This window comes from Stappia sp. MMSF_3263 (assembly GCF_030733745.1).
Classification (GTDB): domain Bacteria; phylum Pseudomonadota; class Alphaproteobacteria; order Rhizobiales; family Stappiaceae; genus Stappia.
The window spans coordinates 168,465-282,549 of record NZ_JASHIK010000001.1 but is presented as its reverse complement, the minus strand read 5'-3'; the positions used below and the strand labels follow the sequence as shown (position 1 = coordinate 282,549).

Sequence of the window (114,085 nt, the reverse complement as noted above, 5' to 3'; positions counted from 1 at the left end):
CGCATTCCCGGACGCGGCCAGGCGGGCGGCGCGCCGGAGGAACCCTACCGGTTCGAAGGCTTCGTCGGCGGATCGGCCCGCATGCGCGAGGTCTATGACCAGATCCGCCGCATCGCGCCGTCTTCCGCCCCGGTCTTCGTCACCGGCGAATCCGGCAGCGGCAAGGAACTTTGCGCCGCCGCCATCCACGCCAGGTCGCCGCGCCGCGAGGCGCCCTTCATCGCCATCAACTGCGCCGCCATTCCAGGCGAGCTGATGGAGAGCGAGATTTTCGGCCACGTTCGCGGCGCCTTCACCGGCGCTTCGGAAAGCCGCCCGGGAGCCGCCGAGCTGGCCGACAAGGGCACGCTGTTCCTCGACGAGATCGGGGAGATGGACATGGCGCTGCAATCGAAGCTCCTGCGCTTCGTGCAGACCGGCACCGTCCAGCGCATCGGCGACACCCGGCCGCGTCCCGTCGACGTGCGCATCCTTTGCGCGACCAACCGGGACCCGCACGCGGAAATCGCCGCCGCCCGGTTCCGCGAGGACCTGTTCTACCGCCTGCATGTGTTGCCGATCCGCCTTCCGGCGCTGCGCGACCGACGCGAGGACATCCTGCCGCTGGCCGGCACTTTCCTCGCCCGTCACGCCGGCGAGGAAGGCCGCGCCTTCACCGGCATCGCGCCTTGCGCGGGCGAAAAGCTGCTCACCTATGACTGGCCGGGCAATGTGCGCCAGCTCGAGAACGCCATCCGCCAGGCGGTCGTCCTCAATGACGGCGATGCCCTGACGGCGGCGATGCTGCCCGCGTTCCTCTCCGGGGAAGGCCTGTCGTACCGCCAGGATGCCGTCCGCCAGGCGGCGGCGATGCAGCAACGCCGGCGCGGCGGCGAGATCGAGCCGCTTTGGGCGCAGGAAAAGCGCATCATCGAGGACGCGCTCGACGCGTTCGACGGCAACATCGCCAAGGCCGCGGCGGCACTGGAAATCAGCCCCTCGACAATCTATCGCAAGCGCCAGTCATGGAGCGGGCGTCCAGAGGGCGAAGGCTTCGCTCCGTTCACCGGTTTTGCCGGATAATCTTGTTGTTTTCCCCGGTCCGTTCTATACGGTGCGCCGCAAAATACGCATTTGCGGGGCTTTACCAGGGCGGGGCAGACATGATCAGGGGTGGATTGACGGACCGCGACAGCGGACCTTTCGGGACACGGGCGCAAGGCAGCGCGGGACGATATGCGTCACGCCTTGCAAGCGCCTGCGCGCTTGCCGCCATGCTCGCCCTTTCGGCAGCCCCGGGGACGGCCTCCGCGCAACAGCCCGTCTCCCCCGCCCTTCCCGAAGCGCTCGCCTCCGCCTATGCGGGTCTTGATGCCGCCTGGGCGCAGGCGCCCCTGTCGCTGGCCACCGCCACCTTCGTCGATGGCGAGGTCGCCGGTTTCGGCCGCTACACGCCGCGCACCGAGGCCGTCTTCATCGAGGGCGAGACGCTCACCGTCTATACCCGACCCGTCGGGTTCGGTTATGTCGAGACGGATCTGGGTTACGGCGTCCGGCTGGTTGCCGATTTCGAACTCCTCAACACCTCGGGACAGGTGCTCGCCGCCCAGACCGGGTTTGCCGAACTCACCGCCGACAGCCGCGAAAAGCTGCGCGAGTTCCACGCCACGCTGCGGTTCGCCTTCGAGGGGCTGCGCGCTGGGGACTACGCCCTGGTGACCAAACTCACCGACACGGCGAGCGGAAAGACCGCGGACGTGACCCTGCCCTTCACGGTGCGCGCCGCCAACTGACCCGGCCGCGCCCTGCGCCCCCACGGGGCGCGCACAGGACGAACAGGCCGAGAATGACACAGACCCCTTCTCCCGCCCCGGAGCCGCCCGGAGGCAGGCTGGTCCTGAGCCCGGCCGGCACCTGGCGCGGCGTGCGCACGCTGCTGCCGGTGGCGATCTTCGTCATCCCCTTCGGCATCGCGTTCGGCGTGGCAGCGTCCGAGCGCGGTCTTTCGGTGATCCAGTCGCTCGGCATGAGCGCCCTGGTCTTTTCCGGCGCCGCCCAGTTTCCCACGCTGGAATTCTGGCAGGACCCGATCGCCTTCGCGTCGCTGGCGCTGGTGGTGCTGGCGGTGAACGCGCGGCATGTCGTCATGGGCGCGGCCCTCTCGCCCTGGATCAACACCCTGCCCGTCCGCCACAGGGTGCTGCTTCTGTCGCTGCTCAGCGATCCCAATTTCGCCAGCGGCCAGATGGCGCTGCGCGCGGGCGAGCGCGACCTTGGCGTGCTTCTCGGCGGCGGGTTGATCCTGTGGGTGAACTGGATCGCCGGGACGGCGATCGGCGCTTTGGCCGGACGCCTGATCGGGGCGCCCGCCACGTTCGGTCTCGATGTGGTGATGACATGCTTTCTCGCCGCCATGGTGGCCGGCCAGATCGAGCGCAAGACGAAGATCCTTCCCGTTATGGTCGCCGCACTGGTGGCGGTCGTCCTGCTCGACCATGTGCCGACCGGCTGGAACGTCATCCTCGGCGCGCTCGCCGGCGGCATCGCGGGGAGCGTGCGTCATGCCAGGTGATCTTGCGGCCTGGGCCGCGATCCTGCTGGTCGCCGCCATCACGCTTGGCAGTCGCCTTGCCGGCGCGTTCCTGATGAGCCGGGTGAGAATGTCGCCGGCGGTCGAGCATTTCCTCGACAACCTGTCGATCTCGGTGATCGCAGCGCTGGTCGCGTCGCTGGTGGCCAGGGGCGGGTTGCGGGAGGCCGTCGCGGTGGCGCTGGCCTCGCTCGTCATGCTGCGTTGGAAAAGCGCGGTCTGGGCGATCACCGCCGGAATGGTGATCGCGGCCGCCTGGTCCTTCGCGCTGAAGTCCTGAGCCTTGGGGCCGCAAAGGCGGAGCGGCGCCCGGCCTACATCTGCAGGCGCAGCTTGGTGATTTCCTCGGCGATCCGCTCGAAGGCCTCCGTCAGGTCGCCATTCGACTTCGCGTCGAAGGCCATGGACGGGGTCGTCGCGCAGTCGCGCATCATGCTGACGGTGCTGCTGTTGTTGATCTGGAACGCCACTGTATAGACCTGAACGCCTGTCTTCTTGGCGTTGCTGCAGGTCAGTTTCAGCCGCTCGTCCATCTTGTTCTGGATTTCCCAGTAGTCGTCGACGCCATTGCCGAGCCGCTGCTCGGTGCCGTAGCCATAAGCGTTGATGCGCGTCTTGTTGAACGTGCTCTGGCTTTGATAGGTGTTCTCGCCGTCGGTCATGACGATGAGGACGCGCACATGCTCCTCGTCCGAGTCCTTTTTCGGCTCGCGGCCCTTGGTGAACGGCTCGGACGGCGACAGCACGCGCCAGCCCCAGACCGCGCCCTGATGGATATTGGTGTGGCCGTCGGCCTTCATCTTCTTGATGGCGGCGAGCACCGTCGACTTGCTCTCGGTCAGGTCGGTGATCGGCTCGGTCTTGCACCAGTAATTGGGACCGTTGTTCCAGGTGTTGCCCAGGGCCTTCGGCTGGTCCTTGTACTTGCACAGACGCTTCTGCGCATATTCCCACTGGTTCATGCCGGAAGATTTGTAGGCCTTCTTGGCCTTTTTCTTGCAGGCGCCGCGATCATCATTGAGATAGTCGTTGTAGTAGTAGTCGCCCCACTTCTTGTTCGCATTGGACGGCTCGTCCGGCGCGAATTCCGGCACGAACAGCGTCGCCGGATTGCTTGTCGAAGGCGGCGTGTCGTCAACGTCATAGGGCATAGGCCGCGCCTCGACGCAGCCCAGCCAGTTGGTGTGCTTCAACTGCTTGAACAGGGTGAAACGGCTCGGCTTGCCGTTGACCAGGTGCTTGTTGTCGAACTCGTCGGGATCCGGGTTTCCGCTGCCGTCCGTCTCGAAATTCTTCCAGTGGATCGGCGAGCGGCCCTCGCGGTCCATCCAGCTTGCCGATTCCTTGTCCGTCCCGACATTGACGAAGGAGGTGAACGGCACCAGACCGATCCTGACCCGGTCTTTCTTGTCGCCGTCCTCGTTGATCTTGAACAGCGTCTTGGTCAGGTCCTCGGCGGCATCCTTCAGCGTGCTCATCTTGCTTCCGGCCATGGAGCCGGAATTGTCGAGCACCATGACGACGTCGAAGGTCGCCTTGCCGACGACGGTCTGCGACATCACGCTGACGTCGATCGTGCTCTTGTTCATGACGCTGCCGAGCATCGTGTGCACGGTCTTTCCCGCCCGTACGGTCACCGTCCCCTTGACCACCGAAACGTCAAGATCGACGGCTTCGTCGTTCCCGCCCTTGTAGATTGCGCGGAAGTAATCCTCGGCATTCGCCTTGACCTTGGCTTCCGACAACCCGTTGCTGTCGTAATTGGCGGCGAGCGCGGTCGCATCCACCGCCGCCTGCAGGTCCACCTTGACGTTGTAGGCGCGGGTGTAGTCGATGCCGGCGCCGACCACGAGCAGGCAGACCCCCGTGCAGACCGCAAGCGGGACGACGATGCTGCCGCGGCGGTCGTTGGCAAGGCGGGCGAGGAGATGCGGTTTCTTCATCATGCAATGAAGACTATTCGACCGTCCTTGCCAAACCGTTTTCAAAAAGCGTTAACGCCAAGGAAATTCCGCAGTTTTTCCAAGTGGCCGACGGCGCTTGCGAACGCCAGCAAGGGAAAATCCGGCAATGTGGCGGGGACGGCAAAAAACCCGTGCGGGGAGTCATTGACAGCCGTCGGAGGCCGTCCTACATCAAGGCCGCTGTTAGCACTCTCATTCACAGAGTGCCAACGTGGTCTGCGGTTTCCCGACGACCCCGAGGCGGGGCATCGCGGGAAGGAGTACCACGCTGGCCAGGAAAGGAAAGAGCACGACATGAAGTTCCGTCCTCTGCATGATCGCGTCGTCGTTCGCCGGGTCGATTCCGAAGCGAAGACCGCTGGTGGAATCATCATCCCCGACACCGCCAAGGAAAAGCCGCAGGAAGGCGAAGTCGTCGCCGTCGGCCCGGGTGGCCGCAAGGACAACGGCGATCTGATCGCCCTCGACGTCAAGGCCGGCGACCGGGTCCTGTTCGGCAAGTGGTCGGGCACCGAGGTCAAGATCGACGGTGAAGACCTGCTGATCATGAAGGAAAGCGACATCATGGGCGTGGTCGGCTAAGCCGCACCGCGCTTTTTGTCCCCGTCGCGGCCGCGCCGGCTGGCGGAGCCTCTCGGCCCGCCCGGGCCCTGGCGCGAAACCCGCGACGTCTGAAACAACCAGGAGACATGAAAATGGCTGCCAAGGAAGTCAAGTTTTCCACCGATGCCCGCGACCGCATGCTGCGCGGCGTCGACATTCTCGCCAATGCCGTCAAGGTGACGCTGGGCCCGAAGGGCCGCAACGTCGTCATCGACAAGGCCTTCGGCGCCCCGCGCATCACCAAGGACGGCGTCTCCGTCGCCAAGGAGATCGAGCTTGAGGACAAGTTCGAGAACATGGGCGCGCAGATGGTCCGCGAAGTCGCTTCGAAGACCAACGACATCGCCGGCGACGGCACCACCACCGCAACGGTTCTCGCCCAGGCGATCGTGCGTGAAGGCGTCAAGTCGGTTGCCGCCGGCATGAACCCGATGGACCTGAAGCGCGGTGTCGACCTTGCCGCCGCTGCCGCGGTGAAGGACCTCGAGGCCCGCTCCAAGAAGATCTCCACCTCCGCCGAAGTCGCGCAGGTCGGCACGATCTCGTCCAACGGCGACACCCAGATCGGCGAAGACATTGCCAGCGCCATGCAGCGCGTCGGCAACGAGGGTGTGATCACCGTCGAGGAAGCCAAGTCGCTCGAGACCGAGCTGGAAGTCGTCGAGGGCATGCAGTTCGACCGCGGCTACCTCTCGCCCTACTTCGTGACCAACGCCGAGAAGATGGTCGCTGATCTCGAGAAGCCCTACATCCTGCTGCACGAGAAGAAGCTCTCGAACCTGCAGGCCATGCTGCCGATCCTCGAGGCTGTCGTTCAGTCCAGCCGTCCGCTGCTGATCATCGCCGAGGACGTCGAGGGCGAGGCGCTTGCCACGCTCGTGGTCAACAAGCTGCGTGGCGGCCTGAAGATCGCCGCCGTCAAGGCTCCGGGCTTCGGCGACCGCCGCAAGGCCATGCTCGAGGATCTCGCCATCCTGACGGGCGGCACGGTGATTTCCGAGGATCTCGGCATCAAGCTCGAGAACGTCACGCTCGACATGCTCGGCACCGCCGAGAAGGTCGCGATCACCAAGGAAAACACCACGATCGTCGACGGTGCCGGCGAGAAGGCCGACATCGAGGGCCGCGTCTCGCAGATCAAGGCGCAGATCGAGGAGACCACCTCCGACTACGACCGCGAGAAGCTGCAGGAGCGTCTTGCCAAGCTCGCCGGCGGTGTCGCCGTGATCCGCGTCGGCGGTGCGACCGAGGTCGAGGTGAAGGAAAAGAAGGACCGCGTCGACGACGCCCTCAACGCGACCCGCGCGGCCGTCGAGGAAGGCATCGTCCCGGGTGGCGGTGTTGCCCTGCTGCGCGCCAAGAAGGCCGTCGAGGCGCTCACCTCCGACAATCCGGACATCATGGCCGGCATCAAGATCGTGCTCCGCGCGCTTGAGGCCCCGATCCGCCAGATCGCCCAGAACGCGGGCGTTGAGGGTTCGATCGTGGTCGGCAAGATCCTCGAGAACGACGACCAGACGTTCGGCTTCAACGCGCAGACCGAGCAGTATGTCAACATGGTGGAAACCGGCATCATCGACCCGACCAAGGTCGTGCGCACGGCTCTCCAGGACGCGGCTTCGATCGCCGGCCTGCTGATCACCACCGAGGCAATGGTCGCCGAGCTGCCGAAGAAGGACGCTCCGGCTCCGGCAATGCCGGGCGGCGGCATGGGCGGCATGGACTTCTAAGAAGTCCGTAAAGCCGCCCATCATCGGGCATGCTGAAACCGCCAACAGGCGGTTTCAGTGGCGGCATGGACTTCTAAGAAGTCCTGTCCTCGAAAAGATACGAATGGGCGGCCCTCGGGCCGCCCATTTGCGTTTGCGAGGTGGGATTTGGCGAGGGGCGGACGGCGTGCGCCCTCGCCTCCCGCTCCGTGTCATCCCAGCCGGAGCGAAGCGGAGGGCAGGGATCCATGGGCAACCCCGGCGGAGGTGATTGGCGCAGCCGGTCGCGGCGGGCATCGAGCACTCCGACATAGGCGGCCCGGACCGGCACGCGGCCGCAGCGACCCCATCGCTTCCGCTCTGGAAACCAATGGGCCCCGGGTCGCGCTGCGCTTGCCCGGGGTGACGGCCTGAGGGTGCGGGAGGCCCGAATGCCGTCGGCAAGTTCGGGGGCGACCTGAGCGCGGGGCAGCGGCCCTCGCCTCCCACTCCGTGTCATCCCAGCCGAAGCGAAGCGCAGAGCGGTGGGCCATTGCCCCCCGGCAGAGGCATTCAATGCCTCCTCGCTTGCCTCCCGCTCCGTGTCATCCCAGCCGGAGCGAAGCGGAGAGCAGGGATCCATGGGCAACCCCGGCGGAGATGATTGGCGCAGCCGGTCGCGGCGGGCATCGAGCCCTCCGACATTGGCGGCCCGGACCGGCACGCGGCCGCAGCGACCCCATCGCTTCCGCTCTGGAAACCAATGGGCCCCGGGTCGCGCTGCGCTTGCCCGGGGTGACGGCCTGAGAGTGCGGGAGGCCCGAATGCCGTCGGCAAGTTCGGGGGCGGCCTGAGCACGGGGCAGCGGCCCTCGCCTCCCACTCCGTGTCATCCCAGCCGAAGCGAAGCGGAGAGCAGGGATCCATGGGCAACCGTCGCGGGCGACGCTTCGCCCCTTCCCGCCCCCTCCTCATGGACAGACGCCACTGCAGGGAGTATGGCGAGGCCCGAACGGACGGGCACGGAACAGGCGGCCCGGAAATCCCGACCTTGAAAAGAGACGAGACGACTTGAGGACGAGTGCAATGGACCGCGATACGATTGCCCGCATCGAGAGGCTGGAGGAGCAGCTGGCCTTCCAGACGCGCACGGTCGAGGAGCTGAACGAGGTGGTCACCGCCCAGGCGGGCCAGCTGGATACGCTCACCCGCCGCCTCGCCGCCCTCGTCGAGCATGTCGAGGAGCTGGAGGACGCCGCCTCGCGCGGCGCTCCGGTGACCAAGCCGCCGCATTACTGAGGCGCGCCAATCGCCCCTCAGCGCGCCTCGGACACCCGTGCGGCGAGCGGCTCGTAGAGCGGGTTCTGCGTGCCGAAGACATAGTCGAGCGTCGTCACGCTGACATGCGGCGCGCCGTGGTCGCGCAAGAGCGTGGCGCAATCGGCGGCGCGGCCGGCCGGGCAATGCAGCAGCAAGGGCTGGCCGACCTGCGTGCCGAAGGGCGCGATCGCGCCGAACTGCTCGGCCGCGGCCCTTGCGGTCAGTTCAGGTGCCTGCACCAGCGCGCGGATCTCGCGGAAGCCGCGGGCGCGTTCCTCGGCCGCGATCCGGTCGAGGATCACCCGCGCGGCGGCAAGCTGCGCGTCCGTCCAGTCGGCCTTCAGCGAGGCGACGAGATGCGCCTGGCTCTTCAGGATGATGCCGTCCTCGAGCACCTTGAGATTGTTGGCCACAAGGGTCGAGCCGGTGGTGGTGATGTCGACGACGAGTTCCGCCGTACCGGCGGCCGGCGCGCCTTCCGTTGCCCCCGCGCTTTCCACGATCCGGTAGTCGGACAGGCCGTGGCTCGCGAAGAAGGCCCGCGTCAGCGCCACATATTTGGTGGCGACGCGCAGCCGTACGCCGCTGCGGGCACGGAAATGCGAGGCGACGTCGACCAGATCGGCCATGGTCGAGACGTCGATCCAGGCATCGGGCGCGGCGACGACCACGTCGGCGAAGCCGAAGCCGAGCGGGGTGACCACATGCACCAGCTCGTCGGGCCGCGAAATCGTCTCGTGCACCAGATCGAGCCCGGTGACACCCAGATGCGCCTGGCCGGCGCTCAGCTCGCGGGCGATCTCGGAGGCCGAGAGGAAGGCGATCTCCACGTCCGAGGCGGCGAAGCGGCCGAGCCGTCCGCGATAGTTGCGCGCGCCCCCCGGACGCCCGACCGGCAGGCCGGCGCGGGCGAAGAAATCGTGCGTGTTCTCCTGCAGCCGGCCCTTGGAGGGCACGGCGATGATCAGCGGCTGGGAACGGGTGTCGGAAGCTTCGGTCATGGCATTTGCGCTTTCAGATCCGGTCGAGCCAGATGGAAAAGCCGGTCGCGGGAATGTGCGTCTCGGCGCCGAGCAGGGCAAGCAGTCGGTCGTAGCGGCCGCCGCCGACGATCTGGCCGGCGGCCTTGCGGGCGGCCGAATGGATCTCGAAGACGAAGCCCGTGTAATAGTCAAGCCGGCGGCCGAAATCGGCGGCGAAGGTGAGCGCGCCCGTGTCGACGCCGGCCGCTTCCAGCGCATCGAGCCGCGCCGAGAAGCGCTCCAGCGCCGCGGAAAGGTCGAGCCCGGTCTCCCCGGCAAAGCGCTGCATCGCCGCCACCGCCTCGCGCGGGGGGCCGGCAATCGCCAGGAAGCGCGTCAGCACCTCGGCGGCGCGGTCCGTGCCGCTGTCATGATTGGCGAGCATCGCCTGTTCCAGCAGGCGCTCGGCGATGTCGGCGGCAGAGCGCCCGGCAACCGGGCGCAGGCCCGTCAGGCTGAGCAGTTCGGCGACGGCGGCCTGCGCCGTTTCCGGATCGACGCCCTCCAGCGCGCGCATCAATGCGGGCGTTGCCGGCGCGCCGTCGCCGGCGCCGCCTTTCATGTTGGAGATCGCAGCGTCCAGCCGGTCGCGCTCGCCGAAGAGTTCGCCGAGCCGTCGCCGCCAGACGGGGGCAAGGTCCAGCCCGTCGAGCACGGCGCGGTAGAGCGCCTCGTCGCCGATATGGATCCTCAGATCATCGACGCCGAGCACGGCAAGCGCCCGCGCGGCCAGCGCCAGGATGTCCGCATCGGCAGCCGTCTCGTCGGCGCGGCCGAAGCACTCGACACCCGCCTGCATGAACTCGCCCGAGCCCTCGCGGCGCTGGCGGAACACCGGCCCACAATAGGAATAGCGCGCCGGCGTGGTCGCGCCCGGCCCGTCGAGATGGGCGCGGCAGACGGGGATCGTGTAGTCGGGGCGCAGGCACAGTTCCTCCCCGCCCGAGGCATCGCTGGCCAGATACATGCGGCCGCGAATGTCCTCGCCGATCAGGTCGAGGAAGAGGCTGGAGGGCTGCAGCACCGCCGGCTCGACGCGCGGAAACCCCTCCTCGGAAAAGAGATCGGTCAGCTCCGCATAGCGGCGCGAGGGCGGCAGGATGCTCATACGCTTTCCCCTTGCGCCGACGCCTTCGCACCTTCGCGCGCCCGGTCCTCGGCCTGCGCGGCCAGCATGCGGCGGACGGTTTCGACAAGATCGGCTTCGGGGCAGCTTTCCTGCGCCGGCCGGCTCTCGCGCCAGGTGACATTGTCCTCGATCTCGCCGGAAAGCCGCTTGCCCTCGATCAGGTCCTTGATCTGGACGATGCCCTCGGCCCGTTCGTCGCCGCCCTGGATGATGGCGAGCGGACAGCCGCGCCGGTCGGCATATTTCAGCTGGTTGCCGAACTTCTTCCAGTTGCCCTGGTACATCTCGGCGCGGATGCCGGCGGCGCGCAGGTCCTGCGTCATCTTCTGGTAACGGGCGAGGTTTCCCGTATCGCCGTCCATCACGGTGACGAGCACGGGGGCCAGCACCTCGTCGCTCTTCAGCTTGCCGAGGTTCTTCAGCGCGCTCATCAGGCGCGAGACGCCGATGGAAAAGCCGGTCGCCGGCACGTCGCGCCCGGTGAAGCGCTTGACGAGGCCATCATAGCGCCCGCCGCCGCCGACGGAGCCGAATTGCACGACCTCGCCCTTCTCGTTGGTGACGGGAAACAGCAGCTCGGCCTCATAGACCGGGCCGGTGTAATATTCGAGACCGCGGACGACGGAGGGGTCGATCCTGATGCGGTCCCTTTCATAATTGGCGGCCGAAAATAGCTGTGCCATTTCCTCAAGCTCTTGAAGACCAGCCGTTCCACTCTCGGTATTCCCAAGTAAATCCAGATAACTTGTCAGAGCGGGTGAACCTACCCCACCCGACTCCAGGCGAACTTCTATGTACTGAATGACGAGGTCGATTGAGTCGCTCTCCAGCCCCGCACCTTTGGTGAAGTCGCCTTTGTCCGGCGCGCCGCCTTCCCAACGCCCCTCGCCCAGGAGCAGCCGCACGCCCTCGACGCCGAACTTGTCGAGCTTGTCGATGGCCCTGAGCACGGTCAGCCGGCGCTCGGCGTTTTCCTCGCCGCCAAGGCCGATCGCCTCCATCACACCGTCGAGCACCTTGCGGTTGTTGACGCGGATGACATAGAGCGGCTTCTTGTTGCCGTTCTCGTCGATCTCGTAGATGCCCAGAGCATCCAGAACATCGGCCATCATCATGCACATCTCGGCATCCGCCTGGACGCCCGGCGCGCCGACGCTGTCGGCGTCGAACTGCATGAACTGGCGGAAACGGCCCGGTCCCGGCTTTTCATTGCGGAACACCCAGCCGGCGCGATAGGTGCGGTAGGGCAGCTGGATCTCGTTGATGTTCTCCGCCACGTGACGGGCGAGCGGCGCGGTGAGATCGTAACGCAGGCTCATCCACTGCTCGTCGTCGTCCTGCACGGAGAAGACGCCGGCATTCGGCCGGTCGGTGTCGGGCAGGAACTTGCCGAGGCAGTCGGTATATTCGAAGGCCGGCGTCTCCACCGGATCGAAGCCGTATCGCTCGTAGACGGCCTTGATTTTCGCCAGCATCGCCTCGGTGGCGCGGATGTCGGCGGCCGAGCGGTCGACGAAGCCGCGCGGCAGGCGGGCCTTCAGCTTGGACGGTTTGTTCTTGGCCATCGGCGTGTCGGAATCCATGGTAGGGGCGCGGGGAGACGTCGCGCGAAAGGGTGCCGGTTTCCTAGACGAAACAGCCCGTCCGGGCAAGGCGCGGGCGCTTGCCTCCTCTCAGTCCGTCATCCCGGCCGGAGTTTGGGGCAGCGCAACGCACCTGCCTCCTCTCAGGCCGTCATCCCCGCCCCCGAGCGGGGACCTACTGGCAACCCCGGCGGTGACAATGGCACGCCGCGATCGCGGCGAACGAAGGACCTTCCGACCTCTGCGGCCCAAACCGATACGCGGCCGCAACAACCTTGTCGCCCCGCTCTGGAAACGAATGGCCCGGATCGCGGCTTCGCCTTGCCCGGGGGGCCGGCATGAGTGCGGGATGAAGGCAGCGAGCCAGCCGCAAGTGCCTCCGGAACGGCCGGGGGGAGCATGTTGTGATCGCTGGAGATTTTGCTAGGCTGCCATCATGCCGTCGCAATGCCGGCCGAGGGATGCGCCAGGGGCGGCCGCATCGTGCGGCGCGTTCGCTGCGGATGGTGCCGGCATCGCCCGTTTCCTCGTTCAGGCCAGTCCTTTCATGACCCAGATCCTTCCCATTGCAGCTCTTCTTGTCGGATCGGCGCTGCTGCTGATCGGCGGCGGGCTGCATGGCCTGCTGCTGCCGCTGCGCGGCTCCTACGAAGGGTTTTCCGACACCTCGCTCGGCCTGCTCGGCACCGGTTGGGCGATCGGCTATATCGCCGGCTGCCTGCTGACCCCGGTGATCGTCAAGCGCGTCGGTCATATCCGCTGCTTCGGCGTGTTCTGTTCGCTCGCCTCCATCGTCGTGCTGCTCAACCTGGTGTTCATGACCCCGGCCGCCTGGATCCCGCTCCGGGCCCTTTCCGGGTTCTGCTTCGCGGGTGCCGCCATGGTGGTGGAAAGCTGGCTGAGCGAGCGCGCCAGCCCGACGACGCGGGGCCGGATCTTCGGCATCTACACGATGATCAATCTCGGCGCGACGATGCTCGGCCAGATGCTGCTGACGCTCGGCGACACGACCGGCTTCCTGTTCTTCGTGTTCGGCGCGATGATCTATTCCATGGCGCTGCTGCCGACCGCGCTATCGACGGCCGCAGCCCCCCAGCCGCTGTCACAGGCGCGCCTCGACCTCAGGGCGCTGTGGCGCAACTCGCCGGTGGCGGTGATCGGCGTCTTCCTGATCGGCATTTCCAACAGCGCCTTCGGCACGCTCGGAGCCGTCTACGGCCGGCAGGTGGGCCTGTCGGTCTCCTCCATCGCGACGATGATGTCGGTGGCGCTTCTGGCCGGCGCACTGATCCAGGTGCCGATCGGCATGCTGTCGGACCGTGTCGACCGGCGCCTCGTGCTGATCGGCATCGCCGGCGCGGGCTGTGTGCTCGGCGCGGCGCTCAGCCTGGGCGGAGCACTGTCGCCGGTGGTGATCATCGCGCTCGTCGCCGCCTTCGGCGGGATGATCTATTCGATGTATCCGGTGATCGTCGCCCATGCCAACGACCACACGCCGCCGGGCGAATTCCTCAAGACCAGCGGCGGACTGCTGCTGCTGTTCGGCGCCGGCTCGGTGGTCGGACCGCTGCTCGCCGCCGTGATGATGACGCTGACGACGCCGCAGGGGCTGTTCGCCGTGACCTCGGCCGCCCATGCCTCCCTCATCGCCTTTGCGTTGTGGCGGATGACGCAGCGCAGCGCGCTGCCGAGCGAGGACAAGGACGACTTCGTCGCCATGGCCTCGGGCGTGCGTTTCTCCACTCCCGAGACGCTGGCGCTCGATCCGCGCGCCGAGGAGGACGAGGCGGAACTGCCGCGCGACGCGGCGTGAGCCGACCGCTTTGGCCTTGCATGGCCCGCCGGATCATGGCATAGCCAAACCGTCATCAAGAGAAGGGCTGGCGCCCTCGCCAACCTGCCCGACCGGGCAAGGTGGTCTCCCTGACACGAAGCGGCCGGTACAACCGGTCCGCGTTTTGGGGATGTGGCCGCGCAAGCGGCAACGAAACGGTCGTCTGATCCGCGCCAGTCCTCCTCGGGAAACCGATGGAGGATTTTTTATGTCGAACGCTTCACCTCTCGCCTCAACCGACGCCGCCGGCACTCCGCCGTCCCGCGGCCGGTGTTTGTCCCTCACGCGGATCTCCTTCGCCGAGATGCGGGTGCTGGCGGTTGGCCTGCGGATGCGCGCCCCGGGTTTTGGTCGCTGCGGGCCGGACAGCGACATCCTCGCCGGGGCGGAACGGGCCGACAGGCTGGCGACCCTGGTGAGGCTGTGGGCCGGAGGGTGCCGCAACGTTGTCGACGAGGTGCTGTTTCGCGACATCGCGGCGCGCTACCCGGAGCTGGCGGGACGGCTCAGGAGCCGCCTGCGTCGCCGCAACGCGGCCGCGCCGCTTGCTCCCTACTCAGGCGGAACCGGGATCGGCCGGCCCTGATCGTCGACGGAGACGAAGGTGAAGGTCGCGTCGGTGACCTTCACGCGCTCGCCGTGCCGGTGGCGCAGCGCCCAGGCCTCGATGCCGATCTTCATCGAGGTGCGCCCGACGCCGATCACGCGGCAATAGACGCAAAGCACGTCGCCCACATGCACCGGGCGGATGAAGGTCATCTGGTCGACGGAGATGGTGACGACGCGCAGCCTTGCCCGCTGGCCGGCCGCGATGCCGCCCGCCAGATCCATCTGCGAAAGAACCCAGCCGCCAAAAATGTCGCCCGCCGCATTGGTGTCGGCCGGCATCGCCATGGTTCTCAGCGTCAGCTCGCCGCTGGGGGTCTCGGTCGCATCGCTCACGGGCGGTCTCCTTGCGCAGGGAATCGGAAAAACGGTCCGGGAGAAAGCCTAGAGCCATTCCGCCGCGCTGGAAATTGCCCGTCGCCCGCGATTTGCCCGGGCGCGCAACGGAAAACCCCGGCGGGGATGCCCGCCGGGGTTTCGCGTGAGGTCATGTGGAGCGCTCGTGGCCGCCTCAGGCAGCGGCAACATCCGTCAGGAAGCGGTCGATCTCCTCGCGCAGGGCGTCGGTGTTGCGGCTCATGGCGCCGGATGCATCGAGCACGTTGCCGGCCGCCGCCGAGGTGCTTTCCACCGTCGAGGCGAGCAGCTCCATGTTGCGGGTGACCGCGCCGGTGCCTTCCGCCGCCTGCTGCACCGAGCGCGAGATGTCGCTCGTCGCCGCGCCCTGCTGCTCGACCGCGGAGGCAATCGAGGCGGTGTAGCCGTTCACTTCCTGCATGATCTGGGCGATCTCGCCGATGGCCGAGACGGCCTCGCCGGTCGAGCCCTGGATCGCGGCGACTTGGGCGCCGATCTCCTCGGTCGCCTTGGAGGTCTGGGTCGCCAGTTCCTTGACTTCGGCGGCAACGACGGCAAAGCCGCGCCCCGCCTCGCCGGCCCGTGCCGCCTCGATGGTGGCGTTCAGCGCCAGAAGGTTGGTCTGCTCTGCAATCGCCTGGATCAACGAGACGACCTCGCCGATCTTGTTGGCGGCGGCGGCAAGACCGGCGACCTTCTCGTTGGTCGAGTGGGTGCCCTGGGTGGCCTGGTCGACGACCTGGGTGGTCTGGCCGACCTGGCGCGAGATCTCGGCGATGGAGGCGGAGAGTTCCTCGGCCGCGCTGGCCACCGTCTGCACGTTGCCGGTCGCCGCCGAACTTGCCTGCGAGGTCTCGCTGGCGCGCTCGGCGCTGTCATGGGCGGAAGCGGAGAGTTCGCGCGCCGTCTCGTCGAGACCCGAAGCGGTCTGGCTGACGCTGCCGATAAGGCCGCGCACGGTGTCGCGGAAGCCGGAGATCAGCGCCTCGGTGCGGGCCTGGCGCGCGGCGCGGGCCTGCGCGTCCTCGCCCTGGGCGGCTTCCAGCCGCTGGCGTTCCAGCGCGTTCTCGCGGAAGGTCTCGACCGCGCGCGCCATGTCGCCGATCTCGTCGCGGCGTCCCTCCATGCCCGCATCGACGGACGTGTCGCCGCCGGCAAGACGGCGCATCACCTCGGTCAGGCGGGCGACGGGACGGGCGAGCGCGCCGGCCCCGAACCAGACGAGGCCGAGCACCACGGCGAGCAGGGCGAGCGCGATGGCAAGCATCGTGTTGCGGGCGCTGGTGGCACCGGCGACCATCGCCGAATAGGGCACGTCGACGGCGACATACCAGCGCTCGGCAACGCCGGGGAAGGCGACCGGCAGGACCGCCAGGTAACGCTCTCCAACATGGGCGCTCGCCGCGCCGGAGGTGGCCTCGCGCATCAGCTTGAGAAGCTCGGCGTCCCCGACCTTCTTGCCGAGCAGGGCGGCATCGGAAGTCGAGACCCACAGGTCGTCGCCGCCAACCAGCTTGACCTCGCCGGCGCCGAAGGGCTTGAGCGCCGACATTTTCTCGACGATGGAGGTCAGTGCCAGATCCGAGGTGGCGATGCCGACGGGCTTGTCGCCCTTGCGCACGACCCAGCTGATGGTGGTCATCAGCACGTCCTTGCCGTCGATCGGATAGGTGTAGGGCGGGGTCACCAGCGAACGGTTCTCGCGCACCGGCATGTCGTACCAGCCCTCGGTGCCCGATTCCTTGGTCATGACAAGCTGCTCGACGGTCACCTTCCTGTCGGCGCCGAAGTAGAAATAGGGGACGAAGCGGCCGTTGGCGTCGGAATACTTGTGCCCCTTGAACTCGGCGTCGCGCCCGTCCAGCCCGTTCGGCTCGAAGGCCAGCGTCATGCCGACAAGCTGGGGATTGGCCTCGACCGTACGGATCATCAGGTCGCCGAGCCGGTCGCGGTCGCTCATGCCTCCGGCAAGCAGCCCCTCGACCGCCGCGGCCGCCGTCTTGGCGACGGTGAGCGATCGCGACACGCCTCCAGACACTTCGCTGGCATAGGCATCGAGCAGCGCGCGCGCCTCGCTCTCGGCCGCCTTTTCGGCCGCCGAGGACATCACCAGCGAGCCGGTCAGGCTGGTGCCGATCATCGAGGCGAAGAACAGCGCGCCGGCGCTGACCAGGAGCTTGTTGCGTATCGACAGGTCGGAAAACCGCATTGCCTAACCTCACTTTGGGGCCCGAACTTTCCCAAAGCGGTAGTGGATTCGCCTTACCGCGGGCTTAACCCTCGGCATTTGTTGCAGGATAAGGAAACAAAAGCGGCGACAGGCCTTGCCGACGCTGCGTCAGCGTCATTGAAAATTCATCAAAGCGCCGAGGCACGGCGCAGCCAGTCGGGGTTTTCCAGGCAGTAATAGCCGGAAATCCGGCTGATCGTGCCGGCCCGTTTCCAGTCATTGAGCACGCGGCTGACATTCTCGCGCGCCGCGCCGGCCATGTTGGCGATGTCGGCCTGGGAGAGCTTGTAGTGGATCAGGATGCGGTCCTTGTCGACCGGCTTTCCGAACGTGTCGGCAAGCTGCAGCAGGGTCTGCGCGACGCGGCCGGGCAGCGGCAGGAAGGAGCGCGCGGCAAGCACGTCGTTGGCCTGGCGCAGCCGCTTGCCGACGATGGAGAGCATGTGCCGGTAAAGCGCCGGGTTCTCGTCGGCGAAGCGCTCGAAGGCATACTTGTCGATGAAGGCGAGGCGCGAGGGCTTCAGCGCGGTGACGGTGGCCGAGCGGGCCCGCCCGTCGAGAAGCGCCAGCTCGCCGACGATCGAGCCCGGCCCGAGCACGGCCAGCAGCTGCTCGTCGCCCTCGACGCTGACGATGGAGACCTTCAGCGAGCCTTCCAGGATGGCATAGCAGCCATTGCCGGGGTCGCCGGCCTCGAACAGGATCGCGCCGGGCTTCACCGACATCGGTCTCGCCAGGGCGGAGAGCCCGGCGGCCAGCTCGGTGTCCAGGCCTTCCATGGAAAAGCTGTTTTCCAGGAATGTCTTGATTTCCAGCATCAGTCCCGCCTCGATCTGTCGTCCTCTTGGAACGCGATTATCGGGACCCGGGCATGAATGCCGCATGAACTGGAAACGGGCCCCGCACGACTGCCCCGTCGTGCCGGGCCGGCAGGCCCCGCCGCCCCATATTAGGGCGGTTTCGCCCCCAGCAAAGCGGATTGTGTGACCGCCATCACTGTAAGCGGGCCGCATCACCCCCATATTACACTCATCAAACGCCGCTTCTTCCTGACCTCGCGGTGTTCCTCCCCCCGAAAAACCGGCCCCCCATCCCCGCGGGGGGCCGGTTTTCGCGTTTCAGGGGGTGGGACGGTCGGTGGTCCGTTTTGTCAATGTTTGTTGACAAGCTCTAAATCGTCAACCAATGTTGACGGATGGACGAACTGAGCGTACTTCCCGCCCCCGATGAACCGGACAAGGCGCTGGCCGCCGTCGTCGCCCTGCGGGATCTGGCGGACAGGCTGGAGCGGCAGGCGGTGGCCTCGGCGCTGCGGCAAGGCTGGTCCTGGGCGAGAATCGCCCAGGCGTTGGGGGTCACGAAGCAGGCGGCGCACAAGCGGCTGTCGGGAACAGTCGCTGGCGATGACCACCGATAGGAGACAGCGATGTTTGGCGGCATCAGGAAGCGACTGGAAAGCATGCGCACGATCAGGACGCTTTGCCAGCAGGCGGAACTGCATGCCCGGCGCGAGGCAAAGCAGGAGCCGGGCGCGGAGCATTTCCTGCTGGCGGCGCTCGACCTGCCGGACGGCACCGCGCGTGTGGCCTTCGCGCAGGTCGGCGCCAATGCCGCGTCCTTCGGGGACGCGATCGCGCGCCAGTATGACGAGGCGCTGCGTCATATCGGCATCGAGCCTCCGACAGTTTCCCGGCGCGGCCCGCGCCAGGATGCCGGCGGCGCGGGGGGCGGCCTCTACCACGCTGCCGCATCCGGCAAGCAGGTGATGCAGGCCCTGGCCGCCAGCCACAAGGATCACGCCCCGCTGCTGGGGGCGCATGTCGTCGCGGTCGTGGCCGATATGGAACACGGTGTCGCCGCGCGGGCGCTCGAGGCGATGGGAGTGGATCGCGGCGCGCTGAAGCGAGCGGCGGAGGATGCGGCGCGCGCCTGAGCCTGGCCGTTCGCGTCCATTCCAACCTGGCCTGCCGCAGCCGGACGTCAGTAGAGAAAAATGTCCTTTTCCATCAGCAGCAGCGGAAAGGTGCTGCCCCTGAGAAAGGCGTACTGGGCGCTGCGCGTGTCGAGCCGGGCGCGCGGCTCGGCGCGCCGCAACCGGTCGTCGACCTCGCCCGGCTGACAGAAGACCACGGTGCGGTCGGACAGCCCGTCGAGCCGGCGGCGCACATGGTGGACATGGTCCGCCTCCTCGACGGTGGCGGGAAAGGCCGGGCCGCGCTGCAGCACGCGCAGGCCGCATTCGCCGGCCAGACGCGCGAAGCGCCGGGCCGCGCGCGGCTCCAGCTGCGGCATGACCACGCGCGGCGGCCAGCGGCGCAGGCCCGCCTGCTTCAGCACCACACGGGCGAGCGCCGGCACGGCAAGCAGGTCGTCCGTGACATGCAGGAAGTCGGCCGGCCGCTGGTAGAACTCCTCGAAACAGGAGAATTGCGCCTCGACCTCGTCGGCGATCATCTCGTCCGGCAGCAGCCGCAGGGCGCCGCGAAAGCGCCACCAGCGGGCTCTGGGGAAGACGTCGCCGAACTGGCCGCGCCCGCGCACGGAAAGCGGCTGGTGCGGCTGGGTGAGCGCCAGCGTCAGCCCGACCAGGGTGCGATGGCGGACGCTGTCGACCGCATCGCGCAGCGGCAGGTATTCGCGCGACCACAGGTCCGACACGACGAGGCAGCCGACGGCGGAGAGCGCGCCGGCACCGATCAGTTCGCGCAGGGCCCGGTCGACGCCGAAGGCGAGGCCGTAATCGGCGGAGGTCAGCAGGATCCGTTTCATCGCCCGATTCTATGCAGCGTGCCGGCCGGCGGCGCCACCCTCTTTTTTGCGCCGGCTCAGGGGAGTGGATAGACGGGATCGAGCGGGCCTGGCCTGCGCGGGTCCGAGACCGCGTAGACGACGAGCGTCTCGAGCGGCACGCCCTTGACCCGCCGGGTCAGCTCGGCAACGCGCGCGACCTTGGCAAAGCGTGTCGAGAGCGCCGCAAGGCCCGGATCGCGCCGCTCCTCGACGACAAAGAGCGCAGGCTGCGAAAGCACGGCCGGGTCGGGATCGGGTCGCATCGCGTAGCGAATGCGCTCGGTAAGCTGCTCGACCGGCCATTCGCGGTCGAGCTGGAAGGCGAGTTGCGCGCTCAGCCCGTAGCCGTAGGTGGCGATCCAGCGGGCATCGTGCGCGCCCGCCAGCGCGGCGACCTCCTCGCGGATCTCGCCCCAGCCCCGCGTCTGGAAGGTCGGGTCCTTGCGCGCGAAAGCGCCGGTGAGGGGCGTCACCGCATGCCAGTAGACCAGAAGCGACACGGCAAGGCCGAGCACGATGGCAGTCCCGGCAAGCGCGCGCCAGACCCGGGCGGCGAAGGCCGGCGGATCGGCGGCGACGATCGCGGCCATCAGGGCCAGCGCCGGAAACAGCGGCGCCGGCCAGTTGCCCTGGACGCGGGAATGGAGCGAATGGGCGAGCAAGTAAACAAAGAAGGGCAGGCTCGTCCACAGCAGCAGGCCGGCGGCCGGTTCGCCGCGAAAGGCGCCGCGCACCACACGTACAAGGCCGATGCCGGCGAGCAGCGCGATCAGCGGATTGAGCAGGCCGATCACGGCGCCCAGAAATTCCGGCAGGTAGCGCGAGGACCAGCCTTCCGGTACGGCGCGGCCGAACTGCTTGACGAATGAGGCCCACTCGTGGTCGGCGTTCCAGGAAACGACCGGCACGACAAGGGCAAGCGCGATCAGCCCGCCGGCCCAGAGCTGCCAGCTCCGCCACCAGCGCCGGGCCTCCGGCACCAGGACCAGAAAGGCGACGATGCCGGCGCCAAGGAAGAGAACGGAATACTTGGCGTTGAGGCCAAGGCCGGCAAAGAGCCCGATGGCGAGCCACCACCACGGATTGCGACCGCTCGCCAGCTCCGCCAGCGCCCAGACGGCCAGCCCCCAGAACAGCACGGAAGGGGCGTCGGGCGTGGCGATAAGGCTGCCGACGCCGACCAGCAGCGTCGCGTTGAGGAAGAGCACCGCATATCCGGCGACACGCATCCCGTAGAGCAGGAAACCGGTGCGCCAAAGCGCGGCCGAACCCAGGATGCCGGAAAGCACGGCGAGAAGCCGCAGGCCGAGCGCGGTGTCGCCGGCGATCCACTGACCCAGATGGACGAACCAGCCGATCATCGGCGGATGGTCGTAGTAACCGGTCGCCGGATAAAGCCCCCAAAGCCGGTAATAGGCCTCGTCCTCGGCAAGGCCCGACTGCGCCGCGACGACAAGGCGCAGGCCTGTCAGCGCGCAAACGAGCAGGACAAGGAAGGAAGGCCGCAGCCACCAGGGCAGCGGCGCGCGGTCGCGCGGCATGCTCACGATCCGCTCCCCGCGTCTTGCCCGCTCAAGCCTTCCGCCATGTCAGCACCGAGCTTGCCGCGTAGTTCCACACCGCGCCCATCACCGCGCCGGCGGCGCCCGCCAGCCCGATCAGGATGCGTCCGGCGTCTTCCTGGTAGACCAGCGAGGCGACGCCGACATTGGCGATGACGCCGAAACCGCAGACCAGATAGAAGGTCAGCAACCCGCGCAGCGCGGCCAGGCCCCTGAGCCGCCGGTCGCGATAGGTCAGGCGGTTGTTGAGCCAGAAATTGGTGGTCATGGCGACGAAGGTCGCCGCCGTCTGCGCCAGCTGGAAGGACATGCCCTCCAGCTCGATCAGCGCGAACAGCGCCGCCATGTGGACGACGACGCCGGAGGCTCCGACCATCATGAACATGAGGAAGCGCACGGAGACGACGTCGCCGACGAATTTTGACAAGAGAAGCCCCAGGAAATCGAGCGCGACCAGCGTGTCGAGCTTGCTCTGCCCGTGCAGCCTTTCGCGGAAGACGAAGGGAAGCTCGACGATGCGCAGGGAGCCACGCGCGGTCGCGACGATGTCGAGCAGGATCTTGAACCCTTGCGAGGACAGGTTCGGCGCGAGCCGCTCCACCTCGGAGCGGCGGATCATGAAAAAGCCGCTCATGGGGTCGGACAGGGTGACGCCGAGGAACAGCTGGGCGAGCCGGTTGGCAAGGCCGGAGCCGGAGGCACGCACGGCGGAAAGACCCGCGCCGACATCGCCGCCTTCCACGTGGCGGCTTGCCACCGCAAGGTCGGCGGCGCCGTTGGACAGGGCGGCAAGCATCTTCGGCAGCAGGGTCTCGTCATGCTGCAGGTCCGCGTCCATCACCGCGACATAGTCGGCGGAGGAGGCGAGCATGCCCTCGATGCAGGCCCCCGACAGCCCGCGCCGGCCGACACGGCGGATGACGCGCACGCGCGGATCGCGCGCGGCGATGGCGCGGGCGGCTTCCGCCGTTCCGTCGGGGGAATTGTCGTCGACGACGATGGCCTCCCAGGCGATGCCGGCAAGCACGGTGTCGAGCCGGTCGATCAGAACGGGCAGGTTGTCGCGCTCGTTGAAGGTCGGCAGCACGACCGAAAGCCGCGCCGTTGCGGGGCGCGTCGCGCCGTCCGGCTCACTCGTCTGCGATACGCCGTCGACCGGCATGGGAACTCCGAACATTGAGGAACCGAAGGCTTTCGTGAAGCCGCGCGGGGCCGTCGGGCCGGCGGCGGCAGGATCGCGCGGGACCATAGTCCGAACGCCCCCGATTGCAAGCCTGCATGCTGACGCGCCGGCACGAGGGTTAAGCTCGGAGGGGAAATAGAGGGGACGGAGGCAGAGCGACGCGGGGAGAAGCGACAGGATCGCGAGCGGGCGCCGGCCGGTTCGGTCCCCTGACGGCGCAGGGCTCCTCGTCCGCCGCAATCGATGGGCACCAACACGCCGGCCGGCGTTGCCAATGGATCCCTGCCCTCCGCTTCGCTTCGGCTGAGATGACGTTTGCGGGGAGGCTAGTGCAGAAGGTCGACGGCGACCTCGGCAGCATGGAGGGATGACCGCCGAGTGGGAGGCACGCGCCGGCGCGCGCAAACCCTGCGATAATGTTCCCACCCCTTCCCTATCGCCGCCAAATACCTGTTGCCGCTTGCATCTTCCGCGCAAGATGCGCCACTCTCCAAGACAGGAACAGGACGGCGCGCCCAGCGCCGGATCGTCCGCCGGGCGGCATCGGGCCGCCCTTGCCACCGGGCACCCCCTGTCCGGTCGGGGCCGGAGCCCCGGACATTTCGAACAGACGGGAGAGAGACGAATGGCGAATGGCGAGATCACCGGCCTTGGCGCGCGGGCCCTGTCACGGGCGATCCACGAGCGCCAGGTGTCGGCGCGCGAGGTGATGGAGGCGACGCTCGCCCGCATCGCCGAGGTCAACCCGAAGATCAACGCCATCGTTTCGCTGCGCGAGGCGGACGCGCTGCTGGCCGAGGCGGATGCGGCCGACGCCGAGCTCGCGGCCGGCCGCTCGCGCGGCGCCTTCCACGGCATTCCGCAGGCGATCAAGGATCTCGCCATGACCGCCGGCCTGCCCACCACGATGGGCTCGCCTGTCTTTGCCCGCCAGGTGCCGGAAGAGGACAGCATCCATGTCGCCCGGGTGCGGGCGGCCGGCGCCATCATCATCGGCAAGACCAATGTGCCGGAATTCGGCCTTGGCTCGCATACCTACAACCCGCTTTTCGGGCCGACGCTCAACCCCTATGACCCGGCGAAGAGCGCCGGCGGATCGAGCGGCGGTGCGGCGGCGGCACTTGCCACCCGCATGCTTTGCGTCGCCGATGGCAGCGACATGATGGGTTCGCTGCGCAACCCCGCCGCCTTCTGCAATGTCATGGGTCTTCGTCCCAGCTATGGCCGGGTTCCCGCTGGTCCCGCGCCGGAGGTCTTCTTCGACACGATGGCGACCGACGGGCCGATGGCGCGCAGCGCCGACGATCTGGCGCTGCTTCTTTCCGTGCAGGCCGGTTACGATCCGCGCGCGCCGCAATCGCTTGCCGGCGACGGATCTGAATTCGCGCCCGAGCTTGCCGACGATGTCGCCGGCACGCGCATCGGCTGGCTCGGCGATCTCGGCGGCCACCTGCCGACCGAACCGGGCATCCTCGACCTCACACGCGCCAGCCTCGACGCCTTCGCCGGGCGCGGCTGCGCGGTCGAGGAGGCGGAGCTTGCCTTTGAACCCGAACGCGTCTTCCAGGCCTGGATCGACCTTCGGAGCTGGCGGGTTGCCGGGAAGCTCGGCCCGCTCTTTGAATCGGCCGCCACCCGCGACAAGCTGAAGCCGGCGGCGATCTGGGAGATCGAGCGCGGGCGGGCCTTGCCGCTTGCCCGCATCGAGGAGGCAAGCGCGGTGCGCAGCGCGTTTTACCGGGCGATGCTGCGCCTATTCGACCGCGTCGATGCGCTGGTCATGCCGAGCGCCCAGATCTTCCCCTTCGACGTCACGCTGGACTGGCCGGCGGAAGTGGCCGGTCGGCCGATGGACACCTATCACCGCTGGATGGAGACCGTCGTCCCCGCAAGTCTGCTTGGCCTGCCCGCCATCGCCCTGCCGGCCGGTTTTTCGCCCAGTGGTCTTCCGGCCGGCTTCCAGGTCATCGGCCGGCCGCGCGACGATCTCGGCGTGCTGCGCCTCGCCAAGACCTATGAGCGGGCGACGGACTGGCTCGCCCGCGCGCCGGAGCTTTGAGGGACAGGTGAACGCCCCCCGCACGTCCTCGGGAGATCCCCTGAAGAGCAAAGGAGACCGCTCCGGGGGAGGAGCGATCTCCTTGACGGGCGGCCGATCGGGGTGGACCTCCCGCAGAACCGGCGGCGGTGTTCGACGGCGGATCGGGAACGGCCGTCGCGCCGCCTGTTCCGTTCGGGTCTACGCGGCACGCCCCTGGTCCGGATCACAGAGGCCGGTCCGGGAGCCTCGGATGCTGCGCAGGACGACAAAAGATTGCGACATTTTCGAAAAATTTCGCGCAGAAATCTGCAAAGAATTGTTCGAACTTGCCAAAGTTGCACAAAGACGGAGAGATCGGCCCGGCAGCGTCCGGACGCGGCCAGGCATTCCCCTGTCCCCGCCCGGCCCCGTGCACAGGCGGGGTGAACATGCGCCAAACCGGATCGCTCAGTCGCGGCGGTCGGCGTAGGTCGCTTCTTCCTCGTAATAGGCATCGAAACCGACCGCCTTGCGCAGATCGGCGAAGTCGAGCAGCGCGGCATCCGGATGGCCGCCCGCCTTCATCACCGCAAGCGCCTCCTGCATGGCGCGGGTCATCGCCGACAGCAGCGTCAGGGGATAGGCGGCAAGGCGGTAGCCGATGCGCTGAAGCTCGGCATGCGGCAGCATCGGCGTCGCGCCGCCCTCGACCAGGTTCGCCATGTGGACGCCCGGCACTTCGCGGCAGATTGTCTCCATCTCTTCAACGCTTTGCGGCGCCTCGACAAAAAGCATGTCGGCACCCGCATCGCGAAACGCGCGCGCCCGCTCCAGCGCTTCGTCGATCCCGTGGCCATGACGGGCATCGGTGCGGGCGAGGATAAGGATGTCGGCCCCCTCCTCGCGCGCGTCGACCGCCGCCTTGATGCGGTTGACGGCCTCGACCCGGTCGACCACCAGCTTGCCCTTGGTGTGGCCGCAACGCTTCGGCGCGACCTGGTCCTCGATCATGACCGCGGCCATGCCGGCCTGCGCGTATCCCTTCACGGTGCGCTTGACGTTGAGCGCGTTGCCGTAGCCGGTGTCGCCGTCGCCGATCACCAGCGCCCGCGTCGCGGCGGCGACGTTGCGGGCCGTGTCGGCCATCTCGCCATAGGAGATGAGACCCGTGTCGGGCTGGCCGATGCGGGTGGCGGAAACCGCGAAACCCGACATGAAGGTCACGTCGAAACCGGCATCGCCGATCAGACGGGCCGAGAGACCGTCGAAACAGCAGGGCATGACGGTGAAAGGGGTGGCGGCGAGATGGGCGCGCAGCCTTGCGGCGGGTGAGGACATTGTTTCCTGCCTTTGTTCTGCCTTGTGGCCGGCCTCGCGAACGCGGCCGGCAAGATCTTGTTTTCAAAGGACCGGGCGCCCCCGGCGATGGGCCGGAGGCTCGCCGGTCGCTACAGCTTGAAGGGGATATAGAGCACCAGGTCGGTCCACCAGAAGATCAGCAGGACACTGGCCAGCATGATGAAGAGGAACGGCCAGACGCCGGTCGAGACCTCGCCCATCGTCGCCTTTCCGACCGCCTGTATGACATAGAGGTTCAATCCCACGGGCGGCGTGATCAGGGCGCACTCGACCATGATGACGAAGAAGACGCCGAACCAGATCGGGTCGATCCCGAGCGCGAACAGGGCACCGGAAAGCACCGGGACCATGATCAGCATCATGGAGAGCGCCTCCAGGAACAGTCCCATCACCAGAAGCACCAGCGCCACGACGAGGATGAACATGCCGGCGGTGGAGATATGCTCGGACAGGAACAGGGAAATGTCCTGCGGGATCCGGTAGAGCGTGATCGCCTTGCCGAACACCTTGGCACCGCACACGATCAGCAGGATCGCCACCGTGGTGGTCATGGACTCGGCCACCGCATCGCGCAGCTTCGGCCAGTCGAGCGTTCTCAGGATGAGGCCGACGACGATCAGCGAACCGAGGAAACCGACGGCGGCGGCCTCGGTCGGCGTGAAGATGCCGGCATAGATGCCGACGATGACAAGCGCGGCGAGCAGGACCGTCGGGAGCGCCCGGATCGCGGTCACCCGGCGCTCGGTCCAGGTTGCCTTGGGGCTTGGCTGATAGTCGGCGGCGAAGCTTGCGTAAAGCACCGACCAGGCGATGAAAAGCGCCATCAGCATGAGGCCCGGGCCGATGCCGGCAAGGAACAGCGCGATGATCGATTCCTCGGTGATGACGCCATAGACGATCATCGGGATCGAGGGAGGGATAAGGATGCCGAGCGTCCCGCCGGCGGCAAGCAGGCCGAGCACGAAGCGGCGGGGATAGCCGCGCGCCGTCATCTCGGGAATCGCTACCGTGCCGATGGTCGCGGCGGTGGCGACGGAGGATCCGGAGATCGCCGCGAAGATGCCGCAGGACAGGATGGTGGCGATGGCAAGTCCGCCCGGCCAGTGACCGACCCAGGCCTGCACGGCGGCGAACAGATCGCGCCCGACACCACCCTTGAGTAGCACGTTGGACATCAGCAGGAACAGCGGCACGGCGATCAGCACGAAACTGTCCGCGGCCGAAAGCAGCCCCTGCGGCACCATCAGCGGCGACAACCCGCCGAAATAGAGCAAGCCAAGACCAAGCCCGGCAAGCGTGAAGGCAACCGGGATGCCGGCCAGGAGCAGGGCGAAAAGCGCCAGCAAAATCAATATGGTGGTCATATCACCTCAATGCTCCAGCGGCGCGCGCGGCGTGTCATCGGGTCCGTTCAGCGCCACCCGCAGCGCCTCGACGAGCGCTTGCAGGGCAAGCAGGGCGAAACAGGCGGGGAGCGAGGCCTGCGCCCACCAGGCCGGCAGGTCGAGCATCGAACCGGTGGTCCGCCCGCGGGTCAGGGAATCGCCCGCGATGCCGCCGCCATAGATGACGATGAAGAGGGCCAACGCCGCCACGAAGAGCAGCGCGAAAACCTCCTGCGCCTGGCGCAGGCGTGGCGGCAGGTGGTCGGTGACAAGGGTGATCACGATGTGCTGGCGCCGATGTACCAGGATCGCGGCGCCGCCGAATGTCGCCCAGACCAGGAACATGCGTGACAGCTCTTCCGCCCAGATCGTGGGAGCGATGAAGACATATCGCATGATGACCTCGTAGCAGAGCATCAAGGCGATCGCGAAATAGGCCCAGCCGGCGACGGTCCCGGTGAAGCGGGACACGCGGTCGATCATACGCAGCATCGGCGTCATCCGTGCATGTTGACTAACAGGAGAAACCGGGGCGACGGCTGCCGCCCCGGTGGAATGCGGAAAGACGCGTGCTCAGTTGCCGAGCGCGCGGGCGGCGGCCAGCACCTTGGCCCCCAGATCGCCGGAATCGGCGAGGAACTGGTCATAGACCGGTTGCGCGGCTTCCATCCATGCGGCCACTTCCGCGTCGCTGAGCTCATAGACGGTCATGCCGTTTTCGCGGGCCGCTTCATAGGCTGCGGTCTCGATACCGGTCATGCGATCACGCACGTCGTTCTCGGCGAAAACGGCGGCTTCCGTGATCCACGCGCGCTTCTGGTCGGACAGGCCCTGCCAGAACTGCTCGTTGACGACGACGATGAACTCGATGTCGGCGTTGTTGGTCACGGTGATCGTGTCCATCACCTCCCACAGGCGGCGGCTTTTGACGCCGGAGACGCCGGTCATGCCGACATCCACGGTGCCACGCTGGTAGGCGATGTACTGCTCGGAGCCGGAGACCAGCGTCGGCGCGCCGCCAGCAGCCTTGATCCATTCGCCGAGCGTCTTGCCGAAGACGCGGACCTTCTTGCCGACGACATCGGCCGGGGTCTTGATCGGACCGCCATTGGACAGCAGCACCGAGCCGCCATAGGCCTGCCACCAGACAACGCGCGCGCCGGTCTCCAGGATCGCGTCGTCAAGCGGCCCGCGCACCGGGCTGCCCGGAGCCACGGCCTTGCGCACCAGCTCCTCGCTGTTCAGCAGGAAGGGCATGTAGAAAACGTCCACCGCCGGCACGTCGCCGACATAGCGGGTGAGCGAGGCAACGCCCATCTCGATGGACCCGGAGCCGACAGCCTGCGGCACCTCGTTGTCCTTGTAGAGCTGTGCCGAATCGTAGATCTCGACGGCGATCTCGCCTTTGGAGATTTCCTCGACCTTCTGCTTGAAGAGCGACAGGTTCTCGCCGAGATGGCTCTTGAGCGGCAGCTGCAGGGTGATGCGCAGCGTCGTCGTCTCGGCCCAGGCCGCCGACACGGTCAATGCGAGGCCGGCGGCGAGGCCGACGGCGAAACGAGCGAGTTTCATAACATTCCTCCCTTCGGGCGCCCAAAATGCGCACCCGGACGCGGCACCTTGTGGCAGCCGCTGTTTTACGTTCAGGCGCGCGGAATCCGGCGCGTGCCGCCCTCCCCGCCCCGTTTCGGTCCCAGGACCCTAGGCCGCATGAGTAACCTCATACCGGTCGCCGATCCTACACGATTTGCCGGGCCCGAGCACAATTTCGAACTGCGTCCACAACAACTGGCGCGCGCCGCGCCTCCAGCCGCGAAAACTCGGCAAATACAACGATAGCTAAGCGCATGCATCGCTTCCGCGCAACTACGGAAATCGACTGAATACAATCGCTGGTTTTATTTTGGGCGGACAAATTCCGAGCGTTGTTGCTCCGCCTGCACACGTATGCAGCACCCCTCGAGGTGATCGTTGACAAGGCCCATCGCCTGCATGAACGCATAAACCGTGGTCGGCCCGACGAAACTCCAGCCGCGTTTCTTCAGATCGCGCGACAAAGCCTTGGAGGCCGGCGTCTGGGCAAGCACCGACAAGGAGGCGTGATCGAAGCGCGCAGGCCGCTCGGAAGGATCCGGCTCGAAGCTCCAGAAATAAGCGGCGAGCGATCCTCGCTCGGCAGCGAGATCACAGGCGCGCCGCGCGTTGTTGATGGTCGAGACGATCTTGCCGCGATGGCGCACGATGCCGGCGTCGCCAAGCAGCCGCTCGATATCGGCATCGCCAAACCTTGCCACGGCCTCGGGATCGAAACCGGCGAAGGCCTTGCGGAAGTTCTCGCGCTTGCGCAGGATCGTCAACCAGGAGAGGCCCGACTGGAAACCCTCGAGGCAGATCTTCTCGAACAGGCGCCGGTCGTCGGCAACGGGCCGGCCCCATTCGGTGTCGTGATAATGCAGGTAGTCGGGCTTGTTGCCGTGCCACCAGCACCGCGTGGCACCGTCCTCGCCGACCATCAGCCCCGCCGCCGGATCCCCGTGTTCCTCGCTCAACATCAGCCTCCATGCTCGCCCCGGCCGGCGGCCAGGCGCATTGTTCACTCTTTGTTCGGAATAGCGAATTCGGTGGCCACTGGCAAGCCGGCCCGCAAGGCGCCCGGCAACCGGACACGCGCCATGCCTTGCGAGCAGCGTTCACGAAGGTCGGACCCGGCCGGCTCCCCGGCACGGATGCGCACAAGGAGGGATCGACGGACCGGGGGGGAAAAGCGCTCAGGCGAAGAGCGCGTCGATGTCGTCCTGGCTGGCGACGCCTTCGTCGATGTCGAGAGCCGGTCCGTTGAGAAGTGCGGCATCGCCCTCGCGCTGCGGCCGGCCTTCCGGCTCGATCGCCTTGAACGTCTCGATGCCGCCCCAGATCTCCATCATCTTGATGATGCGGTCCTCGATGAAGCGCAGCGTTCCGATCACCTTGGTGATGCGCTGGCCGGTCAGGTCCTGGAAGTTGCAGGATTCGAAGATCTGAATGACCTTCTCCTGGATGTCGTTGGCAAGCTCGGCATCCTGGCCGGACAGTCGCGCGCTCAGCGTGTTGGCGGTCTCGTCGATGAATTCCGCCGCCGAGAGAATGCCTTCCGTCGCGCCTTCGGTGCCGCTGACGACCGCGTCAAGCTCGTTGGTCACCCGCGTCATGTCCTGGCTCTCGGAGCCGGCCGTGTTGTGCAGGGTCGCGATCTCGCGCTTGGTCTTGGCGATGGCCTCGTAGATCGAGTCGAGCTCGGTCTTCAGCTTCACCGCCTCGCCCAGCTCCTGCTTGAATTTCTCAAGCACCTGGTCGCCGACCTCCTCGGCCGGGCGGATCAACGCCTTGAGCGAGGCGATCTCCGCCATGAGCTCCTGATGCCGATAGTCGGAACCCGCCGCCGAGGGGGAGGTCTTGACGCCCGACTGCTGCAAAAGGCTTTCGGCTCTAAAGGCTCTTCTCGTCGCCATCATGGTCGGCTTCGTCTCCACATCTGGGACCGGGTGCTGTCTCGGGTGCGGGACAATCTATACAAGTCGAGTTTTAAGGAATTGTTCCTACAGCAACTCCTTGGCCGGGCCACGTGCCCGAAAGGCCACGGGTTCCGCCGAAGTGGCGCGCAGGCGTGATTTTGCTTTCCGCGCGGCTCTCCGGTTTTGTATGGTTGCCGCTGGCGGTCGACGCTCACCGTCCCCAAACAGAGAGCCGGAACCCGTTCGTGCGCCGACCGATACCGACATTTGTCGTCCTGATCTTGTGCGTCCTGCTCACCGGAGCCGGCCTGCAGGGCAGCGCGCGCGCGAATCCCTATACGTTCTCCACCGAGGAACTGGTCGACGGGTTCATGAAGACCGTCTTCGGCCTCGAATACCGGTCGTGGAGCTGGCAGCCCTATCTGGTCAAGAAATATGCCGGCCCGGTGCGCTTCTACGTGCACAACATGGCGCGCAAGAACCGCAAGCCGACCGTCTACCGGTTCATCGACCAGATCGGCGCCAGCATTCGCGGGCTGGCGACCGCGATCGTCGCGAGCCCGGCGGACGCGAATTTTCATGTCTATGTGGTCGATCGCAACCAGTATAGCGACATCGTCCGTCGCCACATCTACAAGGACCCGGGAGCCGATGTCCCCGGCCGTTGCCTCGTGCGGGTGGTCTCCGACAGCCGCGGCATTTCCCAGTCGGCGGCGGTGATCGTCTCCGACGAGGGCGACTTCCTGTTCCGTCGATGCCTGGTGGAAGAGCTGCTGCAGGGACTTGGACCGATGAACGACGATCCCTCGCTGTCTCATTCGGTCTTCAACGACCGATCCAGGCACAGCCGCTTCACCTCCTTCGACCGGCTGATCCTGAACATGCTCTATCACCCGCGCATCAAGCCGGGCATGCGCCCCTCGCAGGTCGAGCCGCTGCTGCCCTCGATCGTCCGCGAAGTGCGGCCGCTGGTAAACTGAGGCTTCCGGCCGTTAACCGGCGGGCACCGGCGATTCAGGACTTGTTGACCACGTCCCTCAACGGTGCGCTAACCACGCCGCGCGATTCCTTTCGCACTTGCGTCAAGGTTTACGATTGACTGCCCGCAACCGGATAATCTTTCGACCCATGTGCCGTTGCCACGGTCCGGAACCATCCGGCGCCGTCGGTTCCGGCACATGGACCCGTGTACCGACGAAGAGGTTGCGAGTACGTCGATGCAACGAACATCAAAGCTTCTTGCCGCGCTGGCGTGGATCGGCGCCTGCGCGCTGTCGCCGGCCCAGGCCGATTATCGCAGCGGCGCCAGCGCGCCGCCGCTTCTGCTCAGCCCGGACCTTACCGAACCCTGGGTGCTGCAGTTGCAGCCACACCGGCGCAGCCTGCGCGCGCAGGTGACCAGCCGCCCGGCGGCGCGCGTGCGCCCGCCGGTGCACACGCAGCCGCAGCGGGTGCGCCACATGGGCGTTGCTCCGGCCGCACCGGCACGTCAGCGCCCGCAGCGCACGGTCGATCCCCGTTTCCTGCCGACCACCGTTGCCTATGACGGCAACCACGCGCCGGGAACGATCGTCATCGATACCAACCAGCGCTATCTCTATCTGGTGGAAAAGGGCGGTTTCGCGCGGCGCTACGGCGTCGGCGTCGGGCGGCCCGGCTTCGAATGGGCAGGCACCCACAAGGTGACCCGCAAGTCCGAATGGCCCGACTGGCGGCCGCCGGCGGAAATGCGCCAGCGCCAGCCCAACCTGCCGACCTTCATGCCCGGCGGACCGAAGAACCCGCTTGGCGCGCGCGCCCTCTACCTGGGCTCGACGCTCTACCGCATCCACGGTTCAAACGAACCCTGGACGATCGGCAAGGCCGTCTCCTCGGGTTGCATCCGGATGCGCAACGAGGACGTGATCGACCTTTACCAGCGCGTGCCGGTCGGGGCCAAGGTCCAGGTGATCTAGCGGTTTCGCAGCAGCGGCACTCACCGCAAACGAAGCAAAAGCCCCGCGGTGGCCTCATCGCGGGGCTTTTCATATGTCGTGACGGCCGGCCGGTCGATCCGTGCAAGGCAGGCGTCACTCGGCCAGCGTCACTCGGCCAGCGTCACTCGGCCAGCGTCACTCGGCCAGCGTCACTCGGCCGCCTCCACGACATCCCCGGCCAATGCGGTCTCGCGCAAGGCGAGCGGCACCGGTCCGCCATAGGCCCAATCAAGAAGCTCCGCCGTATGGACGATCGGCAGGCCGGTGCCGCCGCCGATCTGGGTCATGCAGCCGATATTGCCGGTGGCGACGAGGTCGGGCGCCGTCTTCTCGATATTGGCGACCTTGCGGTCGCGCAGGCGGCGGGCGAGATCCGGCTGCAGGATGTTGTAGGTGCCGGCGGAGCCGCAGCACAGATGGCCCTCGGGCACATCTCGCACGGTGAAACCGGCCGCCTTCAAGAGGTCCTTCGGCTGGCGTGTGATCTTCTGGCCGTGCTGCATCGAGCAGGCGGAGTGGTAGGCAACGACAAGCCCGCCCGGCCGTTCCGGCACGCCGAGCTCCAGGGACGGCAGGAACTCGCTGATATCCTTGGCCAGTTCTGATACGCGCGCGGCCTTTTCGGCATAGGCGGGATCGCCGCGCAGCATGAAGCCGTAATCCTTGATCGTGGTGCCGCAACCGGACGCGGTGATCAGGATGGCGTCGAGCCCCTCGCCCTCGATCTCGCGCCACCACGCGTCGACATTGCGCCGCGCATCAGTGAGCGCCCGCTCCTCCTTGCCCATGTGATGGACGAGCGCGCCGCAGCAGCCCTCCCCTTCCGGCAGCACCACCTCGATGCCGGCGCGGGTGAGCAGGCGGATCGCCGCCTCGTTGATTTGCGGCGCCAGCACCGGCTGGGCGCAGCCGGACAGCATGGCGACACGGCCGCGACGCGCCGTTGTCGCCGGGAAACTCCCCGGCCCTTCCATCGCGGAGCGAAGCGGCGCGCGGGCCGGCGCCAGTTCCAGCATGGCGCCAAGCGGCTTCAAAGGACCGCCGAGCGCCTTCAGCAGTCCGGCGAAGGGCCGGGCGAAGAAAGCGGCAACGAGCGACATGCGGAAACGGCCCGGATTGGGCAGCACGAAGGCGAGCAACTCGCGCGTCAGCCGGTCGGCGAGCGGACGCTTGTAGGTCTGCTCGATATGGGCGCGGGCATGGTCGACCAGGTGCATGTAATGGACGCCCGAGGGGCAGGTCGTCATGCAGGAAAGGCAGGACAGGCAGCGGTCGACATGACGCACGGTGCGCGCATCCGCCGGCCGGTCGTTCTCGAGCATCTCCTTGATCAGGTAGATGCGCCCGCGCGGACTGTCGAGCTCGTCGCCCAGCAGCGTGAAGGTCGGGCAGGTGGCCGTGCAGAAGCCGCAATGCACGCATTTGCGCAGGATCTTTTCCGATTCCGCCATGTGCGGATCGGCAAGCTGGTGGATGGAGAAGCTGGTCTGCATATCAGTGTCCCGCGGTCATGCGGCCCGGATTGAGGATGCCGTGTGGATCGAACTGTTCCTTCAGCCGGGCCGAAAGGGCGGCGAGCGGCGCCGGCTGCGGCTGGAACACGGGGATGGCGGAGCGCAACGGCGCGGGCGCGCGCACCAGGGTCGCATGTCCGCCGCCGACGGCCGCGATGGCGGCGCGGATCTCCTCGGCGCGGGCCTCCTCGCCCGGAACGGCGAGCCAGACGAGACCGCCCGACCAGTCGTAGAAGGCGGTGCAGGCAAAGGCCTCCGCCAGTTGCGCGACCACGGCGGGGCCGGCGGTCGGGGCAACAGAGATGCGCCAGACGAGATCGCCGGTACCGGCGAAGGCTTCCGCATCGCGCACGGCCCGCCACAGGGCGCGCGAGGGCTCGACCTCGATCCGCGTGACGCCGGCGCGCGCGCCAAGCAGGCCGCGCAATTGTTCGAAACGGTAGTCAACGGAGGGGCCGAAGCCTTCCAGCCGCAACAAGGTGGAGGGGCCCGGGAGCGCATGACCACGCGCGGCAAGGCGGTTGGCGGCGTTCTCCGGCAGATGCGCGGCGGCGGAGACCTCGGCCGACGCGCCCATGGCGGCGGTCATCGCCAGCGCGGCGTCGGCATCGGAAAGGCCCGAAAGCAGGAACGTCGCCTCGGTCTCGGCACGCGGCAGCACCTTCAGCGTCAGGCAGGTGGCGACGGCCAGCGTGCCCCAGGACCCGGTGAGCGTGCGCGGCAGGTCGTAGCCGGTGACATTCTTCACCACCCGGCCGCCCGACTTGAAGATCTCGCCGCGTCCGGAGATCGCCTCCATGCCGAGCACATGATCGCGCGCCGCGCCGTGCTTGAGCCGCTTGGAGCCGGCAAGGTTGGCCGCGACGACGCCGCCGAGCGTGCCGAGTCCCGCCGGCTGGCCGAGCAGCGGGCCATAGTCGAGGGGGTCGAAGGCGAGTTCCTGGCCGGCGGCGGCAAGGGCGGCCTCGATCTCGGCGATCGGCGTGCCGGGCAATGCCGTCAGGATCAGTTCCGCCGGCTCGTAGAGTTCGATGCCGGAAAGCTGCGACATGTCGAGCAGATGGCCGGCCTGGACCGGGCGCCCGAGGGCGCGCTTGGAGGCCTGGCCGACGATCTCCAGCGGCTCGTGCTCGGCCGCCGCCCAGCGGACAACGTCGCGGGCCTCCTCGGCCGTGCGCGGCTTGAACGTGTCTGGCATGGTGTCTTCTCGTCCTGGCTAGCGGTTCGGCTCTGTCGGAAACGGGTGGTCAGAAGCGGGGAATGTCGGGGAACGGCAACTGCCCCTTGCTGACATGCATCCGGCCAAGTTCGGCACAGCGATGCAGCACCGGGAACACCTTGCCCGGATTGAGCAACTGCTTGGGATCGAACGCGCATTTCACCCGCTGCTGCTGCTTGAGATCGTCCTCGGAGAACATTTCCGGCATCAGGTCGCGCTTCTCGATGCCGACGCCATGTTCGCCGGTCAGCACGCCGCCGACCTCGACACAGAGCCGCAGGATATCCGCGCCGAAGGCTTCGGCCGTCTCCAGCTCGCCCGGTTTGTTGGCGTCATAGAGAATGAGCGGATGCAGGTTGCCGTCGCCGGCATGGAACACATTGGCGCAGCGCAGTCCGTGCTTCTCGCTGAGCTGGCGCATGCGGGCGAGCACTTGCGGCAAGGCCCTGCGGGGGATCGTGCCATCCATGCACAGATAATCGGGCGAGATCCGCCCCACCGCCGGGAAGGCCGACTTGCGACCGGCCCAGAAGGCGAGCCTTTCCTCCTCGGAACTGGAGACCCGCAGCGAAGTGGCGCCGTTGCGCCGGGCAATGGCCTCCACCTCGGAAAGCAGATAATCGACCTCTGCGTCCGGACCGTCGAGCTCGACGATGAGCAGGGCGCCGGCCTCGCGCGGGTAGCCGACATTGACGAAGTCCTCGGCGAAATTGATGGCAAGTTCGTCCATCATTTCCATGCCGCCGGGGATGATGCCGGCGCCGATGATCTCGGCGACACACTGGCCGCCAGCCTCGCTGGACGGGAAGCCGACCAGGGCGGCGCGCGCCGTCTCCGGCTTTTGCAGGATGCGCACGGTCACCTCGGTGACGACGCCGAGCAGCCCCTCCGAGCCGGTCATCAAGGCGAGCAGGTCGTAGCCCTCCGCATCCAGGTGCTTGCCGCCCAGGCGGATCACCTCGCCGGTGATCAGCACCATCTCCAGGCCGAGCACGTTGTTGGTGGTGAGCCCGTATTTCAGGGAATGCACGCCGCCGGAATTTTCCGCCACGTTGCCGCCGATTGAGCAGGCGATCTGCGAGGAGGGATCGGGCGCGTAATAGAAGCCGAGATGCTCGACCGCACGGGTGATGCCCAGATTGGTGACGCCGGGCTGGGCGACGACGGCGCGATTCGCCTCGTCGACCTCGATCACCTGGTTGAACTTCATCATCGACATGAGAACGCCGTCGCCAACGGGCAGCGCGCCGCCCGACAGCGAGGTGCCGGCGCCGCGCGGCACCACCTTGACCCCGTTCTCGTGGCAATAGCGCAGCACCGCCGCGACCTGCTCGACCGTCTCCGGCAGGACCACGACCATCGGCATCTGCCGATAGGCGTTGAAGCCGTCGGATTCATAGGGCCGCATGCCGATCTCGGCGTCGATCACGCCTTCCCCGGGAACCATCACCTTGAGCGCCTTGACGATTTCCGCTCGCCGGGCGATCACGTCGCTGTCGGGTACGGGCATGGCAATGCCGGTCATGGCGTTGTCCTTCCTTTCGGTTCAAGATGCGGCGTCAACAAATCCACCCGGACGGGGCGCACGTATATATCCCGAAGAGCGAAAATTGGCGACCTCGGGAGGGAACTGGCGCTTGACCCAGTTTACATGTCCTGCGTCTGTCATGAATCTTTGAAAGCAGACAAGAACCAAGTCCGGTGCGTTGAAAATGAGCAGTTTCCCAGACATGGAGATTTTCGCCCGCGTGGTCGGGGCCGGCAGCATGTCGGCGGCGGGCCGGGAAATGGGCCTCTCGCCGGCGGTGGTCTCGAAACGCCTGCGCCGGCTCGAGGATCGCCTTGGCACGCGGCTGCTCCAGCGCACCACCCGGCAGCTGGCGCTGACGGAGGCGGGTCAGGGTTACTACAAGCGTGTCGTCGCCATTCTGGCGTCTGTGGAGGAGGCGGAAGCCTTCGTCACCCGGCGCTCGGCGATCGCGCGCGGCACATTGAAGGTGAGCGCGCCGACGGCCTTCGGCCGCATGCATGTCGCCCCGCACCTGGGAGCCTTTCTTGCCGACAATCCGGACCTGTCGTTCAATCTCGACCTGTCCGACGAACTGATCGACATCGTCGGCGAAGGCTACGACCTTGCCATACGCATCGCGGAACTTGAGGATTCCAGCCTTGTCGCGCGGCGGCTGGCCCCGGTCCACAGGGTGCTGTGCGCCGCCCCCGCCTATCTGGAGCGCTGCGGCGCGCCGGGATCCGTGGAGGATCTGCAGGCCAACCATTCGTGCATCTCGACCACCCAGCAGGACATCTGGCGGCTGGCCGGTCCCGACGGCATCGAAATGGTGCGCACCGGCGGTCCGATCCGCACCAATTCCAGCGAAGTCGTGCGCGAAGCGCTGTTGGCCGGGCTCGGCATCGCGCTCAGGTCGACCTGGGACATCGGCCCGGAACTGCGCGACGGCCGGTTGCGCATCGTCCTGCCGCATTACCGCGCCTCGAAGAATGTCGGCCTGCACGCGGTCTATCCGAGCCGGCGCTTCCTGCCCGCGAAAGTTCGCGTTTTCATCGACTTTCTCGCCAAGCTCTACGGCCCCGCTCCCTATTGGGACCAGGGGCTCGACCAGTGGCTGACGATCCCCGACAGCGCCCCGGCAACTGCGGAAGCCGGCTGACGACGAGCGGCCCGCCAGCGCCAATGCGACATACTGACCCTGCCCTTGCGGGGTGACGCCATCGTGGAGCATGTTAGTCTTCAGGAACCTGTCCGACAGGCCTTCGGGCGACCTGCGCCCGGACGGAGGAACAAGAGAGTTTCGGGAGACATGCTTATGAAACGTCTGATTCTGCTTGCCGGCGCCGCCATTCTGGCTTTTTCGGCGAACGCGCATGCCGAAGGCGACGCAGCCGCCGGCGAGAAGGTTTTCCGCAAGTGCATGGCCTGCCATGCCGTGGGAGAAGGCGCCAAGAACAAGGTCGGCCCCGCACTCAACGGCGTCATCGACGGTCCCTGGGGCCATGCCGACGACTACAAGTATTCCAAGCCGCTGCTTGAGGGCAAGGAAGCCGGCAAGGTCTGGGACGCGGAGACGCTCAGTGCCTATCTCGAGGCACCCAAGAAGGTGATCCCGAAGGGCAAGATGGCTTTCGCCGGTCTCAAGAAGGAAGACGAGCGCGCCGACGTCATCGCCTATCTGGCGCAGTTCAACGCGGACGGCACGACCAAGTGACGCCGGCCGCCGGGCCAGGGTCCGGCGGCTGCCGATCAAGCGCGACAGGAAGGGGCCGGACCATTGTCCGGCCCTTTTCACATCCAAGGTCCCGCCGGACGGCGCTCCGGACGAAGTGGGGGAGATCGTGGTCATTCGCGCCCGTCCGCGTCTCCGTGATGGCGGCGAATGCGCCGAACGACGAGATAGACGGCGGCCAGGACGACAGGCACCGAGGCAGCGGCCATGACCTCCGGCGATGGCAGGAAAGTCGCGAGCGGGCCGCTCTTCATGCCCTTCACCAGATAGGCGATCAGGCCGACCACATAGTAGCTGATGGCGGCAACCGACAGCCCCTCGACCGTCTGCTGCAGGCGCAACTGCAAGCGGGCGCGATGGTTGATCGCTTCAAGCTGCGTGCGGTTCTGCTCCTGCAACTCGACATCGACCCGGGTGCGCAGCAGCGTCGCGGCACGGGCGAGCTTGCGCGACAGGTTCGCCTGGCGCTCGTCGAGGGTCTCGCAGGTGCGCATGGCCGGTGCCAGCCGGCGGTTGAGAAACTGGGTAAAGGTGAAATAGCCGCCACGCGGGTGCTCGCCGAGGACCTCCAGCCGCTGCTTGACGATCTGATAGTAGGCGCGGCTGGCTCCAAGACGGTAGGCGCTCGCTGCCGCGCCGGCTTCCAGGTCGGCGGCAAGTCGCGTCAATTCATCGAGCAGCAGGCGGTTGGCATCAAGGCCGACACTGGCGCGCATCCTCTCGGTGATCGCCAGAAGACCGGCCTCGATCTCCGAAACCCGCGGCGCCTGCCGGTTGGCCTCGGCCAGTCCGAGCATCGCGAAGGTGCGGTAGGTCTCCAGCTCCAGCAGGCGCTGGGTCAACGCCCCCGCCTGCACAGCGTTGAGCGACTGGTCCCCGACCAGAAGCCGGGTGAGGCCGTCGCGGTCCTGCCGGAAATCGGTCGCGATCACCGCCGCGCCGCCGTCGGTTTCCGCCACCGACAGGCTGGCCTGATCGAAACGTTCGAACCGGCGCTCGAAGGCGGCGCTGGCAGCGGGAACGAAATCGCATCGGATCGCGACCATCAACGGCCCCGGTGCCTGGAAGCGCGCGCCGAAGGGATGACCTTCGGGGGGAGCCTCGCCGTTCGCCGCGGCATCGAGCGGCCCGTCCCATGTGTAGGTAATGAACTCGCCATGGCGCTCGCGCCGAAGCACTGTCTCGCCGAGGCGCAGGAGATGATGCCGCTCGGCCGCCGCCGGGCCGGGCATGCCGATCGAGCGGCAATAGCCGGAAAACCATTCCCGGTCGCGCTCGACCGACGCCTCGTCGACGACGAAACCGTAACGCAGGAAGACACGCGGTCCGGCGAGCGGGTGGAACGGACGGGCATGCACCTCGCCCAGGACAAGGTCCCGCGCGGGATGCGCCGCAAAGGCGGGAAGCCGTTCGGGTCCATGGCGATCCCCGCCAGCGGCCCGAACGGCCTGTGGCGCAAGCTCCTCGTCCCTGTCCGCCATGGTCTGGCGCCTCCCGTGCTGCCGGCTGGTTCTCCGTCACGAAAGACGGAGAACCATTAGTTCACAGGCATCACTTGCCAAGCAACAGGTTAGGCAGCCACAGGACCAGGTCCGGGAACAGGATGCACAGTCCAAGGCCGATCAGCTGCAACAGCACGAAGGGGATGATGCCCTTGTAGATGTGCTGGATGGTGACGCCGGGAGGCGCCACACCCTTCATGTAGAACAACGCGAAGCCGAATGGCGGCGTCAGGAAGGATGTCTGCAGGTTGGTCGACACCAGGATCGTGAACCAGATCAGGGCCACCTCGCCAACCCCCTCGTAACCGGCGAGATGGGTGCCGAAGTCAAGCCTGGCGACGATCGGGCCGAAGACAGGCAGGACGATCAGGGTGATCTCGACCCAGTCGAAGAAGAAGCCGAGGAAGAAGATCATCCCCATCAGAACGAAGAGGATGCCCCAGGGACCGACACCGGCCCAGGCGATGAACTCGTCGATCAGCGCCTCGCCGCCAAGCCAGCGGAACACCAGAGAGAAGCAGGTGGCGCCGAGGAAGATGCCGAACAGCATGGCGCCGGTGAGCGCCGAGCGATGGCACACCTCCTTCATCACGTTGGTCGACAGCTTCCTGTTCAGCAGCGCCAGCAGTGTGGCGCCGGCGGCACCCACGCCCGCCGCCTCGGTGGGCGTGGCGAGACCGGCGAAGATCGAGCCGAGGACGATGACGATCAGAAAGACCGGCGGAATGAAGCTCTTGAAGATCATCGCCCAGAACTCGGCCCGGTTGGTCGGCCCGATATCGTCCGGCAGCGGCGGAGCAAGATGCGGCTTCAACCGGCAGAGGACGATGATGTAGATCGCATAAAGCGCGGCAAGCAGAAGTCCCGGAACAATGGCGGCGACGAAGACGGTGCCGACCGGGATCGACATCAGGTCCGACATGATCACCAGCATGATCGATGGCGGAATGAGGATGCCGAGGGTTCCCGACGAGGCGATCGTGCCGGTTGCCAGCGGAATGTTGTAGTTGCGCTCCAGCATCACCGGCAGGGCCAGCAGCGTGATCATCACCACCGAGGCACCGATGATGCCGGTGGTGGCGGCCATGATGGTGCCCATCAGCGTGACCGACAGCGCGAGACCGCCGGGGATGCGCCTTGTCAGCACCTGCAAGCAGTGGAGCAGATCCTTGGCGACGCCGGATTTCTCCAGCATCGTGCCCATGAAGATGAACATGGGAATGGCCACGAGGACGGGATTTTCCATCGTCCCGCCGAAGATGCGGTTCGGGATGATTACGAGCCGGGCGACGTTGAAGGTGCCCAGCTCCTGCGCAAGGAAGGCGAAGCCAAGACCCACGCCGCCAAGGATGAAGGCGACGGGAAAACCGGTGAACAGCAGCAGCGCGAGCGCCAGGAACATGAAGACCGGCAGAAGTTCCACAAATGTCATGATGCGAAATCCCCGATCAGTCCGTTATCGGCCCATTGGTGGCGACATCCTTGGGCAGGTCCGCGTGATGGGTCCCCGCGTAGTCGCCGGAGCGTTCGTTGAGGTAGGTCGGACCGAACAGGTAGACGGCGCATCTGAAGGCTGCCGAAACGCCAGCCGCGAAGAGCAGCGCGAAGCCGACGGGCAGCATTCCCTTGATGACCCAGCGGTGACTGAGCCCGGTCTGGGCCGCCGACACCTCCCCGATCTGGTACGACTTGGAGGCAAACACCCAACCGAATTCGACCGTCAGGTAGCAGTAGGTCAGCAGGAAGAAGATGATGCCGACCAGCTCCATCCACACGCGGGCCCGCTGGCGGAGGCGGTCGCGAACCAGCTCGATGCGCACATGGGCATCGTAGCGGTAGCCGAAGCCGAGGCAGAGCAGGAACAGCGTGGCGTGCAGGTGCCATTCCAGCTCCTGCAGCTTGGTGCTGTCGAAATAGAAGGGTGAATCGATGATCGAATTGTCGAAATCGAGCAGCTTGCGCTGGCTGACGTCGTAGAAGATCACGATCATCATCGGCACGAAGAGCCAGGAGGCCACCTTGCCGACGCCGTTGACCACGCGGTCGATATCGTCGGACGCGCCGAGCATGGTCTCGAACCCCTGCGGCGCGTGACGCCGTGCCATCAGCAGGGTCAGGGCGAGAATCAGAAGGGCGCCGATCAGGCCGGAAAGACCGTCATACTGGCGAAAGAAATTGCGCGGATTGACGTCGAGCGACGTCAGCAGGGCCGTCATGCCATCCAGCGTGATGGCGAAAACGAACGCGCTCAACACCATTCCCGCCATTGCCAGCGACAGCCGGCCGCGGGCAAGACCGCCGATCGCGCTGATGACGAATGCGGCCGGGCAAAGGATGTAGGCGGGAACGCCCAGCCCGAACAGCGCGACCACGGACAGCGCAATGCCGGCAAGGCAAAGCAGAGTTGACATGAAGACCTTACTCCCGACTGGGGTATCGCGACACGACAGGGACACCGGCGGCAGACCCGGGGGACGCGCAGTCCGTCACCCGCGATCCGCGCACGCAGGGTCGCGCGACCCGAAGGCCGCGCGACCGTTTCTTGCCGTCCGGATTACCTCTTCAGGTAACCGATGTCGGACCAGATCTTGTATTCCTCGCGGAACTTGGTCAGCGAGTCCCAGGCCTTGACGAAGTTCGGGTTTGCGGCCTTCTCTTCTTCAACGACTTCGAGCCATGCGGCTTCGAGCGCCTCGAGCGTGGCGTCGTCCCATTCCATGATGTTGACGCCGTTCGACTTCAGCTCGGCAAGAGCCGAAGCCTGGATCGCCTCGCCTTCGGCCATGCCGTAGACGATGTTGGCATCGCAGACCGTCTCGAAGATCGAGCGGGTCTGGTCGTCGAGGCCGTCCCACTCGGCCTTGTTGAGCATCAGCTCGAACATGGTCGACTGCTGGTGCCAGCCCGGGAAGTAGTAGTACTTGGCGACCTGGTAGAAGCCGAGCTTCAGGTCGATCGCCGGCATCGAGAACTCGGTCGCATCAATGGTGCCGAGCTCGAGCGCCGGGAAGATGTCGCCACCGGCGAGCAGCTGCGTCGAGACGCCGAGCTTCTGCATCACCTTGGCGCCAAGACCGAAGAAACGCATCTTCAGGCCCTTGAGGTCGTCGACCGACTTGATCTCCTTGCGGAACCAGCCAGCCGCTTCCGGCGCGATGACGGCGCAGATCAGCGACTTGATGCCGTATGCGGCGTAGATCTCGTCGAGCAGCTCCTGGCCGCCGCCGAACTTGAGCCAGGACACGTATTCCGGCGTGCTCGGACCGAAGGGCACGGCCGCGAAGAGCGCCAGAGAGCTGTCCTTGCCGGTCCAGTAGCCCGGCGTCGACCACGCCGCCTGGACGGCGCCGCTTGCCACGGCGTCAAACGCCTCCAGCGCCGGAACGATCGCACCCGGCTCCTGGAATTTCAGGTTGATCTCGCCACCGGACACGGCGTTGAGACGCTCCGACAGAACCTTTCCGAGGGTGCCGAGCTGCGTCAGCGACCCGGGATAGGTGGACTGCATGTCCCAGTCGAGCTTGTCGAGCGCGACGGCCGGCGAAGCCGCGCCTACCGCAAGAGACGCCGTTACGGCAACTGCTGAAAGAAATGATTTCACGTTGATGTCCTCCCTAGGAACAGACATACGGGCGTTTGCCCGCACGTACGTCAAACCGCCGCGGTCCCAATTCGCAGCGGGTCGGCACAAGGTGACAGCCTTCCGCGCCGGCACATCACGAGACACGCCTCAGACCAGCCCAACCGACGCCGCCCGGTCAGGCGCAGACATGTCCCATTCTCCATCCGGAACGAATGATGCTCCCCCGGCCTCCCAACCGGAGCAATCACCTCGCCCTAACTGGATAACAATATTGACCACTCAACGCAACACAGAATAGATTGCTGGTCCGCGCCGCGAGCGAACGCTACTTGCTGCAATGCAATATTATCTTTTGGCGCCGCAATAAAAACGAACGGGAAAATGGTATTCCGAAAGATCCAACACAACCGGACAGCAGATTCGGTTGTCGACCAGGTTGAGGAGCTCATCCTCCAGGGCGTGCTGCGCCCTGGCGACCGGTTGCCGGCCGAGCGCGATCTGGCCAAAAAAGTTGACGTCTCCCGTCCCATTCTGCGCGACGCCATCAAGACGCTGGAGGAGCGCGGGCTGCTCGTCACCCGTCATGGCGGCGGCACGTTCATCGCCGATGTCATCGGAACCGTGTTCTCCGACGCGATCGTCGAGCTGGTGCGCCGTCACCCGCCGGCCATTGCCGACTACCTGGAATACCGCCGCGAGATCGAGCGGATGACGACGCGCCTCGCCGCCCTTCGCGCGACCGAGGCCGACCGCGAGATCATCAGCCGCATCTTCAACGCGATGGAAGCCGCCCACGACAGCGAGAATTTCGACACCGAGGCGGAGCTGGACGTCGAGTTCCATCAGGCAATCGGCGAAAGCGCGCACAATATCGTGCTGCTGCACACGTTGCGCTCCTGCTACCGGCTGCTGGCCGACGGCGTGTTCTACAGCCGCGTGCAGCTCTACCGCTATCCGGGATCGCGCGAGCGGCTGCTTGCCCAGCACAGGGCGATCTACGAGGCGGTGATGTCCGGCGACGCGGCCGCGGCCACCGAGGCGGCCGGCGCGCATATCGATTATGTCGAACAGATTGCCCACGCGATGGCGCGGACGGGCAGCTGGAACAACGTCTCCGCCCTGCGTCTCGAACAACGCATCGAGAGCGAACAGGACGACAGCAAGAGGCGCCGCCCGCAGCGCCGCTCGACAGAGGAAGCCACCACTCCATGACAGCCAACGCGCAGCACGACGCGCAGCAAAGCCCCAACGGCCGTTCCGAGGCCGGAAAGGCGCCACGTGTCGGCCTCTTCGTGACATGCCTCGTCGATCTGTTCCGGCCCAGCGTCGGTTTCGCCGCGGTCAAGCTCATGGAAGATGCCGGCTGCCGCGTCGACGTGCCGGCCGCGCAGACCTGCTGCGGCCAGCCGGCCTTCAATTCCGGCGACCGCAAGGATGCCCGCGCGATCGCCGAAGGCGTGATCCGCTCCTTCGAGGACTACGACTATGTCGTCGCCCCGTCGGGCTCGTGTGCCGGTATGCTGAAGAAGCATTACGCCGAGCTGTTCGACGACGATGACGAGGCCCGCGCCCGCGCCGAGGCCTTCTCCGCCAAGGTGTTCGAACTGGTCAGCTTCCTCGCCGACGTGCTCGGCATCACCGAGGTGAACGCACAACACGAGGGAACGGTCACTTATCACGACAGCTGCTCGGGCCTGCGCGAACTGGGCATCCGGCAGCAGCCGCGACGGCTGTTGCGCTCCGTCGAGGGGCTGGAACTGAAGGAAATGAAGGATTCCGACGTGTGTTGCGGCTTTGGCGGCACGTTCTGCGTCAAGTATCCGGACATCTCCAACAAGATCGTCGAGGAGAAGACCAGGACCATCCGCGAGGCCGGCGCGTCGCTGCTGCTGGCCGGAGACCTCGGCTGCCTGATGAACATGGCTGGCAAGCTGAAGCGCGAGGGATCGGCCATCGAGGTACGGCATGTCGCCGAGGTGCTCGCCGGCATGACCGACCAACCGGCGATCGGCGAGAAGAGGCGCGGCTGAACCATGACGGCCTCCGCCCCCGCCGCAGATGCCGTGGCCGCGACGCCCTTCACCCTGCGTGCCGCTCGCCCGGCCGATGCGGCCGCGATCGCCGCGATCTACAACCAGGGCATCGACGACCGGGTCGCGACCTTCGAGACCGAGCATCGCGATGCCGACGCCATCGCAGCCTGGTTCAAGGCCGGCCATCCGCTCGTGGTGGTCGAGGATACAAGCGGCAGCATTGTCTCCTATGCCGTCGCCTTCCCCTACCGCACCCGCCCTTGCTACGAAGGGGTCAGGGAGTTTTCCGTCTATGTCCGCCGTGACGCCCGAGGCACGGGGTGCGGCCGGGCGGCGCTCGCCGGCCTGATCGAGGCGGCCCGCATGGGCGGCGCATGGAAGCTGCTGTCGCGGATTTTCCCGGAAAACACTGCCAGCCTGGCGCTGTGCCGCAGTCTCGGCTTTCGCGAGGTCGGAACCTACACCCGTCACGGCAAGCTCGATGGCCGCTGGCGCGACACCGTGATCGTCGAGAAACTGATCGACGAGGAAGGAAAGCCCTGTGGTTGAGATCACCTCCCCGGCGTTCAAGGCCAATGCCCGCGAGGCGCTCGCGGATGCGCCCCTCCAGCGGGCGCTCGGCCATGTGCGATCCGGCTTCATCGCCAAGCGCGCGGTCGCGGCCGAGGCCCTGCCCGAGTTCGACAGGCTCCGCGACAATGCACGCGACATCAAGGACCACGCACTCGCCCATCTCGATCTCTACCTGGAAGCCTATGCGGACAAGGTGGAGGCGGCGGGCGGCCATGTGCACTGGGCCGAGACAGCCGAGGACGCGCGGCGCATCATCCTCGACATCTGTCGCAGCAAGAACGCCCGCACGGTGACCAAGGGCAAGTCGATGATCACCGAGGAGATCGGCCTCAACGCCTTTCTCGAGGAGCATTCGGTGGCGCCCGTCGAGACCGATCTGGGCGAATACATCATCCAGCTGCGCGGCGAGCATCCCAGCCACATCATCGCGCCGGCCGTGCATGTCAACAAGGACCAGGTGGAAGCCGACTTCCGCCGCGTCCATACCCATCTCGACCCGGATCGCAATCTCGATGAGCCGACGACGCTGCTGGGCGAGGCCCGGGCCGTGTTGCGCGAGAAGTATTTCCAGGCCGATATCGGCATCACCGGCGCGAATTTCCTCGTCGCCGAAACAGGCACGTCGGTCATCGTCACCAATGAAGGCAACGGCGACCTGACCCAGTCGCTGCCGAAGACGCATGTGGTGGTCGCCTCGATCGAGAAGATCGTGCCGACGCTGGAGGACGTGTCACAGATCCTGCGCGTGCTCGCCCGCTCCGCAACCGGCCAGGACATGTCCGTCTACACGACCTTTTCCACCGGCCCGCGCCGCGAGGCAGACCCCGACGGGCCGGAGGACTACCACGTCGTGCTGCTCGACAACGGCCGCTCGTCGATGCTCGGCACGGAGTTCCAGGACATGCTCCGCTGCATTCGCTGCGGCGCCTGCATGAACCATTGCCCCGTCTATCACGCGGTCGGCGGCCACGCCTATGGCTGGGTCTATCCAGGCCCGATGGGCGCGGTGCTGACCCCCTCGCTGATCGGCGTCGACCAGTCCGGCCACCTGCCCAATGCATCCACCTTCTGCGGGCGCTGCGAAAGCGTCTGCCCGATGCGGATCCCCCTGCCGAAGATGATGCGGCACTGGCGCGAGCGGGAGTTCTCCCGCAACCTCAATCCGGCGGCGGCCCGCTACGGTCTCGGCCTGTGGGCCTTCTTCGCCAAGCGTCCGGCGCTCTACCAGGCGCTTACCCGGGTCGCCATCGGCACGCTCGGGCTCATGGGCCGCGCACGCGGGCGCTTCCGGGCGATGCCGCTTGCCGGCGGATGGACCCGCTACCGCGACCTGCCCGCTCCCGAAGGAGGAACATTCCAGGCCCAATGGGCGAAACGGCACGGCAACAGCAGGAGAGGCACCCGATGAGCGATGCACGAGCCGCCATCCTGGCCAAGATGCGCGCCGCCATGGGACGGGGAAGAGACGACGACGCACGCCGCGCCGCCGTCACCGACCGGCTGCAGCGCAGCCCCCGCGGCCTGATCCCCGCACGCGGCCAGCTTGACCCCGCCGGCCGGATCGACCTCTTCTGCGAAATGGCGGAGAAGGTGCAGGCGAGCATAGCCCGGCTCCCAAGCAGCGCGGATGTTCCGGCCGCGGTCAGCGACTATCTGAAATCGAAGAACCTGCCGGCGCGCGTGCGCACCGGCGCCGATACCCGCCTTGCCGGCCTGCCCTGGCAGGGCCAGGCACATCTGGAAGTGGCGCACGGTCCAGCACAGGCCGACGACATGGCCAGCGTCTCGCACGCGCTCGGCGGCGTCGCCGAGACCGGAACCCTGATGCTGACCTCCGGGCCGGACAATCCGACGACGCTGAACTTCGTTCCCGAACATCACATCGTGGTGCTTCGGGCCGCCGACATTGCCGGCGACTACGAGACGCTGTGGGACCGTGTCAGGGAGATACACGGCAAAGGCGTCATGCCGCGCACGGTGAACCTTGTGACCGGCCCATCACGGTCGGCGGATATCGAGCAGACCCTGCTGCTCGGCGCGCACGGCCCGCGGGCGCTGCACATTCTTGTCGTTGGCGAGTAAAGCATCGTTCCCTCTACCCTCGCGATTTCGCCGGATGGCAAGGCGCCAAAGACCTGATACATTCCCGACACGGAATATGTCGGGAGGACACATCATGATCACAAGACGGCACTTCGGCCTTGGCGCGCTGGCCGCCGGCACGGCGGCGACCCTGTCCACAGCCCCTGCGCGCCCTGCCCGCGCCGCGACACTTGGCGATGACGGGCTCTACAAGCAGGACTGGTTCGTCGAGAGTTTTCTCGATCTGGGCGAGGACCTCGCCGAGGCGCATGCGGCGGACAAGCATCTGGTGGTCATGTTCGAACAGGGCGGCTGTCCGTTCTGCCGCAAGACCCACGAGATCAACCTCGCGCGCGAGGACTATCTCCCTTATCTCAAGGAGAATTTCGCCTTCATCCAGCTTGACCTGTTCGGCGCCCGCGAGACCACGGATTTCGACGGCGAGGCGATGGAGGAGCGGGCACTGGCGCGGCGCTGGCTGGTCAATTTCACGCCGACAATCGTCTTGTTCCCCAAAAGCATCGAGGCGGTGGAGGGCAAGGACGGGCGCTCGGCGGAACTGGCCCGCATCCAAGGCTACCTTCCGCCTTTCTACTTCTACCATTTCTTCGAATGGGTGCGCAGCGGCGCGCATCAGAGCGAAGGTTTCCAGCGCTACTCCAACGATCGCGTCAACCAGTTGCGGGAAAAGGGCGTGGAGACCGAGGACTGGCGGCTGGGCTGAGCCGGTGGTGCTGCGAAACCGGGTCGCGCCGGACGGCACCCTCCACGCGGTGACGGCGCGCGGCACCCTGATGGGCAATCGCGGCGGCCGGCTGCACGACCCGCTAACGCGAACTCTCGGCCGGGCACGCTGGCGCTCGCGCGCCTGGATCTGCTGCGAGATCGCCTTCAAGGACCGGCATCGCAGCGTGATGGGCTCCGGCTACACGGAGTTCTTCTTCCTTGACGAGGTGACCGCGCTCGCCGCCGGTCATCGTCCCTGTTTCGAGTGCCGGCGCGCCGATGCGCTGCGCTTCCGCGAGGCCTGGGCCAGGGCGGAGGGCACCCGGCCAGAACCAAGAGCCGCCGAAATGGATGTCAGGCTGCACGGCGAGCGAACCGGGGAGCGCCCCTTGACGCGGCTCGGCGCCTTGCCGGACGGGGCAATGGCCCGTATCGGCGACGTGGTCGCCACGCCCTGCAAGGGGCGCCTGCTCGGCTGGAGCTTCGACGGCTACGCACCCGCGCCGGAACCGGATCCCGATGCACTGGCGGAACTCCTCACCCCGCCGGCCATCGTGTCGGTGCTCGCCGCCGGCTACAGGCCGCGCTGGCACGAAAGCGCCGGCAGCATCGCGGGCTGAGACGCGCGTGCCCCGGGCAAGCCGGTCGAGATTGTCGCAGGGACAGGCCGTCGCATGACCGGGCGCGGGGCTCGCGGCTAAGGTGCCGCCTTCGCGCCCGTGGAGGGCAGGCCGCCAGCCGCGGCCCGCCGGGCGCCGCGACAACAGGACGGACAATTCATGACGAACAGGCTCATCCGCCTTCTCGAATACATCCCCGTGTTCGGCGCCTTCCTGCGCAGCGCCAGGCTGGGCGGCTATGCGGAGCGGCTCGCCTTCGTGCTCAACATCCTCGCGCTCTGGCTGCTGGCCGTCATCTGGATCGGCTACCCCCTGCTGATCGTCACGATGCTGTCGATGACGGGGCTCTACCTCTTCGGCCTCGTCTATCTGACATCGGAGGGGATCCGCTCCCGCTGGCGGTCACGCGGAGGCGCCTGAGCCGGTGCAGGATCACAGGGACATGAGACGCGATCCATCAGCAAAAGGCATGGATCGTGTCAATAATCATGACTTGTCCGCATGGACCGGTTGGGCCATCCTGCGGGCCTGATCTCCCAAAGGATTTTCCGGACCACATGACCTCGCTCGCCACCGGCGCGCCGACGCGCGATGCCCCTTCCCTGACCCCGGCCGACCTTGGCCTCTACGGCCTGACCGTCCTCGCCTGGGGGTTTTCCTGGTACGCGCTGAAGCTGCAGCTCGGCACCGTGCCGCCGGAAGTCTCGGTGTTCTGGCGCTTCGTCGTGGCGGCGGCGATCATGATGGGCTGGGCGCTGGCGCGCGGCGCAAGACTGCGCTTCCCGGTCATGACGCACCTGCGTTTCGCCGGTCTCGGACTGTTCATTTTCTCAACCAATTTCACGCTGTTCTACTATGGCGGCCAGTATGTCCCCTCCGGCCTCCTGTCGGTGGTGTTCTCCCTGACCTCGATCTTCAACATGGTTCTCGGCTTCGTCATCTTCCGTCAAAGGATCAGCCGACGCGTGCTGATCGGCGGCGTGCTCGGCTTTGCCGGGATCGCGCTTCTGTTCTGGCCGCAGATCTCGGACCAGGCGGGCGGCGGCTTCGACGGGCAAGCCCTGCTCGGCCTGGCGCTGTGTATCGGAGGAACGCTGTCGTTCTGCTTCGGCAACATGGTCTCGGCAGCGAACCAGCGGGACGGTATCTCCATCGTTTCGGCGAGCGCCTGGGGCATGGTCTACGGCGCGATCTTCCTGGGACTGTTCGCCAGCGCGCGCGGCGCGTCCTTCGCCATCGAGTGGACGCCGACCTATCTCGGCGCGATGGTCTATCTCTCCGTCTTCGCGTCCGTGGTCGCCTTCGCCTGCTACCTGACGCTGCTTGGCCGCATCGGGTCGGCGCGCGCCGGATATTCGACCGTGATGTTCCCGGTCGTGGCGCTGCTGGTTTCGACCGTGCTTGAGAATTTTCACTGGGGCGCGGCGGCGCTGACCGGTCTTGCCTGCGTGCTCGCCGGCAACCTGCTGGTGCTGCGCACCGGCAAGACGCGCGGCTGACGCCGCCCGCCGGACTGCGCGGGCCTACTCGGCGGCCATCAGCTCCGCCGCGACGTTGCCGATCGCCGCGCGAATGTGACAGCAGAGCGCATCATGCACCGGATCGGTCGCCGCGGCGGCCCGGATCATCGTGATGTCGCAGGGCGGCAACATCGGGAAGCCGTCGCTCTCGCTCAGAATGCGCATGCCTGATCGCACCGCGCTTTCCGGCAGGACCGCGACGGCGAGACCCGCCTGGACGGCGCCGATCAGGGCGGCGGCGCTCGACGAGGTATAGGAGATGACGTGCCGGCGATTGATCCGGTCGAGCAGCGAAACGGCCTGGGCGCGCCAGGCACAGCTTGTCGGTCCGAGCGCAAGGCGGACGACATCCTCGGTATGGATGCACATGTTCGCCGGTGCCACCCAGTGCAACGGTTCGCGGCGGATCACCTCGCCCTGGACCTTGACGCAATCGCCGGAGGTGACGATCGCGAGATCCAGGTCGCCGCGCTCTATCATGTCGCCGGTAACGGTCGAGCCCTGGCACTGGACCGCAATCTCGATGGCCGGATTGAGGCGGGCGAAGGCGGCGAGAACCTGTGGCAGCAGCCGTTCGGCGTAATCGTCGGGGAGCCCGAGACGGACCCGGCCAACGATCGAGGGCTCGGCAAAGGCGGTCATCGTCTCGTCGTTGAGACGGATCATGCGCTGCGCGAACTCGATCAGGCGGTGGCCGTCCTCCGTCAGGCGCGACTGCCGCCCGTCCTTGACGAAAATCGGCCTCTCGACCCGGTCCTCCAGGCGTTTCATCTGCATGGAGACGGCGGACTGGGTCTTGTTCACCGCGTCGGCGGCCTTTGTGAAACTGCCAAGCTCGGCAATCGCGAGAAAGGTGCGCAACTGGTCGATATCGAGTGCATGGGCCATGACGGATGATCCTCGCTCGCGCAGCCCTTGCGGGCGCTGCGTCAATTTCCCTGACCTGCAATACATCACAGATGAAGATTGATATCCATCGAAAACATTCGTTTGTTAAATCTATCGCTCCCGCCTAATCTCTATTCATACGAAACGACCAGAGGCGACGGGCAGCCGTCGCCGTTCAAATACCAGGCTCCGGAACCCCGGGCGCCGGAAAGGAGAGTGTTGCCATGACACAGGCATGCGATACCCAGACTGTCAGATCCTACCGTTTCTCCGCGAGCGCCGTTGCCGCTGCCGCCGGGTCCAGCTTCTACCTCGCGCTGGCCAGCGCATGGCGACGCTACCGCAACCGGAAGGCCGTCGCCGGACTGCTCGAACTCGACGAGCACATGCTTGCCGACCTCGGCGTGACCCGCAGCGACGTGGCCGCCTCCCTGTATGGCAGCGACTACATGGACCCGAGCCTGCAGCTCGCCCGCCTGCGCAACGAGCGCCGTTCGTCGACACTGTCCACAAGGCGGCTCCGCCGTCGGTAAGGCGCGCGGCGCGCTGCACCGCCTGCAGCGCGCCGTTCGCATCTTGGGAAGCGCCCCGCCTTCCTGACCTTCTTCGCACCGGGCCGGGTTGACGACCCTCTCCCACCGCCCCGTGCCGAGGCCCTGTCGGCCCCTCGCCGACGCACCTTGCCCGCCTCTCCGGAGGCGGGTTTTTTTTGCCTCCGCCAGCATCTGCACGAAATCTGCAGAACTCCTTCAGGCGAACTCCGCAAGCGCCATGGCACGGGAATGCCAACCGATCCGACCGGACCGGTCCTGCCTCGTCCCTGCCGAAGGAACTCCCGATGACGCTTGCAGCAACACTGGACCGCAGCCTGCCCCGCCCGCTGCAACGGGAGGCATGGTGGCTGGTCACCGCCGCCGCCCCGTCACAGGCGGAAGCACCGGAGACCACGGCCCCGGCCGAGACGGGCACCACGGAACCCGAAGCCGGGGCGGACGACGCATCCGCGCCGCGGGCCGCACCGGCCGAACGACAGGGACCGCCGGACGAGCGCTTCGGCTGGCCGCCGCAGGCAAGCCTTGCCGCGCTCATTGTCTGCATCGTCGCCGCGAACCTGCTGCTCTATCACCGTTGGCCGGGGCTCGCCTTCGTGCCGTTCGCCGTCACCGTCTTCCTCGCCATGGTCGCCACCCTGCCCGGCCGCAGGATCCCGCGCGGGCCGGCGCTGCTGCTCCTGGCGAGCCAGCTGCCGCTGATCGAGTACCAGCAGTTGCTCGCCGTCGCCTTCGCCATCGCCGGCCTCGCCGCCAGCCTCGTATGGGCACGCTCCGCCGCAAGACCTGGAGCGGCGCAGGTCATCGCCCGGGCGATCCTTCTGCTGCTCTCGTCGGTGAAACAGCCCTTCAGGGCGATCCGGTTCGCCTCCCTCGCCCTGCAGGCGGGAAACCGGGGCGAGAGCACCGGGACGACGGTGCTGAAAGCGGCGAGTAGGCTCGCCTTTCCGCTGCTGGGTGCAGCGGCGCTGCTGGTGCTGCTGGCCGTGGCCAATCCCGTCATCGAAGGCTGGCTCGGCCAGTTGCTTGTCCTGGACATCCACCTCGTTCCGTTGCTCTGGCGGCTGGTGTTCCTATCGCTTGTCGCCTCGCTGGTCTGGCCGTTCCTGGCGTGGTCCGGCGTCCTGCCGCCAAAGCGGGAGATGGATGCCGGCGAACCTGTCGGCCGCTGGCTCGGCCTCAATGCCGGCTCGGTGAGCCTGGCGCTCTTCCTGTTCAACGCGATGCTGCTGGTGCAGGTCGGCACGGATGCCCGCTACCTGCTCGCCGGTGGCGAGTTGCCCGAGGGGCTCACCTATTCGGCCTATGCCCGGCGCGGCGCCTTCGCGCTGATGGCAACGGCCGTGCTGGCCGGTGCCTTTGCCGTGCTGGCGCGCCCGTATCTCGGAAAGCGGCCGCAGCTGCGCGGCCTGATGTATCTGTGGCTTGTCCAGAATCTGGTCCTGACGGCAGCGGCCGGCTACCGGCTATGGATCTATATCGAGGCCTACGGGCTGACCACTTTGCGCATCCACGCGGCGATCTGGACGGTACTGGTCGGTCTCGGCCTCGTGCTGATCGCCTGGCAGATCCGGCAGGAGCGCTCGACGGGGTGGCTGCTCGCGCGGGTTGCTGCGCTGGCGCTGGCAACGCTCTATCTCTGCTCCTTCGTCAATTTCGGACATATCGTCGCCAGCCACAATATCGCCCGGCTGAAGGGCCCGGGCGAGCCCATCTGCGAGACCGGCTATCCGGTGGCCCCGAGCTATGCTCCCTCCGAGGCCTGGTGCCGGACCGTACGACCGCGGATCGACACCTGGCGCGATTGGGACTTTCGCACCTGGAGAACCATCGGCTATCTGGAGGCGGAAAAGGTCCGGAGGCGCATGCATGAAAATCCTGGTCGTCGATGACGACCCGCATCTGCGGGACCTGCTGTCGATCACGCTGCAGCGCTCCGGCTTCGACGTGCTGACCGCGGCGGACGGGCAGATCGCCCTCACCCATGCGGCCCGCGAGCGGCCGGACCTGATCGTCCTCGACGTCGGCCTGCCGGAGATCGACGGGTTCGAGGTCTGCCGCAGGCTGCGGACGAAGTCCGAGGTGCCGGTGCTGTTCCTGACCGCGCGGGACGAGGAGATCGACCGGGTGGTCGGTCTGGAGCTGGGCGCGGACGATTATGTCACCAAGCCGTTCAGCCCGCGTGAGCTCGTCGCACGGGTCCGGGCGATCCTCAAGCGCGGAAACGGCGCTGCAAGCTCGCGCGTGATGCGGCATGGGGCGCTCGAGCTCGATCCGCAGGCGCATGACTGCCGGCTGGACGGCACCGCCGTCGCCCTCACGTCGACCGAGATGCGCATCCTTGCCGCCCTGATGCAGGACCCGGGACGCACGGTGTCTCGGGCGCGGATCGTCGACATCGTCTGGGGACCGGCAAGCCAGGTGTCGGACCGCACGCTCGACAGCCATGTTCGGAACCTGCGCCAGAAGCTCGCGGGCGCCGGCGGCGGCGAGGCTCTGGAGACGGTGCACGGCGTCGGCATCCGCATGGGACATTGCGCGCCGTGACCCGCAAGTGGCGCCCCTCGCTTTGGCTGGTGCTGGGCGGCGCGCTGGCAGGGACACTGGCGCTCTCGCTCGCCGGCATCGTGGCACTGCGTTATCTCGGCCCGGAAATCGGCTTCCGCCACGCGGCGGTCCTGCTGGCGGCGATCATCGGCCTTCTGACCGCCATCCTGTGGCTGATGCTGTTGCGCGTGCTGCTGCGGCCGGTGACGGCCCTTGCCGCCTATGCCGCCGCGATGCGCGCGCCGGGCCGCGAGGCGGTCGCCCCTCCGGAGCATTTCGGCACGCGCGAGCTGCACGACATGGGCCTCAGCGTGATTGACATGGCCGCGACGCTGAGCAATCGCGAGACCACCGTGCGCAGCTTCACCAATCATGTAACGCACGAGTTGCGCACACCGATCTCGACACTGCGTGCAGCGACCGAACTGCTGGAGGACAGCGCGGATCTGTCCCCGGCCGACCGGCATCTGGTGGCCCAGGTCCGCGGCGCCGGACAGCAGCTCGACCGGCAGATGGAGGCACTGCGCCAGGTGGCGGCGGCCCGCGAGACGGACTATCGCGGACATACGCGGCTGCCTGAGGTGATCGCAGGGCTGGCGCCGCGCCACCCCGGCCTGCGGATCAGCCAGCACGGCGATGATGTCCTTCTGCCGCTGACGATGGAGGGGGCGGAGATCGTCTTCTCGCATCTTTTCGAGAATGCGACCGTCCACGGCGCGAAGACGGTGAGCGTGGAAACGCGGAGCAAGGCGGGGCTCCTCGTCGTCGTGCGCGACGACGGGCGCGGCGTATCGGCCGGCAACCGCGAGCGGATCTTCGAGCCCTTCTTCACCACCCGGCGGGAAAGCGGCGGCACCGGCATGGGGCTGCATATCGTTGCCAGCCTGCTGCGCGCCCATGGCGGGCGCATCCTGCTGGAGCCGGCAACGGAGGGCAGCGGCGCAGCCTTCCGGATCGAATTTCCGCAAGCCTGAAGCGGTACGCCGGCAGCTCAGTCGGTCTTGTCAGTCTTTCTTCGCCGCCTGCTCGAACAGGGTCTCGAAGCTGCGGATCTGCCGCTCCTGGATATCGCGGCCGAGCGAGAGCCAGCTGTCGACAAGGGCCGATCCGGCATCCGCAGCGGTGTCGTCAGCGGGTTCATCGCCAAGTTCAAGGGCGGGCTCTGAAGCAGGCTCGGGCGAGACTTCCGGCGCGGGTTCCTCTTCTTCTCCCTGCTGCGCGGCAATGCCGGTGGCTGTGGCGGCCCCGACAAGGCCGAGATAGCCATCCCAGAAGGAGCGCATCGCCTCCGTATAGGGCGCCATCATCCGCATCGGATTGGGAACGGGTTTCGGCCGGCCGCGCGCGTAGCCGGCCAGGAACGCGTCGAGCAGCTCCCGTGCCGGGCCTACGGTGAACCCGCGAGCGGCCTGGCCGAGCGCCAGCGTGGCGACGACCGGCATCATCGTCTCGACGCCGGGGAGCTCGAGCCCGGTCTGCTCGGACACGTAGCGGGCAACGGATCGCTGGACCTCGGCCGGACCGAAGATCAGGGCCAGGGGCTCACCGACAAGGCTTTCCGGCCCGGGCATGGCGGTTGCCCGCCCCGGGCCCGGCAGAAAGGCGAGCAGCGCCTCGAAGGCGGACGGGGTGGCCGCGTAGCGGCGCATTCCGGCGAGGGCGGCAGGCATCAACGCCTCGGCAGCCCGCGCGACATCGGCATCGCCCCAGCCGAACTGACGCTGCATGGCTTCGCTGACGGAGGCCGGGTCGAAGGCGCCGAAGGTGGGGAATCGGTCGGTCATGCTGCGCCTCTCCGCTTGGAATGGCGCATCTTCCGACGTCCATGCGGGCGGGTCAAATGGCCCGTCCGCATGGACGGGTTTTCAATAGGCGTAGGCCTGGAACACTTTCGAGAGATCGCCGCCCCATTCACCGTGATAGCGGCGCAGCATGACATCGGCCGGCGTCATGCCGCTTGCCAGCGTCTCCTCGACCGCCGCCAGATGAACCCGCTCGTCCTGACCGCCATCGTTAAGACGGGCGCGGCGTTTCAGGCCCTCGCGGGACAGGGCGACCATGTCCTTGGCGAGATCGCGGACCGTGCGGTTGCGGAACGGCGTCTCCAGCCCGAGGCGCGGCACCTCGTCACGAAGCTGCACACGCTCCTCGGCGGTCCAGTCGCGGATCATCTCCTCCGCCTGGTCGAGCATGCCCTGGTCGTAGAGGAGCCCGACCCAGAGCGCGGGCAGCGCGCAGATCCGCCGCCACGGGCCGCCATCGGCGCCGCGCATTTCCAGATATTTCTTCAACCGGACATCTGGGAAAAGCGTCGACAAGTGGTTGTTCCAGTCGCCCAGAGTGGGGCGGGCGTCCGGGATCACGCCTTCGAGCGCGCCGTTCATGAAGGCTCGGAAGGTGGTGCCGGTGACGTCGTGATAGGTGGTGCCGCGCTTGACGAAATACATCGGCACGTCAATCGCCCACTCGACATAGGTTTCGAAGCCGAACCCGTCCTGGAAGGCGATCGGCAGCGGCCCCGAGCGATCGTTGTCCGTGTCCTTCCAGATCTCGGCGCGGAAGGACTTGAAGCCGTTGACCTTGCCGTCGGTGAAAGGCGAATTGGCGAAGATCGCGGTGGCGACCGGCTGCAGCGCCAGACCGACGCGCATCTTGGCCCGCATGTCGGCTTCCGAGGAGAAGTCGAGATTCACCTGGATGGTCGAGGTGCGGTACATCATGTCGAGGCCGAGCGAACCGACCTTGGGCATGTAGCGCGTCATGATCTGGTAACGCGACTTGGGCATCACCGGCACGTCCTCGCGGGCCCAGGTCGGCGTCATGCCGAGCCCAAGGAACCCGATGCCGAGCGGCTCGGCAACCTGGCGCACCTGGGCAAGATGACAGTTCGTCTCCCGGCAGGTCTGGTGCAGGTTCTCCAGAGGCGCGCCCGACAGCTCGAACTGTCCGCCCGGTTCGATGGAAATGGCTCCCCCGCCGACCGGATCGGCTAGCCCGATAATCAGGCCGTTGTCCTCGATGCGCTCCCAGCCGAGCAACCCCTCCATGCCCTTGAGAACCGCCTCGATGCCGCGCGGTCCCTCATAGGGAATGGGGGAATTGTCGGAGAGATTGAATCCGAATTTCTCGTGTTCGGTGCCAATGCGGAAATCGCTTTCCGGCTTGCACCCCGCCTCAAGTGTAGCGGCAAGTTCAGAAACCCCGGATACTGGGGTCGAATCAATGGTATCGCGGGCCATGAAGATGGGTTCCTTCGCGCTGTTGGCGCGCACCTTACTCAGGCGCCCGGATCAAAACAAACGCGTTTTTTTGTGATGACCTATCAATGTTCTGCGCTTGATCGCGGCAAAAAAGCGCCTATCGCCAGTCGCCGAGGACAGCCTGGAGAACGGCAAGCGCGGCGACGGCCGCGGTGTCGGCGCGAAGCACCCGTGGCCCCAGCGGCATCGGCGTGACGAAAGGACGGGCGCGCAGCAGGGTCCGTTCCTCTTCCGAGAAGCCCCCTTCCGGCCCGATCAGCACGGCGAGCGGCCCGCGCTCCAGCCCCTGAAGCGCATCGAGGGGGTTCTGGCTCGCCTCGCCCTCGTCGCAGAAGACGAGACGGCGCCCCGGCTCCGACGCCTCCCATCCCTGAAGCAGCACCTCCAGCGAGACCGGCTCGCGGATCTCCGGCACGGCGAGAACACCGCATTGCTCGCAGGCCTCGACCGCATTGGCACGCATGCGTTCCAGATTGACCCGCGCCGACTGGGTGTGACGGGTGACGACGGGTCGCAGCATGCCTGCCCCCATCTCCACCGCCTTCTGCGCCATGTAATCGAGGCGCGCATGTTTCAGCGGGGCGAAGAGATAGTGGAGATCGGGAAGCGGCGCCTGCGCGCGGGTGCGCTCGCCGACGACCAGGGACGCCTGCTTGCGTCCCTCCTGGCGGATCGCCGCGCGCCATTCTCCGTCCCGGCCGTTGAACAGAAGCACCTCGTCGCCGTCCTTGAGCCGCAGCACGTTGAGCAGGTAATTCGACTGCGCCCGGTCGAGTGGCAGTGCCGCGCCCGGCCCGAGATCCGGTTCGACGAAAAGACGCTGCATGCGGAATTCGTAGCGGGGCATCGGGGAGCCGGTCCTCAAAGCTTGCGTGGACTTGCGGGCGCGCGGTCTTGACGGCGGCGCCCGGGTACGGTCCCCTCGCGGGAACCAGACAGCGAATGGATACGAACCTTGTCCGACGACAGCAACATTACCGAATACTCGGTGTCAGAGATTTCCGGCGCGATCAAGCGCACGATGGAGGACACGTTCGGCTATGTGCGCGTGCGCGGCGAACTGGGCCGCATCTCGCGCCCGGCGTCCGGCCATATCTATCTGGACCTCAAGGACGCCCAGTCGGTGCTCTCGGGCGTCATCTGGCGCGGCCAGGCATCGCGGCTGAAGATCCAGCCCGAACAGGGACTGGAAGTGATCGCGACCGGAAAGGTCACCACCTTTCCGGGGCAGTCGAAATACCAGATGGTGATCGATTCGATCGAGCCGGCCGGCGTCGGCGCGTTGATGGCGCTGCTCGAGGAACGGCGCAAGAAGCTCGCCGCCGAGGGCCTGTTCGCCGAGGCGCGCAAGCGCCCACTACCCTATCTGCCGCGTGTCATCGGGGTTGTCACCTCGCCGACCGGCGCCGTCATTCGCGACATCCTGCACCGCATCTCCGACCGGTTTCCTCTGCATGTGCTGGTCTGGCCGGTCCGCGTGCAGGGAGAGACCTCGGCGCGAGAGGTGGCGAACGGCATCGAAGGCTTCAACCGCTTGCAGCCGGACGGCGCGATCCCGCGTCCCGACCTCATCATCGTGGCGCGCGGCGGCGGCTCCATCGAGGACCTGTGGGGCTTCAACGAGGAGGTTGTCGTGCGCGCCGCCGCCGCCTCGCAGATCCCGCTGGTCTCCGCGGTCGGCCACGAGACCGACTGGACCCTGATCGACCATGCCGCCGACCTGCGCGCGCCGACACCGACGGGTGCGGCCGAGATTGCCGTGCCGGTGCGCGGCGAACTGATCGCCTCGCTCGACGACCTTGCCCGGCGCACCATTTCCGGACTGCTTCGGCTGATCGCCGGGCGGCGCACCGAACTCCGGGCAGCGTCGGCGGCCCTGCCCTCGCCGCGCGACCTGCTGGCGCTGCCCAGGCAACGGCTGGATACCTACGGCGAACGGCTCGCACCGGCCCTGCGCGCCGGGCTTCGCGACAAGCGCGGGCGCTGCGATGCCGCCTCCGCGCGCCTGTCCCCCCATGCCCTGTCGCGCGGCGTCTCGCTGGGGCGCGAGCGGCTCGCCGGTCTCGAGGCGCGGGCACAGCGGGCGCATTTGCAGCGGCTCGCGACGGAGCGGGCAAGACTGTCCTCAACGGTGAAACTGCTTGAGAGCCTGTCCTACAAGAACGTGCTGGGGCGCGGCTACGCGCTGGTGCGCGGCGGCGACGGCGAGCCGTTGCGCTCGGCCACGGGCGTTTCCGCCGGCGCGGCGCTTTCGATCGAGTTCGGCGACGAGACACGGCTTGCCGCCATTGCGGGCGGGGATGGTGCCGCCGCCCCTTCCACGCCGCCGGCCGCCGGGCGTCCCAGAAAGACCGGCAAGACCGCAAAGGCCGAGAGCAAGGGACAGGGCTCGTTGTTCTGACCGCGCGCTTTGGACGGCACCAACGAAAAGGGGCGCCCGGTGGGCGCCCCTTCGATGTTTGGACTGTTGCCCGCCCTTACATGATCGACGGCAGGAAGGTGACGATCGCCGGGAAGGCGACCAGCCCGCCGATGGTCAGGATGTCGGCAACGAAGAAGGGCGTGCAGCCCCGGAAGACTTCCTGCACCGGAATGTCGTCGCGCACGCCGGCGACGACGAAGCAGTTCAGCCCGATCGGCGGTGTGATCAGGCAGAGCTCGGCCATCTTCACCACCAGGATGCCGAACCAGATCGCGCACATTTCGCCGGACATGCCGAAGGTGCTGTCCGCCGCGGCGACGCTTTCCCCGCCATTCAGCGCCATCACCGCCGGATAGACCACGGGCAAGGTCAGGATCAGCATGCCGATGGCGTCCATGAACATGCCGAGCAGCGCATAGACGCACAGGATCATGATCAGGATCAGCCAGGGTGAGAAATGCAGCGATACGATGAACTGCTCGAACGCTTCGGGAAGGCCGGCAAAGCCGAGGAAGCGAACATAGACGAGCACGCCCCAGATGAGCGTGAAGATCATCACCGTGAGCTTGGCCGTCTCGTGCAGGGCCTGCCACAACTGCTTGCCGCGCATGCCGTTGACGAAGGCCGAGACGAGCACGACGAAGGCACCCAGGGCACCGGCTTCCGTCGGCGTGGCATAACCGTAGTAGAGCGAGCCGAAGATGATCACCACGACGGCGATGATCGGCAGCGTTCCGGGAACCGAGACCAAGCGCTGCTTCCAGGTGAAGCCACCGACAGCCGGGGCATCGCCCTTCCACATCGCCATGCCGATGATGATGAGAATGTAGATCAGGGCCGAGAAGATGCCCGGCAGGAAACCGGCAAGCAGCAGCTTGGCCACCGACTGCTCGACCAGGATCGCGTAGATGACGAGGATGGCCGAGGGCGGGATCAGCGAGGCAAGCGTGCCGCCGGCGGCAACGACGGCCGCCGACAGCCGCTTGGAATAGCCGACTGCAAGCATTTCCGGGATCGCCACACGTGCGAAGACGGCAGCGGTTGCGACCGACGCGCCGGAGACGGCGGCAAAGCCGGCGGTGGCGAAGACCGTGCCGACCGCCATGCCGCCCGGCAGCCAGCCGAGCCAGCGCTTGGCCGCCTCGAAGAGTTGGCGGGTGAAGCCGGCATAGAAGGCCAGAAAGCCGATCAGGATGAAGGTCGGCAGCACCGACAGCGAATAGGTTACCGACTTGGAGTGCGGGATGGTGCCGGCCATCTTCAGCGCGGTTACGACGCCGCGCTCGAAACCCATCCGCATGCTGAAGATGGCGATCAGGCCGAGCGTGCCCACGAGCGCTGCAGCGAAGGCGACGCGCATGCCGAGTACAACCAGAACCAGGAGCAAGCCGGTCATGATGAGACCGATATCGAACGGGGTCATCGGTGCGTTCCTTCCTTGCCGGAGGCCTCGTCCGCATCGTCGCCGAGCGCTTCCTCGATCTCGTGTTTGGCAACCGATTCGACATCGCTGATCACCGGAACGGCGATCGGCTCGGCCGACGGGTCGCGCACCAGCCGCCAGTATCCGTAAAGCTGTAGCGTCAGGCGCAGCAGCAGCAGCGACAGCGCGACGGGAATGACCAGTTTCGACGGCCAGGTGGGCAGGCCGATGTCGATGGTGCTGTCGCCGAACGACCAGGAGCGCTCGAAATGGAACCACGAGCCGTAGATGAGGGCGGCGACGACGATCCAGATACCGATGATGCCGATCATCTCGGCGATCCACATGGCGCGGCCGGAAAGCTTGCCGAGAAACAGCTCCATGCGGATGTGACCGCCGACGCGCTGGCAATAGGCGATGCCCATGAAGGCGAACACGGCCATGGCCTGTTCGGTGATGTCGATGAAGCCGGGAACGGGCCAGTTGAAGGCGTTGCGACCGACGATCTGGACGACGGCCAGCATCATCAGCAACAGGATGCTGGCGGCGGCGACGAGATTGAAAGCGTTTTCCAGACCGCGCAGCCATCCGTCGAAGCGGATATAGGTGCCCGGCCGGCCGCTTGGTGCGGATGGCGATGTCATGGCTAACTCCGGCCGTGCGGCCGCTCGTCAGGCTGGTGCCGAGACGCACCCGCAAACAGCGGTGCGCACGCGGCTCCCCTGCCCGGAAACCGGCATCGCAGGCAGGGCCTGAGGCACTGGTCCCGTTGCGGGCGGTGAAACGGCTTCAAGGGTCTGGGCGGAACTCAGGTCACACGCGGCGCCGGTCGCAAGGCCGGGGCAACCCGTGCGGCGGGCCGCCCGCGGTTCGTGCGGACGGCCCGTTGCATCGGCGTGCGATCAGTTGAGCTTGGACAGGGCCAGGTCGAGAAGCTCCTGACCGGGAATGCCCTGGGCATTCATCTTCTGGACCCAGGCGTCCCAGAGCGGCTTGCCGGCCTTCGCCTTGAAGGCGTCAAGCTCTTCCTTGGTGAACTCGACCTTCTGGATCTTCATCTCGTCCAGGGTCGGGTACCACTTCTCGTAGACCTTGTCGTAGGTGGCAAGGTAGTGATCCAGCGAGGCGTCGACGGAGCTGTCGAGGGCTTCGCGGAAATTGTCCGGCAGGGCGTCATAGGCGGCCGCGCTGACGACGACCGGGCAGCTGACCGTGCCGGGGTTCATGTTGGTGGTCCACCAGTTGCCGGCCTCCACCGTCTTGAACGACAGATGGGCATGGGGCGCGAAGGATGCCGCGCGCACCGTGCCGGAGTCGATCGCCTGGAACGTCTCCGATGCGGTCACCGTGGTGGGAACCGCGCCGATGGTCTGCATGGCCTGGCCAATGCCGCCAAGCGCACGCACGCGCATGCCCTCGAAGTCCGACACCTTGGTGGGGACCTCGCCCTTGCCGACAAAATTGTACTGCGGCATCGGCGAGGACATCAGCAGCTTGGCATCCCAGCGCATCAGGTCCTTTACCACTGCCGGATGCGAGTAGATCGCCTTGTCGAGCTCGATCTGCGTGGGCAGGTCCGGCACGCCGAGGAACGGCAGCTCGATGACGGTCAGGGTCGGGTTCTTGTCCTCGTGATAGGACGCGCAGATCTGCGCCATCTCGAAGGCGCCGATGGAGATGCCGTCGAGGTTCTCACGCGACTTGGACAGGGCCTCGCCATAGGCAATGTTGAGGGTGAACTCGCCATTGGTCTTCTCGCTGACCAGCTCGGCAAGCTTCTCAATGTGCTCGGTGAAGGCACGGCGCTTGCCCCACACGGAGACGTTCCACTCAAGCGCCATGGTCTCGCTGGCAAAGCCAAAACCGAGAATAGTGGCCGTGCCCAGCACGACCAGCTTGCGGGAAATGTTCATATCAGTCCTCCCAAGGATAATTTCCGGCCCGGCGGGTTGGCCCCGTCGCGGCCTGTCTTGCCATTCTCGCCAGCCCTCCCAGGCAGGCGATTGCAATTCCATCAGCAATCACCATGCCAGTTGGCTGCCGGCATGCGCAACCCGCGCCAATCCTCAACGAAAGATTAACGCTCGACCGGAACCGCTGTCCGCCCCCGGCAAGATCCTGCCGATAGTCCCCGTGCAATCGGCAAGATCTTGCCGATACGCTCACGCATCCATTGAAGGGTCGACGTCGCCGCGGGTGAGGCCAAGGCGCGTCATCTTCTCGTTGAGCGTGCGCCGCGGCAGGTCCAGCTCGGCCAGAACCGCGGCGACGCTGCCGCCGTGGCGGCGCAACGCATCCGCGATGACCCGCCGCTCATAGCCCTCCATCAGGTCGCGCAGGCGCCCATGCCGGCGCATGTCCTCCATGTCCCGCGCACCGCCCGCCAATGTCCGCAAGGCGGGAGCGCCCATCGGCGTGTTGAGGACGTAGCGTTCCGCCGCGTTGCGCAACTCGCGCACATTGCCCGGCCAGTCATGGGCCAGCAGGAAGGCGGCATCGTCCGCCGCAAGCGGCGCCGGCTCGATCCCGTAGTCGGAGGCAAAGCGATTGACGAAACTGTCGAACAGGAGGCGCGCGTCGCCGCCGCGTTCGCGCAGGGGCGGAATACGGATCTCGACGGCGTTGAGCCGGTAGAGCAGGTCCTGCCGCAGCAGGTTCTGCGAGACCGCTCGATGGGGGTCCATGTTGGCGGCGCTGACAACCCGGATATCGACGCGTGTCGTGCCACGCCCGCCGATCCTGTCGACCTCCCGTTCCTGCAGGACGCGCAGCAGCTTGGGCTGCAACGCCAGCGGCATCGCCGATATCTCGTCGAGAAAGAGCACGCCCGCCTCGGCCTGCTCGATGCGGCCGGCACGTGCCTGGCCCGCGCCCGTGAAGGCGCCGGCCTCGTGGCCGAAAAGCTCCGCCTCGACCATGGTCTCCGGCAATGCGGCGCAGTTCAGGGCGACGAAGGGGCCGCCGGCGCGGGCCGACAGGTCGTGCAGCGCGCGCGCCACGACTTCCTTGCCGGTTCCCGTTTCACCGACGATCATCACCGAGGCATCGGTCGCCGCGAAATGGGAGATCTGCTCGCGCAGCGCGCGCATCTGTGCGGATTCCCCGATCAACCGTGCCGCAAGGCCGTTCAGATCCTGGAGTCGGCGGGTCAGGGCGCGGTTTTCCAGCACCAGGCGGCGGCGCTCGACCGCCCGGCGGACAACGGCAGCCAGAAGGTCGGGATCAAACGGCTTCTCGATGAAGTCGGCAGCTCCCTGGCGCATGGCCTCGACCGCCATCGGTACGTCGCCATGGCCGGTCATCAGCACCACCGGCAACTCGCTGTCGATCTCCTTCACCCGGCGCAGGAGATCGACGCCGCTGGCACCGGGCAGCAGCACGTCGGACACGATGCATCCGGGAAAGGCGGCATCGATCCGCCCGAGCGCGGCTTCCGCATCGACAGCCTCGACCGGTTCGAACCCGGCGAGCCGCATCCACTGGCGCAGGCCGGCGCGCATCGACGGATCGTCGTCGACGACCAGCACCGGCGTCCGGTCGGCCGCGACCGATGCTGCCCCCGATGTCGTGTCAGTGTCCCTGCTCATTGATCCCAGCCCCGTGACGCGGATCGGCCGCCTGTTTCAATCCCCGACGCTCATTGCCGCGCAAGCGGCAATGACAGGACGAAGCAGGCCCCGCCCGACCGGCCCCCGCGCACGCTCAGGCCGCCGCCGAGGTCTTCGACGATCCTTGCGGAAATCGCAAGCCCCAGTCCGAGACCGGCTGCCGCGGGCTTGGTCGTGAAGAAGGGCTCGAAGATCCGCTCGCGCAGCTCCTCGGGAATGCCGGCCCCATTGTCGGCAACCTCGATCATGGCGCTCCCTCCCTCGCTCCAGGCACGTGCCTCGACACGCGGCTCGGCTTCACCCTGGCAGGCATCGATGGCATTGCGGATCAGGTTGACCAGAACCTGCTCGACCCTGAGTGGCGCGGTGGTCGCCAGAAGGTCGGCGGAGGTCAGGTGCAGGTGCAGCGCCACGCCGGTCTCCTCGACACGCGGGCGCACCAGCTTGGCACTCGTCTTGAGGCAGTCCCGCAGGTCGACCGTCTCGATGCGCGATTCTCCCGGCCGGGCGAAGCGCTTGAGTTCCTGCGTCAGGCTCGCCATGCGCAGGCGCAGGGCGTCGATCTCGTCCAGGTTTTCGAGCACTTCCGCCGCCTCGCCGCGCTGATGATAGAGCCGCGCCCCGGAAACGAACATGCCAAGCGCGGCCAAAGGCTGGTTGAGCTCATGCGCCACCGCCGCCGACATCTGGCCGACCGCCGCAAGCCGGCTTGCCCGCGCCAGATCCGCCTGGGTCTCGCGCAATTCGCGCTCCACGCGGCGGCGTTCGTCGACCTCGTCGACAAGCCGCCGGTTGAGATCACGCAGGCTCGCCGCGTCCTGGCGCAGACCGGCCGTCACCCGGCCAAGCCGCCGGCTGCGCAGGAAGAGCAGCGCGACCGCATAGACCAGGATCAGCGCGAAGGCGGCCGCCCACACCGTCCGGCGCGGGGCACGCACTTCCGCAAGAGGCGTGAAGTAGTGGATCGACCAGTCGAGCAGGCCGACCCTCAGCCGGGCCTGCCGATAGGCCGTTCCGCCGATCTCGAGATCGGTTGCATGCGCCGGTCCCTCCTGAAGGCTTTGCAGCCGTTCGCCGCCATACTGGCGGTCGGAGCGGATGGCGGCGACGACCATGTCATCGAGCGGCGCGATCGAGGCATAGCGCCAGTCGTCGCGGGTGCCGAGGAAGACAACGCCGTGGACGTCGGTGACGATCACCGTCTCGCCTCCCTCGAGCCAGTTGCGCTCGAGCCTGTCCATGTCGACCTTGACCACCACCACGCCGCGCGGCCGCACACCGGAGGGCGTGGAACGCGCGAAGAAGAAGCCGGGCTCGCCGGTCGTCGCGCCGACGGCGAAGAAACGCCCCTCCTCGCCGTCGAGCGCCGCCTGGAAATAGGGCCGGAAGGCATAGTTGCGGCCCATGAACGAATTGGCCGTATCGAAATTGCTGGCGGCAACCGTCAGGCCGTTCCGGTCCATGACGTAAAGGGCGTCCGCCCCCGTGGTCGCGGCAAGGTCCTTGAGGAAGCGATTGGCCGCGTCCGTCTGCGCCGGATCGGATAGCACCCCGACCGCACGCGGATCGCGGGCAACGATGTAGGGCAGGTAGCGGTATTTCTCCAGCTCCCTCAGGATTGTCTCCCGGTAGAGCGTCAACCGCTCGCGGGCACCCGCGTCGCTGCGTTCGCGCGAGCGTTCCTCCGCCCAGTCCGCGGCAAGGACGGCGGCGGCGAGCACCGCCAGCGGCGGCAACACAAGCACCAGCCTGCGCAAGACCCGCCGCGACAGGCGCAGGCCCAGGACCGGCCATGACGCATCCGGCCGGGCGGCGCTCGCACCGGTTGCATCCACCACCGTCCCCTCGGGCGTGGACACGGCCGGAGCCTGCCCGTATGAATTTGCTGTTGTCATGATCAATCGTAGCGGCCGTGGCCCCCGGTTGCCACCATTGCCCTGAAAGGACGCAGATGCAGTTTTCATTGAGCGAGGAAGAGTATCTCATCCAGGATACGGCGCGAAAGCTCGCCGAGGACAGGATCGCGCCACTGGCCGACGAACTGGACAAGGGTGAGGGCCGGGAAGCCTTTCTCGCCAACCTGAAGCTGCTTGCGGAAAACGGCTTCATGGGCCTCAACGTGTCGCCGGACCACGGCGGAACGGGCGCCGGCACGGTCGCCTTCGCGCTTGCCGTGGAGGAGCTCGGACGTGCCTGCGCCTCGACCGGGGTGACTGTGTCGGTCTCCAACATGGTCGCGGAAGTCATCCAGGCCGTGGGAACCGATGAGCAGCGGGCCACCTACCTGCCGAAGCTGACGGACGGCACCTATTCCGCCGGCGCCTTTTGCCTCACGGAGGCCGGCGCCGGTTCGGACCCGTCCTCGATGCGCACGCAGGCCGTGCGCGAGGGGGACGACTACGTCCTCAACGGCGCCAAGCTCTACATCACCTCGGCAGAGTATGCCGGCGTCTTCGTCGTCTGGGCCGTCACGGACAAGAGCGCGCCGAAAGGCAAGGGCATCACCTGTTTCCTGGTCGAGGCGGGCACGCCCGGTCTCGTCATCGGCAAGGCCGAGAAGAAGATGGGCCAGACGGGCTCGGCGACCAACGAAGTGCTGTTCCAGGATTGCCGCGTGCCGGAAAGCGCCATCCTGGGGCGCCCGAACGACGGGTTCAGGATCGCCGTCGGCGAACTTGCCGGCGGGCGGATCGGCATCGCCTCGCTGTCGCTTGGCATCGCCCGCGCCGCGATGGAGCGGGCCAAGGCCTATGTGAAGGAACGCCGACAGTTCGACAAGACGATCGCCGAGATGCAGGGCGTGCAATGGATGATCGCCGACCGCGAGACGGAACTCGAGGCGGCAAAGCTCCTGATCCTGCAGGCGGCCGCACTCAAGGATGCCGGCAAGCCCTTCGCCCGGGAAGCGTCGATGGCCAAGCTGTTCGCCTCGGAGGCGGCGCAGAAGGCGACCTACACCGCGCTGCAGCTGCATGGCGGCGCCGGCTACATCCAGGACTATCCGCTGGAACGCCTGGCCCGCGACGCGCGGATCACGACGATCTACGAAGGTACCTCGGAGATCCAGCGCCTGGTGATCGCCCGCGAAGCGCTCAAGTCCGTCTAGCAGGCGATTGCTTTCGGATTGATCCCGGTCAAAGATCGGCCTTCGTCTTCGTCCTAGATATAGGCAACTTTCATGGAGGCTGCGGCATCGCGCCGAAGCCTCCGTTCAAGGAGGGACGTATCTCATGGCGATCAAGGACATCCTCACGCTGGTCGATCTCGCCGGCAAGCAGCAGGCGGCACAGGTGGCCCTGCAACTGGCCAGCCGCACCGGGGCACATGCGACGGGCCTGACCGTCGCCTTCGAGCCGGTCGTCCCCGGCTTCATCGCCGGCCCGATGCCGGCGGATTATGTCGCCATCGCCCGCGACCAGGCCTTGCGGGCCGCGCATACGGCCGGCGAGGCCTTCTCCGAACTGGCGCGCAAGGCCGGCGTCCCCTCCGAGACACGCACTGCCGAGGTGATTACCGGCGGCTCGGCGGAAGCGGTGCTGGCCCATTGCCGGCTGACCGATCTTGTCGTCGTCGGCCAGGACAATCCGGACGAACCGGAACCCATGCGCGAGATGCTCATCGAGACGGTGCTGTTCGAAGCGGGAGTACCGGTTCTGGTGGTGCCCTATATCGGCGGCGGCCTGCCGATGAACAATGTGATGGTCGCCTGGGACGGCAGCCCGACGGCAAGCCGGGCCGTGCATGCCGCGATGCCGATGCTGCAGATGGCGAAGAAGGTCACCGTGATGATCGTCGAGACCGGACGTCGCCACGAGGGGGAACCGGGCGCCGACATCGCCACATATCTGGCCCGGCACGGCCTGTCGGTCACGATCGACGTGGTCCCGCGCCCGCATTCAGGCGTCGCCGACGCGATCCTGAACTATGTCTCGGACCATGCCGTCGACATGATCGCGATGGGTGGCTACGGCCATTCGCGCATGCGCGAGTTCCTGTTCGGCGGAGCGACCCGCGACATTCTCGCCTCGATGACCGTTCCCGTGCTGATGGCACACTGAACCGGACAAGACCGCGTTTCCCCTCACGCAAGGCCGCTTCCGGCGGCCGGCGTGGCGGGAGGGCGCCGCCATTCGGGGGGATGGCGGCGCCTTTCAGTTGCTCCCTCCGGCCGCCGCATTAGGGTCAGGAGAACCACCCCCGGCACGGCGCGGGGATTTCGACGTCCCTGGCACGCATCGCGCGCCTTGCAGGAGACGGGCCCATGACGATCCGCAATCTCGACGCCCTGTTTCGGCCGCGGTCAATCGTCGTTGCCGGCCCCAATCGCCTTGGCGCGGGGGCATTGGAACTGTTGCTGCGACGGATCGCCGAGGGCGGTTTTTCCGGCACGAAGACCGTGGTTGGATGCGGCAAGGACCTGCCGGAAGGCTTTCGCCCGAAACGGCGCATTGCGGACATGCAGGAAGGGGCGGAGCTTGCCATCCTGCTCGGCGCGCCGAACGAGGCCGCAGCCACCGTCAAGGCGCTCGCGGCATCGGGAACGCGCGCGGCCGTCGCCCTTTCGCCGCATTACGACCGATGGCGCGATGCCGATATCACGGCGGCGCTGCAGGCCGGACGGCCGGCGACGATGCGTCTCCTGGGACCTGGCAGCCTTGGCCTCGCCTCTCCTGTCGCAAAGCTCTCCGCACATCTTGGTGCCTGCGACGCGCGCCCAGGCGACCTGGCCTTCATCGCCCGCTCCGGCACGGTGGCAAACGCCACCCTTTCCTGGGCGGCGGCGAACGGAGTGGGCTTTTCAGGCGTCGCATCGCTCGGGCAGCGCGCCGATATCGACGTCTCGGACCTGCTCGACTGGTTCGCGCTCGACTATCGCACGCGCGCCATCCTGGTTCATCTGGAGACCATCGCCAATCCGCGCAAGTTCCTGTCGGCGGCGCGCGCCGCCGCCCGTTCCAAACCGGTGGTGGTGCTGCGGTCCGGCGCCAGCCGGGAAGTAAGCGGCGAACGCGTCACCCATGCAGGGCGGATCGCGGTGGCCGATGCGGTCTACGACGCTGCCCTTGCACGCGCCGGCGTTCTTCGGGTCGAGGATATCGACGAGATGTTCGAGGCGGTGGAGACGATCAGCCGGGTGAAGCCGGTCAGCGGACGACGGCTAGCCATCGTCGCAACGGGAGGCAGCCTTGCGACGCTGGCCGCCGACCAGCTGCAGCGGCAGGGCGGGGTCCTGGCCGAACCTCACCCCGACACGGCTGGCGCACTCGCGGCCAGCCAGCGCCCCGGACATCCCACATCGAACCCCCTGTGCCTGTGCGAGACCGCCGGCGCGGAGGCGTATGCGCAAGCCGCCGGCGCATTGCTGGCGGACCGCAATGTCGATGCGGTGCTCGCGGTCGTCGCCCCGTCCGCCTTCACATCGCTGGAAGACACCGCCAACGCGCTGGCGCAGGTCGGCTCCACCGGAGGATCGGCGTATGGGCGACGAAAACCGCTGCTGGTGGCCCTGACAGCCGGCGCACCGCTGCCGCGCAAATCGCTCGACCAGGCGCGCATCCCCTGCCATGGCAGCGCGTCGGAGGCGGTGCGCGCCTTCATGCATCTGGTGCGCTATGCCGATGGTCGCGACATGCTGATGGCCGCACCGCCCAGCCTGCCGGCTGACTTCCAGCCCGACCCGGAAACGGCCCGCGACGTGGTGCGCATGGCTCTTTCGCGCGGGCAGCAATGGCTTACCCCGCCGGAAATCCACAGGATGCTGGCAGCCTACGGCATCTCGCAGGTGGAGACCCGACTGGCGCGAAATCCGCAAGAGGCGGCGTCCATTGCCGCGGACCTGATACGAGCCGGCGACAGGGTCGCGGCAAAGCTCGTATCCCCGCAACTGCCCTTCAAGTCGGACGTTGGCGGCGTCCTGCTCGACCTCGACACGCCGGAGGCGGTGGAGAACGCTGCAAGGGACTTGCTCGCCCGCATCGCCGAAACCCATCCCGGCGCCGAGATCACCGGCATCACGCTGCAGCCGATGCTGCACCACGCCCATTCGAGCGAGCTGTTCATCGGCCTCGCCGACGACCCGACGTTCGGCCCGGTCCTGCTCTTCGGCCATGGCGGCACCGGCGTCGAGGTGATGGGAGACATCGCAATCGGACTGCCGCCCCTCGATCTCAACCTTGCAGAGGCAATAGTGCGCGGGACCCGCGTCAGCCACCTGCTCGAAGGTTTCCGGAACCGCCCGGCGGCGGACATGCACGCCATCGCCCTGACGCTGGTCAAGGTGGCCCAGATCGCTGTCGACATTCCCGAAATCCGCGAGCTCGACCTCAACCCGCTGATTGCCGACAGAAGTGGTGTGACGGTGCTCGATGCCCGCATCGCCATCTGCGAGGCGCGCGTGCATCCCGGCCGCAGCCCGACGTCACGGCTGGCGATCGCTCCCTATCCCAAGGAGTGGGAACGGGACCTGGCGCTGAAGGACGGCACGCGCGTCGACATTCACCCGGTCCGGCCGGAGGACGAGGAGCGTTATCGTCGTTTCTTCGAGAAAGTGTCCCCGGAGGACCTGCGCCTGCGCTTCTTCGCGCCGGTCAAGGAATTCAACCACGCCTTCATGGCGCGTCTCGTGCAACTCGACTATTCGCGCGCCATGGCCTTCGCCGCGTCCGACCCGGAGACCGGCGACATTCTCGGCGTGGTGCGACTGCATGCCGACCCCGATCATCGCACCGGCGAATACGCGATCCTGGTTCAGTCCTCGCTGAAGGGACAGGGGCTCGGTTGGGCCTTGATGCAGATGATCATCGACTATGCCGCTGCCGACGGCATCGAGACGATCAAGGGCGAGGTGCTGAAGGAGAACACCACCATGCTCGCCATGTGCACGGCGCTCGGTTTTTCCGTCCGCTCCTCGCCTGACGACGATGCCATCGCCGAGGTGACGCTGCCGGTGTCCCCGGCCGGACGGCCTGCCGATTGAGACGGCACCTCTCAGCCGGCGCGGATCTGGCTGAGCGAGCGAACCGGCGTGATCGCCTCCGGATCGAGCTTCAGATGCAGCAAGGCCGGCTTGCCGGATGCTGCCGCGCGCTCGAAGGCCGGCGCGAATTCAGCCGCCGTTTCCACCATCTCCGCATGGGCGCCATAGGCGCGAGCGAAGGCAGCAAAGTCCGGATTGACCAGCGTTGTCGCCGAGACACGCCCGGGGAAGTCGCGCTCCTGGTGCATGCGGATGGTGCCGTACATGCCGTTGTCGACGACAATGGTGATGATCGCGGCCCCCTCCTGCGCCGCCGTGCCGAACTCCTGCATGGTCATCTGCAAGCAGCCATCGCCGGCAAAACAGACCACCATGCGCTCCGGATATTTCAGCTTGCCGGCAACCGCGGCGGGAAGGCCGTAGCCCATCGAGCCACTGGTCGGCGCAAGTTGTGTGTTGAGGCGGCGAAAGCGGTGAAAGCGGTGCACCCAGGTGGCGTAATTGCCAGCGCCATTGGCCAGGATCGCATCCTCGGGCAAGTGCTGCTCGAGCCAGTCCATCACCTGCGCCATCTGCAGCGCGCCGGGCACCTGCGGCCGCGCCCCGGACCATGCAAGATAATCGTCGTGAGCGGTTGCGGCCGCCCCTTCCCAGGCTATCGCGTTCGGCGGCTGAAGCGCCTCGAGCGCCGCGCAGAACCCGTTCGGCGTCGCATGGATGGCGAGATCCGGCAGATAGACACGGCCGAGTTCCTCGGCCCCGGCATGGACATGCACCAGGGTCTGGCGCGGCTGCGGAATGTCCAGCAGCCCGTAGGACTGGCTGGGCATTTCCGACAGGCGGCCGCCGACGAGCAACAGCAGGTCGGCCTCGCGAACGCGCTCCGCCAGCTTCGGGTTGATGCCGATACCAACGTCGCCGGCATAGTTTCCATGCAGGTTGTCGAACAGCATCTGGCGGCGGAAGGAGCAGGCGGTGGGCAGTTGGAAGCGCTCGGCAAAGCGGGTGAAGGCCGCCCGCGCGCCCTCGCTCCAACGGCTGCCGCCGAGAATGGCGAGCGGGCGCTTCGCCGCCCAAAGGCGCTTCTGCAGATCCGCCATCTGGGCAAGCGAGGGATGCGTTTCAAGCGGAACGAAGGCCGGCAGTTCGGCGACCTCGGCAGTCTGCGCCAGCATGTCCTCCGGCAGCGCCAGAACGACCGGGCCGGGGCGGCCTGACGTGGCCACATGATAGGCCCGCGACAGCATTTCGGGGATACGGGCGGGGTCCTCGATCTCGGCCACCCATTTGGCCATGCCGCCGAAGAACTGGCGGTAATCGACCTCCTGGAAGGCGTCGCGCCCCCGCATGCCGGTCTCGATCTGGCCGACGAAGAGGATCATCGGTGTCGAATCCTGCTGCGCCACATGGACGCCGGCGGCGGCATTCGTCGCGCCGGGACCGCGGGTCACCATGCAGATGCCCGGGCGCGCCGTCATCTTGCCGAAGGCCTCCGCCATCATCGCGGCGCCGCCCTCCTGGCGGCAGACGGTCACCGGGATCGATGCGTCGTGCAACGCGTCGAGAACCGGCAGGTAGCTCTCACCGGGAACGCAGAAGACGCGCTCGGCACCCAACTGCTCGAGTGCCCTGACAAGCAGGACCCCACCGGTGCCGGTGAGCCGGCGCGCCGCACGCTTTTCCATGTCGATTGTCCCCGATCAAGCAGAGTGTTGCCCTGCCGATATACAACGACGGCCCGGATCGGCGCAAAGGCACGAGACTCCGTTTCCAATTCCGAGGCGGAATGAACTTCATCCCTCCTGATTGAAATTCACAGATCCTGCACGGTCACGACCTGGAACGTATGCAACTCGCCGTCCTCGTCCTTGATCGAAACGTACTCCCCGGGGCGGAAGGGATGGGCGCCGAAACGGTATCCCGCCTCGTCGTCCTCATCACCGTCGATGTCGTAATGGAAGGCCCAGGAGCCACCCGGGCGATGGCGGAGATGCCCGATATCCTCTTCCTCGTCGGCCCAGAACCGGCGCACCCGGCACTGGGCCCGGTGCTTCCGCCACTCCCCGGCGTCGATGTGATCGTTCGCATCCAGCGGCGCAATGAACTCGTAGCCATGCCGCGCCGAGCCGTTCGGGAACTCCCGGGTGCGCGCCAGGTTGAGGCGGATCTTCTTGAGGCCTGAATGGGTGGTCATGGGTGTCGGGGCTCCTGCTTTCCGCTCGGCGAATATTAGCAGTTTCAACGGGATCGGGCATCCCGCAATGAGCGAAATCAAATCTGCCGCAATGCCAGTCGCACGGATCTGCCGGACATGAAAAGGTCAGGGCCGGAACACCGGCCCCTTCCGGCTCAAGCCGGACATGAAAAGGTCAGGCCCGGAACACCGGCCCCTTCCGGCTCAAGCCGGACATGAAAAAGGCGGGGCCGGAACACCGGCCCCTTCCGGCTCAAGCCGGACATGAAAAAGGCGGGGCCGGAACACCGGCCCCGCCTGGGGCAAACGCATCTGCCTGGGAGGGAGGAAGCAGGGAGCGTCGTACCCGAACTGTCGGGCCCGAACCTTTGGGCTCAGACCGCGATGGCGCGCAGCGGGAGGGCGACAGGCGCCGAGGCCGTCTTCTCCGCCGGGCGGCGGCGACGCACACCCTGGTATGCGAGCCGGTGATGGAACTCACAGTAGGAGCGGTTGTTTTCCGCATCCTGGCTGCAGAAGTGGAAATCCGCGTCTGCCGGGTCGCCGATCGGCCACTTGCATGTACGGCTGGTCAGCGTCATCAGCGTGATACGGTCTTCCGCGGCGACATCGGAGTGCGCAACATCGAAGCTCTTGTGCGCGGTGTCGAAGTCGAGGCCACGGCGATACTGAACATCGGACGCGGTGTCGCGCGCTGCCGGCTTGCCGCCGACAAAGGCGAGCGAGGGCTTGCCGCGCTGCACGCGGGGCTTGGGACGGTGGCTGGTGGCCGGCGAACGCTTGGGCAGACCCATGCGATGAGCCTTGCCGATCACCGCGTTACGGGTCACGCCCGCCATAACATAGGCAATCTGGCTTGCGCTGAGGCCTTGCAGCCAGAGCTTCCTGAGCAGATCTTCGCGTTCCTGTGTCCAAGCCATGTTCAGCCCCACTTCTTCTTGTCACCTGGCGGAGACGGTTACGCGGGTACACATCTCTCCCGTTCCCTCGAAACCCTTTCCTGGGGTGCCGAAGGCCGCCAACTCGTTTCTGTTGCGATAGCGACCGAGATCGCCCTGATGGGGGCCCTGGCGGATGCCGCCTTAGGGCCACGTGCCGTTCGATGAACTCGCCATCGACTATGCGTAATTTATAGTGAACAAATCCTTAACAGGTCAATCTAAACAAATTTTCACTTTGGTTTTTACTTATTTTTCTCAAGTATTATTGATGTAAGTGATTTTACTACAATGTCTAATACATCATTCTGAAAATTTTTATTTGATTTTTCTTCACTTTGTTCAGGATGAGCAAACTTCATCTCAGGAGATATAGAAAACAAAAGCTTGCTATTAGATTTCCTAACGCAAATCATTCCATCTTCACACATTTTCTCGATTTTTCTGCGTACCGTCGAATACGGTATATCTGTTTCTTCAGATATTATCTCAATATCCGGATCTACTTTGTTTGCATTTGCAATCGAAATTGTCGTCAGTATCATCAATTGACCCAGGTCTTTTACTTCATACTCCTCCATAAACCGGAACATGAGACTGAAGAACATCTCATAGAGGCGGAGTATCCGGTGAGCCTGAGTCGAAAGTTCTTCATCTTGTGATGACATCGGCGCCTCCTTGGTGCCTTACATTCGTCATTTTGACGAATGTTGCCCGCTTTGCGCATGGATTCGCACGCATGCAACAACCGGTTCTCGACTTGGCTTCATATTCCCCAGGGTAATTCGGGCTTAGATTCAGTTTTTCCACAAATTTTAACCAACTCGGCCTTGCGCTGCCTCAATCGTTCGCCACGTCGAAAACCATCGCCATCACCGCCCGAACCATGTCGACGCTCATGTCGGGATCCGCGCGCTCGGCGGATTTTCCGCAAGCCATTTCCGTCGACCACAGATAAACGACCGACTTTCCGCGTCGTTCCTTGGCAATCCGGCCGTCATCCAGATAAGGGCGCAAGCGTCGCTCGACGGTCGAGCGCGACGTGCCGAGCTTTTCCGCCAGCAGTTCGGCATCCATCGGCGCGCCCCGCAGATCCGCGATGGCGACGAGCACCAGCAGCAGCACGTCGGCAACGTCACGCACCTCGAACCGATCGCTGATCTGCAATGTCAGGTCGTAGTAGGTTTCGAGCAGGCGCCGCATGCGGTAGGCGGTCGCAACGCCACCGGCCGCCACCGGGGTTTCCGCTTCACTGTCCATGTCCCCTCCCCGCGTAACATCGGCCCCGCGAACAGGCGGCCTCCAGTGAGAGCTGGCCATCTGCGGTCACGCGACGCTTGCACGCAGGTTCAAGGGTGCCTCAAGAGCGCCCGGCGACGCAAGCCGGGCACAACCCAAGGGCCCGCGCGGACGTCTCGGCAGGAGGTCGCTAAAGGAGGAAAACCGGCAGCGCCGCGCAAGCACCAGCGCAAGGCCCGGTGGGGGCCGGAGGCAACGCGCTCGACAGGACAGGAGAGAAGGGAGAAGGAGGCGAATGGTACAGACGGTTGGAGTTGAACCAACGACCTTCGGAGCCACAATCCGACGCTCTAACCAACTGAGCTACGTCTGCACGTCAATTCGGTGGCGGAACCTAGTTTGAAAAGCGGGGGAATGCAAGAGGCAGTGCCGAGCATTCGCTGCACTCATCCACAGTATGAAAAAGCGCGGGCAAAAGCGGGAGAAACGCATCCCGCGCCCTCTCCGCAGGACCTTGCCCAAATGCCAGATCGCAGACGCGACGCGGCAAGCCGGCCCACAAAAAAGAACCCGGGCCGTGGGCGGCCCGGGTTCCTGTGTGCTTCAGGTCAGGCCCGTGGTCAGGCCGCCTTGAAGTCCTTGGTCGTCTTCTCGACGGCACCCTTGAAGGTCTCCGTCACTTCGCCGGCAAGCTTGGAGGACAGCTCCTGCATGTCCTTGGCCTGGGCGCTGAACGCGTCGAACTGGCTGCGGGCAAAGGAAGTCTGCAGCTCGATCGCCTCGGCCAGCGTCTTCACCTCGAAGAGGTCCTTGACGAACTGGAAGGTCGCGTCGGTGTTCGACTTGGCGGCATCGACGGCCTTGTGGTTGAAGTCGAGGACACCGCGGCGGGTGGTCTCGAAACCGTCTTCCATGAGGTCGGTCGCGTCCTCGGCAACCGTCTTGAGCTTGGAGTAGGCCTCACGGGCCTGCTCGATGCTCTTCTCGGCCATTTCGCGCGTCGCGGCGGGGATTTCCATCTTGGGCATGTTGAAAGCCTCGAAGTTCGGGAATGCGGTCACCGTCGCATCGACGGTCTTGGCGGTCTTTGCACGCGGCGCCTTCGGCGCTGCGGCTGCGGTCTTCGTCTCGGTCATGATCTCAACTCCTTTGGCCGGGGCGCGCTTGAGCTGCGTCCCGCGCCTTGCGGGGAATTTTTTGCGATCTCAACGCCAACGCGCCGATCGCCATCTACAGAACGACATATAGCAACGACCATTGTGCATTGCAACATAAATATTGCGACGCACAAGATCACGCCCCCGAAAACCGGGCCGGAAACGGCCGCACGCGGCGGCCCTGGCCGGGCCGCCGCGTGCGCCAACATACCTGTCTTGTCGGGAAGCCGGTATTGCGACCGGCGGTCGTGGGGTGGCGGCCCGCCGCGATATCCGCAGTGCGCGCCGCGCCTCTTCAGCCCGTCGCCGTCAACCGCCAGTCTTCGCTCGCCTGTCTTCAGCCGCGCGTTTTCTTGGCGGCATCCTGCGCCGTCCTTGCCGCCTTGTCGCCGAGATCGCGGACCTGCTCGCCGAGCGCCTCCATCTGCTTGCGCAGATACTCGCTCTGCAATTGCATCATTTCCTGAACATCGCCGGCCCGCACCATCTTCTGCGCGAGATCGAATGCGGCGGAGACATGCTCCTCCGTGTATTCCAGCGCGGTGCGGCCCATGTCGTCGGCGCCGGCCTTCACGGTCTGCGCCGTATCCTCGGCACTGCCGACCGCCTTGCGTGTCGCGCTCATGTAGTCGTCGAAAGCCTTGCGCGCCTGGCCAACGCTCTGGTCGGCCATCTCACGCATCTGCTCAGGGATCTCAAAGCCGCTCTTGTCGCCTTTCGCCACGATGCTTCTCCTTGCCGTTTTCGTTATCTGCCCAGACGCCAGGGGGTCGCCGCCCACCGGCACCGGCCTTCGATCCTAGAGGAAATAGCGTTAAAGGGGAGCCCCAGATCTCACCGCGCCTTGCTGCCGGGCGCCGCCGCCACGTCAATGCTCGATTCCCGCGATTAACCACACTTGAAGAGAATGACGGCATTCGGGGCGCTTGGCGTGGACGACTCGGATTTGAAACGATATTTACTCTTTGTTTACCGCGTGAGGCGTTAACGGAATGCGGTATGTGCGTGCGGGTTTGCGCCGAGGCCCCTGATCGAGAGGGTTTTCGGCCTTGCTGCCCGCCCCCCGCCCGGGTTCCGGCCGCCTACCGCGAATGACGGGACCACCGGCGAGCACCGCAACGGCGGAGAGAGCGTGCCCATGAACAGCCAGTTGAGCACCTTCATGGCGTTGAGCGGCCTCGCTGCCGCCAACATCTATCTCACCGATCCCCGCCCCGCCTGGATATGGGCGGAGGACGGAAAGAGCATCCTTTGGGCGAATCCCGCGGGCGCGGCGTTTTTCGGCGTCAAGGGGCTGTCCGAGCTTGCCGATCTCACCGGTCTGGCGCGCGCACCGGCACGTCCCCACATCGCCCGTGTCGCCACATCCGGCCCCATCGACCGCGACACGACCGATCGCCTGCGCTTCTATCGCGGACTGCGGGTGATGCTGCTCACCTGTGCTTGCCGCCGCCTCGTGCTTGCAGACGGTAGCAATGGCGCGCTTATCGTGGCGCTTGATGCCCCTGGCGCCACCGGCACGCAGGATGAAAGCGCTTTGCTCGCCCTGATCTCCCATTCCTCGCATGCGGCGTTTCTCTACCGCCGCGACGGCAGCGTGCAGTCCGGCGAAGCCGGGCTCGCCGGTCCCGCTCTCGACATCGTCAAGACGGCGCTGCGCAGCGCCAAGCATGCCCCCTTGCGCCGGAGCTTCGAGATCGAGGGCGCCGATCGGGACGCCAGCGTTCTGATGCTCGACACCGGCTCGATCCTGCTGCTCGCCGACATGACGAACGCCGCCGACACGCACAAGCCCGCACTTGATGCGGCGGCGGCAATGGCCGTCTCGTCCGAAGATCCGGACGGGTTCGAGCCGGAAACCGCCGGGGACACTGCTTCAATGGAAGCCGAGGCGCTGACGGGCGCTCCGATTTCACAGGAAGAAGCCCCGCAGGAAGAGACCCCGCCGCCCCTGCCAGCCGCAACAGATGCCGAAGCGGAGGAAAGCGAACCGGCAGCCCCGCGTCGACGCTGGGCACAGGGTGGTCTGTTTGCCTTCGCCAGCGGAACCCGGTTCCTCTCCGCCTCGCGCGCGACCGACAGGCCTGCGGACGAGACCTCCGGGGACGCCACGCAGTTGCCACCGGCAGGCGCCGAGCCTGCCCATGAGACGCATCCTGGAGACGACGACGCAAGCGGCGACTTTGAGACCGTCCGCCAGCCGGAAGGGCTGTCGCCGGTGCCGGATCGCGCCGACGAGGACACGGAAACCGCTGCCGCCGGCACGGAGCGGGCGGATACCGAGCGCGACCCACAATTCCCGGCGGATGCCGACGACGCTCTCGATCTCGTCGGGGTCGACGACGAGGACGCCAGCCAGAATGCGGGCCAGGATGAAGAGGATGCCGGCACGCGAGCTCATGCAGGGCTTTTCAGCTCTCCTGCCGAGGATGCAGACGAGAGCACGATTGCCGGCAACATCCTGGACGCTGAAGAGCTGACGTTCGACGACCTCGCCGCCACCGGCGAGGAAGCCCACACGGCAGTCTACGGGCAGGCCGATGTCGACGCGGCCGACGAGATGACGGCAGAAGAAGACGAGGCCCCGGTTTCCCCTCACGCGGGACCGGATCATGAGGACGACGCCGTTCCCGCCGTTGACCTGCCGGCGGCGGCCGCTTCCGGCTTCCGGTTCGATGCGCGCGAGCGCCCGGTACGGTTTGCGTGGAAGATGGACATCGACCGGCGCTTCACTTTCCTGTCTCCGGAGTTTGCCGAGACGCTCGGTCCCGAAGCTGCCGATGTCGTCGGGCTGACCTGGGAAGAAGTGGCGGAACGCTTCGATCTCGATCGCGACGGCCGCGTGTCGGCAGCCCTCAGGCGGCGCGACACCTGGAGCGGACGTACCGTCGCGTGGCCGGTCAGCGGCGCGGCCCTGCGCGTGCCGGTCGACATGGCAGCCCTGCCCGCCTTCGACAGGCAGCGTATCTTCGAGGGGTTTCGCGGTTTCGGCGTCTGCCGCACCGGCGAGGCGGTGGAAGACACCGACGCCCTCGGCACGCGCATTGTCATGCGCCCGCCCCTGGACGCCGCCGGAGCAGATCCGGCGGAGACGGATGACGTGATGCTCGTGGAGGAGCCGGTTGCCGGCGAGCTGACGCTTGATCCGCCGGTTCTTGCCGACGCCGAGACGGATCCCTCCGAGGCACCGGAGGACGCGACGGCCGCGGCCGATGCCATTTCAACGGCAGACGCCGGGGAGCCCGCCGCCTCCGACGACGAGGACGACGATGCGGCTGCCGAGCCCGGAGAGCCCGCAGCATCCGGTCTTGCCGCCGATGACGGGGTGGAAGGTTTCGTCGAGGACACCGCCGGGACCGGCGCGTTCCCCGCGCTTGACGACCATGCGTCCGAGCCGGAAGCCGACGACCGGGAAAACACCTTCGCCGGGCTCGCGGACGCGACGTCTGCAGACGACCTGGAAGAAGAACCGGAAATCACTTTCGGCAACGACGACGAGCGTACGACAGGCTCCCTCCCGCAACCCGACGGTGATGCGGACGCGAACGCTCGGGGCAACACGCCCGAAAGCCCGGTTGCCAATGTTTCGCCAGACCCGGTCGACGCGCCGGCAGACTTCGAAACGGCCGAAGACGAAAAGCCATTGCCGTCTGTCCGGTCCGCTTCATCCTACAGGACCGAGGACGCCGACACCTCGCGCTTGTCCAAACCCGAAAGGGAAGCTTTCCGCAAGATCGCCGAGGCACTTGGCGCGCGTTCGGAAACCGGCGAGCCGGAGGTCCTTGCTGCCGCTCCGCAGGACAGCACGCCGAGCGTTGCGACGGATGATGCGAAAGCGGACGCGGATCTCGTGGAGGCTGCCAAGCCGACGGAAGACATCGCCTCTCCTGACGAAGACGATGCCACGGGAATGCCGGCATCGGCCAATGTCGCGAGCCTTGGCATCGTCCCGCGCACATCCGCAACGGCGACGCCACGGGCGGCGCGCACCAACCTGCTCGACAAGCTGCCGGTGGGCGTTGCCATCATCGATGGCGAGGATGTCGACTACGCCAACGCCACGCTGCTCGACCTGCTCGGCTATCCCGACCTTGAAGCACTGCACGCAGTCGGCGGGCTCGATGCCATTTTCGCCGAACCCGAGGACTGGCCCAGTTCCCTGCCCGGCGCGATGACGGAACGGACCATGCGCATCCGCCTTGCCGACGGGGGGGCGAAGCCGGTCAAGTCACGCCTGCACAGCGTCGCGTGGAAGGACGGTACGGCATTGATGATGTCCTTGCTCGACCGCCACGACCCGGCGCAGGAGGCGGCGCTCGACCGGCTCCACGAGACGCAGTCGTCGCTGTCGCTCGCAGAGGAACACCTCGCCGAAATGGACGCGGTGCTCGAGACCGCGACGGACGGCGTGCTGATCCTCGACGAAGGCGGCCGCATCATGAAGGTGAACCGCTCGGCCGAGGCCTTGTTCGACGCGGCGCGAGAAGACATGGTCGGCGCGCCGCTCAGCGACTACCTGGCCCCCGAAAGCCATCGGGATGCCAGCGACTATCTAGACGGCCTTGCCCGAAACGGCGTCGCCAGCGTGCTCAACGACGGGCGCGAGGTGATCGGCCAGCTGCGCTCCGGCGGCCTGATCCCGCTGTTCATGACCATCGGCCGGGTCGGCCACGGGGCGGAAGGACCGCGCTTCTGCACGGTGCTGCGCGACATCACCCAGTGGAAGACGGCGGAAGAGGAACTGACGGATGCAAAGCGGCAGGCGGAGAACGCCAGCTCGCAGAAGTCGGACTTCCTCGCCAAGATCAGCCACGAGATCCGCACCCCGCTCAACGCGATCATCGGCTTTTCGGAAGTGATGATGGAAGAGCGCTTCGGTCCGGTCGGCAACGACCGCTACAAGGGCTACCTGCGCGACATCCACAATTCCGGCTCGCATATCATGAGCCTGATCAACGACCTGCTCGACCTGTCGAAGATCGAGGCTGGCAAGCTCGATCTCACCTTCGAAGCGGTCTCGGCGAACGACATCATTCGCGAGTGCGTCGCCCTCATGCAGCCGCAGGCCAACCGCGAGCGGGTGATCATTCGCGCCAGCCTGCCCACATCGGTGCCGAAGATCGTCGCCGATGGTCGCTCGGTGCGCCAGATCGTGCTGAACCTTCTGTCCAACGCCATCAAGTTCAACCAGCCCGGCGGCCAGGTCATCGTCTCGACCGCGCTGGAGGACAGCGGCGAGGTGATCCTGAGGGTTCGCGACACCGGGATGGGCATGAGCCACCAGGACCTGGCCGCGGCGATGGAGCCTTTCCGCCAGCTGCACACCGCACGCCACGGCGGCGGCACGGGGCTCGGCCTGCCATTGACCAAGGCGCTGGTCGAGGCGAACCGGGCAAGCTTCCGCATCGATTCGGAAGTCAATCACGGCACGCTGATCGAGGTCACCTTCCCCCCGCAACGGGTGCTTGCCGAGTAGTCTGAACGGACCCCGCGACACGCGCCGGCCTGCTGCCGGCGCGGATTGACCCCCGCGCGCTTCCTTGCCAGTGTGGTGCTCCCTCCTTCGGGCGCGCCCCTACGGGCTCGCGCCCTTTTTTCGCGGACACGCCATGCTCACTCTTGCCGCCATCGAGGACGCCGCCGACATCGTCTACCGGTCGATGCGTCCGACCCCGCAATATGCCTGGCCGCTGCTCGCCGAGCACACGGGGAAGCCGGTCTGGGTCAAGCACGAGAACCACACGCCGACCGGTGCGTTCAAGGTGCGCGGCGGCCTCGTCATGCTGCACGAACTGGCCCGGCGGTCGACACGCGGCACCGGCATCGTCTCGGCCACGCGCGGCAATCACGGGCAGAGCCTGGCCTTCGCCGCGAGCCGGCACGGCATCGCCTGCACGATCGTCGTTCCTCGGGGAAACTCCACGGAGAAGAACGCCGCGATGCGGGCCTTCGGGGCAGAACTCGTCGAGGAGGGCGAGGATTTCGATGCGGCCAAGGTGCATGCGAAGGCGTTGGCCGAGGAGCGCGGCCTGTACATGGTGCCGAGCTTCCATGCCGATCTCGTGCGCGGCGTCGCGACCTATGCGATGGAATTCCTGCGGGCGGTGCCGGATCTCGATGTGGTCTATGTGCCGATCGGGCTGGGATCGGGCATTTGCGGACTCATCTCCGCACGCAATGCCCTCGGCCTCACGACCAAAATCATCGGCGTGGTCTCCGACAAGGCGGATGCCTATGCGCGCTCCCTCGAGACGGGCAGGCTGACCGAGATGGCCAGTGCCACCACCTTTGCCGACGGCATGGCGGTGCGTTGCCCGGACGAAGCCGCGCTCGCCGTGATCCGGGCCGGCGCGGAAGACATCGTGCGCGTCAGCGACGACCAGGTGGCCGAGGCCATCCGCGTCTATTACCGCAGCACGCACAATCTTGCCGAGGGCGCGGGAGCCGCTCCCCTCGCGGCGCTGATGGCCGACGGCAAGCGGGGAGAAACACCCGGCGTCATCCTTTGCGGCCAGAATATCGACACCGCCTGGATGGGCGAAGTGCTCGCCGGAGGCACACCATCGCCCTGAAAGAGGCCGGCTCTCCCGCAAGCTCTTATCCGGAAACCGGAAATCGACATTCAGGTTAGTTTTGAACTCTTCTAATCTATTGATATTAAAAGCGATATTTGTTGACAGAAAAACTCCTGTTTCTATGATGCAGGCGCGCGGGACGATACTGCCGTAACGGCAGATGCCCGCGCCAATGCAAACCGACATCAGGGCCTTGTCCCCTGGGTGCTGGGAGAGACACATGATCCAGAAAGTTGCCACCCTGCGCGGCGCGGCTCTGTCCGCCCTGCTGCTCGCTTCCGCCGCGATCGCGACACCCGCAGTCGCCGAAGGCGAGGTCAACATCTATTCCTACCGCCAGCCGTTCCTGATCGAGCCGCTGCTTGAGGCCTTCACCAAGGAAACCGGCATCAAGACCAACGTGATCTTCGCCTCCGACGGCCTTGCCGAGCGTATCGAGGCGGAAGGCGCGAACTCTCCCGCCGACGTGCTGCTGACGGTCGACATCGGCCGCCTCGACGGTGCCAAGCAGCTTGGCATCACCGAGCCGGTCTCCTCGGAGGTCGTCAACGGCAACGTGCCGGCCGCCTATCGCGATCCGGAGGGCCACTGGATCGGCCTCACCACACGCGCGCGCATCGTCTATGCCTCGAAGGAGCGTGTCGAGCAGGACACGATTACCTATGAGGAGCTCGCCGATCCGAAGTGGAAGGGCAAGATCTGCACCCGTTCGGGCCAGCACGTTTACAACGTCGCCCTGTTCGCCTCGATGGTCTCCCACTTGGGCGCAGAGGAAGCGGAAAAGTGGCTTGCCGGCCTGCGTGACAATCTCGCCCGCAAGCCCTCGGGCAACGACCGCGGCCAGGTCCAGGCGATCTTTGCCGGCGAATGCGACATCTCGCTCGGCAACACCTATTACATGGGTGCCATGCTGACCAACGAGAAAGAGCCGGAGCAGAAGGACTGGGCCAACTCGGTCAAGATCCTGTTCCCGAATGCCGGCGATCGCGGCACGCATGTGAACATTTCCGGCGTCGTCATGGCCAAGCATGCCCCGAACCCGGATGCGGCCCTGAAGCTCGTCGAGTTCCTCTCCTCGGAAGAAGCCCAGCACATCTATGCCGAGGCCAACAACGAGTATCCGGTCAAGCCGGGCGTGGAAATCTCGGAAATGGTTGCCTCCTGGGGCGAGTTGAACGCCGACACGCTGCCGCTGGACGAGATCGCCAAGAACCGCAAGACCGCCAGTGAACTGGTCGACAAGGTCGGCTACAACGACGGTCCTGCAAGCTGACGGACCCGCGTCCCGACGCAACCCGCTCCTGCGCGGCGCGCCGTTCGCCGTTTCCAGCCAGCGACCCCTTTGGATGAGAATGCAACCCGTCCGACCGGTTCCGCCAGCAAGCGACCCGACGATTTCATGACCGACACTGCCCGCATGGACACCCTGACGACAGGGGCTCCCGTACCGCGTTCCGCCGCCACGCCGGCCGACAGGATCTGGCTTGTTGCCGGCTTTGCGGTCGCGGCGCTGACGTTGCTGCCCGTCGTGGCCCTCGCCGTCCTCGCGGCGCAGCCCACAGGGGACGTGTGGGGACATCTGGTTGGAACCGTCCTGCCGCGCTCGCTCTGGACAACGCTGCTGCTGATGGCGGGGGTCGGCACGATCACTTTCGTCGTCGGCGTTGGAACCGCATGGCTCGTGACAATGTGCCGGTTTCCCGGCCGCGCCTTCTTCGACTGGGCCCTGCTGGTGCCGCTCGCGGTGCCGACCTACATCATCGCCTATACCTATGTCGAAATCCTGGATTTCACCGGCCCGGTACAGACCGCGATCCGGGAGATCTTCGGCTTCCGCAGCTCGCGGGACTACTGGTTTCCCGAGATCCGCTCGCTTGGCGGCGCTGTCTTCGTCATGGGGTTCGTGCTCTATCCCTATGTCTACCTGACGACGCGCGCGTCCTTCCTGCTGCAATCGGCCTGCACGCTCGACGTCTCGCGAACGCTCGGTGCCGGTCCGATGCGCCTGTTCTTCCGCGTGGCGCTGCCGCTGGCGCGCCCGGCCATCGTCGTCGGTGTGTCACTTGCCCTGATGGAATGCCTCAACGATATCGGCGCGGTCACCTTCTTCGGTGTCCACACGATGAGCTTCTCCGTCTATGACACCTGGATCAACCGCTCGAGCCTGGCCGGTGCCGCGCAGCTTGCCTGCGCGATGCTGGCCCTTGTCTTCGCGCTTCTGTGGATCGAGCGGCACGCCCGCCGCAAGCAGCGCTTCCACGTCACCTCGACGCGCTATCTGGCCCTGCCAAGCTACCGGCTTGCAGGCTGGCGCGCCGGACTGGCGACGGCAGCCTGCGCCGCGCCCGTCGCGATCGGTTTCGTCTTTCCCGCCGCCCTGCTCGTCGACTATGCGAGCCGGCGGCTGGACGAACTGGGCGATCCGGCACTCGCGGCGGCCGTCGTCAACACCTTGTCGCTGTCGGTTGCCGCAGCCCTGCTTACCGTGGCGATCGGCATCGTGCTCACCTATGCCCAGCGCGTTCAGGCCAACCGGGCAACCCAGCTGTTCGGACGGATCGCCTCGATCGGTTATGCCATCCCCGGCACGGTGCTCGCCGTCGGCATCCTCATTCCGCTTGCGACCTTCGACAATTTTATCGACGGGATCGCCCGCTCGAACTTCGGTTTCTCGACCGGCCTGCTTCTGATCGGCTCAGGCACGGCACTGGTCTACGCCTATATGGTGCGCTTTCTGGCGGTCGCCTACGGACAGGTCGAAGGTGGCTTCGGCAAGGTCACGCCGCATCTCGACATGGCGGCGCGCACCCTCGGCAGGAGTTCCGGCCGCATCCTGTTCGAGGTGCATCTGCCGATGATCCGCCCGGTGTTGCTGACCGCCCTGCTGCTCGCCTTTGTCGACTGCATGAAGGAGTTGCCGGCAACGATCCTGCTGCGTCCCTTCAATTTCGAGACCCTGGCAACGACCGTCTACAATGCCGCCTCGCGCGAGGCTTTCGCCGACGGTGCGCTGCCGGCACTGCTCATCGTCATGGTCGGGTTGCTGCCGTCGATCCTGCTGGCACGGACATCGGCCCGCAGCTTTCGCGACAAGTCGACCGAACGCGCCTGAAGTCGGCCCCGTCCCTCAGCCGAGACGGTCACGCAGGGCGAACCAGCTCATGGCCAGGACCAGGATCGGCCAGCGCAAGGTGCGCCCGCCGGGAAAGCGCCCCGGCGCAAGACCTGCAAAGACGTCGAAACGCTCCGCATCGCCGAGCATCGCCCGCGCCGCGACATGGCCGCAGAACCCCGCCATCGCGACGCCGTGGCCGGAAAAGCCCGCCGCGACATAGACGCCCGGCCGCGTGCGACGCAGGCAGGGCATGCGCGAGCGGGTGACGCCGAGCGTTCCACCCCAGACATGCGACACCGGTGCCTCGGCAAGCTGCGGATAGACATTGCGCAGGTGCGAGCGCACGAAGCTGCCCATGTCCGGCGGAAAGCCGCGCCGATAGGTTTCGCCACCCCCGAAGAGCAGTCGCCGGTCTGGCGTCAGGCGCCAGTAATAGACGACAAAGCGGCTGTCCGAGACCGCCTCCCGTCCCGGGATCAGGTGATCGGCGGCCTCTTGCGACAGCGGCTCCGTCGTCAGGATGTAGTTGTTGATCGGCATGACGCGGGCCTCGCTGTCGGGATCGATCCCGGCGAGATAGCCATTGCCGGCAAGCAGCACCGTCTCCGCGTCGATCATCCCTTCCCGCGTCCCGATCTCGACCCTGCCGCCGCGATCCGTGACCGCGGTCGCCGCCGTCCCCTCGTGGATGACGACGCCGCCGGCTTCGGCGGCATCGGCAAGCCCTTGCGCAAGCTTCAGGGGATGGAGATGCCCGGCCCCGGCGTCACGAGAGCCGCCGAAATAGTTCGGCGTACCGATGGCCGTTGCAAGCGCATCGCGTTCGAGCGGCTCTACGCGGTCGTAGCCATAGACCTTGCAGAGATGCTCAGCATAGTCCCATTCCTCGGCGACGAAGCGCTCCTTGTGGGCGGCATGGATGAGGCCCGGCATCCAGTCGCAATCGATGGCATGGCGGATGCGGCGTTCGTGCAGCAGCGCCTTCGCCTCTTCCGCCATGTCCCAGAGCCGGCGTGCGGTTTCGATCCCGCAGGTTCGCTCAAGATGATGCTGATCGCGCCTCTGGCCGCTGTGCAACTGGCCGCCATTGCGCCCCGACGCACCCCAGCCGATGCGGTTCTGCTCGATCAGGACAACCGACCGGCCGGCTTCGGCGAGGGTGATGGCCGCGTTGAGTCCGGTGAAACCGCCGCCGACGATCGCCACGTCGCACCGTACCTGCCCGGCAAGCGCCGGCCGCAAAGCGCGATCGGGCGTTGTCGCGGCATAGTAGGACGGGGCATGGGCACGCGTGGCGTCGGCCATAGGGGTCCCTTCCGGCGCCTCGCCGTCAGGCCGCGAGGCGTCCGTCCTTCTTCAATGCGGCATGGGTCTGGTCGAGCGTGCGGACGATACGCTCAATCATGTCATCCGCCTCTTCATGGCTGAGCACCAGCGGCGGCGAGATGATCATGCTGTCGCGCACCGCCCGCATGACCAGGCCGTTGTCGAAGCACAGGTCGCGGCACAGCGTCCCGGCCTCGCCGAGAGAAGCGAACTTGCGCGACCTGTCGCCCCTGGCCGGCACCAGTTCCAGAGCTCCGACAAGACCGACCATGCGGGCCTCGCCAACCAGCGGATGGTCACCCAAAGCTCGCCATTTCGCCTGCAGGTAGGGGCCGATGTCGTCAGCGACCCGCTCCACCAGCTTCTCACGCTGCATGATCTCCAGATTGGCGAGAGCGGCCGCGCAGCAGGCCGGATGGCCGGAATAGGTATAGCCGTGGAAGAACTCGCCGCCCTTCTCGATGAAAGCATCCGCGACCCGGTCGGCGACCATCACGCCGCCAATCGGCAGGTAGCCGGAAGACAGTCCCTTGGCGATCGGCATCAGGTCCGGCTCGATGCCGTAATGCTGGGATCCGAACCAGCTTCCAAGGCGGCCGAACCCGCAGATCACCTCGTCGGCGACGAGCAGGATCCCGCGCTCGCGGCAGATGCGCGAAACCTCCGGCCAATAGGTGTCGGGCGGGATGATCACGCCGCCTGCCCCCTGGACCGGCTCGGCGATGAAGGCGGCGACCTTGTCCTCGCCGATCCGGTCGATGGCGCGTTCCAGTTCGCCCGCCGCCCAGACGCCGAATTCATCGGGCGACATGTCGCCGCCTTCGCCGAACCAGTAGGGCTGCGCGATGTGGTGGACACCGGGAACCGGCAGGTCGCCCTGACCGTGCATCGCGGCCATGCCGCCCAGGCTCGTACCGGCAAGCGTTGAGCCGTGATAGCCGTTCCAGCGGCCAATGATGGTCTTCTTCTCCGGCTTGCCCATCAGGTCCCAATAGGTGCGGACCATGCGGAAGACCGTGTCATTGGCCTCCGAACCGGAGGAGGTGAAGAACACCCGGTTGAACTGCGGCGGGCTGAGTTCGGCCAGTTTCTCCGACAGAGCGATGACCGGGGGGTGGCTGGTCTTGAAAAACGTATTGTAGTAGTCGAGCTCGCGCATCTGGCGATTGACCGCGTCCGCGATCTCGTCGCGCCCGTGCCCGACCTGGCAACACCACAGGCCCGCCATGCCGTCGAGGTAGCGGTTGCCGTCGCTGTCGGTCAGCCAGACGCCCTCCGCTCCGGTGATGACGCGCACGCCTTCCCGGTTCAGCGCACCCGTGTCGGAGAACGGATGCATGTGGTGGGCGGCATCGCGCGCGCGCAATTCGGCCGTCGGATAGATGTTGGATGCACCGCTCATGGCGTCATCTCTCCCGATTTTCGTTCATGTGTTCCCGTATCCGGCGAGGGGGTGAGAGCGTTCCGGTCAGACGTTGAGGAGCAGGTATTCCCGCTCCCAGGGGCTGATCACCTTCATGAAGGTTTCGAACTCCTCCTGCTTGATCGCCCGGTAGGTTGCGACGAACTTCTCCCCGAAAACATCGATAAGCTCGTCACACTCCCCGAACAGCGCCACCGCCTCGAGCAGCCCGCGCGGCAGCGCATGCATGTCCTCGCTGAAGTTGCCGCTGCGCGGCTCGTCCGGCGTCAGTTTCTGCTTCATGCCGAGATATCCGCAGGCAAGCGATGCGGCGATGGCAAGGTAGGGATTGGCATCCGAGGACGGCACCCGATTTTCCAGCCGCCGCGCCGCCGGCTTGGAATTGGGCACGCGCAGGCCGACGGTGCGGTTGTCATAGCCCCAATAGGCGTTGACCGGCGCCGTCGTTCCCCGGGTGAAGCGCCGGTAGGAGTTCACATAGGGTGCCAGGATGCAGGTCACAGCCGGCAGGAAGGCCTGATGGCCGGCGATGAAGGACAGGAACCGGGGAGACGCCTCGCCGTCTTCCAACGAGAAGACGTTGGCGCCCGTCTCCTTGTCGACCAGCGACTGGTGGATATGCATCGAGGAGCCGGGCTGGTTCGACATCGGCTTGGCCATGAAGGTGGCGTACATCTCGTGGCGCAGCGCCGCCTCGCGGATGGTGCGCTTGAACAGGAACACCTGGTCGGCCAGCTCCAGCGGCCGGCCGTGGCGCAGGTTGATCTCCATCTGCGCCGCGCCTTCCTCGTGGATCAGCGTGTCGATCTCCAGCCCCTGCGCTTCCGACAGGTCGTAGATGTCGTCGATCAGGTCGTCGAACTCGTTCAGCGCGGAGATCGAATAGGACTGCCGGCCCACTTCGGGACGGCCCGAGCGCCCCGTCGGCGGCTCCAGAGGATAGTCCGGATCGGTGTTGGGGCGCACCAGATAGAACTCCATCTCGGGCGCCACAAGCGGCTCCAGCCCCTCGTCCTCGTAGAGCTGCAGCACACGCTTGAGCACATTGCGCGGGGCCGTCTCGACCGGGATGCCCTCGCGGGTATAGGCATCGTGAATGAGCTGCGCGGTCGGATCGCTTTCCCAGGGCACGGCCGTCAGCGTCGAATAGTCGGCGCGGAAGAACAGGTCGCCGTCGGTCGCGTTGTGCTGGAAGCGCTCATCGTCCGGCGGATAGTCGCCGGAAATCGTCTGCGCGAAGATCGAGGCGGGCATGGTCATGACCGGCCCGGAGAAGAACTTCTCCGTCGGCATCATCTTGCCGCGCGCAACCCCTGCAAGATCGGGCACGATACATTCGATGTCCTCGATGCCCCGTTCCGACAGCCAGGTACGCGCATCCTCGAAGGAGCTCACGCCGCGACGGCTGTTGATCCTGGGCTCCTGCTTCTTCTTCTTGCTCACGTCTTCCGCCTTTCGGGCGTGCCGGCCAGCGGCCCCGATGCCCGGACCATGAACCGTCTTTCCCACGCCAATTTGTGATCACATTTATAAACGGCAATTCGCTTTCCGTCACCCCGGCGCCGGAAAGCCCTCGACGAGCAGGTCCATGCCGCAGCGAATATCGGCGGCGACCGCGTCCCGCAGTGCCCGGGCATCAGCCGCACGGATCGCATCGACCGCCTCCTTGTGATGATCCACCAGCGCGGACGTGCCGACCCTTCCGTAGACGGTGCGCATGAAGGGGGCGAACTGCAACCAGAGAGTTTCCACAAGCGGCAACAACACCTGCGATCCGGCCGCACGATAGATCCGGAAGTGGAAGGCATGGTTGAGCCGCATGTAGGTCTCCGCGTCGCCCCCATCGAGGCTTGCATCTATCCTGTCATCGATCTCTGCGAGCCCGGCGGCGTCCGCGCGGTTCAGCCCCGGCGCGGCCAGTCCGGCGAGTTCAGGCTCGAGAAGAAGCCGCGCCTTGAGGATTTCCTCCAGGCGCGGGCGGGTCATTGTCGGCACCTGGATGCGGCCATTGGGGCGGATATCGAGAGCGTTTCCCGCTGACAGCGCACGCACGGCCTCGCGCACGGGCATCGGGCTGACGCCGAGTTCCTGCGCCAGCCCCCGCAAGGTCACCGCGCGCCCCGGAACGAAGCGCCCGGTGAGTAGCGCCTCGCGCACGGCCCGTTCCACGCTGCCGCGAACCGAGCCACGCGGCGGCACTTCATCCCCGGTGACACGCTCGCCGCGCCCATGCGTCGCAGGGACGCCCGCCCGGCCCGACAGTGGCTCCGCCATGTTCCAGAACCCTGATAGCCGACCCCTCGGCCGGCTTGCTTGACAGTCTTGCCGCTACGTGATCACATTTTTACCAATCCGGCAATCGGTCCATCCTGGCCGATCCGCCACCCCAACCGGAGGACTTCATGTTGCAGACCCATCGCTCGGCCTGGCAGCGCCCGGCCGGCGGAGACGACTGGCAGGAGGAGGTCGCCCGCTTCGAGGCCGAGCATCCCGACCTCGACACGCTCGAGGTGATCCTGCCCGACAGCAACGGCGTCCTGCGCGGCAAATGGTTGCCCGGAAGCGCGCTGCGCAAGGTCTTCGAAAGCGGTGTCGCGCTGCCCTTCTCCCTCTTCGGCCTCGACGTGTGGGGCCGCGAGGTCGAGGAAACCGGCATGCATATCGAAACCGGCGACAAGGACGGCGTGTGCTGGCCGGTGCCCGGATCGCTGCGCTCGGTCCCCTGGGCGGAGCGTCCGACGGCGCAGGTGCTACTGTCCATGCATGACCGGCAGGGCGGCGCTTTCATGTGCGACCCGCGTCATGTGCTCTCGCGCATGTCCTCTCGGCTTGGCGAACACGGGTTGAGCGCGACGGCCGCGTTCGAGCTCGAGTTCTATCTGTTCGAGGACCAGGACGACGGCGACTGGAGCGGCGCGCCGACGCCGGTCTTCTCGACCCATCTGGGGCCCGCGCGCCAGAACATGTATGCCTTGTCCGACCTTGAGGCCTTCATGCCGCTGGTCGACGAGATCCGCCGCTCCGCCGACGCGCAGGACATTCCCGCAGATGCCGCCGTCTCCGAGGCGGCGCCCGGGCAGTTCGAGCTCAACCTGCACTACCAGCGCGATCCGTTGCGCGCCGCCGACGATGCCGTGCTGCTGCGCCGGCTCGTTGCCGGCGTCGCCCGCAAGCACAATCTCAAGGCCTCGTTCATGGCCAAGCCCTTCGTCGAATGGCCGGGCAACGGCATGCATGTGCATGTCTCGATGGAAGACGGCTCGGGCAATATCTTCGCCGACCCGGACACGGGCGAGGCACGGCTCGGCTATGCCATCAAGGGCCTGCTCGACACCATGCCCGAGGCGCATCTTCTTTTCGTCTCGACCTTCAACGGTTTCCGCCGCATGCAGCCCGGCTCCTATGCGCCGACCTCGATCTGCTGGGGGTTCGACAACCGCTCCGTGGCGCTGCGGGTTCCCGCCGGAACGCCGGCCTCGGCCCGCATCGAACACCGCATCGCCGGCGCCGACGCCAATCCCTACCTGGTGCTGACGGGCGTGCTGGCAGGCATGCTGCAGGGCGTGGCCGGCGAGACAGCCCCGCCACCGCCAGTGGAGGGCAACGCCTACGAGAAGACCGCGCCTCGCCTGACGCCATGGATGGACGAGGCGATCGACGCCTTCGCCGCCTCGAAACACATGCAGGATGCCGTCGGCGAGGAAATGCACAAGGTGCTGGTCGACATCAAGCGTCACGAGCTCTTCGCATTCGGGCGCGAGATTTCGACCCTGGAGCGCCAGACATATCTGTGAGCCGACAAGTTGGGAAACAAAAGGCCAATTGCCGCGACACCGGAAGAAGCGTCTGGCACTACGGGGAAATTCTCGCAAGAGCAGAACCCGCCTCCCCTTGAGGCGACGGGCCATCGCTTCTAGGCTGGCGACAGATTGCCATGACGCGGACGGCGCGTCCGGAAACACCAGTTCCCGCAGCACACTGTTTTGCTGCAACAAGACAAGACAATCGAAAACACGGCGCGCAAGATGACGCGCCAGGACAGGGCCAGACGGAGGGACACATGAAGAAGTTTCTATTTGCAAGCGTCGCGCTGATCGGTGCGGTCGCCGCAACCGGGCTTGCCGCGCAGGAGCGCACCGTGCGGGTCTTCAACTGGTCGGACTATATCGACGAGTCCGTGCTTGAGGAATTCACCAAGGAAACCGGCATCAAGGTCGTCTACGACGTCTTCGACAGCAACGAGATGCTGGAGACCAAGCTTCTGGCCGGCGGCACCGGCTATGACGTCGTCGTCCCGACCGGCACGTTCCTCGGCCGCCAGATCCAGGCCGGCGTGTTCCAGAAGCTGGACAAGTCGAAGCTGCCGAACCTTGAAAACATGTGGCCGCAGATCATGGGCCGCATCGAGAAATTCGACCCGGGCAACGAGCACGCCATCAACTACATGTGGGGCACCACCGGCTTCGGCTACAATGTCGAGAAGATCAAGGAGCGCATGCCCGACGCGCCACTCGACAGCTGGGACATGATCTTCAAGCCGGAAGTCATCTCGAAATTCGCCGATTGCGGCGTCCATCTGCTCGACACGGCGGACGAAATCTTCCCCGCCGCGCTCAACTATCTCGGTCTCGACCCGGACAGCAGCAATCCGGAAGATTTCGAGAAGGCGTCGGAGCTGCTGCTGTCCATTCGGCCCTATATCCAGAAGTTCCACTCATCCGAATATATCAACGCGCTCGCCAATGGCGACATCTGCCTCGCCGTTGGCTGGTCGGGCGACGTGCTGCAGGCGCGTGACCGTGCCTCCGAGGCCGACAATGGCGTCACCGTCGCCTATGTCATTCCCAAGGAAGGCGCGATGATGTGGTTCGACAACATGGCGATCCCCGCCGATGCGCCGCATGTGGACGAAGCGCACGCCTTCCTCAACTTCATCATGAAGCCGGAGGTCGTCGCCAAGGCCACCAACTACGTCTTCTACGCCAATGGCAACAAGGCGAGCCAAGCCTTCGTCGACAAGGAAGTGCTGGAGGATCCGGCCATCTATCCGACCGAGGAAACGGTCGAGAAGCTGTTCAGCACCACGACCAAGTCGCCCAAGGCGATGCGGTCGCGCACGCGCGAATGGACCAAGGTCAAAACCGGTCAGTAACATGGCCGGCACGGTCCGGCCGCGACACGCGGCCGGACCGGACCCGTCGAACGAGACAGGGGGCAGATCTTGGCAAAAAAACCGATCGGACCGGTGCGCCGCGACTTCGCACCCTGGGATGACCCGCAAGCGCGACCCTACATCGAATTTCGAAACGTTACCAAGACGTTCGGAGATTTCATCGCGGTCGACGACCTTAGCCTGAAAATCTACGAACGCGAGTTCTTCGCCCTGCTCGGCGGATCCGGCTGCGGCAAGACGACGATGATGCGCATGCTTGCCGGCTTCGAGACCCCGAATGCAGGCGAAATCTTCCTGGACGGACAGAACCTTGCCGGCGTGCCGCCCTACAAGCGGCCGGTCAACATGATGTTCCAGTCCTATGCGTTGTTCCCGCATATGAGCGTGGAGGCGAACGTCGCCTTCGGCCTGAAGCAGGAAGGCATGCCGAAGGCGGAGATCGGCGAACGCGTCGAGGAAATGCTGAAGCTGGTCAAGCTGCAGGACTTCGCCAGGCGCAAGCCGCATCAGCTGTCCGGCGGTCAGCGGCAGCGCGTCGCGCTGGCCCGCTCGCTTGCCAAGAAGCCGAAGGTGCTGCTGCTCGATGAACCGCTCGGGGCGCTTGACCGCAAGCTCCGTGAAGAGACCCAGTTCGAGCTGACCGATCTGCAATACGAACTCGGCATGACCTTCCTGATCGTCACCCACGACCAGGAGGAGGCCATGACGATGGCCGACCGGATCGCGGTGATGGACAAGGGCCGCATCGTCCAGATCGCGACACCGGCGGAGATCTACGAGTTGCCGAACTCCCGCTTCGTCGCCGACTTCATCGGCGACATCAACCTGATGGAATGCAAGCTGACGGCGCGCGAGGGCGACGTCTCCAGCCTGCACGCGCCCGTCTTCGGTTGCGACATCAAGATATCGCAGGCGGTCGATGCGAATATCGGCGACACGGTCTGGTTCGCCATCCGCCCGGAAAAGGTGCGCATCTCCTTCGAGGAACCGGAAAGCCGGGTCAACGCCCTGAAGGGCGAGGTCTGGGACATCGCCTATCTCGGCGACGTCTCGATCTATCATACGCATATCGCCAACGAGGAAACCGTCCGCGCGACGGTCGCCAACCGCTCGCGGGTCGTGGAGCGACCGATGAGCTGGGACGACGAGGTGTGGCTTTCATGGGATGCGGACGCGGGTGTCGTGTTGACCCGGTGATGAAACCTGACCGGCGCGGCGGCACGATCCGCGCAAGAGGGAATGAGGGGAGAGCGGGATGAGCGAGACGGCTGCCGCGCCACAGGCAAAGCCCCGACGCAGCGTGGGCGGATGGCTGCTGATCGCCATCCCCTATGCCTGGCTGCTGGTCTTCTTCCTCGCGCCCTTCTTCATCGTCTTCAAGATATCGCTGTCGGAAATCGCGGTGGCGATCCCGCCCTATATTCCGAATTTCGACCCCGCAGCGGGCTGGGAGGGGTTCACCGAAATGCTCGGGGCCTTCTCCTTCGACAATTATGTCTGGCTGACGGAGGACGACCTTTACTGGAAATCCTACCTGTCCAGCGTCTCCATCGCCGCAATCTCCACACTGATCACGCTGATCGTCGGGTTTCCGCTGGCCTACGGCATGGCGCGGGCTCCGAAGGAATGGCGCGCCACGCTGTTGATGCTGGTCATCCTGCCGTTCTGGACCAGCTTCCTGATCCGCGTCTATGCGTGGATCGGCATCCTCAAGAACGAGGGGCTGCTCAACCAGTTGCTGCTTTCCCTGGGACTGATCGATCAGCCGCTGACGATCCTCAACACCAACATCGCCGTCTATATCGGCATCGTCTATTCCTACCTGCCCTTCCTCGTATTGCCGCTCTACGCCAACCTGGAGAAACTCGACACGAGCCTGCTGGAAGCGGCAGCGGATCTTGGCTGTCCTCCGTGGCGCAGTTTCTGGTCGATCACCGTGCCGCTTGCCCTACCGGGAGTTCTGGCCGGCTGCTTTCTCGTCTTCATCCCTGCCGTCGGCGAATTCGTCATTCCCGATCTGCTTGGCGGGTCGGAAACGCTGATGATCGGCAAGACGCTGTGGACCGAGTTCTTCAACAATCGCGACTGGCCGGTTTCCTCCGCCGTCGCGGTGATCCTGCTGCTGATCCTGGTGGTGCCGATCGTGCTCTTCCAGAACCAGCAGCAGAAGGCGGCGGAGAGAGGCCTGTGACGGACATGACGGCCGCAACACCGGGAGGCACGCTCTGATGCGCCAGGGTCCTAGCTGGTTCAACGTGACATCGCTGGTACTGGGCTTTGCGTTCCTCTACCTGCCGATCGTCCTGCTCGTCGTCTATTCCTTCAATGAATCGCGCCTGGTCACGGTCTGGGGCGGGTTCTCGACGCGCTGGTATGCCGGGCTTCTCGACAACCAGCAGCTCCTCGACGCTGCCTGGGTAACGGCGCGCGTCGCCTTTTTCTCCGCCACGATCGCCACGGTGTTCGGCACGCTGGCCGCCATGGTGCTTGCCCGGTCGGGCCGCTTCCTCGGCCGCACGCTTTTTTCCGGCATGGTCTATGCGCCACTGGTCATGCCGGAAGTGATCCTCGGCCTGTCGCTGCTGCTGCTCTTCGTCGCGGTCGACCAGGCGCGCGGCTTCTGGACGATCATCATCGCCCACACGACTTTTGCCATGTGCTACGTCGCCGTCGTCGTGCAGTCGCGGTTGGCGGGTTTCGACCGGTCGCTGGAAGAGGCGGCACAGGACCTCGGCTGCCCGCCGTTCCGTACCTTTTTCGCCGTCACCCTGCCGATCATCCTGCCCGGCGTCGTTGCCGGCTGGATGCTGGCCTTCACCCTGTCGCTCGACGACCTCGTCATCGCCAGTTTCACCACCGGGCCGGAGGCAACCACCCTTCCGATGAAGATCTATTCGCAGGTGCGTCTGGGTGTGACGCCGGAGATCAACGCGGTATGTACCATCCTTGTCGGGCTGGTCACCGTCGTGGTCGTCTTCGCCTCGATCATCACCAGACGCCAGGAGGCGGCCAGGGCCCGCGACATGCGTCAGGCGGAAGCCCAGCTTTGAAACGACGGCCTTGTCGCCATCGAGAGGTTGGTCAGCCGCGCGGCGGGCGGAAGAGGTAGATCACCAGCCAGACCGGCAGCACGATCATCGAACCGAGAATGATGTTGGGAAGCGCCCATCGCCAGGTGCGGACCGCATAGTCGGCAAGCTCCTCCGGCGTCAGCCCCGCACCCGCGAGCAGGTCGGCCGCGGACACATCGAATTCCGCAAGCACGGCACCCGTGATCAGCGAAACCAGACCGATCTTCAGCACTGTCGACAAGAAGCGCAGCAAAGGCCCCCACCTTCTTGAAATCGCTGCCAGCCCGCGGCGGTCGCGGCTCTCCTGTCTTCATATCGCGTTTGCGCAACAAGGCGAAGCCTTTCGCAGCGACGTTCCGCACCTAGCGGCCCGGGGGAAAGATCAACGGCGGGAGGCGTCGTCGTTGCGTATCAGGTCGGGAAGAAGACGTGGCGCAGTGAGGGTGCCCCGCAGTAGCACCGGCGTTCGCGGATCTCCTTCTTCGCGGCCAGGCGTTTGGGAGCCGTCAACCTGCACCGCCTCGCCAGGGTTCTCGACCGGCTGCTTCATCAGGTGGCCGCGCAGTGACAGGGCCATGTCCGGCAACGACACGCGACCGCTGGCCGTCAGCACGTGGTCGGCGGTTTCCGCCGTCACCTGGTCAACACGCATGGCGGCCTCGCCGACCTCTCCCTGGACATCTATCTTCTCGAACACCCCGGAGCCGGACACCGGCGCATCGCCGTTCCCGGTCAGACGCTGGAACACTGAGGTCGGTTCGGCGCCCGCGAAGCGGGCACCGGACAGCGACAGACTTGCCGTGGTGCTGGCCGAAGCCAGCACCTCCTCGACGTTCATGCCCCGGCCCACACGGTCAAGCCGCCCGCCCACCCTGCCGGAAAGAATTTCCGGCAGGGTTTCAGAACGCGGCAGCGCCTCGGCCGACAGATTGGCGGCGATCATCTTCATCGAAAAATCGAGAAAACCGCTCTCCTGGTCCGGCTTGAGCCGGCCGGCCAGCTCGACCGTGCCCCCGGCGACCGCCGTCTCGCTCAGGTCAAGCGAGAGGTCGCCGTCGCGCAGTCGCAACGACAAGCCTCCCGGACCGCCCGAGAGCGGTCCCAAGACCAACTGCGTGGCCGAGAGGCGCAGATCCAGATCGAACTGGCTCAAGACGTCCCGCAGCGGCCACTGGCGCCAGGCGCCGCCCGGCGCACCGGGCGCGGCAATGCCCAGCAACTCTCCGAACTCCCTGGCATAGACGGACATGTCGAAGCGCTCGAAGGCCAGCGTTCCGTCCATGCGCGCCCGCCCGCCGCCCGCATCCAGGCCGAGACGCCCCTCCCCGACATTGCCGTCGAGTTCCAGCCTTGCCGTGTCGAGATTGATCGCCGTGAGCGAAACGGTGCCCGTGCCCGTCAACCGGGCGGCGCCGAACGCTGCATCGCCCGCGAGCTCCCTGCCGAAACGGGCCGCCAGCCCCCGCAGGTCGCTGGCCGAGAACTCGATCGCTCCCTCGATGCGCCCCGACCCGGCAGGACGGACCTCGCCGTCGATACGCAGCGATGCAAGCGGGGCGGCAATCGAAACGGAAACGCGTCCGCTTCCCTCTCCCGCCAGGATCGCCTTGTCGGCGAGGCTCACCCCGAACTCTACTGCCTGGTCCATGGCCGTCAGCGAGCCGCGGATCGTCGCACCGGGATCATTGGGTGCGGCGCGCAGGGCCACCTCCCGCCAGCGCGGGCGTTTCTCCTCGCCGAAGAACACGGTGCCGCCGGACAGGGAGACCGGGTGCTGAAGGAGGCGCCGGAACTCCGCGCCGAGCCGACCGGCATCCGCAAGGCGTGCTGGCGCCGTGGCCGAGGCCACACGGATACGCGCACCCGAAACGGCCATGGCCGACATGCGGACCTCGCCCAGGAGGAGCGCGGAAACATCGACCTGAATGTCGATCCGCTCCGCCTCGACCAACCACGCACCGTCCAGGCTTTGCAGACGCACGTCGCGCAACACGAGCCCTGGTCCGGAGGCGATGGTGGCGCGCGGCGCCTCGCCCACCCGAACCGACACATCGAGCCAGTCCGCCAGTTCGCTTTCCACGCGCAGGCGTGCACGGTCGCTCGATACCAGCGCAAACCCCGCGATACCGGCGGCTGTGACGAGAACGAGCAGTATGATCAGGCTCGCCAGGAGGCGCTTCATGATGCAGTCCGGTTCGGCGCTGGTGGTTTCGGCGATCTGCGCAAGGAGCCGGAGGCAATCGCGAACGGCACATGCAATCGTGCGCCGGACTGCCTCGAACGCCCGTCCCCCTGCTTGCATACCGGGATAGGAGGTCTGGCGCGCGGGTTCAAGGTCCGCACGCGCGAAAAGCCTCGCGTGACGCATCGCGCTTGAGAAGATATCGCAAGGACGCTATCACAGGTCGCCTGACGAACGGTTCATATTGCCAGGCGGGCCTGTGCCCGAAACCCAAGCGGCCGGCGGATGCAACCGATTGCATGGAGACGCTGATGCGAGGAGATGCCCATGAGTAAAATCTACCCCGACGCGGCCGCCGCGCTTGAGGGGCTGACGTTCGACGGAATGGTTGTGATGGCCGGCGGCTTCGGCCTTTGCGGCATTCCCGAGAACCTGATCGCAGCCCTTCGCGACAGCGGCGCCAAGGATATCACCGCAATATCGAACAATGCCGGCGTCGACGATTTCGGTCTCGGCCTTCTCCTCCAGACACGCCAGATCAGCAAGATGATCTCGTCCTATGTCGGCGAGAACGCGACGTTCGAACGGCAGTATCTCAACGGCGAGCTGCAGCTTGAGTTCAACCCGCAAGGGACGCTTGCCGAGCGCATTCGCGCCGGCGGCGCCGGCATCCCCGGCTTCTACACCAAGACGGGCGTCGGCACGCTGATCGCCGAGGGCAAGGAGCACAAGGATTTCAACGGCGAGACCTACATCATGGAAACCGGCCTCGTCGCCGACGTTTCCCTGGTCAAGGCGTGGAAGGCGGACAAGGAAGGCAACCTGATCTACCGGAAGACCGCCCGCAACTTCAATCCGATGATGGCGACGGCCGGCCGCAAGACGCTGGTCGAGGTCGAGGAGATTGTCGAGATCGGCGAGCTCGATCCGGACAACATCCACACGCCCGGCATCTTCGTCGACCGCATCATTCTCGGCCAGCACGAGAAGCGGATCGAGAAGCGCACCACCCGCGCCGCCTGAGGACAAGGAGAACAGACATGGCCTGGACTCGCGACGAGATGGCTCAGCGCGCCGCGCAGGAGCTGGAAGACGGTTTCTACGTCAACCTCGGCATCGGCATTCCGACGCTGGTTTCCAACTACATTCCCCAAGGCGTGCACGTCACGCTCCAATCCGAGAACGGCATGCTCGGCATGGGTCCCTTCCCGACCGACGACGAGGTCGATCCCGACCTCATCAACGCCGGCAAGCAGACGATTACCGAACTGCCTCAGACGAGCTATTTCTCCTCGGCAGACAGTTTCGGCATGATCCGAGGCGGCCATATCGACCTGTCGATCCTCGGCGCGATGGAAGTTTCCGAAAAGGGCGACCTCGCCAACTGGATGATCCCGGGCAAGATGGTCAAAGGCATGGGCGGCGCGATGGACCTGGTCGCCGGCGTCAAGCGCGTCGTGGTGATCATGGACCATACCTCGAAAGGCGGCGACCCGAAGCTGCTCGAGGACTGCACCCTTCCGCTGACCGGCGTGCGCTGCGTCGACCGCATCATCACCAATCTCGGCGTCTTCGACGTGACGGATGACGGCTTGACGCTGGTCGAGCTGGCCAGCGGCGTCACCGCCGAGGAAGTCATGGCAAGCACCAAGGCAAAGCTGACGGTGCCCGCCTGAGACCATTGCTGACAAACCGGCGGGGCGGGCGGTTGCCGCTTGCCCTGCCAGGGTCATGACGAGGGAACCGGATTTCCCGATCGCCCATGATATCTGCCGGACCCGCAATTTCCCGCATGAACCCAACAGCGATTCGGTAAACGCTTCCTTTACCCCTGTTGCGCAAGTCTACCCGTCCCAGGGACGCGATTTGGACTGAAGGCATATGGGACAAGTATTGCTTGTAGAGGACGCCTCGTTCTTCGAGCGCGTCATCCGCCGCCAACTCAGCGAAATTCACGGGCTCGAGGTGGTATCCGCCACCAACCGCGCGGAGGCCGAGGCCCTGCTCGCGCGGCCGGACTTCAATCCGGTCGTTGCATTGGTCGACCTCACCCTTCCGGACGCCCCCGACGGCGAGATCGTCGACGTGACGCTCGCCGCGGACCTGCCTACCATCGTGTTTTCGGGTCGGTTCGACCAGACCCTCCGCCACACCCTGCTCAACAAGGGCATCGTCGACTACATCCTGAAGGACAGTCCGGCGAGCCTCACTTATCTGACGACTCTGGTGCAGCGGGTCTATGCCAACCGCCATATCGACGCGCTTGTCGTCGACGACAGCCGGGTCGACACCGAAGTCATCGCCCGCCGCCTGTCGCTTTACCAGTTGCGCGTGCATACGGCCCCCAACCACGAGACGGCGATCGCGATGCTCGACACGATCGAGAATCTGCGACTGGTGATCCTCGACTATGTCCTGCCGAGCGTCGACGGGTTCGAGATCCTCCGCGCCATCCGGGGACGCCAGGGAATGAACGAACTGGCCGTGATCGGCCTGTCGGGCAAGGCGGGACCGGAAGTCATCGCGCGCTTCCTGAAGTCCGGCGCCAACGACTTCCTGCCGAAATCCTGCACGCCAGAAGAATTCATGCTCAGGATTTCACAGAACCTCGACATGCTCGACCGCATCCAGACGCTCTCGACGATGGCGCACGGCGACGCGTTGAGCGGCCTTTCCAACCGCCGGCACCTGTTTTCGGAAGGCAATGCGCTGTTCGACAAGACACGGCGCGGCGGCGAGGAAATCGCGGTCGCCGCAATCGACATCGACACGTTCAAGTCGGTCAATGACCGCCACGGCCATGAACAGGGCGACGAGTTGATCCGGATGTTCGGCACGATCCTGCGCGGCGCCTGTCCGCAACGCGCCTTTCCCGCGCGTCTTGGCGGCGACGAGTTCTGCGTGTTGCTGCCGGGGCTGCCTGCTCCGGACTGCATGGCCTTCATCGAGAAGGTCCGGGCCGAGCTCTCCGGGCTGACCGGCGCCGGAGGCCAGTTGAAGTCGCTCGGTCCGGTGACGATCAGCGTGGGCGTGTCAAGCGGCACCGAGGCGAACCTCCATGCCGCCCTCAGGATCGCGGACATGCGCCTTTATGAGGCCAAGCACGGCGGCCGCAACCGGACGGTTGCCTCCTGACGTCAGGACACAGGCGCGGGCCACCGCTCAAACGCAGCGGCCGCCGTCCACTTCCAGTGCGACGCCGGTGATGAAGGCCGCTTCGTCGGAGGCAAGCCAAAGCGCCGCCCCGGCCATGTCGTCCGGTCGCGACAACCGACCGAGCGGGATTGATGCCTGGAATTGCGTCCGCTTCTCCGGCGTATCCTCCCCCATGAAGAGATGCAGCATGCCCGTCTCGCCCGCGACAGGGCAGAGCGCGTTGACGCGGATATTGTCCGGCGCCAGTTCCACCGCCATCGACTTGCTGGCGGTGATCGCCCAGCCCTTGGATGCGTTGTACCAGGTGAGGCCGGGACGCGGACGCAGCCCGGCGGTCGATGCCGTGTTGATGATCGAACCACCGCCACGCGCGCGCATCATCGGAACGGCAACGAGGGCCGCGAGGTAGATCGCCTTGGCGTTCACGGCCAGGATACGGTCGAACATCTCCTCGTCGATATCCAGCATCGAGCCATTGCGATGGGTATAGCCGGCATTGTTGACGAGGACATCAAGGCCGCCAAACGCTTGGGCTGCCGCGCACATGTCCTGGACATCTGCCATGACCGTGACATCGGCCCGCACGGCCCGCGCGGCCGGGCCAATATCCGCCGCAACCCGCTCCGCCGCTTCGCCGTTTATGTCCGCGACGACGACGCTGGCGCCTTCCTCGGCAAAGCGACGGGCGATCCCCTCGCCAAACCCGGATCCCGCGCCGGTCACAACCGCGACCTTGCCCTCAAGCCTTCCAGCCATTCCCCGATGCTCCTCTTGCAATCTCCTGCCCGGCAATTCAGCCGTGGCTTACAACAATGGTCTTCAGCGCCGAAAATTCACGCAGCGCCTCAAATCCCTTTTCGCGGCCGTGGCCGGATTTCTTGAACCCGCCGAAGGGAAGTTCCACGCCGCCGCCCGCGCCATATCCGTTGACGAAGACCTGGCCCGAACGCACCGCCCGGGCGACGCGCATGGCGCGCGCGCTGTCGCGCGTCCACACGCCGGCCACCAGCCCGTACTCCGTGCCGTTGGCGATCTGCACCGCTTCCGCTTCGTCCCGGAACGGGATGACCGCGAGGACCGGACCGAAGACCTCCTCGCGCGCAAGACGCGCATCAAGCGGCACGGGGCCGTAGACCCGGGCGGGAACATAGAAGCCGTGCTGCGAACTGTCCGGAGCCACGGTCCCTTCCGCAATCAGCGGCACCCCGGCTTTTGCCGCGTCTTCCGCAAAATCTGCAACACGGCGTGCCTGCGCCGCGTTGATCAGCGGCCCGAGATCGAGATCACGGTCATGCGGTCCGCTGACAAGCGCACGGAAACTCTGGCGCAACCGCTCCATGACCGTATCGAGGTGACTGGCCTCGACGAGAAGCCGGCTGCCGGCGGAGCAGGTCTGGCCGCAATTCTGGATGATGGCATTGAGGACGACCGGCAGCGCGGCCTCGAGATCCGCATCGGCAAAAAGGATCTGCGGCGACTTGCCGCCAAGCTCCAGAGTGCAACCGATATGGTTCTTGGCCGCCGCGGTCTGGATCAGCGTTCCGACCTCGGGCGAGCCCGTGAATGTAAGGAAATCAAGTTCCGGGTGATTGGAAAGCGCCGCTCCCGCCTCCTCGCCAAGGCCCGTGACCACATTCCAGACGCCGGCTGGGAGACCTGCCTCAAGCGCCAGTTCAGCGATCCTGACAACGGAGAGACAGGCATCCTCTGCCGGCTTCATCACCAGGGTGTTCCCCATGGCGAGCGCAGCACCGGCAACGCGGGCCATGATCTGCGCCGGATAGTTCCATGGCACCACCGAGCCGACAACGCCGTGAGGCTCTCGCAGGGTCATGGCCAGAAAACCGGTCTGCACGGGCAGCGTCTCGCCAGTCACCTTGTCAGCCGCTCCCCCGTAGAACTCGAAGTAGCGCGCGGCAGCGACAATGTCCGCCCGGCCCTGCCGCAGCGGCTTGCCGGTGTCCCGGGACTCCAGCGCGGCCAGTTCGTCCTCATTCTCGCGGATCAACGAGGATAGCCGCGACAGGATACGGCCGCGCTCGACAGACGGCGTCGCCGGCCAGCCGTCCTTGTCAAAGGCGCGCCTTGCCGCGACGACAGCCCGGCCGACATCAGCCGCATCGCAACGCGGGACAGTCGCGAAGATCTGGCCGTCGCTCGGACAGACCATCTCGATGCGGCCGCCGGTGACCGAGGCGGCCAACTTGCCATCGATCACAGCCTCGTAGTGGGTGATGTGCGTCTGCAAGGCTTGCGCTCCCATTTGTCATATGAATGCACGTTTGCCGGACCGTAGCCGATGACCCATGACCCGGCAATCAGCTCATATCCCTTTCCACATCCCGAGGATGTGAAGTCGGCGGCGCTTGATCGCAAGCCCGACGGCGCCAAACTCAGGATAGGCACGGCCATCAAGCGGGAGGCGGACATGCAGACCCAGATACATTCAGGACACGGATCAACCGGGAGCCAAAGACGGGTCCACGCACTGTTAGCGCCACTCGTCCTTGCGCTCATGCTTCTGCTTTCAGGAGGAGGTGCGGCGCGCGCAGCAGACGCCGAGACGGCAATTTTCGCAGGTGGCTGCTTCTGGTGCGTCGAGGCCGATTTCGACAAGATCCCCGGCGTCATCGAGACGGTCTCCGGCTACACCGGCGGTCATACACAGAACCCGACCTACAAGCAGGTGACAGGTGGCGACACCGGCCATTACGAGGCGGTGCGCATCCGGTTCGACCCGGACAAAGTCGGCTACGCGGAACTGGTCTCCGCCCTTCTCAGAAGCGTCGACCCGACAGATGACGGCGGCCAGTTCTGCGACCGAGGTGCCTCCTATCGCACCGCGATTTTCACGCTGGACGCTCGCCAGCAGCGGGTGGCCGAGGCACAGAAGGCGGACGCGGCAAACCAGCTCGGCACGAAGATCGTAACCCCGGTCCTGGAGGCGGGAGCCTTCTACCCGGCAGAAGACTATCATCAGGACTTCCATGAGCGCGCGCCGCGCCGCTACACCTATTATCGCTGGTCCTGCGGCCGCGACAAGCAGGTCAAGAAGATCTGGGGCGCCGATGCCTACAAGGGGATTCCCGGCAAGCCGGGCAGTTGATCCCGGCAAACGTCCGCCCTACGGCGGACCAGAAATCTGCTACCTGCCACCCAGCGCCTTGTAGATCCGCTGACCGGGACGACCGGTCTGGGGAAAGCCGAAGCGAGCCTCCGCCTGCCGGATTCCCGCCCGTGTTGCCGCTCCGACCCTGCCGTCGGCCTCACCGATGTCGTATCCGGCGCGCAGCAGCAGTTTCTGCAGCTCAAGCCGCTCGGCCCGCGACAGGCCGGGATCTGCGGTGGGCCAATCGACCTTGAACGGCCCCGCCCCGCGCAGCCTGTCGGCGAGATGCGAAATGGCGAGCGCATAGCTCTCCGCGACATTGTAGGAGTAGATCGCGTCAAAATTCTTGAAAACGAGGAATGCAGGTCCTTCCGCGCCCGCCGGCAGCAACAGCCCCGCATCGGCGGCGCCGGTCAGGTCGCCGCCATCAAGATGACGCACACCGCGTTTGCCCCACGCCGTGACACTTGCCCGCTTCTTTCGTCCCGAAGGGCCGCTGTAGCCTTTCGGCAGTTTCACCTCATAGCCCCAGGGCATGCCGGTAACCCATCCGGATTTCTTGAGGTAGTTGGCGGTGGAGGCAAGCGCGTCCGGCACAGAGTTGACGAGGTCCTTGCGGCCATCGCCATCGAAGTCGACAGCCAGGCGCCGGTAGGTGGACGGCATGAATTGGGTCTGTCCGAAGGCCCCGGCCCAGGACCCCTGGAGATCGGACAGGCGCACATCCCTGCGATCGACGATCTTCAGGATCTCTATCAGTTCCGAACGGAAATACTTTGCACGGCGTCCGGCGCAGGCGACATTGGCAAGCGCATGCGGGACGTGGAAGTCTCCCCGGAACTGGCCGTAATCGCTCTCCACGCCCCAGACGGCGACGACGATATGGCGATCGACGCCATATCGCTTCTCGACATTGGCGAGCGTCGTCGCGTGGCGACGCAGCATCGCGCGTCCGTCTTCGATCCGGGCGTCATCGACAAGGAACGCGAGATAGTCCCAGATCGGGGTCTTGTACTCGGGTTGGCTCGTCGAGAAACGCACCGCCTTCTCGTCATAGGCAACGTCCCGCAAGGCCGCCTCGACGGTCGATCTGCTCACGCCCGCTTTCACGGCCTGCGACCGGATCGCGGCGACACAGCTGTCGAGGGAGGCGAAGGCGGGCTCCGTCAGGCCCATGCAGACGCTGATCACGCCCGCCAGCACGGCGGCGCCAAGTCCGGTATGGCCAAATCCGATAAGACGCATCGTGCTCCCCCGCCTCAATGATAGTCGGCGAACCCGATTTGGCCGCGCCTTCTTGTCAGCACGATGGCGCCCGCCGAGCCAGCGTCAGACCCTGAGGCTGAGCTTGCCGAAATTTCCGCCCGTATAGAGAAGGTTCAGCGTCTCGGGGAACGCATCAATGCCGCCATCGCGCACGTCCTCGCGGAAGCGAAGCTTTTCCTGGACGATCCACTGGGAGAGGTCGGCCAGCGCGATCGGGTTCTCACGCGCGAAATCGAAGACGATGAAGCCCTGCATCTTCAGCCGCATGGTCAGGAGAAAACGCAGGTTTGCCGGCCCGGGCGGCGGGGTCGTCGCCGTATAGGAGGAAATCAGCCCGCAAACGGCGATCCGGCCGAACGGGTTCATCAGGGGCAGCACGGCGTCCAGGATCGGGCCGCCAACATTCTCGAAATCAACGTCAATGCCGTTCGGGCAGGCGGCGGCAAGATCGCCGGCGAGGTTGCCCGCCTTGTAGTCGACCGCCGTGTCGAAGCCGTCTTCCTCGACGAGCGCACGGCACTTCTCCGGGCCGCCGGCTATGCCCACGGCGCGGCACCCTTTGATCCTGGCGATCTGCCCGACAATCGAGCCCACCGCTCCGGAGGCCGCGGAGACGACCACCGTGTCGCCCTCCTTCGCCTCGGCAACCCGCAGGAGCCCGAAATAGGCCGTCAGCCCCGGCATGCCAAGACCGCCAATCCATGTCTGCAGTGGCGCGATCGACGTGTCCGCCCGCTGAACGCCCTTGCCGTCGGAAATCGCGTGGGTTTGCGCCCCGAACAGGCCAACGACCGCATCGCCCTCATGAAAGTCCGGGTGACGGGATGCTTCGACCGTTCCGGCGGAAAAGGCGCGCATGACATCGCCAAGTCCCACCGGCGGCACATAGGAGCGCCCGTCATTGACCCAACCGCGCATCGCCGGGTCGAGCGACACGAATTGCGCGCGGACACGGAACTCGCCCTCGCCGGGCTCGGGCACCGTCTCGTCGCGAATCTCGAAACAGTCCGGGCTCACGAGACCGGGGGCTGGGCGTTTGACGAGACGCACGACACGGTTCATCGGCATGGGCAATTCCTCGAGGTTTGCGGGCGGGACCCGCAGGTTACGAGAAAAGCTCCGGCTGGCGCAACTGCAGCGCCTGGACAAGCAGCATCGTCTTGGCGTCGGCAATCTCGCCGGCGCTTACGAGGGCGGCGAGTTCCGCCAGGGGTCGTTCCAGCACCACAATATCCTCGCCGTCATCCGCAAGGCCGCCGCCGCCGGAGATCCGGTCTCCGGCACCATACGTTCCCAGATAGAGACTCAGTTTCTCGGTCAGCGCACCGGGCGAGGCGAAGACATCGCCCACATGCTCCATCTCGCGAACCGAAATGCCGACCTCTTCCGCGACCTCCCGCCGCGCGGCCGACTGCGCATCCTCGCCAGGATCGATATGCCCCGCCGGAACCTCGGTGAGATATCCGTCATGATCGTCCCGGGCGAATAGCGGAACGCGCAACTGCCGCGCCAGCATCGCAACACGGCGCACCGGATCATAGGGGAGGATTGCAACAACGTCCGTGCGAGTCTGGTACTCGCGCGAGATGGTCTGCTTGCCGCCATCCGCGGTCGAGTGCTCGACCGTCATTTCGCGATAGCTGCCAAAGCCCTCGAAAAGGGTCTTCCGGTCGATCACACGGACCGCATCCGTCTGGCCGCAATCCGCTGCCAGTTCCCCGTCGTCACGTTCGTTCATAGAACCCCTCATGGTATCGCGCGTGTCGACACTCATGTCAGGCACCGGGGGCCAGTGCAAGCGTGCCTCTACGGCATCAGCCGACGAAGGCGCGCTCGATCACGAACTCGGCCGGCCGGTTGTTGGCGCCTTCGGTAAGGCCGGCGGCCTCGAGCAATGCCTTGGTGTCCTTCAGCATGGCCATCGACCCGCAGATCATCGCCCTGTCAACGGCCGGATCGAGCGGCAGCACGCCAAGCTTCCGGAAAAGCTCGCCATTTTCAATCAAGGTAGTGATACGGCCGGTCGTTTCGTAAGGTTCCCGGGTCGTCGACGTAAAGAGACGCAGGCGATCGGCGGCGTATTCCCCGATCAACGGGTCTTCCTTGGCGGCCGCGACCGTTTCCTTGGAATAGGCAAGCTCCGCAACGAAACGACAGGAATGGGTGACAATCACCTCATCGAACTTCTCATAGGTTTCCGGATCGCGAATGAGACTTGCGAATGGCGCGAAGCCCGTGCCGGTCGAGAACATGTAAAGCCGCTTGCCGGTGATCAGCGCGTCGTTGACGAGCGTTCCGGTCGGCTTCTTCTTCATCAGGACCTTGTCGCCGACCTTGATCTTCTGCAGATGCTGGGTAAGCGGTCCGTCGGGCACCTTGATGGAGAAGAACTCGAGCTCCTCGTCCCACGACGGCGAGGCGATGGAATAGGCCCTGAACACCGGTTTTTCGCCGATCGCCAGGCCGATCATCACGAACTCGCCGGAACGGAAGCGGAAGCTCGCCGGCCGCGTCATGCGGAAACGAAACAGATCGTCCGTGTAGTGCTGGACTTCGGTCACCGTCTCGGCGGTGGCGCCGGCAGGAACGGCGTCCGCAAGATCGCCGGCAAGATTGACCACATTCATCCGCTTCATCCTCAAGTCTGTCTGGGAACATCCATGGAGCGTGCCGCGCGCGGCAGAATAACCGCCCGGCCGAGCCCTGGCATCAGGAAAGCTGCGCACCTGACGGGCGCCGCGCCCAGTATCGGGCACCGGCCGGCACCTCGTCTGAGCGTTCCGAAGGTTGAAGGTATAGAGGCACGTCGACATCATGACCAGCCTCGAGCGCCCGGATCGTCGGCTCATTAGAGACCGCGAAACCGTCGAAGCCGACGCGCCGCATCAGCGGAATCTGGTCGAGCAGCACATCGCCGACCGCCCTTACCTCGCCGGTAAAGCCGAGGCGCTGGCGTAGAAGCCGGGCCGTCGAATAGCCCCGCCCGTCCGAGAACTTCTCGAACGCCACGGCCACGAGCGTCAGTCCGGCCAAATGTGGGGCGAGGAGTTGGGGATCCTCGTGAGCCTTTACCAGCACCGCGAAACGCGGCTCGGAACGCCCTGCCCCGGCCAGTTCCAGGAAGCGCGCGAGCGGCAGGATGAGGCGCCCGGTCTCAGGTACCGCATCCTCGTCGCCGAGCAGCAGCCAGTCATCGGCGACAAACCCGCCGGCGCGATAAAGTCTTGCGGCCATGATCAGATCCCGGCTCCCTGTTCGTTTTCGAGCGGCAGCGCGAAATGAATGCCGCATTCCGTCTTTTCCTGCCCCCTCCAGCGACCAGCACGCGGGTCCTCACCTTCAGCAACCGGGCTGGTGCAGGGCATGCAGCCGATTGAGGGATATCCCTTGGCAACCAGAGGATGGGGCGGAAGACCTTGCTCCACGACATAAGCCCGCAGGTCCGAGGGGTCCCAGTCGGCAAGCGGGTTGACCTTCACCCGGCCACCTTCCGCCTCGAAGAGCGGGATGTCCGAGCGGCTGCTGGCCTGAAACCGCTTGCGGCCGGAAATCCAGGCATCGAAACCCTTCAGGCCGCGCGCCAGCGGTCGCACCTTGCGGATGTCACAGCAGGCATCCGTGTTGCCCATCCACAGCATGCCGGCCGGATCCTCGGCGGCAAGGTCGGCGGGGTCCGGCGTCAGCGTGCGCACGTCACTCAGGCCGAAGCGCTCCACCAGCAGATCCCGGTAGCGCAATGTGTCGGGAAACAGCTTCTTCGTGTCGATGAACAACACCGGAATATCCGCATCGACCCGCGAAACGAGATGCAGCAGCACCGCCGCCTCGGCCCCGAAGGAGGAGACCATGGCAAGACCTTCGCCGTAACGCTCGCGCGCGGCGGCGATGACCTCCATGGCGGAGGCTCCCTGGTGGCGCTGCGCCAGGGTAAGCGCCTCGAATGCCGCATCCGGTTCGGGCAGCAGGACTTCAGGCTGAGCCATAGAGAGCCTCCTTGAAGGGCGCATCGCCAACCCGGCGATAGGCGGCGAGAAAGTCTTCCGCCGGATCGCTTCTCAGATCGACATAGGTGTCGACCACCTTCTCGATGGCATCGACGATCTCGTCATAGGAAAAGCCGCGTCCGATGATCTCGCCAACGGACGTGTTCTCGTCGGCCGAGCCGCCAAGGGTGATCTGGTAGTATTCCTCGCCCTTCTTCTCCACGCCCAGAATACCGATATGGCCGACATGGTGGTGACCACAGGCATTGATGCAGCCGGAGATCTTGATCTTCAGGTCGCCGATGTCGCGCTGGCGCTGGAGCGAGGCGAAACGCTCCGAGATACGCTGCGCAACCGGGATCGAGCGCGCGGTGGCAAGCGCGCAATAGTCCATGCCCGGGCAGGCGATGATGTCTGTCACAAGGCCCGCATTGGCATCGCCGAGGCCGGCCCCGACCAGCACCGCGAAGACGGCCGGAATGTCGGACTTGCGCACATGCGGCAGGACGAGGTTCTGCTCGTGACTGACGCGGATCTCGTTGTGGCCGTAACGCTCGGCGAGGTCGGCAACGACTTCCATCTGCTCCGCCGTCGCATCGCCCGGCGCCTTGCCGACCGGCTTCAGCGAGATCGTGATGCTGGCATGGCCGGCACCGTGGTGCGCATGGACATTGCACTCGGCAAAGGCGGCAAGCGCCGGATCGGCGGCCACGGCCCGCTCGAACGCCTCGTCATCCGCGCCGGCGTCAAGCTCCGGCGGCGCGAAGTATCCCACGATGCGGTCGATCTCGGCCTGCGGCAGGTCGAGCACGCCGCCCCGGATCTCCTCGAACTCGCGCTCGATATCGGCCTTGAGCGTTTCCAGACCGGTTTCATGCACGAGAATCTTGATGCGTGCCTTGTACTTGTTGTCGCGGCGACCGTAGCGGTTGTAGACGCGCAGGATCGCCTCGCTGTAGGCAAGCAGGTCCTCCTCGGGGAGGAAATCGCGAACCTTGCGGCCGACCATCGGCGTGCGGCCCAGACCACCGCCGACAAAGACGGTGAAGCCGATATTGCCGTCGGCACCGCGCACCGCCTGCAGACCGATATCGTGAACCTGCACCGCTGCACGGTCGTGCGGAGCACCGGTGACCGCGATCTTGAACTTGCGCGGCAGGAACGAGAACTCCGGATGCAGCGACGACCACTGGCGCAGGATCTCGGCATAGGGGCGCGG

Annotated in this window: 100 protein-coding genes, 1 tRNA gene and 1 riboswitch (2 of these 102 only partly in view); of the genes, 46 read left to right on the top strand and 55 right to left on the bottom strand. The window is 66.1% G+C overall.

Going from position 1 to position 114,085, the window contains the following annotated elements; translation table 11 throughout:
- The 4 genes from RBB46_RS01340 to RBB46_RS01325 all read left to right on the top strand — a co-directional run.
- Window positions 1-1,062, top strand: the 3' portion of a protein-coding gene (locus RBB46_RS01340; protein WP_306027037.1) for a sigma-54 dependent transcriptional regulator. Its footprint begins 420 nt before the window's first position; only the last 1,062 of its 1,482 coding nucleotides appear in the window; its start codon lies beyond the left edge, outside the window; it ends in the stop codon at window positions 1,060-1,062.
- Window positions 1,063-1,142: 80 nt separating this feature from the next.
- Window positions 1,143-1,772: a hypothetical protein gene (locus tag RBB46_RS01335; RefSeq protein WP_306027036.1), complete on the top strand. Its 630-nt coding sequence runs from the start codon at window positions 1,143-1,145 to the stop codon at window positions 1,770-1,772.
- A 53-nt stretch (window positions 1,773-1,825) separates the two neighbouring features.
- Window positions 1,826-2,551 (top strand): AzlC family ABC transporter permease, encoded by a 726-nt coding sequence (locus RBB46_RS01330; protein WP_306027035.1) that lies wholly within the window; start codon window positions 1,826-1,828, stop codon window positions 2,549-2,551.
- Window positions 2,541-2,849 (top strand): AzlD domain-containing protein, encoded by a 309-nt coding sequence (locus RBB46_RS01325; RefSeq protein ID WP_306027034.1) that lies wholly within the window; start codon window positions 2,541-2,543, stop codon window positions 2,847-2,849. Before RBB46_RS01330 ends, RBB46_RS01325 begins: the two co-directional genes overlap by 11 nt.
- Before the next feature lie 34 nt (window positions 2,850-2,883).
- Here the strand turns inward: RBB46_RS01325 and RBB46_RS01320 are convergent, their stop codons facing one another.
- Window positions 2,884-4,515 carry a VWA domain-containing protein gene (locus tag RBB46_RS01320; RefSeq protein WP_306027033.1) on the bottom strand — a complete coding sequence of 544 codons (1,632 nt, stop codon included), beginning with the start codon at window positions 4,513-4,515 and terminating at the stop codon, window positions 2,884-2,886.
- Between the two features lie 312 nt (window positions 4,516-4,827).
- On the opposite strand from RBB46_RS01320, the gene groES reads away from it, so the two are divergent.
- The 3 genes from groES (at window position 4,828) to RBB46_RS01305 (ending at window position 8,122) form a co-directional block, all read left to right on the top strand.
- Window positions 4,828-5,115, top strand: coding sequence for a co-chaperone GroES (groES, locus tag RBB46_RS01315; RefSeq protein WP_067220552.1), 288 nt, complete (start codon window positions 4,828-4,830; stop codon window positions 5,113-5,115).
- Window positions 5,116-5,228: 113 nt separating this feature from the next.
- Complete coding sequence (groL, locus tag RBB46_RS01310) at window positions 5,229-6,866, top strand: chaperonin GroEL (protein ID WP_306027032.1); 1,638 nt, start codon at window positions 5,229-5,231, stop codon at window positions 6,864-6,866.
- A 1,043-nt stretch (window positions 6,867-7,909) separates the two neighbouring features.
- Complete coding sequence (locus RBB46_RS01305) at window positions 7,910-8,122, top strand: SlyX family protein (protein ID WP_306027031.1); 213 nt, start codon at window positions 7,910-7,912, stop codon at window positions 8,120-8,122.
- 17 nt (window positions 8,123-8,139) lie between these two features.
- Here RBB46_RS01305 and hisG read toward each other — a convergent pair whose 3' ends face one another.
- Genes hisG through hisS form a run of 3 tightly spaced genes read right to left on the bottom strand, consistent with a single transcriptional unit; the run spans window position 8,140 to window position 11,859 of the window.
- Window positions 8,140-9,144, bottom strand: coding sequence for an ATP phosphoribosyltransferase (hisG, locus tag RBB46_RS01300; RefSeq protein ID WP_306027030.1), 1,005 nt, complete (start codon window positions 9,142-9,144; stop codon window positions 8,140-8,142).
- A 13-nt stretch (window positions 9,145-9,157) separates the two neighbouring features.
- The gene (locus tag RBB46_RS01295) at window positions 9,158-10,273 is read right to left on the bottom strand and encodes an ATP phosphoribosyltransferase regulatory subunit (RefSeq protein ID WP_306027029.1); all 1,116 of its coding nucleotides are present in this window, start codon (window positions 10,271-10,273) and stop codon (window positions 9,158-9,160) included.
- Window positions 10,270-11,859, bottom strand: coding sequence for a histidine--tRNA ligase (gene hisS, locus RBB46_RS01290; RefSeq protein ID WP_306027028.1), 1,590 nt, complete (start codon window positions 11,857-11,859; stop codon window positions 10,270-10,272). Before hisS ends, RBB46_RS01295 begins: the two co-directional genes overlap by 4 nt.
- A 565-nt stretch (window positions 11,860-12,424) precedes the next feature.
- Between hisS and RBB46_RS01285 the strand changes: the two genes are divergently transcribed.
- A complete protein-coding gene (locus tag RBB46_RS01285) occupies window positions 12,425-13,690 on the top strand; it encodes an MFS transporter (RefSeq protein ID WP_306027027.1) in 1,266 nt (421 codons plus the stop codon).
- 47 nt (window positions 13,691-13,737) lie between these two features.
- A riboswitch (SAM-I-IV-variant riboswitch) is annotated at window positions 13,738-13,876 on the top strand.
- A 109-nt stretch (window positions 13,877-13,985) separates the two neighbouring features.
- Window positions 13,986-14,297: a hypothetical protein gene (locus tag RBB46_RS01280; RefSeq protein WP_306027026.1), complete on the top strand. Its 312-nt coding sequence runs from the start codon at window positions 13,986-13,988 to the stop codon at window positions 14,295-14,297.
- On the opposite strand, the gene RBB46_RS01275 is transcribed toward RBB46_RS01280, so the two are convergent.
- The 3 genes from RBB46_RS01275 to RBB46_RS01265 all read right to left on the bottom strand — a co-directional run bounded on the left by RBB46_RS01275 (window position 14,264) and on the right by RBB46_RS01265 (window position 17,722).
- Entirely contained in the window at window positions 14,264-14,605 is a 342-nt protein-coding gene (locus RBB46_RS01275) for an acyl-CoA thioesterase (protein WP_306027335.1), read from the bottom strand. The genes RBB46_RS01280 and RBB46_RS01275 overlap by 34 nt on opposite strands.
- Window positions 14,606-14,828: 223 nt before the next feature.
- Entirely contained in the window at window positions 14,829-16,883 is a 2,055-nt protein-coding gene (locus RBB46_RS01270) for a methyl-accepting chemotaxis protein (protein WP_306027025.1), read from the bottom strand.
- A 149-nt stretch (window positions 16,884-17,032) separates the two neighbouring features.
- Window positions 17,033-17,722 (bottom strand): Crp/Fnr family transcriptional regulator, encoded by a 690-nt coding sequence (locus tag RBB46_RS01265; RefSeq protein ID WP_306027024.1) that lies wholly within the window; start codon window positions 17,720-17,722, stop codon window positions 17,033-17,035.
- A 377-nt stretch (window positions 17,723-18,099) separates the two neighbouring features.
- On the opposite strand from RBB46_RS01265, the gene RBB46_RS01260 reads away from it, so the two are divergent.
- The gene (locus RBB46_RS01260) at window positions 18,100-18,321 is read left to right on the top strand and encodes a helix-turn-helix domain-containing protein (protein WP_306027023.1); all 222 of its coding nucleotides are present in this window, start codon (window positions 18,100-18,102) and stop codon (window positions 18,319-18,321) included.
- Window positions 18,322-18,330: 9 nt separating this feature from the next.
- Window positions 18,331-18,837, top strand: a complete 507-nt coding sequence (locus RBB46_RS01255; protein WP_306027022.1) for a Clp protease N-terminal domain-containing protein — start codon at window positions 18,331-18,333, stop codon at window positions 18,835-18,837.
- Between the two features lie 47 nt (window positions 18,838-18,884).
- On the opposite strand, the gene RBB46_RS01250 is transcribed toward RBB46_RS01255, so the two are convergent.
- Genes RBB46_RS01250 through RBB46_RS01240 form a run of 3 tightly spaced genes read right to left on the bottom strand, consistent with a single transcriptional unit; the run spans window position 18,885 to window position 22,418 of the window.
- Window positions 18,885-19,673, bottom strand: a complete 789-nt coding sequence (locus tag RBB46_RS01250) for a ChbG/HpnK family deacetylase (RefSeq protein ID WP_306027021.1) — start codon at window positions 19,671-19,673, stop codon at window positions 18,885-18,887.
- Between the two features lie 56 nt (window positions 19,674-19,729).
- Window positions 19,730-21,235, bottom strand: coding sequence for a glycosyltransferase family 39 protein (locus RBB46_RS01245; RefSeq protein WP_306027334.1), 1,506 nt, complete (start codon window positions 21,233-21,235; stop codon window positions 19,730-19,732).
- 31 nt (window positions 21,236-21,266) lie between these two features.
- Window positions 21,267-22,418, bottom strand: a complete 1,152-nt coding sequence (locus RBB46_RS01240) for a glycosyltransferase family 2 protein (RefSeq protein ID WP_306027020.1) — start codon at window positions 22,416-22,418, stop codon at window positions 21,267-21,269.
- Between the two features lie 646 nt (window positions 22,419-23,064).
- On the opposite strand from RBB46_RS01240, the gene RBB46_RS01235 reads away from it, so the two are divergent.
- Entirely contained in the window at window positions 23,065-24,498 is a 1,434-nt protein-coding gene (locus RBB46_RS01235) for an amidase (protein WP_306027019.1), read from the top strand.
- Window positions 24,499-24,927: 429 nt separating this feature from the next.
- Here the strand turns inward: RBB46_RS01235 and RBB46_RS01230 are convergent, their stop codons facing one another.
- From RBB46_RS01230 to RBB46_RS01205, 6 genes are all read right to left on the bottom strand, one after another.
- Entirely contained in the window at window positions 24,928-25,797 is an 870-nt protein-coding gene (locus RBB46_RS01230) for an oxaloacetate decarboxylase (protein ID WP_306027018.1), read from the bottom strand.
- 110 nt (window positions 25,798-25,907) lie between these two features.
- Window positions 25,908-27,182, bottom strand: a complete 1,275-nt coding sequence (locus RBB46_RS01225; protein WP_306027017.1) for a TRAP transporter large permease — start codon at window positions 27,180-27,182, stop codon at window positions 25,908-25,910.
- Between the two features lie 6 nt (window positions 27,183-27,188).
- Window positions 27,189-27,695: a TRAP transporter small permease gene (locus RBB46_RS01220; protein WP_306027016.1), complete on the bottom strand. Its 507-nt coding sequence runs from the start codon at window positions 27,693-27,695 to the stop codon at window positions 27,189-27,191.
- Window positions 27,696-27,776: 81 nt separating this feature from the next.
- Window positions 27,777-28,775 carry a TRAP transporter substrate-binding protein DctP gene (gene dctP, locus RBB46_RS01215; protein ID WP_306027015.1) on the bottom strand — a complete coding sequence of 333 codons (999 nt, stop codon included), beginning with the start codon at window positions 28,773-28,775 and terminating at the stop codon, window positions 27,777-27,779.
- A 326-nt stretch (window positions 28,776-29,101) separates the two neighbouring features.
- Window positions 29,102-29,755 carry a DNA-3-methyladenine glycosylase I gene (locus RBB46_RS01210; protein ID WP_306027014.1) on the bottom strand — a complete coding sequence of 218 codons (654 nt, stop codon included), beginning with the start codon at window positions 29,753-29,755 and terminating at the stop codon, window positions 29,102-29,104.
- Window positions 29,756-29,971: 216 nt separating this feature from the next.
- Window positions 29,972-30,691, bottom strand: coding sequence for a protein phosphatase CheZ (locus tag RBB46_RS01205; RefSeq protein ID WP_306027013.1), 720 nt, complete (start codon window positions 30,689-30,691; stop codon window positions 29,972-29,974).
- A gap of 248 nt (window positions 30,692-30,939) precedes the next feature.
- On the opposite strand from RBB46_RS01205, the gene RBB46_RS01200 reads away from it, so the two are divergent.
- Together RBB46_RS01200 and RBB46_RS01195 are read left to right on the top strand one after the other, a co-directional pair.
- Window positions 30,940-31,674: a DUF2927 domain-containing protein gene (locus RBB46_RS01200; RefSeq protein WP_306027012.1), complete on the top strand. Its 735-nt coding sequence runs from the start codon at window positions 30,940-30,942 to the stop codon at window positions 31,672-31,674.
- 237 nt (window positions 31,675-31,911) lie between these two features.
- Window positions 31,912-32,649 (top strand): L,D-transpeptidase, encoded by a 738-nt coding sequence (locus RBB46_RS01195; protein WP_306027011.1) that lies wholly within the window; start codon window positions 31,912-31,914, stop codon window positions 32,647-32,649.
- A 170-nt stretch (window positions 32,650-32,819) separates the two neighbouring features.
- Here RBB46_RS01195 and glcF read toward each other — a convergent pair whose 3' ends face one another.
- Genes glcF through RBB46_RS01180 form a run of 3 tightly spaced genes read right to left on the bottom strand, consistent with a single transcriptional unit; the run spans window position 32,820 to window position 36,928 of the window.
- Window positions 32,820-34,163 (bottom strand): glycolate oxidase subunit GlcF, encoded by a 1,344-nt coding sequence (glcF, locus tag RBB46_RS01190; protein WP_306027010.1) that lies wholly within the window; start codon window positions 34,161-34,163, stop codon window positions 32,820-32,822.
- 1 nt (window position 34,164) lies between these two features.
- The gene (locus tag RBB46_RS01185) at window positions 34,165-35,382 is read right to left on the bottom strand and encodes an FAD-binding protein (protein WP_306027009.1); all 1,218 of its coding nucleotides are present in this window, start codon (window positions 35,380-35,382) and stop codon (window positions 34,165-34,167) included.
- A 49-nt stretch (window positions 35,383-35,431) separates the two neighbouring features.
- Window positions 35,432-36,928, bottom strand: coding sequence for an FAD-linked oxidase C-terminal domain-containing protein (locus RBB46_RS01180; protein ID WP_306027008.1), 1,497 nt, complete (start codon window positions 36,926-36,928; stop codon window positions 35,432-35,434).
- Window positions 36,929-37,115: 187 nt separating this feature from the next.
- On the opposite strand from RBB46_RS01180, the gene RBB46_RS01175 reads away from it, so the two are divergent.
- Both RBB46_RS01175 and RBB46_RS01170 read left to right on the top strand, forming a co-directional pair.
- A complete protein-coding gene (locus RBB46_RS01175) occupies window positions 37,116-38,072 on the top strand; it encodes a LysR family transcriptional regulator (protein WP_306027006.1) in 957 nt (318 codons plus the stop codon).
- Between the two features lie 156 nt (window positions 38,073-38,228).
- Window positions 38,229-38,627: a cytochrome c family protein gene (locus tag RBB46_RS01170; RefSeq protein ID WP_306027005.1), complete on the top strand. Its 399-nt coding sequence runs from the start codon at window positions 38,229-38,231 to the stop codon at window positions 38,625-38,627.
- Window positions 38,628-38,758: 131 nt separating this feature from the next.
- Here the strand turns inward: RBB46_RS01170 and RBB46_RS01165 are convergent, their stop codons facing one another.
- The 4 genes from RBB46_RS01165 to RBB46_RS01150 form a co-directional block, all read right to left on the bottom strand.
- On the bottom strand, window positions 38,759-40,126 hold the full coding sequence (locus tag RBB46_RS01165; RefSeq protein ID WP_306027004.1) for a DUF3422 family protein: 1,368 nt from the start codon (window positions 40,124-40,126) through the stop codon (window positions 38,759-38,761).
- Window positions 40,127-40,196: 70 nt separating this feature from the next.
- Window positions 40,197-41,579, bottom strand: a complete 1,383-nt coding sequence (locus RBB46_RS01160; protein ID WP_306027003.1) for a TRAP transporter large permease subunit — start codon at window positions 41,577-41,579, stop codon at window positions 40,197-40,199.
- Window positions 41,580-41,595: 16 nt separating this feature from the next.
- A complete protein-coding gene (locus RBB46_RS01155) occupies window positions 41,596-42,558 on the bottom strand; it encodes a TRAP transporter small permease subunit (RefSeq protein ID WP_306027002.1) in 963 nt (320 codons plus the stop codon).
- A 143-nt stretch (window positions 42,559-42,701) separates the two neighbouring features.
- On the bottom strand, window positions 42,702-43,748 hold the full coding sequence (locus RBB46_RS01150) for a TRAP transporter substrate-binding protein (RefSeq protein WP_306027001.1): 1,047 nt from the start codon (window positions 43,746-43,748) through the stop codon (window positions 42,702-42,704).
- A gap of 363 nt (window positions 43,749-44,111) precedes the next feature.
- On the opposite strand from RBB46_RS01150, the gene RBB46_RS01145 reads away from it, so the two are divergent.
- The 9 genes from RBB46_RS01145 (at window position 44,112) to RBB46_RS01105 (ending at window position 51,263) form a co-directional block, all read left to right on the top strand.
- Window positions 44,112-44,942, top strand: a complete 831-nt coding sequence (locus RBB46_RS01145; protein ID WP_306027000.1) for an FCD domain-containing protein — start codon at window positions 44,112-44,114, stop codon at window positions 44,940-44,942.
- On the top strand, window positions 44,939-45,760 hold the full coding sequence (locus RBB46_RS01140) for a (Fe-S)-binding protein (RefSeq protein ID WP_306026999.1): 822 nt from the start codon (window positions 44,939-44,941) through the stop codon (window positions 45,758-45,760). Before RBB46_RS01145 ends, RBB46_RS01140 begins: the two co-directional genes overlap by 4 nt.
- A gap of 3 nt (window positions 45,761-45,763) precedes the next feature.
- Window positions 45,764-46,312, top strand: coding sequence for an arsinothricin resistance N-acetyltransferase ArsN1 family A (locus RBB46_RS01135; RefSeq protein WP_306026998.1), 549 nt, complete (start codon window positions 45,764-45,766; stop codon window positions 46,310-46,312).
- The gene (locus RBB46_RS01130) at window positions 46,305-47,744 is read left to right on the top strand and encodes a LutB/LldF family L-lactate oxidation iron-sulfur protein (RefSeq protein WP_306026997.1); all 1,440 of its coding nucleotides are present in this window, start codon (window positions 46,305-46,307) and stop codon (window positions 47,742-47,744) included. Before RBB46_RS01135 ends, RBB46_RS01130 begins: the two co-directional genes overlap by 8 nt.
- Window positions 47,741-48,418: a lactate utilization protein gene (locus tag RBB46_RS01125; RefSeq protein WP_306026996.1), complete on the top strand. Its 678-nt coding sequence runs from the start codon at window positions 47,741-47,743 to the stop codon at window positions 48,416-48,418. Before RBB46_RS01130 ends, RBB46_RS01125 begins: the two co-directional genes overlap by 4 nt.
- 94 nt (window positions 48,419-48,512) lie before the next feature.
- On the top strand, window positions 48,513-49,142 hold the full coding sequence (locus RBB46_RS01120) for a thioredoxin family protein (RefSeq protein WP_306026995.1): 630 nt from the start codon (window positions 48,513-48,515) through the stop codon (window positions 49,140-49,142).
- Between the two features lie 7 nt (window positions 49,143-49,149).
- Window positions 49,150-49,764, top strand: a complete 615-nt coding sequence (locus tag RBB46_RS01115; protein ID WP_336623120.1) for a hypothetical protein — start codon at window positions 49,150-49,152, stop codon at window positions 49,762-49,764.
- Window positions 49,765-49,923: 159 nt separating this feature from the next.
- Window positions 49,924-50,184, top strand: coding sequence for a hypothetical protein (locus RBB46_RS01110; protein WP_306026993.1), 261 nt, complete (start codon window positions 49,924-49,926; stop codon window positions 50,182-50,184).
- Window positions 50,185-50,321: 137 nt separating this feature from the next.
- Window positions 50,322-51,263: a DMT family transporter gene (locus RBB46_RS01105; RefSeq protein WP_306026992.1), complete on the top strand. Its 942-nt coding sequence runs from the start codon at window positions 50,322-50,324 to the stop codon at window positions 51,261-51,263.
- A gap of 24 nt (window positions 51,264-51,287) precedes the next feature.
- Here RBB46_RS01105 and RBB46_RS01100 read toward each other — a convergent pair whose 3' ends face one another.
- A complete protein-coding gene (locus tag RBB46_RS01100; RefSeq protein ID WP_306026990.1) occupies window positions 51,288-52,172 on the bottom strand; it encodes a LysR substrate-binding domain-containing protein in 885 nt (294 codons plus the stop codon).
- A 224-nt stretch (window positions 52,173-52,396) separates the two neighbouring features.
- Between RBB46_RS01100 and RBB46_RS01095 the strand changes: the two genes are divergently transcribed.
- From RBB46_RS01095 to RBB46_RS01080, 4 genes are all read left to right on the top strand, one after another.
- Window positions 52,397-52,705 carry a DUF1127 domain-containing protein gene (locus RBB46_RS01095; RefSeq protein WP_306026989.1) on the top strand — a complete coding sequence of 103 codons (309 nt, stop codon included), beginning with the start codon at window positions 52,397-52,399 and terminating at the stop codon, window positions 52,703-52,705.
- Window positions 52,706-53,010: 305 nt separating this feature from the next.
- Complete coding sequence (locus tag RBB46_RS01090; protein ID WP_306026988.1) at window positions 53,011-54,615, top strand: DUF4153 domain-containing protein; 1,605 nt, start codon at window positions 53,011-53,013, stop codon at window positions 54,613-54,615.
- Entirely contained in the window at window positions 54,593-55,270 is a 678-nt protein-coding gene (locus RBB46_RS01085) for a response regulator transcription factor (RefSeq protein WP_306026987.1), read from the top strand. Before RBB46_RS01090 ends, RBB46_RS01085 begins: the two co-directional genes overlap by 23 nt.
- Window positions 55,267-56,244 carry a sensor histidine kinase KdpD gene (locus tag RBB46_RS01080; protein WP_306026986.1) on the top strand — a complete coding sequence of 326 codons (978 nt, stop codon included), beginning with the start codon at window positions 55,267-55,269 and terminating at the stop codon, window positions 56,242-56,244. Before RBB46_RS01085 ends, RBB46_RS01080 begins: the two co-directional genes overlap by 4 nt.
- A gap of 30 nt (window positions 56,245-56,274) precedes the next feature.
- Here the strand turns inward: RBB46_RS01080 and RBB46_RS01075 are convergent, their stop codons facing one another.
- The 3 genes from RBB46_RS01075 to RBB46_RS01065 all read right to left on the bottom strand — a co-directional run bounded on the left by RBB46_RS01075 (window position 56,275) and on the right by RBB46_RS01065 (window position 59,377).
- On the bottom strand, window positions 56,275-57,054 hold the full coding sequence (locus RBB46_RS01075; protein ID WP_306026985.1) for a DUF937 domain-containing protein: 780 nt from the start codon (window positions 57,052-57,054) through the stop codon (window positions 56,275-56,277).
- A gap of 81 nt (window positions 57,055-57,135) precedes the next feature.
- Complete coding sequence (locus tag RBB46_RS01070) at window positions 57,136-58,509, bottom strand: glutamate--cysteine ligase (RefSeq protein WP_306026984.1); 1,374 nt, start codon at window positions 58,507-58,509, stop codon at window positions 57,136-57,138.
- A gap of 118 nt (window positions 58,510-58,627) precedes the next feature.
- On the bottom strand, window positions 58,628-59,377 hold the full coding sequence (locus RBB46_RS01065) for a 16S rRNA (uracil(1498)-N(3))-methyltransferase (RefSeq protein ID WP_306026983.1): 750 nt from the start codon (window positions 59,375-59,377) through the stop codon (window positions 58,628-58,630).
- Window positions 59,378-59,485: 108 nt separating this feature from the next.
- Between RBB46_RS01065 and xseA the strand changes: the two genes are divergently transcribed.
- Complete coding sequence (gene xseA / locus RBB46_RS01060; protein ID WP_306026982.1) at window positions 59,486-60,931, top strand: exodeoxyribonuclease VII large subunit; 1,446 nt, start codon at window positions 59,486-59,488, stop codon at window positions 60,929-60,931.
- A gap of 76 nt (window positions 60,932-61,007) precedes the next feature.
- Here xseA and RBB46_RS01055 read toward each other — a convergent pair whose 3' ends face one another.
- The 5 genes from RBB46_RS01055 to RBB46_RS01035 form a co-directional block, all read right to left on the bottom strand.
- The gene (locus RBB46_RS01055; RefSeq protein WP_306026981.1) at window positions 61,008-62,375 is read right to left on the bottom strand and encodes a TRAP transporter large permease; all 1,368 of its coding nucleotides are present in this window, start codon (window positions 62,373-62,375) and stop codon (window positions 61,008-61,010) included.
- The gene (locus tag RBB46_RS01050; RefSeq protein WP_306026980.1) at window positions 62,372-63,019 is read right to left on the bottom strand and encodes a TRAP transporter small permease subunit; all 648 of its coding nucleotides are present in this window, start codon (window positions 63,017-63,019) and stop codon (window positions 62,372-62,374) included. Before RBB46_RS01050 ends, RBB46_RS01055 begins: the two co-directional genes overlap by 4 nt.
- Before the next feature lie 258 nt (window positions 63,020-63,277).
- Window positions 63,278-64,288, bottom strand: a complete 1,011-nt coding sequence (dctP, locus tag RBB46_RS01045; RefSeq protein WP_306026979.1) for a TRAP transporter substrate-binding protein DctP — start codon at window positions 64,286-64,288, stop codon at window positions 63,278-63,280.
- A gap of 249 nt (window positions 64,289-64,537) precedes the next feature.
- The gene (locus tag RBB46_RS01040; protein WP_306026978.1) at window positions 64,538-65,962 is read right to left on the bottom strand and encodes a sigma-54 dependent transcriptional regulator; all 1,425 of its coding nucleotides are present in this window, start codon (window positions 65,960-65,962) and stop codon (window positions 64,538-64,540) included.
- Between the two features lie 50 nt (window positions 65,963-66,012).
- Window positions 66,013-67,878, bottom strand: coding sequence for an ATP-binding protein (locus tag RBB46_RS01035; protein WP_306026977.1), 1,866 nt, complete (start codon window positions 67,876-67,878; stop codon window positions 66,013-66,015).
- Between the two features lie 56 nt (window positions 67,879-67,934).
- Between RBB46_RS01035 and RBB46_RS01030 the strand changes: the two genes are divergently transcribed.
- From RBB46_RS01030 to RBB46_RS01020, 3 genes are all read left to right on the top strand, one after another.
- Window positions 67,935-69,089, top strand: a complete 1,155-nt coding sequence (locus RBB46_RS01030) for an acyl-CoA dehydrogenase family protein (RefSeq protein WP_306026976.1) — start codon at window positions 67,935-67,937, stop codon at window positions 69,087-69,089.
- A gap of 124 nt (window positions 69,090-69,213) precedes the next feature.
- The gene (locus RBB46_RS01025; protein WP_306026975.1) at window positions 69,214-70,041 is read left to right on the top strand and encodes a universal stress protein; all 828 of its coding nucleotides are present in this window, start codon (window positions 69,214-69,216) and stop codon (window positions 70,039-70,041) included.
- Between the two features lie 203 nt (window positions 70,042-70,244).
- Window positions 70,245-72,959, top strand: a complete 2,715-nt coding sequence (locus tag RBB46_RS01020; RefSeq protein ID WP_306026974.1) for a bifunctional acetate--CoA ligase family protein/GNAT family N-acetyltransferase — start codon at window positions 70,245-70,247, stop codon at window positions 72,957-72,959.
- Between the two features lie 11 nt (window positions 72,960-72,970).
- Here RBB46_RS01020 and RBB46_RS01015 read toward each other — a convergent pair whose 3' ends face one another.
- The 8 genes from RBB46_RS01015 to RBB46_RS00980 form a co-directional block, all read right to left on the bottom strand.
- Window positions 72,971-74,644 carry a thiamine pyrophosphate-binding protein gene (locus RBB46_RS01015; RefSeq protein ID WP_306026972.1) on the bottom strand — a complete coding sequence of 558 codons (1,674 nt, stop codon included), beginning with the start codon at window positions 74,642-74,644 and terminating at the stop codon, window positions 72,971-72,973.
- A 128-nt stretch (window positions 74,645-74,772) separates the two neighbouring features.
- Entirely contained in the window at window positions 74,773-75,153 is a 381-nt protein-coding gene (locus RBB46_RS01010; RefSeq protein ID WP_306026971.1) for a hypothetical protein, read from the bottom strand.
- Between the two features lie 374 nt (window positions 75,154-75,527).
- A complete protein-coding gene (locus RBB46_RS01005; protein WP_306026970.1) occupies window positions 75,528-76,073 on the bottom strand; it encodes a GcrA family cell cycle regulator in 546 nt (181 codons plus the stop codon).
- Between the two features lie 263 nt (window positions 76,074-76,336).
- Window positions 76,337-76,759 (bottom strand): hypothetical protein, encoded by a 423-nt coding sequence (locus RBB46_RS01000; RefSeq protein ID WP_306026969.1) that lies wholly within the window; start codon window positions 76,757-76,759, stop codon window positions 76,337-76,339.
- 172 nt (window positions 76,760-76,931) lie between these two features.
- Complete coding sequence (locus tag RBB46_RS00995) at window positions 76,932-77,351, bottom strand: helix-turn-helix domain-containing protein (RefSeq protein WP_306026968.1); 420 nt, start codon at window positions 77,349-77,351, stop codon at window positions 76,932-76,934.
- A gap of 275 nt (window positions 77,352-77,626) precedes the next feature.
- A tRNA-His gene (locus tag RBB46_RS00990) sits at window positions 77,627-77,703 on the bottom strand.
- Window positions 77,704-77,950: 247 nt separating this feature from the next.
- The gene (locus RBB46_RS00985) at window positions 77,951-78,466 is read right to left on the bottom strand and encodes a phasin (protein WP_306026967.1); all 516 of its coding nucleotides are present in this window, start codon (window positions 78,464-78,466) and stop codon (window positions 77,951-77,953) included.
- A 358-nt stretch (window positions 78,467-78,824) separates the two neighbouring features.
- Entirely contained in the window at window positions 78,825-79,211 is a 387-nt protein-coding gene (locus RBB46_RS00980; RefSeq protein WP_306026966.1) for a phasin, read from the bottom strand.
- Window positions 79,212-79,625: 414 nt separating this feature from the next.
- Here RBB46_RS00980 and RBB46_RS00975 point away from each other — a divergent pair, with 414 nt between their 5' ends.
- The 4 genes from RBB46_RS00975 (at window position 79,626) to RBB46_RS00960 (ending at window position 88,174) form a co-directional block, all read left to right on the top strand.
- The gene (locus RBB46_RS00975) at window positions 79,626-83,963 is read left to right on the top strand and encodes an ATP-binding protein (RefSeq protein WP_306026965.1); all 4,338 of its coding nucleotides are present in this window, start codon (window positions 79,626-79,628) and stop codon (window positions 83,961-83,963) included.
- Window positions 83,964-84,096: 133 nt separating this feature from the next.
- Window positions 84,097-85,059 (top strand): threonine dehydratase, encoded by a 963-nt coding sequence (locus tag RBB46_RS00970; RefSeq protein WP_306026964.1) that lies wholly within the window; start codon window positions 84,097-84,099, stop codon window positions 85,057-85,059.
- Window positions 85,060-85,282: 223 nt separating this feature from the next.
- A complete protein-coding gene (locus RBB46_RS00965) occupies window positions 85,283-86,335 on the top strand; it encodes a Fe(3+) ABC transporter substrate-binding protein (RefSeq protein WP_306026963.1) in 1,053 nt (350 codons plus the stop codon).
- A 126-nt stretch (window positions 86,336-86,461) separates the two neighbouring features.
- On the top strand, window positions 86,462-88,174 hold the full coding sequence (locus tag RBB46_RS00960; RefSeq protein WP_306026962.1) for an iron ABC transporter permease: 1,713 nt from the start codon (window positions 86,462-86,464) through the stop codon (window positions 88,172-88,174).
- A 15-nt stretch (window positions 88,175-88,189) separates the two neighbouring features.
- On the opposite strand, the gene RBB46_RS00955 is transcribed toward RBB46_RS00960, so the two are convergent.
- From RBB46_RS00955 to RBB46_RS00940, 4 genes are all read right to left on the bottom strand, one after another.
- Window positions 88,190-89,482 carry an FAD-binding oxidoreductase gene (locus tag RBB46_RS00955; protein WP_306026961.1) on the bottom strand — a complete coding sequence of 431 codons (1,293 nt, stop codon included), beginning with the start codon at window positions 89,480-89,482 and terminating at the stop codon, window positions 88,190-88,192.
- 25 nt (window positions 89,483-89,507) lie between these two features.
- Window positions 89,508-90,905 (bottom strand): aspartate aminotransferase family protein, encoded by a 1,398-nt coding sequence (locus RBB46_RS00950; RefSeq protein ID WP_306026960.1) that lies wholly within the window; start codon window positions 90,903-90,905, stop codon window positions 89,508-89,510.
- A 66-nt stretch (window positions 90,906-90,971) separates the two neighbouring features.
- A complete protein-coding gene (locus tag RBB46_RS00945) occupies window positions 90,972-92,369 on the bottom strand; it encodes a glutamine synthetase family protein (protein WP_306026959.1) in 1,398 nt (465 codons plus the stop codon).
- A gap of 108 nt (window positions 92,370-92,477) precedes the next feature.
- Window positions 92,478-93,200: a GntR family transcriptional regulator gene (locus tag RBB46_RS00940; RefSeq protein ID WP_306026958.1), complete on the bottom strand. Its 723-nt coding sequence runs from the start codon at window positions 93,198-93,200 to the stop codon at window positions 92,478-92,480.
- Window positions 93,201-93,328: 128 nt separating this feature from the next.
- On the opposite strand from RBB46_RS00940, the gene RBB46_RS00935 reads away from it, so the two are divergent.
- The 5 genes from RBB46_RS00935 (at window position 93,329) to RBB46_RS00915 (ending at window position 99,149) form a co-directional block, all read left to right on the top strand.
- Window positions 93,329-94,720 (top strand): glutamine synthetase family protein, encoded by a 1,392-nt coding sequence (locus RBB46_RS00935; protein ID WP_306026956.1) that lies wholly within the window; start codon window positions 93,329-93,331, stop codon window positions 94,718-94,720.
- A gap of 266 nt (window positions 94,721-94,986) precedes the next feature.
- The gene (locus RBB46_RS00930) at window positions 94,987-96,078 is read left to right on the top strand and encodes a polyamine ABC transporter substrate-binding protein (protein WP_306026955.1); all 1,092 of its coding nucleotides are present in this window, start codon (window positions 94,987-94,989) and stop codon (window positions 96,076-96,078) included.
- 69 nt (window positions 96,079-96,147) lie between these two features.
- A complete protein-coding gene (locus tag RBB46_RS00925) occupies window positions 96,148-97,296 on the top strand; it encodes an ABC transporter ATP-binding protein (protein ID WP_306026954.1) in 1,149 nt (382 codons plus the stop codon).
- A gap of 58 nt (window positions 97,297-97,354) precedes the next feature.
- Window positions 97,355-98,290 carry an ABC transporter permease subunit gene (locus RBB46_RS00920; protein ID WP_306026953.1) on the top strand — a complete coding sequence of 312 codons (936 nt, stop codon included), beginning with the start codon at window positions 97,355-97,357 and terminating at the stop codon, window positions 98,288-98,290.
- Window positions 98,291-98,327: 37 nt separating this feature from the next.
- Window positions 98,328-99,149 carry an ABC transporter permease gene (locus tag RBB46_RS00915; RefSeq protein WP_306026951.1) on the top strand — a complete coding sequence of 274 codons (822 nt, stop codon included), beginning with the start codon at window positions 98,328-98,330 and terminating at the stop codon, window positions 99,147-99,149.
- Window positions 99,150-99,180: 31 nt separating this feature from the next.
- Here the strand turns inward: RBB46_RS00915 and RBB46_RS00910 are convergent, their stop codons facing one another.
- Window positions 99,181-99,423 carry a DUF6460 domain-containing protein gene (locus tag RBB46_RS00910; RefSeq protein WP_306026950.1) on the bottom strand — a complete coding sequence of 81 codons (243 nt, stop codon included), beginning with the start codon at window positions 99,421-99,423 and terminating at the stop codon, window positions 99,181-99,183.
- 129 nt (window positions 99,424-99,552) lie between these two features.
- Window positions 99,553-101,352, bottom strand: a complete 1,800-nt coding sequence (locus RBB46_RS00905; RefSeq protein WP_306026949.1) for an AsmA-like C-terminal region-containing protein — start codon at window positions 101,350-101,352, stop codon at window positions 99,553-99,555.
- Window positions 101,353-101,679: 327 nt separating this feature from the next.
- Here RBB46_RS00905 and RBB46_RS00900 point away from each other — a divergent pair, with 327 nt between their 5' ends.
- The 3 genes from RBB46_RS00900 to RBB46_RS00890 all read left to right on the top strand — a co-directional run bounded on the left by RBB46_RS00900 (window position 101,680) and on the right by RBB46_RS00890 (window position 104,487).
- Window positions 101,680-102,375, top strand: a complete 696-nt coding sequence (locus RBB46_RS00900) for a CoA transferase subunit A (protein ID WP_306026948.1) — start codon at window positions 101,680-101,682, stop codon at window positions 102,373-102,375.
- Window positions 102,376-102,392: 17 nt separating this feature from the next.
- Window positions 102,393-103,028 carry a CoA transferase subunit B gene (locus RBB46_RS00895; RefSeq protein WP_306026947.1) on the top strand — a complete coding sequence of 212 codons (636 nt, stop codon included), beginning with the start codon at window positions 102,393-102,395 and terminating at the stop codon, window positions 103,026-103,028.
- A gap of 205 nt (window positions 103,029-103,233) precedes the next feature.
- Window positions 103,234-104,487, top strand: a complete 1,254-nt coding sequence (locus RBB46_RS00890; protein ID WP_306026946.1) for a diguanylate cyclase — start codon at window positions 103,234-103,236, stop codon at window positions 104,485-104,487.
- 27 nt (window positions 104,488-104,514) lie between these two features.
- Here the strand turns inward: RBB46_RS00890 and RBB46_RS00885 are convergent, their stop codons facing one another.
- On the bottom strand, window positions 104,515-105,264 hold the full coding sequence (locus RBB46_RS00885; protein ID WP_306026945.1) for an SDR family oxidoreductase: 750 nt from the start codon (window positions 105,262-105,264) through the stop codon (window positions 104,515-104,517).
- 37 nt (window positions 105,265-105,301) lie between these two features.
- Window positions 105,302-106,756 (bottom strand): aldehyde dehydrogenase family protein, encoded by a 1,455-nt coding sequence (locus RBB46_RS00880; protein ID WP_306026944.1) that lies wholly within the window; start codon window positions 106,754-106,756, stop codon window positions 105,302-105,304.
- A 267-nt stretch (window positions 106,757-107,023) separates the two neighbouring features.
- Here RBB46_RS00880 and msrA point away from each other — a divergent pair, with 267 nt between their 5' ends.
- Window positions 107,024-107,614 (top strand): peptide-methionine (S)-S-oxide reductase MsrA, encoded by a 591-nt coding sequence (gene msrA, locus RBB46_RS00875; RefSeq protein ID WP_306026943.1) that lies wholly within the window; start codon window positions 107,024-107,026, stop codon window positions 107,612-107,614.
- Window positions 107,615-107,653: 39 nt separating this feature from the next.
- Here the strand turns inward: msrA and RBB46_RS00870 are convergent, their stop codons facing one another.
- From RBB46_RS00870 to RBB46_RS00840, 7 genes are all read right to left on the bottom strand, one after another.
- On the bottom strand, window positions 107,654-108,862 hold the full coding sequence (locus RBB46_RS00870; protein ID WP_306026942.1) for a lytic murein transglycosylase: 1,209 nt from the start codon (window positions 108,860-108,862) through the stop codon (window positions 107,654-107,656).
- 84 nt (window positions 108,863-108,946) lie between these two features.
- Window positions 108,947-109,951 carry an NADP-dependent oxidoreductase gene (locus RBB46_RS00865; protein WP_306026941.1) on the bottom strand — a complete coding sequence of 335 codons (1,005 nt, stop codon included), beginning with the start codon at window positions 109,949-109,951 and terminating at the stop codon, window positions 108,947-108,949.
- 37 nt (window positions 109,952-109,988) lie between these two features.
- Window positions 109,989-110,621 (bottom strand): NUDIX domain-containing protein, encoded by a 633-nt coding sequence (locus RBB46_RS00860; protein WP_306026940.1) that lies wholly within the window; start codon window positions 110,619-110,621, stop codon window positions 109,989-109,991.
- A gap of 76 nt (window positions 110,622-110,697) precedes the next feature.
- Window positions 110,698-111,510 (bottom strand): ferredoxin--NADP reductase, encoded by an 813-nt coding sequence (locus RBB46_RS00855; protein ID WP_306026939.1) that lies wholly within the window; start codon window positions 111,508-111,510, stop codon window positions 110,698-110,700.
- Between the two features lie 82 nt (window positions 111,511-111,592).
- On the bottom strand, window positions 111,593-112,117 hold the full coding sequence (locus RBB46_RS00850; RefSeq protein ID WP_306026938.1) for a DUF934 domain-containing protein: 525 nt from the start codon (window positions 112,115-112,117) through the stop codon (window positions 111,593-111,595).
- 2 nt (window positions 112,118-112,119) lie between these two features.
- A complete protein-coding gene (locus RBB46_RS00845) occupies window positions 112,120-112,866 on the bottom strand; it encodes a phosphoadenylyl-sulfate reductase (protein ID WP_306026937.1) in 747 nt (248 codons plus the stop codon).
- Window positions 112,853-114,085, bottom strand: the 3' portion of a protein-coding gene (locus tag RBB46_RS00840) for a nitrite/sulfite reductase (protein ID WP_306026936.1). It continues 423 nt past the right edge of the window; the window shows 1,233 of its 1,656 coding nt (coding positions 424-1,656); its start codon lies beyond the right edge, outside the window; the stop codon is at window positions 112,853-112,855. Before RBB46_RS00840 ends, RBB46_RS00845 begins: the two co-directional genes overlap by 14 nt.

Excerpts from the sequence above, each read along its gene's own strand:
- groL (WP_306027032.1), top strand. The coding sequence starts at position 5,229 with ATGGCTGCCAAGGAAGTCAAGTTTTCCACCGATGCCCGCGACCGCATG.
- RBB46_RS01070 (WP_306026984.1), bottom strand. The coding sequence starts at position 58,509 with ATGGCCCGCGATACCATTGATTCGACCCCAGTATCCGGGGTTTCTGAA.
- RBB46_RS01230 (WP_306027018.1), bottom strand. The coding sequence starts at position 25,797 with ATGTCCTCACCCGCCGCAAGGCTGCGCGCCCATCTCGCCGCCACCCCT.
- RBB46_RS01240 (WP_306027020.1), bottom strand. The coding sequence starts at position 22,418 with ATGCCGGTCGACGGCGTATCGCAGACGAGTGAGCCGGACGGCGCGACG.
- RBB46_RS01135 (WP_306026998.1), top strand. The coding sequence starts at position 45,764 with ATGACGGCCTCCGCCCCCGCCGCAGATGCCGTGGCCGCGACGCCCTTC.
- RBB46_RS01260 (WP_306027023.1), top strand. The coding sequence starts at position 18,100 with ATGGACGAACTGAGCGTACTTCCCGCCCCCGATGAACCGGACAAGGCG.
- RBB46_RS00915 (WP_306026951.1), top strand. The coding sequence starts at position 98,328 with ATGCGCCAGGGTCCTAGCTGGTTCAACGTGACATCGCTGGTACTGGGC.
- RBB46_RS01250 (WP_306027021.1), bottom strand. The coding sequence starts at position 19,673 with ATGAAACGGATCCTGCTGACCTCCGCCGATTACGGCCTCGCCTTCGGC.
- RBB46_RS00920 (WP_306026953.1), top strand. The coding sequence starts at position 97,355 with ATGAGCGAGACGGCTGCCGCGCCACAGGCAAAGCCCCGACGCAGCGTG.
- RBB46_RS00940 (WP_306026958.1), bottom strand. The coding sequence starts at position 93,200 with ATGGCGGAGCCACTGTCGGGCCGGGCGGGCGTCCCTGCGACGCATGGG.
- RBB46_RS00950 (WP_306026960.1), bottom strand. The coding sequence starts at position 90,905 with ATGAGCGGTGCATCCAACATCTATCCGACGGCCGAATTGCGCGCGCGC.
- RBB46_RS00955 (WP_306026961.1), bottom strand. The coding sequence starts at position 89,482 with ATGGCCGACGCCACGCGTGCCCATGCCCCGTCCTACTATGCCGCGACA.
- RBB46_RS01175 (WP_306027006.1), top strand. The coding sequence starts at position 37,116 with ATGAGCAGTTTCCCAGACATGGAGATTTTCGCCCGCGTGGTCGGGGCC.
- RBB46_RS00930 (WP_306026955.1), top strand. The coding sequence starts at position 94,987 with ATGAAGAAGTTTCTATTTGCAAGCGTCGCGCTGATCGGTGCGGTCGCC.
- RBB46_RS00970 (WP_306026964.1), top strand. The coding sequence starts at position 84,097 with ATGCTCACTCTTGCCGCCATCGAGGACGCCGCCGACATCGTCTACCGG.
- RBB46_RS00850 (WP_306026938.1), bottom strand. The coding sequence starts at position 112,117 with ATGGCCGCAAGACTTTATCGCGCCGGCGGGTTTGTCGCCGATGACTGG.
- RBB46_RS01040 (WP_306026978.1), bottom strand. The coding sequence starts at position 65,962 with ATGAGCAGGGACACTGACACGACATCGGGGGCAGCATCGGTCGCGGCC.
- groES (WP_067220552.1), top strand. The coding sequence starts at position 4,828 with ATGAAGTTCCGTCCTCTGCATGATCGCGTCGTCGTTCGCCGGGTCGAT.
- RBB46_RS01110 (WP_306026993.1), top strand. The coding sequence starts at position 49,924 with ATGACGAACAGGCTCATCCGCCTTCTCGAATACATCCCCGTGTTCGGC.
- RBB46_RS01210 (WP_306027014.1), bottom strand. The coding sequence starts at position 29,755 with ATGTTGAGCGAGGAACACGGGGATCCGGCGGCGGGGCTGATGGTCGGC.
- RBB46_RS01140 (WP_306026999.1), top strand. The coding sequence starts at position 44,939 with ATGACAGCCAACGCGCAGCACGACGCGCAGCAAAGCCCCAACGGCCGT.
- RBB46_RS01085 (WP_306026987.1), top strand. The coding sequence starts at position 54,593 with ATGAAAATCCTGGTCGTCGATGACGACCCGCATCTGCGGGACCTGCTG.
- dctP (WP_306027015.1), bottom strand. The coding sequence starts at position 28,775 with ATGAAACTCGCTCGTTTCGCCGTCGGCCTCGCCGCCGGCCTCGCATTG.
- RBB46_RS01000 (WP_306026969.1), bottom strand. The coding sequence starts at position 76,759 with ATGTCATCACAAGATGAAGAACTTTCGACTCAGGCTCACCGGATACTC.
- hisS (WP_306027028.1), bottom strand. The coding sequence starts at position 11,859 with ATGGCCAAGAACAAACCGTCCAAGCTGAAGGCCCGCCTGCCGCGCGGC.
- RBB46_RS01020 (WP_306026974.1), top strand. The coding sequence starts at position 70,245 with ATGACGATCCGCAATCTCGACGCCCTGTTTCGGCCGCGGTCAATCGTC.
- RBB46_RS01285 (WP_306027027.1), top strand. The coding sequence starts at position 12,425 with ATGACCCAGATCCTTCCCATTGCAGCTCTTCTTGTCGGATCGGCGCTG.
- RBB46_RS01235 (WP_306027019.1), top strand. The coding sequence starts at position 23,065 with ATGGCGAATGGCGAGATCACCGGCCTTGGCGCGCGGGCCCTGTCACGG.
- RBB46_RS01035 (WP_306026977.1), bottom strand. The coding sequence starts at position 67,878 with ATGACAACAGCAAATTCATACGGGCAGGCTCCGGCCGTGTCCACGCCC.
- RBB46_RS01145 (WP_306027000.1), top strand. The coding sequence starts at position 44,112 with ATGGTATTCCGAAAGATCCAACACAACCGGACAGCAGATTCGGTTGTC.
- RBB46_RS01195 (WP_306027011.1), top strand. The coding sequence starts at position 31,912 with ATGCAACGAACATCAAAGCTTCTTGCCGCGCTGGCGTGGATCGGCGCC.
- RBB46_RS01125 (WP_306026996.1), top strand. The coding sequence starts at position 47,741 with ATGAGCGATGCACGAGCCGCCATCCTGGCCAAGATGCGCGCCGCCATG.
- RBB46_RS01025 (WP_306026975.1), top strand. The coding sequence starts at position 69,214 with ATGGCGATCAAGGACATCCTCACGCTGGTCGATCTCGCCGGCAAGCAG.
- RBB46_RS01265 (WP_306027024.1), bottom strand. The coding sequence starts at position 17,722 with ATGCTGGAAATCAAGACATTCCTGGAAAACAGCTTTTCCATGGAAGGC.
- RBB46_RS01065 (WP_306026983.1), bottom strand. The coding sequence starts at position 59,377 with ATGCCCCGCTACGAATTCCGCATGCAGCGTCTTTTCGTCGAACCGGAT.
- RBB46_RS00845 (WP_306026937.1), bottom strand. The coding sequence starts at position 112,866 with ATGGCTCAGCCTGAAGTCCTGCTGCCCGAACCGGATGCGGCATTCGAG.
- RBB46_RS01320 (WP_306027033.1), bottom strand. The coding sequence starts at position 4,515 with ATGATGAAGAAACCGCATCTCCTCGCCCGCCTTGCCAACGACCGCCGC.
- RBB46_RS00965 (WP_306026963.1), top strand. The coding sequence starts at position 85,283 with ATGATCCAGAAAGTTGCCACCCTGCGCGGCGCGGCTCTGTCCGCCCTG.
- RBB46_RS00960 (WP_306026962.1), top strand. The coding sequence starts at position 86,462 with ATGACCGACACTGCCCGCATGGACACCCTGACGACAGGGGCTCCCGTA.
- RBB46_RS01095 (WP_306026989.1), top strand. The coding sequence starts at position 52,397 with ATGACACAGGCATGCGATACCCAGACTGTCAGATCCTACCGTTTCTCC.
- RBB46_RS00995 (WP_306026968.1), bottom strand. The coding sequence starts at position 77,351 with ATGGACAGTGAAGCGGAAACCCCGGTGGCGGCCGGTGGCGTTGCGACC.
- RBB46_RS01120 (WP_306026995.1), top strand. The coding sequence starts at position 48,513 with ATGATCACAAGACGGCACTTCGGCCTTGGCGCGCTGGCCGCCGGCACG.
- RBB46_RS00895 (WP_306026947.1), top strand. The coding sequence starts at position 102,393 with ATGGCCTGGACTCGCGACGAGATGGCTCAGCGCGCCGCGCAGGAGCTG.
- RBB46_RS01050 (WP_306026980.1), bottom strand. The coding sequence starts at position 63,019 with ATGACATCGCCATCCGCACCAAGCGGCCGGCCGGGCACCTATATCCGC.
- RBB46_RS01165 (WP_306027004.1), bottom strand. The coding sequence starts at position 40,126 with ATGGCGGACAGGGACGAGGAGCTTGCGCCACAGGCCGTTCGGGCCGCT.
- RBB46_RS01015 (WP_306026972.1), bottom strand. The coding sequence starts at position 74,644 with ATGGAAAAGCGTGCGGCGCGCCGGCTCACCGGCACCGGTGGGGTCCTG.
- RBB46_RS01325 (WP_306027034.1), top strand. The coding sequence starts at position 2,541 with ATGCCAGGTGATCTTGCGGCCTGGGCCGCGATCCTGCTGGTCGCCGCC.
- RBB46_RS01180 (WP_306027008.1), bottom strand. The coding sequence starts at position 36,928 with ATGACCGGCATTGCCATGCCCGTACCCGACAGCGACGTGATCGCCCGG.
- RBB46_RS01105 (WP_306026992.1), top strand. The coding sequence starts at position 50,322 with ATGACCTCGCTCGCCACCGGCGCGCCGACGCGCGATGCCCCTTCCCTG.
- RBB46_RS00865 (WP_306026941.1), bottom strand. The coding sequence starts at position 109,951 with ATGCCGATGAACCGTGTCGTGCGTCTCGTCAAACGCCCAGCCCCCGGT.
- RBB46_RS01220 (WP_306027016.1), bottom strand. The coding sequence starts at position 27,695 with ATGCTGCGTATGATCGACCGCGTGTCCCGCTTCACCGGGACCGTCGCC.
- RBB46_RS00885 (WP_306026945.1), bottom strand. The coding sequence starts at position 105,264 with ATGGCTGGAAGGCTTGAGGGCAAGGTCGCGGTTGTGACCGGCGCGGGA.
- msrA (WP_306026943.1), top strand. The coding sequence starts at position 107,024 with ATGCTTCTGCTTTCAGGAGGAGGTGCGGCGCGCGCAGCAGACGCCGAG.
- RBB46_RS01275 (WP_306027335.1), bottom strand. The coding sequence starts at position 14,605 with ATGGCGATGCCGGCCGACACCAATGCGGCGGGCGACATTTTTGGCGGC.
- RBB46_RS01160 (WP_306027003.1), bottom strand. The coding sequence starts at position 41,579 with ATGACATTTGTGGAACTTCTGCCGGTCTTCATGTTCCTGGCGCTCGCG.
- RBB46_RS00860 (WP_306026940.1), bottom strand. The coding sequence starts at position 110,621 with ATGAACGAACGTGACGACGGGGAACTGGCAGCGGATTGCGGCCAGACG.
- RBB46_RS01225 (WP_306027017.1), bottom strand. The coding sequence starts at position 27,182 with ATGACCACCATATTGATTTTGCTGGCGCTTTTCGCCCTGCTCCTGGCC.
- RBB46_RS01305 (WP_306027031.1), top strand. The coding sequence starts at position 7,910 with ATGGACCGCGATACGATTGCCCGCATCGAGAGGCTGGAGGAGCAGCTG.
- hisG (WP_306027030.1), bottom strand. The coding sequence starts at position 9,144 with ATGACCGAAGCTTCCGACACCCGTTCCCAGCCGCTGATCATCGCCGTG.
- RBB46_RS00890 (WP_306026946.1), top strand. The coding sequence starts at position 103,234 with ATGGGACAAGTATTGCTTGTAGAGGACGCCTCGTTCTTCGAGCGCGTC.
- RBB46_RS01155 (WP_306027002.1), bottom strand. The coding sequence starts at position 42,558 with ATGTCAACTCTGCTTTGCCTTGCCGGCATTGCGCTGTCCGTGGTCGCG.
- glcF (WP_306027010.1), bottom strand. The coding sequence starts at position 34,163 with ATGCAGACCAGCTTCTCCATCCACCAGCTTGCCGATCCGCACATGGCG.
- RBB46_RS01030 (WP_306026976.1), top strand. The coding sequence starts at position 67,935 with ATGCAGTTTTCATTGAGCGAGGAAGAGTATCTCATCCAGGATACGGCG.
- RBB46_RS00975 (WP_306026965.1), top strand. The coding sequence starts at position 79,626 with ATGAACAGCCAGTTGAGCACCTTCATGGCGTTGAGCGGCCTCGCTGCC.
- RBB46_RS01330 (WP_306027035.1), top strand. The coding sequence starts at position 1,826 with ATGACACAGACCCCTTCTCCCGCCCCGGAGCCGCCCGGAGGCAGGCTG.
- RBB46_RS00870 (WP_306026942.1), bottom strand. The coding sequence starts at position 108,862 with ATGCGTCTTATCGGATTTGGCCATACCGGACTTGGCGCCGCCGTGCTG.
- RBB46_RS00935 (WP_306026956.1), top strand. The coding sequence starts at position 93,329 with ATGTTGCAGACCCATCGCTCGGCCTGGCAGCGCCCGGCCGGCGGAGAC.
- RBB46_RS01205 (WP_306027013.1), bottom strand. The coding sequence starts at position 30,691 with ATGGCGACGAGAAGAGCCTTTAGAGCCGAAAGCCTTTTGCAGCAGTCG.
- RBB46_RS01185 (WP_306027009.1), bottom strand. The coding sequence starts at position 35,382 with ATGCCAGACACGTTCAAGCCGCGCACGGCCGAGGAGGCCCGCGACGTT.
- RBB46_RS01170 (WP_306027005.1), top strand. The coding sequence starts at position 38,229 with ATGAAACGTCTGATTCTGCTTGCCGGCGCCGCCATTCTGGCTTTTTCG.
- RBB46_RS00900 (WP_306026948.1), top strand. The coding sequence starts at position 101,680 with ATGAGTAAAATCTACCCCGACGCGGCCGCCGCGCTTGAGGGGCTGACG.
- RBB46_RS01245 (WP_306027334.1), bottom strand. The coding sequence starts at position 21,235 with ATGCCGCGCGACCGCGCGCCGCTGCCCTGGTGGCTGCGGCCTTCCTTC.
- RBB46_RS01270 (WP_306027025.1), bottom strand. The coding sequence starts at position 16,883 with ATGCGGTTTTCCGACCTGTCGATACGCAACAAGCTCCTGGTCAGCGCC.
- RBB46_RS01090 (WP_306026988.1), top strand. The coding sequence starts at position 53,011 with ATGACGCTTGCAGCAACACTGGACCGCAGCCTGCCCCGCCCGCTGCAA.
- RBB46_RS01335 (WP_306027036.1), top strand. The coding sequence starts at position 1,143 with ATGATCAGGGGTGGATTGACGGACCGCGACAGCGGACCTTTCGGGACA.
- RBB46_RS01055 (WP_306026981.1), bottom strand. The coding sequence starts at position 62,375 with ATGACCCCGTTCGATATCGGTCTCATCATGACCGGCTTGCTCCTGGTT.
- RBB46_RS01100 (WP_306026990.1), bottom strand. The coding sequence starts at position 52,172 with ATGGCCCATGCACTCGATATCGACCAGTTGCGCACCTTTCTCGCGATT.
- RBB46_RS00855 (WP_306026939.1), bottom strand. The coding sequence starts at position 111,510 with ATGAATGTGGTCAATCTTGCCGGCGATCTTGCGGACGCCGTTCCTGCC.
- RBB46_RS01295 (WP_306027029.1), bottom strand. The coding sequence starts at position 10,273 with ATGAGCATCCTGCCGCCCTCGCGCCGCTATGCGGAGCTGACCGATCTC.
- RBB46_RS01005 (WP_306026970.1), bottom strand. The coding sequence starts at position 76,073 with ATGGCTTGGACACAGGAACGCGAAGATCTGCTCAGGAAGCTCTGGCTG.
- RBB46_RS00985 (WP_306026967.1), bottom strand. The coding sequence starts at position 78,466 with ATGACCGAGACGAAGACCGCAGCCGCAGCGCCGAAGGCGCCGCGTGCA.
- dctP (WP_306026979.1), bottom strand. The coding sequence starts at position 64,288 with ATGAACATTTCCCGCAAGCTGGTCGTGCTGGGCACGGCCACTATTCTC.
- RBB46_RS01255 (WP_306027022.1), top strand. The coding sequence starts at position 18,331 with ATGTTTGGCGGCATCAGGAAGCGACTGGAAAGCATGCGCACGATCAGG.
- RBB46_RS00905 (WP_306026949.1), bottom strand. The coding sequence starts at position 101,352 with ATGAAGCGCCTCCTGGCGAGCCTGATCATACTGCTCGTTCTCGTCACA.
- RBB46_RS01075 (WP_306026985.1), bottom strand. The coding sequence starts at position 57,054 with ATGACCGACCGATTCCCCACCTTCGGCGCCTTCGACCCGGCCTCCGTC.
- RBB46_RS01010 (WP_306026971.1), bottom strand. The coding sequence starts at position 75,153 with ATGACCACCCATTCAGGCCTCAAGAAGATCCGCCTCAACCTGGCGCGC.